General features: G+C 71.4%; 101 protein-coding genes and 2 pseudogenes (2 of these 103 running past the window's edge). 42 read left to right on the top strand and 61 right to left on the bottom strand.

Going from position 1 to position 115,021, the window contains the following annotated elements:
- Together AB0H62_RS28635 and AB0H62_RS28640 are read left to right on the top strand one after the other, a co-directional pair.
- Positions 1-55, top strand: the 3' portion of a protein-coding gene (locus AB0H62_RS28635) for an SPFH domain-containing protein (RefSeq protein ID WP_220240609.1). It extends 947 nt beyond the left edge of the window; 55 of the gene's 1,002 nt are visible here — the last part of the coding sequence; its start codon lies beyond the left edge, outside the window; it ends in the stop codon at positions 53-55.
- Positions 52-921 (top strand): hypothetical protein, encoded by an 870-nt coding sequence (locus AB0H62_RS28640; RefSeq protein ID WP_360589326.1) that lies wholly within the window; start codon positions 52-54, stop codon positions 919-921. Before AB0H62_RS28635 ends, AB0H62_RS28640 begins: the two co-directional genes overlap by 4 nt.
- Here AB0H62_RS28640 and AB0H62_RS28645 read toward each other — a convergent pair.
- Positions 854-1,726: a helix-turn-helix transcriptional regulator gene (locus tag AB0H62_RS28645; protein WP_360589328.1), complete on the bottom strand. Its 873-nt coding sequence runs from the start codon at positions 1,724-1,726 to the stop codon at positions 854-856. The genes AB0H62_RS28640 and AB0H62_RS28645 overlap by 68 nt on opposite strands.
- 91 nt (positions 1,727-1,817) lie before the next feature.
- Here AB0H62_RS28645 and AB0H62_RS28650 point away from each other — a divergent pair, with 91 nt between their 5' ends.
- A complete protein-coding gene (locus AB0H62_RS28650) occupies positions 1,818-2,645 on the top strand; it encodes an SDR family oxidoreductase (RefSeq protein WP_360589330.1) in 828 nt (275 codons plus the stop codon).
- Between the two features lie 212 nt (positions 2,646-2,857).
- Here the strand turns inward: AB0H62_RS28650 and AB0H62_RS28655 are convergent, their stop codons facing one another.
- Positions 2,858-5,068: a glycoside hydrolase family 15 protein gene (locus AB0H62_RS28655; protein ID WP_360589331.1), complete on the bottom strand. Its 2,211-nt coding sequence runs from the start codon at positions 5,066-5,068 to the stop codon at positions 2,858-2,860.
- Between the two features lie 195 nt (positions 5,069-5,263).
- Between AB0H62_RS28655 and AB0H62_RS28660 the strand changes: the two genes are divergently transcribed.
- Positions 5,264-5,743 (top strand): single-stranded DNA-binding protein, encoded by a 480-nt coding sequence (locus AB0H62_RS28660; protein WP_220240604.1) that lies wholly within the window; start codon positions 5,264-5,266, stop codon positions 5,741-5,743.
- Between the two features lie 334 nt (positions 5,744-6,077).
- Here AB0H62_RS28660 and AB0H62_RS28665 read toward each other — a convergent pair whose 3' ends face one another.
- Entirely contained in the window at positions 6,078-6,575 is a 498-nt protein-coding gene (locus AB0H62_RS28665; protein WP_220240603.1) for a MarR family transcriptional regulator, read from the bottom strand.
- Positions 6,576-6,640: 65 nt separating this feature from the next.
- Positions 6,641-7,003 (bottom strand): metalloregulator ArsR/SmtB family transcription factor, encoded by a 363-nt coding sequence (locus AB0H62_RS28670; protein WP_360589334.1) that lies wholly within the window; start codon positions 7,001-7,003, stop codon positions 6,641-6,643.
- 67 nt (positions 7,004-7,070) lie between these two features.
- Between AB0H62_RS28670 and AB0H62_RS28675 the strand changes: the two genes are divergently transcribed.
- A complete protein-coding gene (locus AB0H62_RS28675; RefSeq protein ID WP_360589336.1) occupies positions 7,071-8,075 on the top strand; it encodes a cation diffusion facilitator family transporter in 1,005 nt (334 codons plus the stop codon).
- A 184-nt stretch (positions 8,076-8,259) separates the two neighbouring features.
- On the opposite strand, the pseudogene AB0H62_RS28680 reads toward AB0H62_RS28675, so the two are convergent.
- Positions 8,260-8,949 (bottom strand): annotated as a pseudogene (locus tag AB0H62_RS28680) (cobalt transporter).
- 417 nt (positions 8,950-9,366) lie between these two features.
- Here AB0H62_RS28680 and AB0H62_RS28685 point away from each other — a divergent pair.
- Together AB0H62_RS28685 and AB0H62_RS28690 are read left to right on the top strand one after the other, a co-directional pair.
- Positions 9,367-9,996, top strand: a complete 630-nt coding sequence (locus AB0H62_RS28685; protein WP_360589338.1) for a hypothetical protein — start codon at positions 9,367-9,369, stop codon at positions 9,994-9,996.
- A 10-nt stretch (positions 9,997-10,006) separates the two neighbouring features.
- A complete protein-coding gene (locus tag AB0H62_RS28690; protein ID WP_360589340.1) occupies positions 10,007-10,819 on the top strand; it encodes a helix-turn-helix transcriptional regulator in 813 nt (270 codons plus the stop codon).
- Here AB0H62_RS28690 and AB0H62_RS28695 read toward each other — a convergent pair.
- From AB0H62_RS28695 to AB0H62_RS28730, 8 genes and pseudogenes are all read right to left on the bottom strand, one after another.
- Positions 10,816-11,042 (bottom strand): annotated as a pseudogene (locus tag AB0H62_RS28695) (hypothetical protein); the annotation flags it as partial. The gene AB0H62_RS28690 and the pseudogene AB0H62_RS28695 overlap by 4 nt on opposite strands.
- Before the next feature lie 62 nt (positions 11,043-11,104).
- The gene (locus tag AB0H62_RS28700) at positions 11,105-11,983 is read right to left on the bottom strand and encodes a 2-hydroxy-3-oxopropionate reductase (RefSeq protein ID WP_360589342.1); all 879 of its coding nucleotides are present in this window, start codon (positions 11,981-11,983) and stop codon (positions 11,105-11,107) included.
- Positions 11,980-12,807 (bottom strand): TIM barrel protein, encoded by an 828-nt coding sequence (locus tag AB0H62_RS28705; RefSeq protein ID WP_360589344.1) that lies wholly within the window; start codon positions 12,805-12,807, stop codon positions 11,980-11,982. Before AB0H62_RS28705 ends, AB0H62_RS28700 begins: the two co-directional genes overlap by 4 nt.
- A 141-nt stretch (positions 12,808-12,948) precedes the next feature.
- Positions 12,949-14,034 carry an acyl-CoA dehydrogenase family protein gene (locus AB0H62_RS28710; protein WP_360589346.1) on the bottom strand — a complete coding sequence of 362 codons (1,086 nt, stop codon included), beginning with the start codon at positions 14,032-14,034 and terminating at the stop codon, positions 12,949-12,951.
- Positions 14,035-14,160: 126 nt separating this feature from the next.
- Positions 14,161-15,084, bottom strand: coding sequence for a 2Fe-2S iron-sulfur cluster-binding protein (locus tag AB0H62_RS28715; protein ID WP_360589348.1), 924 nt, complete (start codon positions 15,082-15,084; stop codon positions 14,161-14,163).
- Positions 15,081-16,862 carry an NAD(P)H-dependent oxidoreductase subunit E gene (locus AB0H62_RS28720; protein ID WP_360589350.1) on the bottom strand — a complete coding sequence of 594 codons (1,782 nt, stop codon included), beginning with the start codon at positions 16,860-16,862 and terminating at the stop codon, positions 15,081-15,083. The genes AB0H62_RS28715 and AB0H62_RS28720 overlap by 4 nt, the downstream gene beginning before the upstream one ends.
- A 10-nt stretch (positions 16,863-16,872) precedes the next feature.
- Positions 16,873-18,873 (bottom strand): molybdopterin-dependent oxidoreductase, encoded by a 2,001-nt coding sequence (locus AB0H62_RS28725; protein WP_220240592.1) that lies wholly within the window; start codon positions 18,871-18,873, stop codon positions 16,873-16,875.
- Between the two features lie 31 nt (positions 18,874-18,904).
- The gene (locus tag AB0H62_RS28730; protein WP_220240591.1) at positions 18,905-19,891 is read right to left on the bottom strand and encodes a 2-dehydropantoate 2-reductase; all 987 of its coding nucleotides are present in this window, start codon (positions 19,889-19,891) and stop codon (positions 18,905-18,907) included.
- Between the two features lie 293 nt (positions 19,892-20,184).
- Here AB0H62_RS28730 and AB0H62_RS28735 point away from each other — a divergent pair, with 293 nt between their 5' ends.
- The gene (locus AB0H62_RS28735; RefSeq protein ID WP_220240590.1) at positions 20,185-20,922 is read left to right on the top strand and encodes a GntR family transcriptional regulator; all 738 of its coding nucleotides are present in this window, start codon (positions 20,185-20,187) and stop codon (positions 20,920-20,922) included.
- Between the two features lie 60 nt (positions 20,923-20,982).
- Here the strand turns inward: AB0H62_RS28735 and AB0H62_RS28740 are convergent, their stop codons facing one another.
- The 4 genes from AB0H62_RS28740 to AB0H62_RS28755 all read right to left on the bottom strand — a co-directional run bounded on the left by AB0H62_RS28740 (position 20,983) and on the right by AB0H62_RS28755 (position 27,699).
- Entirely contained in the window at positions 20,983-22,386 is a 1,404-nt protein-coding gene (locus AB0H62_RS28740; RefSeq protein ID WP_220240589.1) for an OFA family MFS transporter, read from the bottom strand.
- A 174-nt stretch (positions 22,387-22,560) separates the two neighbouring features.
- Positions 22,561-24,699, bottom strand: a complete 2,139-nt coding sequence (locus AB0H62_RS28745; RefSeq protein ID WP_220240588.1) for an acetate--CoA ligase family protein — start codon at positions 24,697-24,699, stop codon at positions 22,561-22,563.
- An 11-nt stretch (positions 24,700-24,710) separates the two neighbouring features.
- Positions 24,711-25,940 (bottom strand): formyl-CoA transferase, encoded by a 1,230-nt coding sequence (gene frc, locus AB0H62_RS28750; protein ID WP_220240587.1) that lies wholly within the window; start codon positions 25,938-25,940, stop codon positions 24,711-24,713.
- A gap of 16 nt (positions 25,941-25,956) precedes the next feature.
- A complete protein-coding gene (locus tag AB0H62_RS28755) occupies positions 25,957-27,699 on the bottom strand; it encodes a thiamine pyrophosphate-binding protein (RefSeq protein ID WP_220240586.1) in 1,743 nt (580 codons plus the stop codon).
- A 324-nt stretch (positions 27,700-28,023) separates the two neighbouring features.
- On the opposite strand from AB0H62_RS28755, the gene sucC reads away from it, so the two are divergent.
- The 7 genes from sucC (at position 28,024) to AB0H62_RS28790 (ending at position 34,886) form a co-directional block, all read left to right on the top strand.
- Entirely contained in the window at positions 28,024-29,205 is a 1,182-nt protein-coding gene (gene sucC / locus AB0H62_RS28760; RefSeq protein WP_220240585.1) for an ADP-forming succinate--CoA ligase subunit beta, read from the top strand.
- 3 nt (positions 29,206-29,208) lie between these two features.
- Positions 29,209-30,099 (top strand): succinate--CoA ligase subunit alpha, encoded by an 891-nt coding sequence (sucD, locus tag AB0H62_RS28765; RefSeq protein ID WP_220240584.1) that lies wholly within the window; start codon positions 29,209-29,211, stop codon positions 30,097-30,099.
- 2 nt (positions 30,100-30,101) lie between these two features.
- Entirely contained in the window at positions 30,102-30,611 is a 510-nt protein-coding gene (locus tag AB0H62_RS28770) for a carbonic anhydrase (RefSeq protein ID WP_304504299.1), read from the top strand.
- Between the two features lie 10 nt (positions 30,612-30,621).
- Complete coding sequence (locus AB0H62_RS28775; protein WP_360589355.1) at positions 30,622-31,764, top strand: molybdopterin molybdotransferase MoeA; 1,143 nt, start codon at positions 30,622-30,624, stop codon at positions 31,762-31,764.
- Positions 31,765-31,785: 21 nt separating this feature from the next.
- Positions 31,786-32,643, top strand: a complete 858-nt coding sequence (locus AB0H62_RS28780) for a LysR family transcriptional regulator (RefSeq protein ID WP_360589357.1) — start codon at positions 31,786-31,788, stop codon at positions 32,641-32,643.
- A 46-nt stretch (positions 32,644-32,689) separates the two neighbouring features.
- Positions 32,690-33,622 (top strand): LysR family transcriptional regulator, encoded by a 933-nt coding sequence (locus tag AB0H62_RS28785; protein WP_360589359.1) that lies wholly within the window; start codon positions 32,690-32,692, stop codon positions 33,620-33,622.
- Positions 33,623-33,725: 103 nt separating this feature from the next.
- Positions 33,726-34,886: an NAD-dependent formate dehydrogenase gene (locus AB0H62_RS28790; RefSeq protein ID WP_266117893.1), complete on the top strand. Its 1,161-nt coding sequence runs from the start codon at positions 33,726-33,728 to the stop codon at positions 34,884-34,886.
- Between the two features lie 103 nt (positions 34,887-34,989).
- Here AB0H62_RS28790 and fdhD read toward each other — a convergent pair whose 3' ends face one another.
- The 4 genes from fdhD to AB0H62_RS28810 all read right to left on the bottom strand — a co-directional run bounded on the left by fdhD (position 34,990) and on the right by AB0H62_RS28810 (position 39,199).
- Positions 34,990-35,841, bottom strand: a complete 852-nt coding sequence (fdhD, locus tag AB0H62_RS28795) for a formate dehydrogenase accessory sulfurtransferase FdhD (RefSeq protein WP_360589361.1) — start codon at positions 35,839-35,841, stop codon at positions 34,990-34,992.
- A 16-nt stretch (positions 35,842-35,857) separates the two neighbouring features.
- Positions 35,858-37,213: an OFA family MFS transporter gene (locus AB0H62_RS28800; protein WP_220240578.1), complete on the bottom strand. Its 1,356-nt coding sequence runs from the start codon at positions 37,211-37,213 to the stop codon at positions 35,858-35,860.
- A gap of 104 nt (positions 37,214-37,317) precedes the next feature.
- Positions 37,318-38,226, bottom strand: a complete 909-nt coding sequence (locus AB0H62_RS28805) for an MBL fold metallo-hydrolase (RefSeq protein WP_360589364.1) — start codon at positions 38,224-38,226, stop codon at positions 37,318-37,320.
- 43 nt (positions 38,227-38,269) lie between these two features.
- The gene (locus AB0H62_RS28810; RefSeq protein WP_354880209.1) at positions 38,270-39,199 is read right to left on the bottom strand and encodes a LysR substrate-binding domain-containing protein; all 930 of its coding nucleotides are present in this window, start codon (positions 39,197-39,199) and stop codon (positions 38,270-38,272) included.
- An 82-nt stretch (positions 39,200-39,281) separates the two neighbouring features.
- Between AB0H62_RS28810 and AB0H62_RS28815 the strand changes: the two genes are divergently transcribed.
- Genes AB0H62_RS28815 through AB0H62_RS28825 form a run of 3 tightly spaced genes read left to right on the top strand, consistent with a single transcriptional unit; the run spans position 39,282 to position 42,666 of the window.
- Positions 39,282-39,992 (top strand): succinate dehydrogenase cytochrome b subunit, encoded by a 711-nt coding sequence (locus AB0H62_RS28815; RefSeq protein ID WP_220240575.1) that lies wholly within the window; start codon positions 39,282-39,284, stop codon positions 39,990-39,992.
- A gap of 2 nt (positions 39,993-39,994) precedes the next feature.
- The gene (locus AB0H62_RS28820) at positions 39,995-41,923 is read left to right on the top strand and encodes a fumarate reductase/succinate dehydrogenase flavoprotein subunit (RefSeq protein ID WP_360589508.1); all 1,929 of its coding nucleotides are present in this window, start codon (positions 39,995-39,997) and stop codon (positions 41,921-41,923) included.
- Complete coding sequence (locus AB0H62_RS28825) at positions 41,920-42,666, top strand: succinate dehydrogenase/fumarate reductase iron-sulfur subunit (protein WP_220240574.1); 747 nt, start codon at positions 41,920-41,922, stop codon at positions 42,664-42,666. The genes AB0H62_RS28820 and AB0H62_RS28825 overlap by 4 nt, the downstream gene beginning before the upstream one ends.
- A gap of 14 nt (positions 42,667-42,680) precedes the next feature.
- Here AB0H62_RS28825 and AB0H62_RS28830 read toward each other — a convergent pair whose 3' ends face one another.
- The 3 genes from AB0H62_RS28830 to AB0H62_RS28840 form a co-directional block, all read right to left on the bottom strand.
- Entirely contained in the window at positions 42,681-43,631 is a 951-nt protein-coding gene (locus AB0H62_RS28830) for an alpha/beta hydrolase (protein ID WP_360589367.1), read from the bottom strand.
- 97 nt (positions 43,632-43,728) lie between these two features.
- Positions 43,729-44,751 (bottom strand): helix-turn-helix domain-containing protein, encoded by a 1,023-nt coding sequence (locus AB0H62_RS28835; RefSeq protein ID WP_360589369.1) that lies wholly within the window; start codon positions 44,749-44,751, stop codon positions 43,729-43,731.
- Between the two features lie 34 nt (positions 44,752-44,785).
- A complete protein-coding gene (locus AB0H62_RS28840; protein WP_220240572.1) occupies positions 44,786-46,519 on the bottom strand; it encodes a pyruvate dehydrogenase in 1,734 nt (577 codons plus the stop codon).
- 106 nt (positions 46,520-46,625) lie between these two features.
- On the opposite strand from AB0H62_RS28840, the gene AB0H62_RS28845 reads away from it, so the two are divergent.
- Positions 46,626-47,534 carry a LysR family transcriptional regulator gene (locus AB0H62_RS28845; protein WP_220240571.1) on the top strand — a complete coding sequence of 303 codons (909 nt, stop codon included), beginning with the start codon at positions 46,626-46,628 and terminating at the stop codon, positions 47,532-47,534.
- Positions 47,535-47,598: 64 nt separating this feature from the next.
- On the opposite strand, the gene AB0H62_RS28850 is transcribed toward AB0H62_RS28845, so the two are convergent.
- Together AB0H62_RS28850 and AB0H62_RS28855 are read right to left on the bottom strand one after the other, a co-directional pair.
- Positions 47,599-48,456 (bottom strand): SAM-dependent methyltransferase, encoded by an 858-nt coding sequence (locus AB0H62_RS28850; protein ID WP_220240570.1) that lies wholly within the window; start codon positions 48,454-48,456, stop codon positions 47,599-47,601.
- Positions 48,457-48,594: 138 nt separating this feature from the next.
- Positions 48,595-49,305, bottom strand: coding sequence for a hypothetical protein (locus tag AB0H62_RS28855; protein WP_220240569.1), 711 nt, complete (start codon positions 49,303-49,305; stop codon positions 48,595-48,597).
- Positions 49,306-49,622: 317 nt separating this feature from the next.
- On the opposite strand from AB0H62_RS28855, the gene AB0H62_RS28860 reads away from it, so the two are divergent.
- Positions 49,623-50,945: a hypothetical protein gene (locus AB0H62_RS28860; RefSeq protein WP_360589372.1), complete on the top strand. Its 1,323-nt coding sequence runs from the start codon at positions 49,623-49,625 to the stop codon at positions 50,943-50,945.
- On the opposite strand, the gene AB0H62_RS28865 is transcribed toward AB0H62_RS28860, so the two are convergent.
- Positions 50,946-51,353 carry a GNAT family N-acetyltransferase gene (locus AB0H62_RS28865; RefSeq protein ID WP_360589374.1) on the bottom strand — a complete coding sequence of 136 codons (408 nt, stop codon included), beginning with the start codon at positions 51,351-51,353 and terminating at the stop codon, positions 50,946-50,948.
- Between the two features lie 232 nt (positions 51,354-51,585).
- On the opposite strand from AB0H62_RS28865, the gene pip reads away from it, so the two are divergent.
- Entirely contained in the window at positions 51,586-52,542 is a 957-nt protein-coding gene (gene pip / locus AB0H62_RS28870) for a prolyl aminopeptidase (protein WP_220240565.1), read from the top strand.
- 1 nt (position 52,543) lies between these two features.
- Here the strand turns inward: pip and AB0H62_RS28875 are convergent, their stop codons facing one another.
- The 3 genes from AB0H62_RS28875 to AB0H62_RS28885 form a co-directional block, all read right to left on the bottom strand.
- Entirely contained in the window at positions 52,544-53,719 is a 1,176-nt protein-coding gene (locus AB0H62_RS28875) for a cytochrome P450 (RefSeq protein ID WP_220240564.1), read from the bottom strand.
- 103 nt (positions 53,720-53,822) lie between these two features.
- Positions 53,823-54,851 (bottom strand): agmatinase, encoded by a 1,029-nt coding sequence (speB, locus tag AB0H62_RS28880; protein WP_220240563.1) that lies wholly within the window; start codon positions 54,849-54,851, stop codon positions 53,823-53,825.
- 91 nt (positions 54,852-54,942) lie between these two features.
- A complete protein-coding gene (locus tag AB0H62_RS28885; RefSeq protein ID WP_220240562.1) occupies positions 54,943-55,773 on the bottom strand; it encodes an SDR family NAD(P)-dependent oxidoreductase in 831 nt (276 codons plus the stop codon).
- Positions 55,774-55,875: 102 nt separating this feature from the next.
- Between AB0H62_RS28885 and AB0H62_RS28890 the strand changes: the two genes are divergently transcribed.
- Entirely contained in the window at positions 55,876-56,544 is a 669-nt protein-coding gene (locus tag AB0H62_RS28890) for a TetR family transcriptional regulator (RefSeq protein ID WP_360589377.1), read from the top strand.
- Here AB0H62_RS28890 and AB0H62_RS28895 read toward each other — a convergent pair.
- On the bottom strand, positions 56,527-57,066 hold the full coding sequence (locus AB0H62_RS28895; protein WP_360589379.1) for a dihydrofolate reductase family protein: 540 nt from the start codon (positions 57,064-57,066) through the stop codon (positions 56,527-56,529). The two genes, AB0H62_RS28890 and AB0H62_RS28895, sit on opposite strands and share 18 nt — an antisense overlap.
- Before the next feature lie 112 nt (positions 57,067-57,178).
- Here AB0H62_RS28895 and AB0H62_RS28900 point away from each other — a divergent pair, with 112 nt between their 5' ends.
- Complete coding sequence (locus AB0H62_RS28900; RefSeq protein ID WP_360589381.1) at positions 57,179-58,267, top strand: mandelate racemase/muconate lactonizing enzyme family protein; 1,089 nt, start codon at positions 57,179-57,181, stop codon at positions 58,265-58,267.
- On the opposite strand, the gene AB0H62_RS28905 is transcribed toward AB0H62_RS28900, so the two are convergent.
- From AB0H62_RS28905 to AB0H62_RS28920, 4 genes are all read right to left on the bottom strand, one after another.
- Positions 58,158-59,405 (bottom strand): MFS transporter, encoded by a 1,248-nt coding sequence (locus tag AB0H62_RS28905; RefSeq protein ID WP_360589383.1) that lies wholly within the window; start codon positions 59,403-59,405, stop codon positions 58,158-58,160. The two genes, AB0H62_RS28900 and AB0H62_RS28905, sit on opposite strands and share 110 nt — an antisense overlap.
- A gap of 445 nt (positions 59,406-59,850) precedes the next feature.
- Positions 59,851-60,579, bottom strand: a complete 729-nt coding sequence (locus tag AB0H62_RS28910; protein WP_360589385.1) for a GntR family transcriptional regulator — start codon at positions 60,577-60,579, stop codon at positions 59,851-59,853.
- A gap of 27 nt (positions 60,580-60,606) precedes the next feature.
- Entirely contained in the window at positions 60,607-60,801 is a 195-nt protein-coding gene (locus AB0H62_RS28915; RefSeq protein ID WP_220240556.1) for a hypothetical protein, read from the bottom strand.
- Positions 60,802-60,914: 113 nt separating this feature from the next.
- On the bottom strand, positions 60,915-63,101 hold the full coding sequence (locus AB0H62_RS28920; RefSeq protein ID WP_220240555.1) for an FUSC family protein: 2,187 nt from the start codon (positions 63,099-63,101) through the stop codon (positions 60,915-60,917).
- A gap of 177 nt (positions 63,102-63,278) precedes the next feature.
- Between AB0H62_RS28920 and AB0H62_RS28925 the strand changes: the two genes are divergently transcribed.
- On the top strand, positions 63,279-63,779 hold the full coding sequence (locus AB0H62_RS28925) for a MarR family transcriptional regulator (RefSeq protein ID WP_255638011.1): 501 nt from the start codon (positions 63,279-63,281) through the stop codon (positions 63,777-63,779).
- On the opposite strand, the gene AB0H62_RS28930 is transcribed toward AB0H62_RS28925, so the two are convergent.
- Positions 63,755-65,392: an acyl-CoA synthetase gene (locus AB0H62_RS28930; protein WP_360589388.1), complete on the bottom strand. Its 1,638-nt coding sequence runs from the start codon at positions 65,390-65,392 to the stop codon at positions 63,755-63,757. The genes AB0H62_RS28925 and AB0H62_RS28930 overlap by 25 nt on opposite strands.
- A gap of 124 nt (positions 65,393-65,516) precedes the next feature.
- Between AB0H62_RS28930 and AB0H62_RS28935 the strand changes: the two genes are divergently transcribed.
- Positions 65,517-67,751: a serine/threonine-protein kinase gene (locus AB0H62_RS28935; protein ID WP_360589390.1), complete on the top strand. Its 2,235-nt coding sequence runs from the start codon at positions 65,517-65,519 to the stop codon at positions 67,749-67,751.
- A 10-nt stretch (positions 67,752-67,761) separates the two neighbouring features.
- On the opposite strand, the gene AB0H62_RS28940 is transcribed toward AB0H62_RS28935, so the two are convergent.
- Complete coding sequence (locus AB0H62_RS28940; RefSeq protein ID WP_220240552.1) at positions 67,762-68,247, bottom strand: hypothetical protein; 486 nt, start codon at positions 68,245-68,247, stop codon at positions 67,762-67,764.
- A 55-nt stretch (positions 68,248-68,302) separates the two neighbouring features.
- On the opposite strand from AB0H62_RS28940, the gene AB0H62_RS28945 reads away from it, so the two are divergent.
- Entirely contained in the window at positions 68,303-69,055 is a 753-nt protein-coding gene (locus AB0H62_RS28945; RefSeq protein WP_360589392.1) for an FHA domain-containing protein, read from the top strand.
- 23 nt (positions 69,056-69,078) lie between these two features.
- On the opposite strand, the gene AB0H62_RS28950 is transcribed toward AB0H62_RS28945, so the two are convergent.
- Together AB0H62_RS28950 and AB0H62_RS28955 are read right to left on the bottom strand one after the other, a co-directional pair.
- Positions 69,079-69,444 carry a YrdB family protein gene (locus tag AB0H62_RS28950; protein ID WP_360589394.1) on the bottom strand — a complete coding sequence of 122 codons (366 nt, stop codon included), beginning with the start codon at positions 69,442-69,444 and terminating at the stop codon, positions 69,079-69,081.
- Between the two features lie 52 nt (positions 69,445-69,496).
- Entirely contained in the window at positions 69,497-70,621 is a 1,125-nt protein-coding gene (locus AB0H62_RS28955) for an alpha/beta fold hydrolase (protein ID WP_360589396.1), read from the bottom strand.
- A 181-nt stretch (positions 70,622-70,802) separates the two neighbouring features.
- Between AB0H62_RS28955 and AB0H62_RS28960 the strand changes: the two genes are divergently transcribed.
- The 6 genes from AB0H62_RS28960 (at position 70,803) to AB0H62_RS28985 (ending at position 77,782) form a co-directional block, all read left to right on the top strand.
- Positions 70,803-71,735, top strand: a complete 933-nt coding sequence (locus AB0H62_RS28960) for a MurR/RpiR family transcriptional regulator (protein ID WP_220240549.1) — start codon at positions 70,803-70,805, stop codon at positions 71,733-71,735.
- Between the two features lie 114 nt (positions 71,736-71,849).
- Positions 71,850-72,626, top strand: coding sequence for a hypothetical protein (locus tag AB0H62_RS28965; protein WP_220240548.1), 777 nt, complete (start codon positions 71,850-71,852; stop codon positions 72,624-72,626).
- A gap of 613 nt (positions 72,627-73,239) precedes the next feature.
- Positions 73,240-74,532 (top strand): sugar ABC transporter substrate-binding protein, encoded by a 1,293-nt coding sequence (locus tag AB0H62_RS28970; RefSeq protein ID WP_220240547.1) that lies wholly within the window; start codon positions 73,240-73,242, stop codon positions 74,530-74,532.
- Positions 74,529-75,515: a sugar ABC transporter permease gene (locus AB0H62_RS28975; protein ID WP_220240546.1), complete on the top strand. Its 987-nt coding sequence runs from the start codon at positions 74,529-74,531 to the stop codon at positions 75,513-75,515. The genes AB0H62_RS28970 and AB0H62_RS28975 overlap by 4 nt, the downstream gene beginning before the upstream one ends.
- Entirely contained in the window at positions 75,512-76,342 is an 831-nt protein-coding gene (locus tag AB0H62_RS28980) for a carbohydrate ABC transporter permease (RefSeq protein ID WP_354880121.1), read from the top strand. Before AB0H62_RS28975 ends, AB0H62_RS28980 begins: the two co-directional genes overlap by 4 nt.
- Before the next feature lie 3 nt (positions 76,343-76,345).
- Positions 76,346-77,782: a glycoside hydrolase family 3 N-terminal domain-containing protein gene (locus AB0H62_RS28985; RefSeq protein ID WP_360589400.1), complete on the top strand. Its 1,437-nt coding sequence runs from the start codon at positions 76,346-76,348 to the stop codon at positions 77,780-77,782.
- Positions 77,783-77,830: 48 nt separating this feature from the next.
- Here AB0H62_RS28985 and AB0H62_RS28990 read toward each other — a convergent pair whose 3' ends face one another.
- From AB0H62_RS28990 to glyA, 10 genes are all read right to left on the bottom strand, one after another.
- The gene (locus AB0H62_RS28990; protein WP_220240543.1) at positions 77,831-78,835 is read right to left on the bottom strand and encodes an alcohol dehydrogenase catalytic domain-containing protein; all 1,005 of its coding nucleotides are present in this window, start codon (positions 78,833-78,835) and stop codon (positions 77,831-77,833) included.
- A gap of 81 nt (positions 78,836-78,916) precedes the next feature.
- Entirely contained in the window at positions 78,917-79,753 is an 837-nt protein-coding gene (locus tag AB0H62_RS28995) for an oxidoreductase (protein WP_220240542.1), read from the bottom strand.
- A 58-nt stretch (positions 79,754-79,811) separates the two neighbouring features.
- A complete protein-coding gene (locus tag AB0H62_RS29000; protein ID WP_255638009.1) occupies positions 79,812-80,276 on the bottom strand; it encodes a hypothetical protein in 465 nt (154 codons plus the stop codon).
- A 27-nt stretch (positions 80,277-80,303) separates the two neighbouring features.
- Positions 80,304-82,748, bottom strand: a complete 2,445-nt coding sequence (locus tag AB0H62_RS29005; RefSeq protein WP_220240540.1) for an FAD-dependent oxidoreductase — start codon at positions 82,746-82,748, stop codon at positions 80,304-80,306.
- 13 nt (positions 82,749-82,761) lie between these two features.
- Positions 82,762-83,604 (bottom strand): formyltetrahydrofolate deformylase, encoded by an 843-nt coding sequence (gene purU, locus AB0H62_RS29010; protein ID WP_360589403.1) that lies wholly within the window; start codon positions 83,602-83,604, stop codon positions 82,762-82,764.
- Complete coding sequence (locus AB0H62_RS29015; protein ID WP_255638008.1) at positions 83,589-84,179, bottom strand: sarcosine oxidase subunit gamma family protein; 591 nt, start codon at positions 84,177-84,179, stop codon at positions 83,589-83,591. The genes purU and AB0H62_RS29015 overlap by 16 nt, the downstream gene beginning before the upstream one ends.
- Entirely contained in the window at positions 84,169-86,802 is a 2,634-nt protein-coding gene (locus AB0H62_RS29020; RefSeq protein WP_360589405.1) for a 2Fe-2S iron-sulfur cluster-binding protein, read from the bottom strand. Before AB0H62_RS29020 ends, AB0H62_RS29015 begins: the two co-directional genes overlap by 11 nt.
- Complete coding sequence (locus AB0H62_RS29025) at positions 86,799-87,077, bottom strand: sarcosine oxidase subunit delta (RefSeq protein ID WP_220240537.1); 279 nt, start codon at positions 87,075-87,077, stop codon at positions 86,799-86,801. Before AB0H62_RS29025 ends, AB0H62_RS29020 begins: the two co-directional genes overlap by 4 nt.
- An 8-nt stretch (positions 87,078-87,085) precedes the next feature.
- On the bottom strand, positions 87,086-88,318 hold the full coding sequence (locus tag AB0H62_RS29030) for a sarcosine oxidase subunit beta family protein (protein WP_360589407.1): 1,233 nt from the start codon (positions 88,316-88,318) through the stop codon (positions 87,086-87,088).
- Positions 88,315-89,622: a serine hydroxymethyltransferase gene (gene glyA, locus AB0H62_RS29035; RefSeq protein ID WP_360589409.1), complete on the bottom strand. Its 1,308-nt coding sequence runs from the start codon at positions 89,620-89,622 to the stop codon at positions 88,315-88,317. The genes AB0H62_RS29030 and glyA overlap by 4 nt, the downstream gene beginning before the upstream one ends.
- An 80-nt stretch (positions 89,623-89,702) precedes the next feature.
- Between glyA and AB0H62_RS29040 the strand changes: the two genes are divergently transcribed.
- Positions 89,703-90,365 (top strand): GntR family transcriptional regulator, encoded by a 663-nt coding sequence (locus AB0H62_RS29040; RefSeq protein WP_220240534.1) that lies wholly within the window; start codon positions 89,703-89,705, stop codon positions 90,363-90,365.
- On the opposite strand, the gene AB0H62_RS29045 is transcribed toward AB0H62_RS29040, so the two are convergent.
- Together AB0H62_RS29045 and AB0H62_RS29050 are read right to left on the bottom strand one after the other, a co-directional pair.
- Positions 90,362-91,483 (bottom strand): aromatic ring-hydroxylating dioxygenase subunit alpha, encoded by a 1,122-nt coding sequence (locus AB0H62_RS29045; RefSeq protein WP_360589412.1) that lies wholly within the window; start codon positions 91,481-91,483, stop codon positions 90,362-90,364. The two genes, AB0H62_RS29040 and AB0H62_RS29045, sit on opposite strands and share 4 nt — an antisense overlap.
- A gap of 263 nt (positions 91,484-91,746) precedes the next feature.
- Positions 91,747-92,328, bottom strand: coding sequence for a TetR family transcriptional regulator (locus tag AB0H62_RS29050; protein WP_360589413.1), 582 nt, complete (start codon positions 92,326-92,328; stop codon positions 91,747-91,749).
- Between the two features lie 197 nt (positions 92,329-92,525).
- Here AB0H62_RS29050 and AB0H62_RS29055 point away from each other — a divergent pair, with 197 nt between their 5' ends.
- The 9 genes from AB0H62_RS29055 to AB0H62_RS29095 all read left to right on the top strand — a co-directional run bounded on the left by AB0H62_RS29055 (position 92,526) and on the right by AB0H62_RS29095 (position 103,727).
- Entirely contained in the window at positions 92,526-93,992 is a 1,467-nt protein-coding gene (locus tag AB0H62_RS29055; RefSeq protein ID WP_360589415.1) for an aldehyde dehydrogenase family protein, read from the top strand.
- A 55-nt stretch (positions 93,993-94,047) separates the two neighbouring features.
- Positions 94,048-95,625 (top strand): amino acid permease, encoded by a 1,578-nt coding sequence (locus AB0H62_RS29060; RefSeq protein ID WP_220240530.1) that lies wholly within the window; start codon positions 94,048-94,050, stop codon positions 95,623-95,625.
- Between the two features lie 14 nt (positions 95,626-95,639).
- Positions 95,640-97,298, top strand: coding sequence for a choline dehydrogenase (gene betA, locus AB0H62_RS29065; RefSeq protein WP_360589417.1), 1,659 nt, complete (start codon positions 95,640-95,642; stop codon positions 97,296-97,298).
- Positions 97,299-97,524: 226 nt separating this feature from the next.
- The gene (locus tag AB0H62_RS29070) at positions 97,525-97,842 is read left to right on the top strand and encodes a bifunctional 3-phenylpropionate/cinnamic acid dioxygenase ferredoxin subunit (RefSeq protein WP_360589419.1); all 318 of its coding nucleotides are present in this window, start codon (positions 97,525-97,527) and stop codon (positions 97,840-97,842) included.
- Positions 97,839-99,026, top strand: coding sequence for an FAD-dependent oxidoreductase (locus AB0H62_RS29075; protein ID WP_220240527.1), 1,188 nt, complete (start codon positions 97,839-97,841; stop codon positions 99,024-99,026). The genes AB0H62_RS29070 and AB0H62_RS29075 overlap by 4 nt, the downstream gene beginning before the upstream one ends.
- A gap of 9 nt (positions 99,027-99,035) precedes the next feature.
- Positions 99,036-99,902: a LysR family transcriptional regulator gene (locus AB0H62_RS29080; protein WP_220240526.1), complete on the top strand. Its 867-nt coding sequence runs from the start codon at positions 99,036-99,038 to the stop codon at positions 99,900-99,902.
- A 113-nt stretch (positions 99,903-100,015) separates the two neighbouring features.
- Positions 100,016-102,373, top strand: a complete 2,358-nt coding sequence (locus AB0H62_RS29085) for an arylsulfatase (protein WP_360589422.1) — start codon at positions 100,016-100,018, stop codon at positions 102,371-102,373.
- 86 nt (positions 102,374-102,459) lie between these two features.
- Positions 102,460-102,864 carry a GntR family transcriptional regulator gene (locus tag AB0H62_RS29090; protein WP_360589424.1) on the top strand — a complete coding sequence of 135 codons (405 nt, stop codon included), beginning with the start codon at positions 102,460-102,462 and terminating at the stop codon, positions 102,862-102,864.
- On the top strand, positions 102,861-103,727 hold the full coding sequence (locus tag AB0H62_RS29095; protein WP_360589426.1) for an ABC transporter ATP-binding protein: 867 nt from the start codon (positions 102,861-102,863) through the stop codon (positions 103,725-103,727). Before AB0H62_RS29090 ends, AB0H62_RS29095 begins: the two co-directional genes overlap by 4 nt.
- A gap of 786 nt (positions 103,728-104,513) precedes the next feature.
- Here the strand turns inward: AB0H62_RS29095 and AB0H62_RS29100 are convergent.
- From AB0H62_RS29100 to AB0H62_RS29145, 10 genes are all read right to left on the bottom strand, one after another.
- Complete coding sequence (locus AB0H62_RS29100; RefSeq protein ID WP_360589428.1) at positions 104,514-105,161, bottom strand: AAA family ATPase; 648 nt, start codon at positions 105,159-105,161, stop codon at positions 104,514-104,516.
- Between the two features lie 58 nt (positions 105,162-105,219).
- On the bottom strand, positions 105,220-107,949 hold the full coding sequence (locus AB0H62_RS29105; RefSeq protein ID WP_360589430.1) for an HAD-IC family P-type ATPase: 2,730 nt from the start codon (positions 107,947-107,949) through the stop codon (positions 105,220-105,222).
- A 38-nt stretch (positions 107,950-107,987) separates the two neighbouring features.
- Positions 107,988-108,965, bottom strand: a complete 978-nt coding sequence (locus AB0H62_RS29110) for a polyphosphate kinase 2 family protein (protein WP_220240520.1) — start codon at positions 108,963-108,965, stop codon at positions 107,988-107,990.
- A gap of 293 nt (positions 108,966-109,258) precedes the next feature.
- Complete coding sequence (locus tag AB0H62_RS29115; protein WP_360589432.1) at positions 109,259-110,155, bottom strand: 3,4-dihydroxy-2-butanone-4-phosphate synthase; 897 nt, start codon at positions 110,153-110,155, stop codon at positions 109,259-109,261.
- Complete coding sequence (locus AB0H62_RS29120) at positions 110,152-110,742, bottom strand: NADPH-dependent FMN reductase (RefSeq protein ID WP_220240518.1); 591 nt, start codon at positions 110,740-110,742, stop codon at positions 110,152-110,154. The genes AB0H62_RS29115 and AB0H62_RS29120 overlap by 4 nt, the downstream gene beginning before the upstream one ends.
- Before the next feature lie 11 nt (positions 110,743-110,753).
- Positions 110,754-112,082 carry an NtaA/DmoA family FMN-dependent monooxygenase gene (locus tag AB0H62_RS29125; protein WP_360589434.1) on the bottom strand — a complete coding sequence of 443 codons (1,329 nt, stop codon included), beginning with the start codon at positions 112,080-112,082 and terminating at the stop codon, positions 110,754-110,756.
- Positions 112,083-112,185: 103 nt separating this feature from the next.
- Positions 112,186-112,701 (bottom strand): tRNA (N6-threonylcarbamoyladenosine(37)-N6)-methyltransferase TrmO, encoded by a 516-nt coding sequence (gene tsaA, locus AB0H62_RS29130; protein WP_360589436.1) that lies wholly within the window; start codon positions 112,699-112,701, stop codon positions 112,186-112,188.
- Positions 112,702-113,427, bottom strand: coding sequence for an alpha/beta hydrolase (locus AB0H62_RS29135; protein WP_360589438.1), 726 nt, complete (start codon positions 113,425-113,427; stop codon positions 112,702-112,704).
- A gap of 10 nt (positions 113,428-113,437) precedes the next feature.
- Positions 113,438-114,646 carry an MFS transporter gene (locus tag AB0H62_RS29140; protein ID WP_360589440.1) on the bottom strand — a complete coding sequence of 403 codons (1,209 nt, stop codon included), beginning with the start codon at positions 114,644-114,646 and terminating at the stop codon, positions 113,438-113,440.
- A gap of 76 nt (positions 114,647-114,722) precedes the next feature.
- A protein-coding gene (locus AB0H62_RS29145) for a L,D-transpeptidase (RefSeq protein WP_360589442.1) crosses the window boundary here: on the bottom strand, positions 114,723-115,021 show its 3' portion. The gene runs 136 nt beyond the window's last position; only the last 299 of its 435 coding nucleotides appear in the window; the start codon falls outside the window, past its right edge — the gene reads right to left on this strand; its stop codon occupies positions 114,723-114,725.

The raw sequence follows: 115,021 nt of genomic DNA on the forward strand, positions 1-115,021 counted from the left end.
ACTCACGCCGGACCTGATCGCCCCGCTGCTGGCCCGGCTGGGGATCGGGTCGTGAGCCTCGCCCCGCGGGCCGTGGTGGTGCACCGGCGCACCGAGCTCGACGAGCTGCTCGCCCGCCACGGCACGCTCGGCCAGGCGGAGTTCTTCCTGGCCACGCGCGGCCGTTCGCTCGGTGACCGTTCGCTGCGTGACCTGGTAGAGCAGGACGCCGCGCTGCGGCGGGCGCTGACCGCGGTGTCGGCCGCTATCCCCCTCGACTGGCGCCGCGGCAGCGTCGAGCGAGCGGACCTGTCGCGCTTCCTGTTCACGCCGGAGGACGTGGTGCTCGTCGTCGGGCAGGACGGGCTCGTCGCGAACGTCGCGAAGTACCTGGCGGGCCAGCCCGTCGTCGGCGTCACGCCTGGTGAGCCGGGCGTCCTGGTGCGCCACCCAGCCGAGGCCACGGCGGACCTGCTGCGCTCGCTGGACTCCGTCGAGCCCCGCACGATGGTCGAACTGACCGCCGACGACGGACAGAAGCTCTTGGCGCTCAACGAGATCTACCTCGGCCACCCGAGCCACCAGACCGCGCGTTACCGCCTCGGCCCCGAGCGGCAGGCGTCGTCGGGCCTGCTGGTCGGCACCGGCACCGGTGCCACGGGCTGGTGCCGGTCGGTCTGGCAGGAACGGCACAGCCCGCTGCGCCTGCCGGCCGCCGACGAACGCCGGCTCGTGTGGTTCGTTCGGGAAGCGTGGCCCTCCCCCACGACCGGGACCTCGCTCACCGAGGGCGAGCTCACGACTTCGGCGCTGACGATCGACGTCGAGTCCGACCACCTCAGCGCGTTCGGCGACGGCCTCGAGAACGACGCGGTCACCGTGACGCGCGGGCAGTCGGTGACGTTCGCCCCTGCGGCTCGGGCGTTCCACCTGGTCCGCTGAGGCCCTCCGACAACTTCCGGAGTGCCTCGGCCGACCGCGTGCCCGGCTCGGCGTGGTAGATCACCATCAGCTGGTCTTCGGCGCCGCTGACCGCGAACTTGTCGTACTGCAGCTCCAGCTCGCCGACCCGCGGGTGGCACAGGTGGTGGGTCCCGCCGCCCGGCTGCGGGCGCACGTCGTGGCGGGGCCAGAGGCGGCGGAACAGCTCGCTCTCCTCCGACAGCTCCGCGACCAGCCCGACCAGCCGCGGATCATCCGGCTCGCCGGCGGCGCGCAAGCTCGCGACGAGGCCGCCCACCCGCGCCTCCCACCCGGTGAAGAACTCCTGCGCGGCGGAGTCGAGAAGGACGGCGCGCAGCAGGTTGGTGCCCGGCGTGTACACGGGCGACAACGCGGCGGCGATCGGGTTGGCGGCGAGGACGTCGAGGTAGCGGCCCTGCACGTACGCCGGCGTCTGTTCCCACGACGCGATCAGCCGCGCGACGCTGGACCGGACGTTCTCCTGGCTCTCCGGAGCGCGGCGACGGCGTGGCGCAGGGTCGGCGAGGTCGTGCAGGTACGCGGTCGCCTCGCGGTCGAGGCGGAGCCCGCGCGCCACGGCGTCGAGCACCTGCGCCGACGGGTGGCGATCCCGGCCCTGCTCCAGCCGCGTGTAGTACTCCGTGCTGATGCCCGCGAGCATCGCCAGCTCGTCACGCCGCAGACCCGGCACGCGCCGGTGGCCGTTCACGGTGATCCCGACGTCCTCCGGCCGCACCTGCTCGCGCCGCGCGCGCAGGTACTCGCCGATCACGTTTCCCGCCATGTCCCCCACGATAATTCGCCGAAGGTGGCCCTGCCGGCACCCCTGTCGGCGGGGTCTGGTTGGTCGTATTGTGGCGGCCCAGGCTGGAGGCATGACACGAACCTGGTTCATCACGGGCGTGAGCACCGGCTTCGGCCGGCACCTCGCCGAACAGCTGCTTTCCGCCGGCGACCGCGTCGCGGGCACCGTCCGCCGCCTCGACTCGGTGGCCGACCTCGTCGAGTCGTATGGCGCCGCGTTCCACGTCTCCCTGCTGGAAATGACCGACACCGCTGCCATCCGCCCGGTCGTCGACGCCGCACACGCCCACTTCGGGCGCCTGGACGTCGTGGTCAGCAACGCCGGCTACGGCCTCATGGGCGCAGCCGAGGAGCTCACCGACGAGCAGGTGCGCCACCAGCTCGACACGAACCTGCTGGGCTCCATCCAGCTCATCCGCGCCGCTGTGGGCCACCTCCGCGCCGACGGCGGCGGCCGCATCCTGCAGCTCTCCTCGGTCGGCGGCCAGGTCGCCTGGCCGGGCGGCTCCCTCTACCACGCGACGAAGTGGGGCATCGAAGGCTTCGCCGACGCCCTCGCCGACGAAGTCGCGCCCTTCGGCATCGGCGTCACCCTCGTCGAACCAGGTGGCGCCCGCACCGAGTTCCGCTACGGCAACTCGCAGCTGGCGCCCAAGATCGACGCCTACGCCGTGTCCCCGGCGTCCCGCATCCGCCAGGTCCTGGAGGAACGCACCAGCCTCGCCATCGGCGACCCCGCCCGCATGGCGGCGGCCATGATCGCCACCGTGGACCAGACCCCGGCGCCCCGCCGCCTGGTCCTGGGCAGCGACGCGTGGACGGCGATCACGGACGCGCTGGAGGCACGGCTGGCGGAGGTGCGGGAGCAGAAGAGCGTGGCGTTCTCGACGGACCTGTAGGCATTCCGGTGCCACCGCCTCACCTGCCGTGCCGGCGCTTCACCACCGGAGACGCGTGAGGTGTGGCCGGCCCGCGACGCTCGACGCCGGCCGCGTTTTGCCGGACCTCCGCCATCGGTCGCGTGCGAGCCGCGCATCAGCGGCCGAGGCCATGCTCCGCGTCATCTGCGTCACGCGCGCCTTCCGCGAGCCACCGCCTCTTTCGGCGGGCCTCAACTGCCGTAGCGGTCCTTCACCACCGAAGGCGTGTCGAGGTTGTGGCCCGCGTCCATGCTCTGCGCCAGCCGCAGGTACTGGCCCTCGGCCCACATCAAGGGCGCGGCGCTGCCCGTCGGACGGCCGAAGGCGAAGCAGCCGCTCGAACGGTCCCACACCTGCTCGGGGATGAAGTAACCGTCGTTGGCGGCGTCGGCCATGGACTTGAGGTAGACCGCGGCCGAGCGGCCGTTGGCGAGCTCGTACTCGCCGCGTTCGCCGGACAGCACGGGCCACAGCCGCCCGAAGCGTTGCGGGCCGCCGGCGGGCCAGCCGGTGCAGGCGGAGGTGCTTTCGCCGTAGTTGTCGTGCGGGTAGCGGTGGAAGTAGACGTCCCCGTCGGGCAGGGTCACCTGCATCGGCGCGTTGCCGTCCGATGCGGCGGCCGTCGGGGCGATCGAGGCGGCGATCGTCGGGTCGGACGGCGCGCGCACGCCGAGCCGCACGAGGTCGAGGAAGCCGAAGTCGACCACGTCGTGCTCGTAGAAACAGCCTTCGTCGAAGCAGATCTGGCCGCCGTCGTCGGGGTCGGTGCCCTTGTCGAGCCGTTCGTAGTACGTGTGACCGCCCCAGAAACCGGACGTCGTCACGGTCCACGAGTCGAGCGACGCCCGCCAGGAGTCCGCTGTGGACTCCCACGTGGTGGCGCTCGCGGTGTCGCCGTTCGCGCGGGCGATCGCGCCGGCCGTCACGAGTCCCGCGATCTCCGCCGCGATCGACGACGGCGACCGGCCGTACTGCTCTTCCCAGCGTTCGGTCGTGGCCGGACCGCTCGTGCGCAGGTGCTCGGCGGTGACCTTGACCTTCGCGTACGTGGCGGTGTCGGTGAGACCGGTCAGCCAGGCGAGCACGATCGCGTCGGCGTCCTGGTCGAGCTGCTCGCAGCACCCGAGCTGCTGGGCACTGGCGCCGGCGACGCCGCTCACGGGGCTGTAGCGCGGGAAGGCGCCGGCCGGGTACGTCGTGCCGTCGCCGGCGGTCGGCGAGCCGATCCACTGCGAGCCCCACAGGAACTGCGCCATGCGTTTCGGCTGTGCGGTGTCGCCGGCGGCCAAGAGACCGGTGGCCTGTTGGTAGAGGTCACGGCCCCACACGCGGTGGTAACCGTCGCCGAGGCTGTCGCCGTTGACGACGTCGCCCCACGGCGTCGCGAGCCCGGCCACGCTGGCTCCGCGGAACGTCTTGTCCTCGGCCGCGTGCAACGCCATCGCGGCGACGTAATACGCGCGGCGCCGCTGCTGATCCCCCGAGACGCTGACCGGCGCGGGCTTGAGGCTGCCGACGTAGGAGTTCCAGCCCGTGCGGTAGCCGGATTCCAGCGAGCCGAAACCCGCGGTCAGTGAACCGGTTGCCGCACTCGTCGCGGCTTGTGCGGTCGAGCCGTACCCGAGGGCGACGGTGAAGGTCGTGTCCGCGGCGACCGGGATCTGTCCACACTGGACGACGTTGCCGGCGCCGGAGACGGAGTCGAACCCGTCGTCCAGCGTATGATCGGCGCGCAGGTCGACGAGACAGTCGCTGGCGGCGCCGGAGTATCCGTTGTCGTGCGCGGAAAACCCGGTCGACACCCGCAGCGACGACACGACGGTGGTCGTCGTGCCGAAGAGGTTCTCCGTGCCACTCGCCACGAGCCCACTGCCGTCCCACGACGCCGTGTCCCCGCCCGCGCCACCCGCCATGGACGGGTTGGCGAGCAGGTAAAGCCGATACGTGCCACCGTCGAGCGACTGGAACCGGGTGCGGGTCACGAGCGTCGCACGGGCCGGGTCGGTGACATACGTGGTCGTGATGCGGTAGCGGCCGCTCTTCGCGGTGTTGGTGACGGTGTATTCGAGGGACTTCTCGTCGGGCATCGAGACGACGTGGTTCGTGGCGTCGCGTTCGAGGTCGACGAAGGAGGAGCCGTCGGTGATCACGTACTGCATGTCCTGCGTCTCGGGGACGTCCACGCGTGGGTAGAAGACCTCGGACGTCACGCCGTTCGCGACGGTGAACCAAACGGGGCTCTGCGTCGTCGCCGAGGTGCCGAGTGCGGACTTGTCCCCGGTGGTCCAGGACGAGGGGCCACCGCAGCAGTCGGTCGCGGTGCCACTCGCGGGGGTTGCCGCGATGCTCGCCACCAATGCCAGCGCCAGCACTCCCGCACGCGCCTTCTTCCAGGTCCTCATCCGCTCCCTCTCCGCAGCCTCGGCCGCCCATCGTGCCGTGGCGGCGCCGATCCGGCCACGGCCGAAGGAAGGGTTCCGGCACACCACCTGATGGGGTGACGGCCACGGTCGGAGAAACTGTCGTACCCGGATGGTCTCCTGAATCCCGGAAGCGGCCCTCACCCCGGGGCGCCGCCGGAACCCGAGGAGAACACCATGGCCGGAGACACGGTCGTCACCATCGTCGGCAACCTCACGTCCGACCCGGAGCTGCGCTTCACCCCGTCCGGCGCCGCAGTCGCCAACTTCACCGTCGCGTCCACCCCGCGCACCTTCGACCGCGCCTCCGGCGAATGGAAAGACGGCGAAGCCCTCTTCCTACGCTGCGCGCTCTGGCGCCAGCCCGCGGAAAACGCCGCGGAATCCCTCACCCGCGGCGCGCGCGTCATCGTTCAGGGCCGTCTCACCCAACGTTCCTACGACACCAAGGAAGGCGAACGCCGCACCGTCGTGGAACTCCAGGTCGACGAAATCGGCCCCTCCCTGCGCTACGCCACGGCAAAAGTCAACCGCGCCAACCGTTCCGGGCCGCCTGCTGGTGATTCCCCGGAGAGTTCGGGCGGTTCCGACAGCCCGTGGTCCCAGGCCGCCGCCGGGATGCCGGTCGCGGCGGGTGCGGGGGATCCGCCGTTCTGACTTTGCCTGCCGGCGCACGGTGAAGCACGCCCACTACTGGCCGTCGCGAAAGCGCAGCGGCCAACTGATGGCACTCGGTCCACTGCAGTCGCGGCGGCCTGCAAAATTGTCACTTGTCCGTCGGCACGGGGATGGCGCGGATGGCCATCAGCGCCGCCGGCACGGCGGTCGAGCCTGCCTGGTGGCCGCCGCGCCGGAACGCCGTGCCGGCTGTCGCGGCGGCACGGCGGCCAGTTCGCGGCGGTCGCCTCACCACCGTCGTCGCTGGTGGCCGAGACCCGGCGTCCCTGGATCCGTCCACAAAGGATGATTCAGGCTGTCGTCCGCCGCGGCGTCAGCCGAGTTCGGCGAGCATGGCCTTGAGGATGCGGCTCAACGTCGCCGCGTCGTCGGGGCTGGTGGCCGAAGAAAGGAGTTTCGCGAGACCCGCGGCGTGGTCGGTGAGGGTCGCGTCGATGACGTCGCGGCCGGCGGGGGTAAGGGTGATGCGGAAGCTGCGGCGGTCGGCCGGGTCGAGGCTGCGCTCGACGTACCCCGCTGCCTCCAAGCGGTCGAGGCGGTTGGTCATGCCGGCGCGGGAGGTCATCAGCGCGGCCGAGAGCTCGGAGGGGGTGAGCGTGTAGGGCGGGCCCGTTCGGCGCAGCGCGGCGAGCACGTCGAACTCGCCGGGGCGCAGGCCGTGCTCGGTGAACACGCGCTCCACCGCGGACTCGACCAGCCGGGTCAGCTGGGCGAGCCGGCCGAACACGTCCATGGCGGACAGGTCCAGGTCCGGCCGTTCCTGCCGCCACTGCGCGATGACCTCGTCGACGGCATCGCAAGACTCACTCACACCTGAAGTCTAGGCGAACGAAGGGAGCACCCACCGCCCGAGACACACCCCGAAGCCGGCGCGACCTACCCGGCTTCCCCCGCGCGGTCCGCGACCCCGAGCCGCAGGTGTTCGCTATGGTAGACGGCTTCGTCGAGCAGCTGGGCGACGTGGTTGTCGTGCAGGCTGTAGACGATGCTGCGGCCGTGGCGAGTGCCGACGACCAGCCCGAGGTTGCGCAGCAGCCGCAGCTGGTGCGACACGGCCGACTGCTCCATCCCGACCGCGGCCACCAGGTCGCCGACGGCGAGGGGCTGTTCGCTCAGCGCGCTGAGGATCAGCAAGCGGCTCGGGGTCGCGAGCGCCTGCAGCGTGGTGGCCACCGCGGCCGCGGTGGTCGCGTCGAGCGGTCCCGCGGGGCGGCGGCGCCCTTCCACCCCGTGTCCCATGGAGAGGAGACTAGAACACCGCAGGAGACATGAACATATCTTCATTCGTTCTGCTACCGTTCCGGACATGGAAAGCGCAGGACACGGGCATGGGCACGGCCACGGGAACTGGACCCGGCTCAGGCACGCCCTGAAACCGCACAGCCACGAGTCGGCGGAGCTCGTCGACGACACGCTCGAGGCGAGCCGCTCCGGGATGCGCGCGTTGTGGCTGTCGTTCGCCGGGCTGCTGGCGACGGCGGTCGCCCAGCTCGTGGTGGTCGGGTTCACCGGGTCGGTCGCTTTGCTCGGCGACACGTTGCACAACTTCGCCGACGCGCTGACCGCCGTGCCGCTCGCCGTCGCGTTCTTGCTCGCGCGGAGGCAGGCGACGCGCCGCTTCACGCACGGGCTCGGGCGCGCCGAAGATCTCGCCGGCCTGGTGATCCTGGTGGTGATGGCCGGGTCCGCGGCGCTCGCGGGATACGAGGCGATCGACCGCCTCCTGAACCCGCGCCCGATCACGGGCGCCGGGTGGGTGGCGCTCGCCGGCGTGATCGGTTTCGTGGGCAACGAGCTCGTCGCGCGCTTCCGCATCCGCGTCGGGCGGCAGATCGGGTCGGCGGCGCTCGTCGCGGACGGGCTCCACGCGCGGACCGACGGGTTCGCGAGCCTCGCCGTGGTGCTCGCGGCGGGCGGGGCGCTCGTCGGCTGGACGTGGGCCGATCCGGTGGTGGGCCTGCTCATCACGGTGGCGATCGTGCTGGTGCTGCGCGACGCCGCGCGCGAGGTGTTCGGCCGGCTGCTCGACGCCGTCGACCCGCACCTGGTGGACGACGCCGAGCACGCGCTCGCCGAGACGCCCGGCGTGCTGGGCGTCGATGTGATCCGGCTGCGCTGGATCGGCCACACCCTCGCAGCCGAGGCAGAGGTGTCGGTCGACCCGGGCCGCACGCTGGCCGAGGCGCACGGCATCGCGCACACCGCTGAGCAGCGCATGGCGACGGCCTTGCCGCGGCTCGCGCGGGCGTTGATCCACGCGCACCCGGCGCGTGACGTCAACGTCGTTCCCGCGGGCGTCAAGGAAGCGTGAGCGCCGGAGGCGAGCCGGGCCGTGCCGCCGCACGCTGGGGTTCGTCAGGGTGATGCGTGGGAAGAGGGCGTGCGGTGAGTGATCTCGACGGTTCGGTGCTGCTGGTGGGCGTGTTCATCGCGTTCGCGGTGGTGCTGCGGGGGTTGCAGTGGTGGCTGGGCCGCGACCGCGGGCTGGCGCACACTCAACAGCAGTGCGGCCCGCGCCAGGCCTCGCGGCCCTCCGGCACCGCGACCACCGCGATGACCAGCGCGACGACCGGATCGGCCCAGTACCAGCCGAACAGCGTGTTGAGCAGCAGCCCGGCCGGCAACACCGCCGAGAGGTAAGGGCACAGCAGGGTCCGCCTGGAGTCGGCCACGGCGCTCGCGGAGCCGAGCTCGCGGCCGGCTCTGCGCTGCGCGCCCGACAGCACCGGCGTCACTGCCGGCGACACCGCGACCAGCCCGATCCCGACGGTCGAGTGCCTCGCGCCTCGCACCAGCGCCCCACGGCGTCGGCCACGACGTACGCCGCCAACGCGAAGAACGACACACCGATCGCCTTCAGCGCCGGGGGCTCCCGCCGTTCCGGATCCGCCCCGGCGAACTGCCATGCCACCGCCGCCTCTGACGCCACCTCGACCACTGAATCCCAGCCCGAACGCCATCAGCGCACCCGAGCCCGCCGCCTCCCGCGCGACCAGCGCGACCACGGCCTCGACCACGTTGTGCGCCATCGGCCAAGCCACCGCGCCCGGCGCGCCAACACGCGCCCCCGCCACCGCCAACGCCCGAGGACGAACGCCCGAGGAAGCCGGCTCGGGCGCACAGCAATCGGCACCGCCGCAGCACTCGTCGGCAGCCGCGGGTTCGACCCGCGCCTCGTGACTCATCACGCCACCTCCGTGCCGAGCAGGTCGTCGCCCACAACCGACCCCCAACCACGCGTTGCCGCTTGGGCAAGCCTCCGGCGCAGTGAAAGACCAGCCGAATCGCACCCGGCTCTCCTCGACAGCCGCCGGCGCGAGCCGCGGCTCGTTGAGCCTGCTCAACCCGTGCGTCTCGGCCAAGCGCGCCGGGTAGGCGACGCCGTCAGGACGGCGATGAGAATGCGGCACGGCGTCGGGTCTGCCGGGACGCGGCCGGCTCGGGCGAGGGCTGGTTCGCGGGTTTCACAGCTCCGCATGCGCTGAAAAGTACGATCTCTTTGACAGACCCTGAACCGAAGACCTCCGCAAAGGCCAACGCGGAACGCCGTAAGATCTCCAAGCTGTCCGCGAAAACCGCGGATCCCCAACGCAAGGAGACCGATGTCCTCGACCGTCTCGGCGTCCGGTGGGGTTCGGCGGGGCGCGGCGCGCGCCGCGACGGAGGTGTTGGCGCCGTGGGTGTGGGTGCTGGGGTTGCCGCTCGCAGTGGCGTGGGAGGTGACCGGCCACCGGGTCGGGGCGACGGTTCTGTGGGGGCTCGTCGTGGGCGTCACGGGATCGCTGATTCCCATGGCCGTCATCGTGCGCGGGGCGCGGCGCGGGAAGTGGGACTCGCACCACGTGACCAACCGGGCGGGTCGGGTGGTGCCGCTCGCGGTGTGCCTGACCTCGCTGGCGGCGGGGTTCGTGGCGCTGATCGTCGGTGGGGCTCCTGAAGAACTGATCGCGCTCACGGCGACCGAGCTGGCGTGCCTCGTGGTGGCGGTGGCGATCACGTTCGGGCTGAAGTTCAAGATCTCCATCCACGCCGAGGTCGCCGCGGGCGCGACGGTGATGCTCGTGTGGGTGTACGGGCCGTGGCTGCTCCTGCTGATGCCGTTCGTGCTGTGGGTCGCGTGGTCGCGCGTGGAGCTGGGCGACCACACGACGGCCGAGGTGACCAGCGGCGTCTTCGTGGGCGTGGTGGTGGGCGGCGCCGTCTACTTCGGACTCCTGGCCGCGCTCTCGTAGACTGTCGGGCGTGGACAACCTCCTCGGCGACTACCTCCGGGCGCGGCGCCAGCTCGTGTCGCCCGAAGACGTCGGCCTGCCCGCCGGCGGGCGGCGGCGCGTGCGCGGCCTGCGCCGCGAGGAGCTGGCGCTGCTGGCCGGGATCAGCAGCGACTACTACATGCGCCTCGAGCAGGGCCGCGACCAGAACCCGTCCGCGCAGGTCCTCGACGCGCTGGCTCGCGTGCTGGGCCTCGACGACGACGCCACGAACCACCTCCACAGCCTCACCGCGCCCGCGCCCGCCACGGCCGTCGGGCCGGCTCCGGTGGCGCCGCCGAGCATCGCCGAGCTGATCGGCACCTGGCCGGCCACGCCGGCGTACGTGCAGGACCGCCTGACCAACGTCCTCGCCGCCAACGCCATCGCCACCGCACTCTCGCCCCGCTACGCACCCGGGCACAACCTCCTGCGCGAAGTGTTTCTCGACCCCGCCGAGCAGGACTTCCGCGTGGACTGGGACGAGATGACGGCCGACGGCGTGGGCGGCCTGCGCGCCTCGCTCGGCCGCGACGTCGGCGACCCCGCCGCCACCGAACTCGTCACCGAGCTCTCCGCGAAGAGCGAGCGCTTCCGCGAACTGTGGTCCCGCCACGACATCAAGCCCCGCACCGACCACCTCGCCCGCTTCCGCCACCCGGCCGCCGGCCCCCTCGACCTGCACAGCGACAAGCTCACCCTCCCCGGCCCGGACGCGCTGTCGCTGGTGGTCTTCCACGCCGTCCCGGGCAGCCGCCACGCTGAAACGCTCGCGTCGCTGGCCAACCTCGTCGACAGCAATTAGAAGGCACTGCCGCAGGCTGGTCCCGCACACCCGGACCCGCCCGCGGCAGAAGCACAGCTCGCGCTCTCGAACACCTTCACCGCGCCGAGCGCCGCGCCCATCGCCGCGTTGGCCTCGCGCTCGATCACGATCTCGACGAGCACCAGCCGGATCTCGCCTGGGTCGACCACACGGGTGCCGGAGCAGCTGCGGGGGCCGCCATGATCTTCACGTTGTCCGCGCCGGGGAGCCGAACGCGACGCCGACGTTGCCCGTCGTGCACGACCACCCGGCCGTGTCTCCTCGTCAGTCGCGTCCGGAGAGCTCTTCGACGACCTTCAGCAGCGCCGAGTGGTCCAGCGAGCCGTGGCCCATGGCGCGCCCCGCGGCCACGAGCTGGGCGACCAGCCCGGTCAGCGGCAGGGCGACGTCGGCCTGGCGCGCGGCCGCGAGCGCGATGCCCATGTCCTTGTGGTGCAGGTCGATCCGGAAGCCCGGCTGGAACTGCCGCGCGACCATCGACTTGCGCTTGAGCTCCAGGATCCGGCTGCCGGCGAGCCCGCCCGCCAGCACGTCGAGCCCGGTGCCGGCGTCCACCCCGGACGCTTCCAGCAGCACGATCGCCTCGGCGACCAGCCCGTAGATGCCGCCGACCACGAGCTGGTTGGCGGCCTTCACGACCTGGCCCGCGCCGTGGGGTCCCACGTGGACGATCGTCTTGCCGAGCACCTCGAAGATCGGCTTGGCCGCCTCGAAGTCCTCGGCCTCGCCACCGACCATGATGGACAGTGCGGCCTGCTCCGCGCCCGCCTGGCCGCCGGAGACCGGCGCGTCGAGCACCCGGATCCCCTTGGCGCCACCGGCCTTCGCGACGGCGATCGAGGTCTCCGGCCGGATGGTGCTCATGTCGGCCAGCAGCGTGCCTGGCTTGACGACGTCGAGGACCCCGCCCGCCGCCAGCACCACCTGCTCGACCTGCGGGTGGTCGGGCAGCATCGTGACGACCACGTCCGCCTCGGCCACCGCGTCGGCCACGTCGGACGCCGCGCGCCCGCCCGCGGCGGTCAGCTTCGCCAGCGCGTCGGCGCTCAGGTCGAAACCGCTCACGTCGTGTCCCGCACCGGCCAGGTGCGCGGCCATCGGCGTGCCCATCACGCCCAGGCCGATGAATCCCACCTTGCTCATTTGTCTCCCCTTCGCTCTTCCGGCAGCCAGGCCAGCGACGCGAGCGTGGGACCGTCCGGTTTGTACTCGATCCCCACGTGCCCGCGGTAGCCCGCCGCCTCCAGCTTTTCCAGGTGTCCCTCGAGGTCCAGCTCCCCCGTGCCCGGCTGGTGCCGGCCCGGCGCGTCGGCGATCTGCACGTGCCCGGTGCGCGGGGTGTACCCGGCGATCACGGAGTCGAGGTCGTCGCCGTTCACCGCCAGGTGGTAGAGGTCCGCGAGCAGCAGCACGTTGTCCAGCCCCAGCCGGTCGGCCACCGCGACGGCGTCGGCCGCCGTCTTCAGTGGGTACGCCGGCGTGCCCGACAGCGGCTCGACCACGATCTGAGCCCCGATCTTGCCCGCCGCCTCCGCGGCCGTGGCCAGGTGCTCCAGCGCCAGCGCGTCCTGTTCGGACGGTGCGACGCCGTCGAGCCGGTTGCCGTACAGCGCGTTGAAGCTGCGACAGCCGAGCCGGTCAGCGATCCCGATCGCGATCGTCAGGCTCACCGCGAACTCGGCCTCGCGCCCGACCCACGACACGAGCCCGCGCTCGCCCGCGGCCATGTCGCCCGCGTACAGGTTGAGCCCGGTCAGCCGCACGCCGGCCTGCTCGATGGAGCGCACGAACTTCTCGACCTCGACCGGCCGCGGGTCGGCGCTGTCGAACGGCCACCAGTACTCGACCGCGGTGAAGCCCGCTGCCCGAGCGGCCTGCGCGCGCTCGAGCAGCGGGAGCTCGGTGAACAGGATCGACAGGTTGGCGGTGTAGGGCAGCGAGTGCCGCACCCCGGCGGGACCGGTCATCGGATACCTCGGCTCATCGGATTGCTCTGACCTCGTCATTTCGCATCGCGGAATATTTCTTCCGTATATCGAGACTAGTCGCCCGACTGGCACGCGGTCAACGGCCACGGGTCGGAGCGCACGCCGCTAGAGGGCACGCAGTTAAAGAGCGGAGTGCAGTTCCGGCACCGCGGCACCGTCGGCGCGGGCCGCGAGGTCCACCACGGTGTCGACGGTCGGCTCCAGCGCACAGTGCGCCCGTGCGTCGCGGAAGCACCGTTCGAGCACGGCGTCGCCGGGATAGGCCGAGGACAGTCGCAGCGCCGCCTCGGTGATGGCCGTGACGGCTTCCCCCGCGGACAGCCAGAGGTGGAAGAACTTCGCCAGGGCGTGGGCGGGGTCCCAGCTGTACGTCGCGAACGCGTCAGCGGCCAGCACCCGCACGGTCGAAGCCCGCAGGCGCATCCGCGCCAGCTCCGTGCGCGCCGCGCCGGTACCACCCGCGGCGACCCGCTCGATCGCCGCCTCCGCGAGCCCCAGCGCGACGACCGCGCCGAGACCGAGAAACCACGGCAGCGCCAGATCCAGCACCACCTCGGCGCCGTCACCGTCTCGTCCGAGGATCGTGTTTTCGGGCAGCTGCACGGGATCCGCACACACCGTGGTGGCCGCGGACGCCCGCAACCCCAGGCCGCCGCCCGAAGCGGGCACGAACAAGCCCGGCGCGTGACCGGGCACGAACCACAGCGTCGCGGCGCCCCGGCCACTCGCCGGCCGGGTCGACCACACGTAGCTGTCGGCCTCGCCCGCCGCGATCACACCCGCCTTCCGGCCCGCCAGGTCGACGACCCCGCCGTGGGCACTGGCCACGCCGTCGGGCGCGAGCAGCCGGCTGCCCGGCGCCGCGTCGGACAGCGCCAGCGTGCTGAGGTGGCGGCCCGCGGCGAGGTCCGCGCGCACGGACTGGTCGGCGTGCGCCTCCAGCACCGCGACGGCCGCGAAGTGCGAACGCAGCACGGTGGCCGTGCTCGCGCACGAACGCGCCACCACCTCGACCACCCGCGCGGCTTCCGCCAGCCCGTGGCCACCGCCACCGAGGCGCCGCGACGCCGTCATCGCGAGCACACCCTTGCGGCTCAACGCGGCCACCGCCGCTCGTGGGAACCGCGCGAGCCGGTCGGCCTCGGCCGCGGCCGGCGCGACGGTTGTGGCCACGGTTCGGGAGATTTCTTCGACAGAAGGCACCATTGCCCCCTTCGTTCGGGGTTTGCCGCAAGGAAAAGAGCGCGCGGGACCCGCCGTCCCGCACGTCCGCGGTGAAGGCGGCCGGGACGGGAGACGGCGGGTCCGAGGGAAGGCGGTCCGGGATCGCCCTCAGGTGTTCTGCACGTGCTGCCAGCCGAAGCGGCCCTTGATGCAGAGGTTTCCGTGGGTCACGGAGCTGTCGTGCGGGCTGGTGACCTTCACGATCTCGTTGTCCTGCACGTGCAGGGTGAGGTTGCAGCCGACCCCGCAGAACGTGCACACGGTCGTGGTTTCCGTCTGGGCGGACTCGTCCCAGGTGCCGTCCTCGCGTTTGTCGTGCTCGGCCTTGAAGCTGAGCGCGCCCGTGGGACAGACCTCGACGCAGTTTCCACAGTAGACACACGCGCTGTCGGGCAGCGGCGTCGAGAACTCCGTGGAGATCCGCGCACCGAACCCACGCCCGGCCACGGAGATCGCGAACGAGTTCTGCCACTGCTCACCGCACGCGTCCACGCACTTGTAGCACAGGATGCACTTGCCGTAGTCCCGCACGTAGAGCGCGTTGTCCACCTTGACCGGCTGACGCACGGTGGCCGCGGTGAGACCGTCGACGGGCTCGTGCTCGCCCGGCAGCGCGTCGTCGCGATCGTCGGAAGGCGGCGCCGGCGGGCCGAACCGCTCGGGGTCGGCGCCCGCCTCCGCCATCCATTCGGCGACGCCGGGCGTGGTCGACAGGTCCGTCGCCGACCCGAGCAGTTCCAGCACCACCTTGCGGCTGGTCCGCGTGCGCTCGGAATCCGTGTGCACGACCATGCCCGGCTCCGCCTTGCGCGAGCACGAAGGCACCAGGGTCCGCGAGCCCTCGACCTCCACCATGCACACGCGGCACGCGTTGGCGGGCTTGAGCGTGTCGCCGTAGCACAGCGTGGGGATCTCCTTCCCCACCGCCGAGCAGGCGTCGAGAATCGTGGCACCCTCGGGCACACTGACGGCCTGACCGTCCACAGTGAACTCGACGAGGCGCTTCGGCAGACCCAGTTCGACGATCGTCATGACTCCGCTCCGTCCAACGCACCCAGCCGCTCGACGGCCGACTCGATCGCGTTCCACGCCGTCTGCCCCAGCCCGCAGATCGACGAGTCCCGCATCACCTGCCCGACCTCCCGCAGCAGCGCCAGATCGTCCGCACCGGTACTCAGTTTGCGGCCGCCGACGATGCGGCTCACCGCCTCCTCCTGCCGGACCGTCCCGATCCGGCAGGGCACGCACTGCCCGCACGACTCGTCGCGGAAGAACGACGCGATGCGCAGCAGGAACCCGCCGAGGTCGGCTTTGTCGTCCAGCGCCAGGACGACGCCGGAGCCGAGCGTGGTGCCGGCGGCGCGCGCGTCCTCCATCGTCAGCGGCAGGTCGAGCTCGTCGGGCCGCACGAACCCGCCGGCCGCGCCGCCCAGCAGCACCGCCCGCAGCTCGCGGCCTTCCGGCACTCCCCCGGCCAGCTCCAGCAGCTCGCGCAGCGTGGTGCCGAACGGGACCTCGTACACGCCGGGCTTGCGCACGTTGCCCGACAGGCAGAACAGCTTGGGCCCAGCCGATTTCTCCGTGCCGATCTCCCGGTACGCCGCGTAGCCTGCGGTGAGGATCAGCGGCACGTTGACCAGCGTCTCGACGTTGTTCACCACCGTCGGCTTGCCGAACAGGCCCTGCTCGGTCGGGAACGGCGGCTTCGACCTCGGCTCCCCGCGGAAGCCCTCGATCGAGTTGAAGATCGCCGTTTCCTCGCCGCAGATGTAGGCACCGGCGCCGCGGCGGATCTCGATGTCGAACGAGAACCCCTCGTGGCCCATGATGTCGGTGCCGAGGAACCCGCGCTCGCGGGCGACGTCGATCGCGTTCTGCACGAGCCGGCGCGCCCGCGGGTACTCGCCTCGCAGGTACAGGTAGCCGAGGGTGGCGCCGGTCGCGAACCCGGCGATCGTCATCGCCTCGACCAGCGCGAACGGGTCGCCCTCCAGCAGCACGCGGTCCTTGAACGTGCCGGGCTCGCTCTCGTCCGCGTTGCACACCAGGTAGTGCGGCAGAGCGGGCTGGCGCGCGGCGCCCTCCCACTTGCGCCCGGTCGGGAAAGCGGCGCCGCCGCGGCCCATCAGCCCGGAGTCGGTGACCTCGCGGATCACGCCGTTCGGGCCGAGCTGCAACGCGTTGCGCAGCGCCGCGTAGCCGCCGGTGGCGCGGTAGTCGTCGAGGCTTTCCGGGTCGACAGCCCCGACCCGGTGCAGCAGCTTGAGCGACTCCCGATCCGTCTGGTGCAGCACCGGCGCGGCGCCCTCCTCCGTAGCCGGAGAGCGGCCAGCGGCGAGCACTACCTCCGCTCCGGTGGCGGGCGCGAGCAGCTCGCTGCCCGCCGGGTCGCCGGCCTCGAACGCCAGCGCCGCGGGCGCCTTCTCGCACACACCCAGGCACGGGCTGCGCAGCCACGTCACACCGCCGCGTGCCTTGCCCGCGGGGCCGACGTGCTCGGTGAGCGTGTCGCACACCGTGTCGGCCCCGTTGACCCGGCACGCGAGGTCGGTGCACACGTGCACCACGCGCTCCGGCCGCTCGGTGAGAGAGAACAGCGAGTAGAAGCTCGCCACGCCGTACGCGTCGGCCGGCGGCACGTGCAGCTTCTCGCAGATGTAGTTCAGAGCGCCCTGGCTGATCCAGCCCACGCGGTCGTTCACGGCGTGCAGCGCGGGCAGCAACTGGTCTCGCGCCGCACCCTCGGGCAACGCGTCCACGGCCGCGCGTTCTTCGAAGGTGGCCTTCGCGTCGAGGAACTGAAGATCCATGCCCGCCCCCTCAGCCCGCGACCGCGTCGAACTGTGTCTTCTGGGGCCGAGCCCCAGACCCCAGCCGGGGGGCAAGCCCCCCTGGACCCCCCGAAGACAATTTATCCACCCGGATAGCGGCAGCCTTGTACTCCGCCGTGCCCGCCACCGGATCCGTCGCCTCGATGGTGATCACGTTGACGTCGACCTCGTCCGGGAAGTGGAACGTCATGAACGCCAGGCCGGGGCGCAGCCCCTCGTCGATCCGCACCGGCGCGACGATCGCGCCTCGCCGCGAGGAAATCTGCACCATTTCGTCCTCCACCACACCCAGCTGCGCGGCGTCGGCCGAGCACAGGTCGAGCGTCTCGCCGCGCCGGCGCGGCGACGGGAACCCGCCGGACTGCACACCGGTGTTGTAAGAATCGAGCCGCCGGCCCGTGGTGAGCCGCAACGGGAACTCGTCGTCGAGCACGTCGACCGGCGGGCTGTGGCGCAGCACGGTGAACGGCGCCGGCCGGCCGCGCTCGGCCGGGTCCTCGGCCCACAGGCGGGCGTGCAGGAACGACGGCTCCAGTGTGTCCTCGCTGTAGCACGGCCACTGGATGCCGCCGAGCTCCTCGAGGCGCTCGTAGCTCATGCCGGTGTGGATCGGCGAGAGCGACCGCAGCTCGTCCCACACCTCACGGCCGTCGTCGCCGCTGTAGTGCCAGTCGTGCCCGAGGCGGCGGGCGAGCTCCGAGATCACCTCGATGTCGTCGCGCGCGCCGGCCGGCGGGTTCACCGCTTTGCGCACGCGCTGCACGCGCCGCTCGCTGTTGGTGAAGGTGCCGTCGCTCTCGCACCACGCGGCCGACGCGGGCAGCACCACGTCGGCGAGCTGCGCGGTCTTGGTGAGGAAGATGTCCTGCACCACCAGGTGCTCGATGTTCGACAGGCGCTTGATCGTGTGCTCGCAGTCGGCCTCGGACTGCACCGGGTTCTCCCCGATCACGTACACGCAGGTGATCAGGCCGTCCTCCATCGCCTCGAGCATCTGCGTGAGGTTCTTGCCCTTGTACGGCGGGATGTGCGAGCCCCACGCCTCGTCGAACTTCGCGCGCACGGCCGGGTCGAGGATGTCCTGGAACCCGGGCATCCGGTCCGGGATCGCGCCCATGTCGCCGCCGCCCTGCACGTTGTTCTGCCCGCGCAACGGGTTCAGCCCGGCGCCGTAGCGCCCGACCTGCCCGGCCAGCAGCGACAGGTTGATCAGCGACAGCACGTTGTCGGTGCCGTTGTGGTGTTCGGTGATGCCCAGCGTCCACGACATCTGCCCGCGGTCGGCGCGCGCGTAGGTGTGGGCCAGCTCCTTGATGAGCTCGGCCGGCACCTTCGTGACCTGCTCGGCGACCTCGAGCGTCCACGGCTCCACGGAGGCGGCGAACTCTTCGTAGCCCTCCGTGGCCCGCTCGATGAACGTGGTGTTGGCCAGTCCGGAGTGGATGATCTCCCGCGCGATCGCGTTGGCGAGCGGGATGTCGGTCCCGACCTCCAGCTGCAGCTGCCGGTGCGCCCACTTCGCCGTGCTCGTCTGGCGCGGGTCCACCACGAAGAGCTTCGCTCCCTTGTGGACGGCCTTGAGCACGTGCTGGAAGAAGATCGGGTGCGCCTCGCGCGGGTTGCCGCCCCAGATCACGATCACGTCGGAGTCTTCGATCTCCGCGTACGACGACGTGCCGCCACCGCTGTCGAACACCCGCGCCAGACCCGCCACGCTGGGCGCGTGGCAGGTCCGGTTGCACGAGTCGACGTTGTTCGTGCCCATCACCGCGCGGGTGAACTTCTGGGCCACATAGTTCATTTCGTTCGTGGACCGCGCGCAGGAGAACATGCCGAAGCCCTCGGGGCCCTTCGTATCCAGCGTGCGCCGGAACCCCGCGGCGGCGCGGTCGAGCGCCTCTTCCCACGTCGCCGGCCGCAGCACACCGGAGTCCCGCACCAGCGGCTCCGTCAGCCGGGTGTACGGCGTGGTGTCCTTCCTGCGCTTCATCTTCTGCCTCCAGGAGGTGGTGGGATGGGTGTCAGCCGACCGGCACGGCGGTGGCCGTCCGGTTCAGCAAGCCGATGGCCGCGTGCACGTGGCGCAGCGCGGGTGCGGGCACCCCGGTGAGCTCGGCCAGCTCGACGACGGCGCCGATGATGGCGTCGATCTCCAGCGGCTTGCCGGCCTCGAGGTCCTGCAGCATCGACGTCTTGTGGTGGCCGACGCGCCAGGCGCCGTCGATCCGCTTCTCCACGGAGACCTGGGGATCCGCCCCCGCGGCCCGGGCGATCGCGAGGGTCTCGGTCATCATCGTGGCCACGAGCTCGCGCGTGTCCTCGTGCTCGCACATCTGCGCCATCGTCGCCCGGGTCAGCGCGCTCAACGGGTTGAAGGCGACGTTGCCCATGAGCTTGACCCAGATGTCGTCGCGCAGGTTGGGCTCGACGGGCGCCTTGAGGCCGCCCTCGATCATCGCCTCGGACAGCGCGACGCAGCGGGGTGAGACCCCGCCCGCCGGCTCGCCGAGGGAGAACCGCGTGCCCTCGAGGTGCCGGATCACGCCCGGCTCCTCGATCACGGTGGAGCAGTAGACGACGCACCCGATGGCGCGCTCGACCGCCATCACCCGGCTGGTCTCGCCGTCCGGGTCGACGGTCTCGACCCGGTGGCCCTCCAGCGGATGTCCGGCCAGGCCGTGGAAGTACCACCACGGGATGCCGTTCTGCGCCGCGACGAGCGCGGTGTCCGGGCCCAGCAGTGGTTCGAGCAGCTCACCGCTGCTCGGGTAGGAATGGGCTTTGAGCCCGAGGAAAACGAAGTCGACCGGGCCGATCTCGGCCGGGTCGTCGGTGACGTGGGGACGCGCGGTGAAGTCTCCGCGGGGACTGAGCACCCGCACTCCGTGTTCGCGCATCGCCTCGAGGTGCGCCTTGCGCGCGACCAGATGGACCTCGGTGCCGCCTCGGTGCATAGCCGCACCCACGTAGGCGCCGATCGCGCCCGCGCCCAGAACAGCAACCCGCATGGTGTGCCTCCCGCTCGGTCGAACACAGCGATTGCATACAGTATCCCGAGACGCGCTCAGGCACCAGGATCCGGTGATGGAATTCGCCGATGACACCCGGCCGGAGCAGGCGGACCCGATACTGATTGTCATTTCACGCCCGTCCGATTGATCCACTTCGGGTGAGATCCAGGCCACAGAGTGAAGAGTTGGGATTTTGCATACCAAAACCTGTATTCTCGGATCAGCTCCACGAAATCCCGCGGTTTCCCCGCGTTCCCGCGGACCGCGTCTACTCAGACCAGAGGTGCCCCGTGACCCAGCCCGCCTCTCCCCTGCCCGAGCGCGGGCCCACCGGTCGGCGAACGGCCAAGGGGTCCCTCGCGGCGAAGTCCGCCCAGCGTGTGGAGCGGCCGGCGCCGCTGCGCCAGGTCGTGTACGACGCGTTGGCCGAGCTCATCATCAACCGCACGCTCGAGCCCGGGCAGCACCTCGTCGAGGCCGACTTGGCGGAGTACCTCGGCGTGAGCCGTCAGCCGGTACGCGAAGCGCTGCAGCGCCTGCAGACCGAGGGCTGGGTCGACCTGCGGCCCGCGCAGGGCGCGTTCGTGCACATGCCCACCGACGAGGAGGCCGACCAGCTGCTCGGTGTTCGCGCGGTGCTCGAGACCCACTCCGCCCGGCTGGCCGCCGCGTGCGCGACCGAGGCGGACGTGGCCCGGCTGTGGGAGCTGCAGAACGCCGGCCTCGAAGCCCTCGCCGCCGACGACAGCGAGGGCCTGGTCTCGGCCAACGCCGACCTGCACTCGTTCCTCACCGAGCTGACCGGCAACGCCGTGCTGGCCGAGCTGATCGGGCTCGTCGACCGCCGCGTGCGCTGGTACTACACGCCGATCGCCCGGCCCCGCGGCCACGACGCCTGGCACGAGCACGCCGAGCTGATCGAGGCCGTCGCGGCGCACGAGGTCGATAAGGCGGAGAAGATCATGGCCCACCACACGGAACGCACGCGCCGGGCGTTCCACGAGCGGCCCGAAGCAGCCCGGGAGTGAGGGGGCGGGCGTCAGCCGCCCCCTCACTCCCGGGCCCTGTACCGAAAACCCCGGCAGGCGTCAGCTGCCGGCGGTCCCGGCGGCCGGTGAGGCCTGTGCGACCACGCCGGTCTGCTCCGAGGCGGTCGGGCCGCTGCGGCGGCCCGGCTGGCGCAGGAACAGCACCATGAAGGCCGACAGCAACGCGATGCAACCGGCCAGGACGTAGGCACCGGTGTAGCCCCACGCCGCGATCACGCCCGCGGCGAGACCACCACCGCCGACACCGCCGATGAGCTTGGCGCTGTAGACGAGGCCGTAGTTCGTGGCGTTGTGGTTCTCACCGAAGTAGTCCGGCACGAGCGCGGCGAACAGCGGGTAGAACGCGCCACTGCCGAATCCGGTCAGGACCGCGAACACCATGAACCAGAACAGGCTGTGCGTGTTGCCCGACCACATCACGCCGAACTGCGCGACCGCCGCGATCACCAGGACCCAGAACAGGGTGGCCTTGCGGCCGATCCGGTCCGACGCCCAGCCGACCAGGCCGCGGCCGACGCCGTTGACGATCGCGAGGATGCCCGCCGAGGACGCCGCGACGAACGCACCGAAGTGGCTCTCCTCGGCGAACGGCACCTGGAAGTTGATGCCGAACAACGACACGCCGCCGATCACGATCAGCGTGACCCACATCAGCGGGAGCATGCCGGTCTTGATCGCCTCCATCGGCGTGAACTGCCGGACGGCGGGTGGGTTCTTCTCCAGGCTCTTGGCGCTGCCCGTCGCCTTTCCCTTCAGCCACGCGATGGGGTCGACCTCCGCGGGCCACCAGTTCTTCGGCGGGTCCTTGAACAGGAACCCGCAGATCCCGACGACCAGCAGCATGTAGAGGCCGATGGCGTCGAGCGTGATGGTCAGGTTCTCGTGGCCGAGGAAGGCGCTGAACAGGTAGATGAACGGCACCGAACCGTAGGCGAAGCCGCCGTTCACGAAGCCGGTGCGCGCACCGCGCTTCTCGGGGTACCACTTGCCGACCATGTTGATACAGGTGGCGTAGACCAGTCCTGCGCCGGTGCCGCCGAGCGCGGAGTACCCGATGAAGGCGAGCACCAGGTTCCCACTGTGCGCGATGGTGAAGTAGCCGATCCCGGAGAAGAGCGCGCCGAACAGCATGGCGGTCTTCGCCGAGACGATGTTCTTCTCGCGCAGCCGCCCGGCCGGGAACGCGACCCCGGCCTGGAACACGGCCCAGATGCTGGCCAGCCAGAACGCGTCCGACAGCGACCAGCCGTATTTGTCTTCGAGTGTGCCTTCGACGGCTCCCCAGCCGTACTCGAACACACTCACCGCCATCATGGCGACCCACGGCAGCCAGACCATGAATGCGCGTGAGCGGCCCATGATGTCTCTGGGACTCTCACCGATCCGGTACTTGCGTCCGTTGTCGTCGACGATCTCCTGGTACGTCGGTAAGGCTGCGGTCATGAGAGTTCTCTTTCGTCAACGTTGACTTCGGTTCCCTCTGAGTGGGGTGGCTCCTTGCCCCCCGCCGGGCGCGACCGCGCGCGCCCGGCGCTTCGTGCGTGTGCTCGTGTCCCCCGCTTGGCCGACGGCTAGGTGTCCGGCAAGATACGCCTCCTTCCCTCTCGCCGGAAGTGATCAGCCGAGCAGTCCGGCCGACCGCGCCCAGCGGTACTTGGCACCGAGCACCGCCACGGGCTTCTCGGTCGTGTACGGGTAGGCGACGATCCCGTTGGCGTAGAGGTGGTCGCTCGCCTGCTCCACCTCGACATCGCCCGAGAGCGACGCCACCACCGGCTTGTGGATCCCCTTGCGGCGGAACTCCTCGACCACGTCCACCACGAGCTCGGCGAACACCATCGGCGGCGTGACGATCGTGTGCCAGTAGCCGAGAATCAAGGAGTGGATGCGCTCGTCCGAAAGGCCGAGAGCGATCGTGTTCCGGTAGGTCGACGGCGGCTCGCCACCCGTGATGTCCACCGGGTTGCCGGCCGCGCCGAACGGCGGGATGAACTTCCGGAACGCCTCGTCGAGGTCGCCGGGGATCTCCATCAGCGACAGACCGTTGTCCACACAGGCGTCGGACAGCAGCACGCCCGAGCCGCCGGCACCGGTGATGATCACGACGTTCTCACCCTGCGGCGTGGGCAGCAGCGGGATGCCGCGGGCGTACTCGAGCATGTCGTTGAGCCCCGGGGCCCGGATCACGCCGCTCTGGCGCAGGATGTCGTCGTATACCTTGTCGTTGCCGGCCAGCGCTCCGGTGTGCGAGCTCGCCGCCTTGGCGCCCTGGGAGGTGCGCCCGGCCTTGAGCACGACCACCGGCTTCTTCGCCGACACGCGCTTGGCGGTCTCGGCGAACGAGCGGCCGTCCTTGAGGTCTTCGAGGTGCATCGCGACGAGCTGGGTATTCTCGTCGTGCTCGAAGAAGGTGAGCAGGTCGTCCTCGTCGATGTCCGCCTTGTTGCCCACGCCCACGATGGACGACACACCCATGCCCGCCGAGCGGCTGAAGCCCAGGATCGCCATGCCGATGCCGCCGCTCTGCGAGGAGAGCGCGACACCGCCCTTGACGTCGTACGGCGTGCAGAACGTCGCCGACAGGTTTTCGGGTGTGTAGTAGTAGCCGTAGATGTTGGGGCCGAGGACGCGCACGCCGTGCTTGCGCGCGATCGCGACGACCTCGTTCTGCAGCTCGATGTTGCCGGTCTCGCCGAACCCGGACGGGATCAGGATCGCCCCGGCCACGCCCTTCGCCCCGGCCTCTTCCAGCGCGGCCGCCACGAACTTCGCCGGGATGGCGAACACCGCGACGTCCACGTCTCCGGGTACGTCGGAGATGCTCGCGTACGCCTTGCGGTCGAGGATCTCCGACGCCTTGGGGTTGATCGGGTAGATCTCGCCCGCGTAGCCGCCGTTGACGAGGTTCTTCATGACCGAGTTGCCGATCTTGCCGGCCTCGGCCGAAGCCCCGATCACCGCGATGGCGGCCGGCTTCATGATCCGGTTCATCGACGCGAGGATCTCCTCCTGCGTGAACCGCACCGGCTCCTTCGCCGCGTCCGGGTCGACCAGGATGCGCACGTCGACCGCGGTCGCGCCGTCGGCCGTGGCGAGCACCGGGTTGAGGTCGACCTCCGCGAGCTGCGGGAAGTCGCTGACCAGCTGCGAAAGGTTGTGGATGATGGCCGTCAGGGCCTTCTTGTCAACCGGCTCGCTGCCGCGCACGCCATTGAGCACCTCCGCCGCGGCAATACCGTCCACCATGGACAGTGCCTCGTCCTCGCTGGTCGGGGCCAGCCGGAAGGTCACGTCCTTGAGCACCTCGACGAGCACGCCGCCGAGGCCGAAGGCCACGATCTTGCCGAAGGTCTGGTCGGTGACCGACCCGATGATGACCTCCTGCCCCGTGGTCAGCATCTGCTGCACCTGCACGCCGATGATGCTCGCCTCGGCGTTGTAGGCCTTGGCGTTGGCCAGGATCGTGGCGTACCCGTCGGCCACCTGCTCGGCCGTGCGCAGGCCGACGAGCACGCCGCCGGCCTCGGTCTTGTGCAGGATGTCGGGCGACACGATCTTCAGCACCACCGGCAGGCCGATCTCCCGCGCCTGCGCCACGGCCTCGTCGGCCGAAGTCGCGAGACGCTCCTGCGGGGTGGGGATGTCGTAGGCCTCGCAGACCGCGCGGCCTTCAGGGGCGGTGAGCGACGACCGGCCCTCGGCCGCCGCCTGTGCCAGGATCTTCTCGACCGCTTCGCGGCCGGTTCCCGTGGTCATCCAGAATCTCCTTAGATCACGCCTGCGGTGCGCAGCCGCTCGAGGTCGTCGGTGGCGTAGCCGAGCTCGCTCAGCACCTCGCCGTTGTGCTCGCCCAGCAGCGGCGAACGGCCGATGTCCACCGGGGAGTCGGACAGCTTGAGCGGGCAGCCCACGGTCTTGAACTTCCCGCGCTCGGGGTGGTCGATCTCGACCACGGTGCCCAGCTCGGCCAGCGTCTCGTCCTCGATGAGCTCCTTCGTGGACAGGATCGGGCCGCACGGGATGTTGTGGGCGTTGAGCTTCTCCATGACCTCCCACTTGGTGTGGCGCTCGGTCCACTGCTCCACGAGCGCGAACACCTTGTCCAGTTTGGACAGCCGGGCCTCGGGCGTGGCCCACTCGGGGTCCTCGGCGAGCTCGGGCTGGCCCAGCAGCTCGGTGAGCGGCTGCCAGCCGACCGGCTGGATGATCACGTAGATGTAGTCGTTCGGGCCGCCGGGCGCGCACCGCACCGCCCAGCCGGGCTGGCCACCGCCGGAGGCGTTGCCCGAGCGCGGCACCTCGTCGCCGAACACGTCGTTGGGGTACTCGCCGAGCGGGCCGTGCGCCAGGCGCTGCTGGTCGCGCAGCTTGACGCGGCAGAGGTTGAGCACGGCGTCCTGCATGGCCACCTGCACCCGCTGCCCGCGGCCGGTGTTCGTGCGCTGGTAGAGCGCGGCGAGCATCGCGGCCACGAGGTGGATGCCGGTGCCGGAGTCGCCGATCTGCGCACCGGTCGCGGTGGGCGGGCCCTCCTCGAAGCCGGTGGTGCTCATCGAGCCGCCCATGGCCTGCGCGATGACCTCGTAGGCCTTGAAGTCGGCGTAGCGGCCCGGCCCGAAGCCCTTGATGGAGGCATAGATGAGGCCCTCGTTGATCTCCTGCAGCTTCTCCCAGGAGAAGCCGAAGCGGTCGACCACACCGGGACCGAAGTTCTCCACGAGGATGTCCACACCGGACACCAGCTTGGTGAAGATCTCCTTGCCCTCTTCGCTTTTCATGTTGAGCGTGATGCTGCGCTTGTTCCCGTTCAGCATCGTGAAGTAGAGACTGTCCACTCCGGGCAGGTCCCGCAGCTGGCCGCGCGTGATGTCACCGCGTCCCGGCGTCTCCACCTTGATCACGTCCGCGCCGAGCCAGGCGAGGATCTGGGTCGACGACGGTCCCGACTGGACATGGGTCATGTCGAGGACGCGGACGCCCTCAAGTGCCTTTCCCATTTTTCCTGCCTCCCGACTACTTGTACATCGTCTGGTTCATGGTTCCGGGGGCGTACGCGTCCGGGTCGACCCAGACGTTGATCAGCGACGGCTTGCCCGACTCGCGGGCGCGCTGCAGCGCCGGCGCGATGTCCTTGGGGTCGCGGACCTCTTCGCCGTAGCCGCCGAGCATGCGGGCGAACTGGTCGTAGGGGACGTCGCCCAGGGTGTTGCCGATGCGCTCGCGCGCCAGGCCGTACTTCTGCGCCTGGCCGTAGCGGATCTGGTTCATCGACGAGTTGTTGCCGACGATCCCGACGAACGGCAGGTTGAACCGCACCAGCGTCTCGAAGTCCCAGCCGGTGAGGGAGAACGCGCCGTCGCCGAAGAGCGCGACGACCTCCTTGTCCGGACGGGCGTGCTTGGCGGCCATCACGAACGGGATGCCGACGCCGAGGGTGCCGAGCGGGCCCGGGTCCATCCAGTGGCCCGGCGACTTCGGCTGCACGACCTGGCCGGAGAAGGTGACGATGTCGCCGCCGTCGCCGATGTAGATCGAGTCCTCGGTGAGGAACTCGTTGATCTCGTGCACGAGCCGGTACGGGTGGATCGGGTTCGCGTCGGAGTGCTGCTGCGGCAGGCGCTTCTCCTTCGCTTTCTCCTCCACGGTGCGCAGTTCTTCCAGCCACGGCTTGCGGGCCGGCGCGCCGTTGTCGACGCGGCCCGACGCGGCCTGCGACACCCCGGCGAGGATCTGGCCGGCGTCGCCGACGAGGCCGAGGTCGATGTCGCGGTTCTTGCCGACGGTCTTGTAGTCGAGGTCGATCTGCACCACCGTGGCCTCGGGCGAAAGCCGCTTGCCGTAGCCCATGCGGAAGTCGAACGGCGTCCCGACGATCACGATCACGTCGGCGTTGTCGAACGCGTAGCGGCGCGAGAGCTGGAAGTGGTGCGGGTCGCCCGGCGGCAGGGTGCCGCGGCCCGCGCCGTTCATGTACGCGGGGATGTTCAACGTGCGCACGAGTTCCGCCGCCGGCTCGGCCGCCCGGGTGGTCCAGACCTGGCTGCCGAGGAGGATCACCGGCTTCTTCGCGTGCACGAGCAGGTCGGCGAGGCGTTCGATGTCGGCCGGGTCGCCGGCGCTGCGGGTGGACGCGCGGTAGCGGCCCGCCTCGGGGATCCGTGCGGCCGACAGCGGCACGCGGGCGTCGAGCACGTCGCGCGGGATCTCCAGGAACGCCGGGCCGGGCGCGCCCGCCAAGGCTTCGCGGAACGCCATCGACACGAGGTCGGCCGCGCGGGCGGTCGAGGGCACGGTCGCGGCGAACTTGGTGATCGGGTTCATCATGTCCACGTGCGGGAGGTCCTGCAGTGAGCCCATCTTGTGCTGGCTCAGCGCGCCTTGACCGCCGATCAGCAGCATCGGGCTCTCCGCGCGCAGGGCGTTGGCCACACCCGTCACCGCGTCCGTGGTGCCCGGGCCCGCGGTGACGACCGCGCAGCCGGGCCGGCCGGTGATGCGCGCGTAACCGTCGGCCGCGTGCGCGGCGACCTGCTCGTGGCGTACGTCGATGACGTTGATGCCCTCGTCGACGCAGCCGTCGTAGATGTCGATGATGTGCCCGCCGCACAGCGTGAAGATCGTGTCGACGCCCTCCGCCTTGAGCGCCTTGGCCACCAGGTGCCCGCCGGAGATCGTGTCCGGAGCCGGCTGGCCGCCGTTCGTCGCAGGGGCGGCCCGGTCCTTGTCGACGTTCTGGCCGGTCGTGGTTGGCGCCATTGCTCAACTCCTCTGGTCTCACGCCGGACCTCTCTGATCCGGGCGCTCGTTCCGGTGCGCTCCCCGGTCTGCACTGCCGTCGGTCCACAGCCGCGGCGAGGGCATCCCTCCAGGTCAGCGGCACCTTCACCGAAAACTGTAGATTGCATACCGTATGAGGTAGGCATTAGAATTACTCTCCGAGCGACCCGCTGTCCAGGGCCATCCGCAGGTTTGTCCGGAGGTTTTTTTCGCCGGAGCCGCTGCGGATGACGCCACGCCGGACGGCCCTTTTCCTCCCCAGTCCCGTTCGCGGCCCACCCGGGCCCGCCAGGAAGGACTCAGATGGATCTCTTCGAACACGAGGCGCGCGAGCTGTTCTCCTCGCACGGCGTACCGGTCCCCCGCGGCCGCGTCGCCACGAGCCCGGAAGAAGCGCGCGCGGCCGCCGTGGTGATCGGCGGCACCGTCGTGGTGAAGGCCCAGGTGAAGACCGGCGGCCGCGGTAAGGCCGGTGGCGTCAAGCTCGCGGCCACGCCGGACGACGCGGAACAGGTCGGCGACGACATCCTGGGCATGGACATCAAGGGCCACACCGTGCACAAGGTGCTGGTGACCGAGGCGAGCGAGATCGCCGAGGAGTACTACGTGTCCTACCTGCTCGACCGCGCGGAGCGGACGTTCCTCGCCATGGCGTCGGTGGCCGGCGGCATGGAGATCGAAGAGGTCGCGGCGACCCGGCCCGAGGCGCTGGCCAAGGTGCCGGTCGACGCGCTGACGGGCGTGGACCGCGCCAAGGCGGCCGAGATCGTCGCCGCGGCGCAGTTCCCGGCCGAGGTGGCCGACGACATCGCCGACGCGCTGGTGCGGCTGTGGGAGGTCTTCGTCGCCGAAGACGCCACCCTCGTCGAGGTCAACCCGTTGGCCCGCACCAAGGGCGGCGCGGTGATCGCGCTCGACGGCAAGGTCACGCTCGACGCCAACGCCGAGTTCCGCCACACCGACCACGCGGCGTTCGCCGACCCGGACGCCGGTGACCCGCTGGAGCGCGAAGCCGCCGAGCAGGGGCTCAACTACGTGAAGCTCGACGGCGACATCGGCGTGATCGGCAACGGCGCCGGCCTGGTGATGTCCACATTGGACGTCGTCGCGGCCGCGGCCGCCGAGCTGGGCGCGCGAGGACCGGCGAACTTCCTCGACATCGGCGGCGGCGCGTCGGCCGGGATCATGTCGGCCGGGCTCGGCGTGATCCTCGGCGACCCCGACGTGCGCAGCGTCTTCGTGAACGTCTTCGGCGGCATCACCGCGTGCGACGCCGTGGCCGACGGCATCGTGCAGGCGCTGGGGATCCTCGGCGACCGCGCGACGAAACCGCTCGTCGTGCGCCTCGACGGCAACAACGTGGCCGAGGGACGGCGCATCCTCGCGGAAGCCGGCCACCCGCTCGTGACCGTGGTGGAGACCATGGACGACGCCGCCCGCGAGGCGGCCAAGCTCGCGACCGTTACTGCTAGCGCGGAGGCCTGAGAAGTGGCGATCTTCCTGGACGAGAACAGCCGTGTCGTCGTGTCGGGCATGACCGGCGCCGAGGGCATGAAGCACACCAAGCGGATGCTCGCCGCGGGCACGAACGTGGTCGGCGGCGTGAACCCGCGCAAGGCCGGCCAGAAGGTGGCGGTCGGCGAGCACGAGCTGCCCGTGTTCGGCAGCGTCGCCGACGCGATGGCCGAGACCGGCGCCGACGTGGTGGTGCTGTTCGTGCCGCCGCCGTTCGTGAAGGACGCGGTCATCGAGGCCGTCGATGCCGAGATCGGCCTGGCCGTGGTCATCACCGAGGGAGTGCCGGTGCACGACTCGGCGGTGTTCTGGGCGCACGCCGTGGCCAAGGGCGGCAAGACGCGGATCATCGGCCCCAACTGCCCTGGCATCGTCTCCCCCGGCCTGTCCAACGCCGGCATCATCCCGGCCGACATCACGGGGCCCGGCCGCATCGGGCTGGTGTCGAAGTCGGGCACGCTCACCTACCAGCTCATGCACGAACTGCGCGACATCGGCTTCTCCACCTGCGTCGGCATCGGCGGCGACCCGGTGATCGGGACTACGCACATCGACGCGGTCGAGGCCTTCGAGAAGGACCCGGAGACCGACGTGATCGTGCTGATCGGCGAGATCGGCGGCGACGCCGAAGAACGCGCGGCCGCCTTCGTGAAGGCGAACGTGAGCAAGCCCGTCGTCGGCTACGTCGCCGGGTTCACCGCGCCGGAGGGCAAGACGATGGGCCACGCCGGCGCGATCGTCTCCGGCTCCGCGGGCACGGCCGTCGCGAAGAAGGCGGCGCTGGAGGCGGCGGGCATCCGTGTCGGCCGGACCCCGAGCGAGACCGCGCGGCTGGTGCGCGAGGTCCTCGCGGGAACGCCGTAGCCGTGGGCGAGATCGACGCGCTGGTCGCCAACGCCGGGCGCTACCACCGCGGCCTCGACCACACCCGGCTGGTGAAGCGGCCACGCCGGCGCGTGGCGGTGGTGGCGTGCATGGACGCGCGGATCAGCGTGTACCGGTTGCTGGGCCTGGAAGAGGGCGACGCGCACGTGATCCGCAACGCCGGCGGCGCCGTGACCGACGACGCGATCCGGTCCCTGGCGGTGAGCCAGCGGCTGCTGGGTACCCGGGAGATCATCCTCGTCCACCACGAGGACTGCGGCATGCGAACCTTCACGGACACGGAGTTCGCCCGCCAGGTCGAGCAGGGCACCGGGATCCGGCCGCCCTGGTCGGCCGAGGCGTTCACCGACGCCGAGCAGGACGTGCGCCAGTGCCTGCGCCGCGTGCGCAGCAGTCCGTTCCTGCCGCACACCGCGTCCGTGCGAGGGTTCGTGTACGACGAGCGGACCGGGGCGATGACCGAGGTCGGCGCCGCGGGCCGGCCGGACTAGGAGGTACGCCATGCACCGGGGATGGGCCGAGGCCCGCCGGATCGCCCGCGACGCGGTGAAGCCGCTCGAGGCGGTGGAGCTGCCGTTGGGCGAAGCGCTGGGCCGGGCGCTGGCGAGCCCGGTCCGTGCCCTGGTGCCGATGCCGGCGTACGACAACTCGGCGATGGACGGGTACGCCGTCGCCGGGCCGGGACCGTGGACCGTGGTGGGCGCGGTCCGGGCCGGCGGCGCGCCGTACGCCGGGGTGCTGGCCCACGGCACGGCGCTCGAGATCGCCACGGGCGCGCCGGTCCCGACCGGCACGAGGGCGGTGCTGCCGGTGGAGCACGCCGTCCACAGTGGACGGCGGGTGAGCGGCACCGTGGTGACCGGCAAGCACGTCCGCCGCCGGGGTGAGGACTGTCCCGAGGGCGAGGAGCTGCTCACCACGTCGACCACCGTGACGGCCGCGGTGCTCGGCGCGGCGGCGGCCGTCGGGCACGACACGCTGCTGGTGCACCGCCGGCCGCGCGTGTCGGTGGTCGTGACCGGCGACGAGGTCCAGACCTCGGGCCTGCCGGAGCCGGGTCGCGTGCGTGACGCGATCGGGCCGCTGCTGCCCGGCCTGCTGCGCGCCGCGGGTGCCGACGAGCACGGCCTTGTCCGGCTCGCCGACCAGCCCGACGCCCTCACCGCGGCGCTGACCGACAACGACGCCGACGTGGTGGTCGTCTGCGGCGCCACCTCGAAGGGACCGGCCGACCACCTGCGAGGGGTGCTGCGCGCGCTGCTCGCCGACGTGCGCGTGGACGGCGTCGCGGTCCGGCCCGGGCACCCGCAGCTGCTGGCGGTGCTGCCCGACGGCCGGTGCGTGGTCGGGCTGCCGGGCAACCCGTTCGCGGCACTCGGGGCCGGGTTGACGCTGCTCATGCCGTTGCTGACCGAGCTCGGCGGGCACCGCGAGCCGGCGCCCGTCACGGCGTGGGCCGCCGAACCCCTGCCGGCGCACCCGAGCGACACCCGGCTCGTGCCCGTCGTGCGCTCGGGCGGCGACGTCACCCCGGTGGGCCACGACCGGCCCGGTTCGCTGTGGGGCGCGGCGCTCGCCGACGCCCTCGCCGTGGTGCCGCCGGGCTGGCGGGGCGGTGACGTCGAACTGCTGTCCCTGCCCTGACCGCGACGAAGAGGAGGACGGATGGACCTGCGGCAGCTGGAGATCGTCGTCGCGGTCGCCGAGGAGGGCGGGTTCACCGCCGCGGCGCACCGCCTGCACACCGTGCAGTCGACGGTGTCCACGGTGGTGCGCGCGCTCGAACGCGACCTCGGCACCTCGCTGTTCGAGCGCACCACCCACCGCGTCGCGCTCACGCCGGCGGGACGGGCGTTCCTGCCCGCCGCGCGCGCCGCGCTGAAGGCGGCCGAACACGCCCGGGCGACCGTGGACGGGGCGCGCTGGAAACTCGACGGCCGCGTGCGGATCGGGGTGATGCCCGGCGCGTGGCCCGACCCGCACCGCGCCCTGGCGGCGCTGCGCCGGGAGCACCCCGGGGTGCAGGTGCAGGTCCTCCTGGTCCCGCCGCGGCAGCTGCGCTCGGCCGTGCACGAGTCCAGTGTGGACGCTCTCGTCGCCGTGGAGGACTGCGTGGCCGGTGACGGTCTGGTCAGCCGGCCGCTGCGGCGCGAGGCCATGGTGCTGGTGACTCCCGCGGGCGATCGCGGCGGTGACCGGCCGGTCACCGCCGCCGACGCGGCCGCGGCGGCGGTCGTCGACTTCGCTCCGGGCTGGGCCAACCGCGAGGCGACCGACCGCGCGTTCCACACCGCGCAGGTGCGTCGCACCGTGGCCCATGAGGTCACCGACGTCGCCGCCGCGGCGGAGCTCGTCCGCCACGACCTCGGCGCGTGCATCCTGCCCGCGTCCGTGGCCGCGCAGTTCGCCGATCTCACCTCGCGGCCCTTCTCCCGCGGCGGCCCGACCTGGCACATCACCGTGACCCGTCCGGCGGGTGATCCCCCGCCTGCGGTGGCGGCCGTGCTGCGGCACCTGACCTGACGCCGCAAGGCCTTTCCCCGGTCCCGGGCGTGCGCCATGATGAGATGTGCTGCTACGCCAACTGGAGTACCTCGTCGCGCTCGCGCGAGAACGCCATTTCGCCCGCGCCGCCGACGCCTGTCACGTCTCGCAGCCCTCACTGTCGGCCGCGATCCGCAAACTTGAGCACGAGCTGGGCGCGCCAATCGTGCGCCGCGGCCGGCGGTTCGAGGGCCTGACGCCAGAAGGCGAGCGCGTGCTGCTGTGGGCGCACCGGATCCTCGCCGAGTGCGACGGCCTGCGCCAGGATCTCTCCACGATGCGCAGCAGCCTCTCGGGTGTCCTGCGCGTCGGCGCGATCCCGACATCGCTCACCGCCGCGACGCTGCTCACGACCCCGTTCTGCGAACGCCACCCGCACGCCCGCGTGACGCTGGAATCCCTTCCGTCACGGGAGATCACGCGCCGGCTCGCCGAGTACGAACTGGACATCGCCCTGACCTACGTGGACGATGAGGAGCTCGGCGCCGTCCGCACCTACCCGCTCTACGAGGAGCGCTACCTGCTCCTGACACCGCGCGACGGTGAGCTCGCCGGGCGCGAGCGCGTCCGCTGGGCCGAGGTCGCGACCGTGCCGCTGTGCCTGCTCGGGCAGCAGATGCGCAACCGGCGCATCCTCGACGGGCTCTTCGCCGAGGCCGGCGCGTCGGTCGTCCCGGCGATCGAGACCGACACCGTGTCGGGGCTCTACGCCCACGTCGCCTCGCGGCGCTGGTCGAGCGTGATCTCCCACGCGTGGCTGCACATGTTCGGCGTGCCGCCGGGCATGCGTGTGGTGCCGCTGGAAAACCCCGCCCAGCCGCCGCAGATCGGGCTGGTGATGGCCGACCGGGACCCGGAGCCGATCCTCGCCCGCGCCCTGCTCGAGGTGACGCCGCGGGTCGACGTCCGGGGAGTGCTGGAGCGCGTCCTCGCGGGTTTCCTCGCGCCCGCGCGATAGCCGGGGCCTATGTCGGCATAGGCACTGACGCTTTGACCCCTCCCGGGCAGCGGAGGAAGCTGAAAGTCGTTAGCTGCCAACGAAAAACCTCGGGAGACAGACCATGGCAAAGGTGCTCTGCGTGCTGTACGACGACCCGGTCGACGGGTACCCCAAGACCTACGCGCGCGACGATCTTCCTCACCTCGACGGCTTCCCCGGCGGTCAGACCCTCCCGTCTCCGAAGGCGATCGACTTCGCACCCGGCGCCCTGCTCGGCAGCGTCTCCGGTGAGCTCGGGCTGCGGGAGTTCCTGGAGAGCCAGGGCCACCAGTTGGTCGTGACGTCCGACAAGGACCGAGAGGGCTCGGTCTTCGACCAGGAGCTGCCCGACACGGACATCGTGATCTCTCAGCCGTTCTGGCCGGCCTACCTCACGCCCGAGCGGTTCGAGAAGGCGAAGAACCTCAAGCTCGTGATCACCGCGGGCATCGGTTCGGACCACACCGACCTCGACTCGGCGATCGCCCGCGGCGTGACCGTGGCCGAGGTGACGTACTCGAACAGCATCAGCGTCGCCGAGCACGTCGTGATGATGATCCTCTCGCAGGTGCGCAACTACCTGCCCTCGTACCAGACGGTGCTCGACGGCGGCTGGAACATCGCCGACTGCGTCGCGCGCTCCTACGACCTCGAGGGCATGCACGTCGGCACGGTCGCCGCCGGCCGCATCGGCACCGCGGTGCTGCGCCGCCTCAAGCCGTTCGACGTGCACCTGCACTACACCGACCGGCACCGCCTGCCGGCCGAGGTCGAGCAGGAGCTGGGCCTGACGTTCCACGAGAGCGCCGCGGACATGGTGCCGCACTGCGACGTCGTGACGATCAACGCGCCGCTGCACCCGGAGACCGAGGGCCTGTTCGACGACAAGCTCATCGCCACGATGAAGCGCGGGACGTACCTGATCAACACCGCCCGCGCCCGCATCGCCGACCGCGACGCGATCATGCGGGCCCTGGAGAGCGGTCAGCTCGCCGGGTACGCCGGCGACGTCTGGTTCCCGCAGCCCGCGCCGGCCGACCACCCGTGGCGCACCATGCCGCACCACGGCATGACGCCGCACATCTCGGGCTCCACGCTCTCGGCCCAGACGCGTTACGCGGCGGGCACCCGCGAGATCCTCGAGTCGTGGTTCGCCGGTACGCCGATCCGCGACGAGTACCTCATCGTCGACGGCGGCAACCTCGCCGGCACGGGTGCGCACTCGTACTCGGCCAAGCGCTGAACCCTTCGACGACGGCCCCTTTCGCCGCGATTGCCCCGCGGCGAAAGGAGCCGTCCTCGGGCATGGCGTCAGTGCCCGGCCTACTGGATCCCGGTGCGGGACCTCAGCGCTCGACGAGCTGCAGCGGGTCGTGCAGGCCGAGCCGGTCGGCTCGCGTGTAGACGTTCATCGAGCTGCCACGCAGGAACCCGACGAGTGTGAGCCCGACCTCCTCGGCCAGCTCCACCGCCAGCGACGAGGGCGCGGAAACCGCCGCCAGCAACGGGATTCCCGCCATCGCCGCCTTCTGCACCAGCTCGAACGACGCCCGCCCGCTGACCATCAGCATCGTGCCGGTCAGCGGCAGTCGGCCCTCGCGCGCGGCCCAGCCCACGACCTTGTCGACCGCGTTGTGCCGCCCCACGTCCTCGCGCACGCACAGCAGCTCTCCGGCGGCGTCGAAGAGCCCGGCCGCGTGCAGGCCGCCGGTGCGGTCGAACACCTTCTGCGCCGCGCGCAACGCGTCGGGCAGGCCCGTCAGCACCTCCGGACCGACGGCGAGCGGGTCGGCGGTCACCGGCCACCGCAACGTCGTGCGCACCGCGTCCAGGCTCGCCTTGCCGCAGAGGCCGCACGAGGACGTGGTGTAGAAGTTGCGCTCCATCGACGGGTCGGGCGGCGGCACGCCGGCGCGCAGCACGACGTCGACGATGTTGTAGGTGTTGGAACCGTCCACAGTAGCCCCGGCGCAGTACCGGATCCCGGCGATGTCGGCGCCCTGGTGCACGATCCCCTCGCCCACCAGGAACCCGGCGGCGAGGTCGAAGTCGCTGCCGGGCGTGCGCATGGTGATCGTGAGCGCCTTGCCGGCCACGCGGATCTCCAGCGGTTCCTCGGCACTGAGCGTGTCCGGGCGCATGGTGAGCTCGCCGTCGACGACGCGGAACACTCGGCGTCGGCTCGTCATCCGGCCCATGGGGCCACCTCCGGGATCAGCGCGCGGGAAGCAGGGACTTGGGCCGGCCCGGCTGTGTCAGCCGTCCGGTGAGAACGGCGCCGGCCAGGCTGAAGATCCCGGCTGCGGCGAAGGCGCCGAAGTAGCCGTGCGCCGTGACGACGAGGGCGGCGAGCCCGATGCCGAGGAGCGCGCCGACGGCTTTGGCGCTGTAGAGCACACCGAAGTTCTGCAACGCCGACTCCTCGCCGAAGTACTCGCGCACCAACCCGGTCAGCAGGGTATAGCAGCAGCCGTTGCCCAGCCCGGCGAGCGCGGCGCCGAGCACGAGGCCGAAGGCTTGCCGGTGCTCGCCGGAGTAGAAGAGCACGAACTGGCCGATACCGCCGGCCACCAGGGCCAGCTGCAGGATCCGGCGACGGCCCACGCGGTCGGACAGCCAGCCGAGCAGCACGCGGCCGGTGCCGGTCACGCCGGCCAGCACCGCGAGCGCGACCGCCGCGAGGCCCGTGCCGCCACCCTGCTCGGCGACGAACGTCGCGAGGTAGGCGAGGTCGAACAGCAGCACGGCGGCGGCCAGCACCACCGTGACGTACAGGGCGAGGGTCGTTCCGCAGCGCAGGAGCTCGACCGGCCGGTAGTGGCGGACGGCGGGGCGGTTGACCGAGACGGTGCGGTTGCGGACCTTGTCCCGCGCCCACTCGCGCGGGTCCGGCGCGCCGGACGGCCACCAGTTGCGCGGCGGATAGCGCAGGAGCACGCCCGCGCCGACCACGACGACGAGCACGAGTGCCGCCGTCACGTCGAGCAGCACGCCGCGGTTGCCGACGCTGAGGCCGAAGCCGGCGACAAGCACGAAAGGGACGCTGCCGTAGGCGAAGGCGCCGCTCACCGCGCCGACGCGGGTGGCGGTGTGGTCGGGGAACCAGCTCATCACGGCGCCGACACACGTGCCGTAGACCAGCCCCGTGCCGATGCCGCCGAGCAGCGAGTAGCCCACGAACACCACGGCCAGGCTCGACGCGTGGCCGAGCGTCACGAGCCCGATCGCACACAGGATCCCGCCCAGCGCCACCGCGAACGACGGCGAGAGCCGGCCGCGGTCGCGCAGCCACGCGGCGGGGAACACCACGCTCGCCTGGGCCACCGCCCACACGGCGAGCGACACCACCACTTCGGTGAACGTCCAGCCGTGCGCGCCGGTGAGCACCGGCGCGATGGCGCCGAAGCCGTACTGCTGCAGCCCGGCCGCGAACATCGCGGCGCCGCTGAGCCAGAGCATCCAGCTCCGGGGGCGGCCGAGCAGGTCCAGATCGCTTTCCCCGACTCGGTACCGGCGTCCGTAGACGTCCTTCAGTTCGCGAACCGCGGTGGTGGTCCGGTGCTCGGACATGGCGTCACCCGCTCGACTGGATGTTGTATGCAGTATGGAGTAGTCCGGTTATAGCACCCACACTGCACCCTGTCCACGGGCGTCGCCCGACGGGCGGAGCGGGCTCAGTCCCCCAGCACGCGCGGCGCGGGCAGCACGGCTTCGGCCTCGATCGGTTCCCAGCCGAGCAGGCCTTCGGTGTCTCGCCGGACGCGGCCGAACGCCTGGTCCCCGAAGTGGATGCCGAATCCGATCGCGCCGGGCCGCTCCAGCTCCTGCACGATCCGGCGACGGGCGGCGAGCACGCCCGCGGCGTCGACGTCGGGCAGCGAAGGCCAGTCGGGGTGCGTGATCTGCGCGGGAATGTGGAAGACGTCGCCGAACGCGATCACGCACTGCTCCCCCGCCTCGATCACGTACGAGGTGTGGCCCGGGCTGTGGCCGGGTGTCACGAGCGCGTGGACACCCGGGAAAACCTCGTCGCCGTCGCCGATCACCTCGTGCGTGCCCGCCAGCGGCTCGATCACCTCGGCCCGGCCCGGCGCCCCCGGGATGAGCTCCCCGCGTCCGTGCGGCGCCCACTCCTGCGCGGCGACGAGGTAGGTGGCCGCCGGGAAGAATTTGCGGCCGTCGACGAACGCCCAGCCGGTGTGGTCCACGTGGAGGTGCGTGAACGCCACGGCCTCGATGTCCTCGGGCTTGTGGCCGAGCGCGGCGAGGGTGTCGGGCAGGGCACCGGAATTGCTGAAGGCGATCGGCTCGCCGCTGATTTCGACCGGGTCGGTCGCGACGCCGAGCCCGGCGTCGACGAGCAGCGACCGGCCGTCGCGCTCCACGAGCAGGCCGCCGACGGAGGCCGTGACGCGTCCCTTCACGTCGAGCACCTCGGGGTGTTCGGTCCAGTAGGCCGCCGGGATGGCAGGGAAGAAGCCGCCGGGCACCATGGCCAGCGCGCCGTCGACCACGTAGGTGAACCGCACTCCCCCGAGCTCCAGCACCCGTACCGCCGACTGCTCGTTCAGCGCTCCCGCCATCACGCACTCCCCTCTCGGACTCCTCGAGTTGATCATGCCCCCGTCAGCGCCCGGCGAGCGAGCGGATCCCGGGTGGGAGGTGACCGAGTCCACCTCCCCCGGCCAGGAATCGGACAATCTCCTCCTGCAGAGCGCGGGCCGCGCGCGTGAGCTCGACATCGCGGCGGAAGGCGAGCCGGACGACGCGGCTGAGGCCGGGTTCGGTGAACTGCGTCATCCGGAACCGGTCCCCCACCACGGTGCTCGGGACGACGGCGAGACCAAGGCCCGCCTGCACGAGCTCGAGCACGGCGTCCATCTCGCCGCCCTCGATGGCGAAGGCCGGGTCGAACCCGGCGGCGCGGCAGGCGTTCACGGTGGCCTCGCGCAGGTCGTAGCCGCGGCGGAACATGACGAGCGGCCGGCCCTTCAGGTCCTGGATGGCGAGCCGTCCGCGCACCGGCGCCGGCTCGTGCTTCGGGGAGATCACCACGAGTTCCTCGACGAACAGCGGCGTGCTTTCCAGGCGGTGGTCGTCGCGGACCCGGCTGTCGACGATCATCGCGAGGTCGAGGCCGCCTTCGGAAAGGTCGGTCTGCAGGTCGCGGGAACCGCTCTCGTGCAGCGCCAGTTCGATGCCGGGGTAGGTGCGCCGGAACGCCGCGAGCATCACCGGCAGCAGGCCGGTGCACAGGCTGGGCGTCGCGCCGAGGCGCACGCGGCCGCGGCCCAGCTCGTCGAGCTCGCGGATCGCCCGGTACGCCGTCTCGGTCTCGGCCAGGATGCGCCGCGCGATGGGCAGGAGCGTCTCGCCGGCCTCGGTGAGCGTGACGTTGCCGCGGACACGGTGGAACAGCGTGGCGCCGACGTCGCGTTCGAGCGCGCGGATCTGCTGTGACAGTGAGGGTTGCGCCACACGCGCCTGCTCGGCCGCGCGCGTGAAGTGCCGCGTGTCGGCCACTGCCAGGAAATATGCCAGCTGTTGGAACTGCATAGGGCCATCATAGGCGTTGGCTCTCGTCACGAGAGGAATCATGTGTTTGCCCTCTCGTTGACGCGGACCTAACGTCGGAGCCGTGGCAAGTGAACTCGCCACCGCCCGGCGCAAACGCTCGGCGGTGCGGCTTTTCTGGGAATCGTCGATCGGCAAGAAGGTCGTGATGGCGGCGACCGGACTGCTGTTCGTGGTCTGGCTGCTCGCGCACATGGCCGGCAACCTGAAGATCTTCTTCGGGCCGGAGACCTTCGACCACTACGCGGCCTGGCTGCGCACGATCGGGGAGCCGGCGCTGCCGTACGCGTGGTTCCTGTGGATCCAGCGCGCGGTTCTGGTGGTGGCGCTGGTGCTGCACGTCACGGCGGCGGTACAGCTGTCCAAACGCGACCGCCGCGCGCGGCCGGTCCGGTACGCGCACGGGCAGCGGCCGCGGGCGACCTTCGCCACGCACACCATGCGCTGGGGCGGCGCGACGCTCGCGGTGTACATCGTGTGGCACATCCTCGACCTCACGGTCGGGGTCGCGAACCGGGACTTCGTGGAGGGGCAGCCGTTCCACAACGTCGTCGCCGACTTCCAGGTGTGGTGGGTCAACGTCATCTACCTGGTGGCCCTGCTGATGCTCGGGCTGCACATCAACCACGGGTTCTGGAGCGCCACGCAGACGCTGGGGATCAAGAGCGCGACCAAGGACCGCACGGTCAAGACCGTCGGCACCGTCCTGGCCGTGGTCATCACCGGCGGGTTCATGATCGTGCCGATCTCCGTCATGACTGGATGGGTGAGCTGAGCATGCTCGACTACACGATCGGCGAGCCGATCACCGACACCAAGGCGCCGTCCGGACCGATCGACGAGCGTTGGAGCGCGCGGAAGTTCTCGGCGAAGCTGGTCAACCCGGCGAACCGGCGCAAGCACCGGGTGATCGTGGTCGGCACCGGCCTGGCCGGTGGATCCGCCGGGGCGACGCTGGCCGAGCAGGGTTACCACGTGGTGCAGTTCTGCTTCCAGGACTCACCGCGGCGCGCGCACTCGGTCGCGGCTCAGGGCGGCATCAACGCGGCGAAGAATTACCGCAACGACGGCGACTCCGTGCACCGGCTGTTCTACGACACGGTCAAGGGCGGCGACTTCCGATCACGGGAGTCCAATGTGTACCGGCTGGCCGAGGTGTCGGCGCAGATCATCGACCAGGCCGTGGCGCAGGGCGTGCCGTTCGCGCGGGAGTACGGCGGGCTCCTCGACACGCGCTCGTTCGGCGGCGTGCAGGTGCAGCGGACGTTCTACGCGCGCGGCCAGACCGGGCAGCAGCTGCTGATCGGGGCCTACCAGGCGTTGTCGCGGCAGATCGACGCCGGGAACGTCGAGCTGCACCCGCGTACGGAGATGCTCGACCTGATCGTGGTCGACGGCCGGGCCCGTGGCATCGTCGCGCGCGACCTCGTCACCGGCGAGGTCACCACTCACCTGGCCGACGCCGTCGTGCTGGCCACCGGCGGGTACGGCAACGTCTTCTACCTTTCCACCAACGCCAAGGGTTCCAACGCGTCGGCGATCTGGCGGGCCCACAAGCGGGGCGCGTACTTCGCCAATCCCTGCTTCACGCAGATCCACCCGACGTGCATCCCGCGCTCCGGCGACCACCAGTCGAAGCTGACACTGATGAGCGAGTCGCTGCGCAACGACGGCCGCATCTGGGTCCCCAAGGAAAAGCAGGACCCGCGGCCGCCGTCGGAGATCCCGGAAGACGAACGGGACTACTACCTGGAACGCCTCTACCCCAGCTTCGGCAACCTGGTCCCCCGCGACATCGCGTCGCGGGCGGCGAAGAACATCTGCGACGCCGGCTACGGCGTCGGACCCGGCGGGCTCGGGGTGTACCTGGACTTCGCCGACGCCATCCAGCGTCTCGGGCGCCCGGCCGTCGAAGCCCGGTACGGCAACCTCTTCGACATGTACCAGCGCATCACCGCGGAGAACCCGTACGAGGTCCCGATGCGCATCTACCCCGCCATCCACTACACGATGGGCGGGCTGTGGGTCGACTACGACCTGCAGAGCACGATTCCCGGCATGTTCGTGATCGGCGAGGCCAACTTCTCCGACCACGGCGCCAACCGCCTCGGCGCCTCGGCGCTCATGCAGGGGCTGGCCGACGGCTACTTCGTCCTGCCGGCGACCCTCAACGACTACATCGGACAGGGCGGGTTCACCTACGTCACCCTGGACGACCCCGCCGTCGTCGAGGCGCAGACCGGCGTCCGCGACCGCCTCGAGCGGCTCCTCGCGGTGAACGGCACGCGGTCGGTGGACTCGTTCCACCGCGAGCTGGGCCTGATGATGTGGGACCACTGCGGCATGGCTCGCACCGCGGAAGGCCTGCGCAAGGCCCTCGAACGCGTCCCGGAACTCCGGGCCGAGTTCTGGCGCGACGTCCGCATCCCCGGCACCGGCGAGGAGCTCAACCAGGAGCTGGAGAAGGCCGCGCGCGTCGCCGATTTCCTCGAACTCGCCGAGCTCCTGCTGCTCGACGCCCTCGTGCGCGAGGAGTCCTGCGGCGGGCACTTCCGGGAGGAACACCAGACTCCCGAGGGCGAGGCCGCCCGCGACGACGAGAACTTCTCGCACGTCTCGGCCTGGGAGTACGGCGAGAAACCCGTGCTGCACAAGGAACCCCTGAACTTCGACTACGTCCACCCCACCCAGCGGAGCTACACGTGAAACTCACCGTGCGTGTCTGGCGCCAGTCCGGCCCCGACACTGAAGGACAGCTCGTCGACTACCCCGTCGACGGCATCAGCACCGACATGTCCTTCCTCGAAATGCTCGACACGCTCAACCAGCAGCTCATCGAGTCGGGCGAACAGCCGGTCGCGTTCGACCACGACTGCCGTGAAGGCATCTGCGGCTCCTGCGGCGTCGTCATCAACGGCCAGGCCCACGGGCCGGAGACGACCACGACGTGCCAGCTGCACATGCGCGCGTTCTCCGACGGTGACGTGATCGACGTCGAACCCTGGCGGGCCAAGGGTTTCCCCGTGATCAAGGACCTCGTCGTCGACCGCTCGGCGTTCGACCGCATCATCCAGGCCGGCGGCTACATCACCGCCCCGACGGGCGCGGCCCCCGACGCCCACGCGACGCCGGTGCCCAAGCCCGACGCCGACCTCGCCTTCGACAACGCCACCTGCATCGGTTGCGGCGCCTGCGTCGCGGCGTGTCCCAACGGCTCGGCGATGCTCTTCACCGCCGCAAAGGTCAGCCACCTCAACTCCTTGCCGCAGGGCCAGCCCGAACGCGCGCAGCGAGTGCTCGACATGGTCGACACCATGGACGCCGAAGGCTTCGGCGGCTGCACCAACAGCGGCGAGTGCACGCTGGCCTGCCCCAAGGGCATCCCGCTGACAAGCATCAACACGCTCAACCGGGAGTTCCTCAAGGCGGCGCGCAAAGCGCGCAAGTGACCTACTCGGCTGTCCTACTCGGCGAAGACGCGGCGTAGCCAGTTGGCCCGGCTCGCCCGCGCCTCACGGGACATCGGGGCATGCGGGACGACCTCGTCGAAGCCGTGGCACCCGCCCGGCCACACGTGCAGCTCCGCCTGCCCGCCCGACTGCCACAGGCGTGACGCGTAGGCGACAGCCTCGTCGCGGAAGGTCTCGACCGAGCCGACCTCGATGAACGCGGGCGGCAGGTCCGAGAGATCGGCGGCGCGGGCGGGCGCGGCGTACGGGGAGACATCCGGACCCCCGGCGGCGTCACCGAGGAGCGCGGACCAGCCGGTGGCGTTGGAGACGCTGTCCCACACGCCTTCACCGACCAGTTCGGTGCTCGACGGTGTGCTCGCGCGGTCGTCGATCATCGGGCACACCAGCAGCTGCCCCCGCAGGGGCGGGCCACCGCGGTCGCGAGCCATCAGCGCGGTGGCAGCCGCGAGCCCGCCGCCGGCGCTGCCGCCCGCCACCACGAGCCGGGCGGGGTCGATGCCCAGCTCGGCGAGGTGCTCGCCCACCCACGTCAGACCGGTGTAGCAGTCCTCGACGGGCGCGGGGTGCGGATGCTCCGGCGCGAGGCGATAGTCGACGCTCACCACGACCATCGGGATCTCGGCCAGCCAGCCGAGCAGCCAGTCGGCGCCCGTGCGGTTGTTGCCGGCCATCATGCCGCCGCCGTGCATGAAGTACACGCCCGGCAACGGCGCGGCCGGGTCGCTGCCCTTCGGCCGCAGCACCAGCAGCGGAACGCCGGCGTCGACCTCGCGCACATCGGCGTGCTCGCCGATCTCGGCCACGGTCATCGTGTGCCCGGCCGCCGTCAGCTCGCGCAGCCGGCCCACGAGCTCCGGCGTCACCGACGACGGCAGCGCCTTGTTCACCGCCACCAGCGCCGCCGCGATCTCGGGGTCGAACGGTGGGTGCACCCTCTGCATGCCGCCTGCTCCTCTCGGTACGTCGACCCCCGACGCTAGGGCCCGAGCCCGCCCCGGTGAACCCGTCACGCGGCGGCCGTTGCCCGCCACGCGGCGGTCAGCGGTTCCGGCGGAACCGGCGCAGCACCAACGCCACCGTGAGCCTGGTCCGCCCGGCCGGTGTGGCGACGCCGTAGGCCAGCGCCTGGGCGAGCAGGTCGACGCGGCTCTGCAACGTCGAGTGGTGCACGTGGAGCGCCGTCGCGGCGGCCCGCAGGCTCGGCTCCGCCGCGACCGCGGTCAGGGTCGCGAGCGCCCACGGGTGCGCGGCGAGGACGCGTTCGAGGTGCGTCACTTCCACCGTGGCCGCCGGCGAGTCGCACCCGTCGGCGAGCGCCAGCAGCCCACCCACCTCGGCGGCGTCCACATGCGACGGCCCCGGTTCGTCGACGGCGGTGAGCCGCAGCGCGAGAACGGCCCGCCCGTAGGACAACGACAGATCCCGCACGGCGACCGCCGGTCCCGACGCCGACCGCACCGCCGGGCCGGCCCTTGCGGGTAATCCGGCCGGGTCGATCGTCACCGTCAAGTCGCCGAGCCGCGCCGCACCGGGCGGGTGCGGGCCGCCGGCGCAGACCGTGACGACGAAGGACCCCTCCGGCGACAACCCGAGCCGCCGGGCCGCGGCGAGCCGTGCGGCTTCGTCGGCGGTGGCGTCCACCAGGAGCTCCACCGCCGCCGGGTCACCAGTGGAGAACCCGGCACCCGTGCGGTCGAGCACGATCCCGACCGTCGCGGCGAGCCGGTCCACGAGCACGCGGTCGAACTCCGCCCGGCCCGGGTCGTCGGCCTCGCGTTCCACCCACACGAGCGCGCCCGCGTACCCCGGCAGCGGCACCGCAAGTCCGGCGACCTCGCCGTCCACGCGCCGGCCGTCCGGCTCCACGCGGACCCGCAGCCGGCGTCCGGGAACCACGAGACCCGCGGCGCAACCGGCGAGCACAGCCGCGGCCCGCACCGTCGCCTCGAGACCGGCGCGGGCCTCCACCAGGGCGTCGAAGTGGGCGACCACCTGCAGGGCGGCCCCGGCTCCGGGGTCGATCGCCCGCATGCGCCCGGCCAGCTCACGCACGTCGGTCACCTCCTCGGCGCCCAGCGTACGGGCCGGCGCGGGCTCAGAAGCCCGGCGCGTTGCGCAGGTTGGTGCGCGCGAGCTCGATCATCTTGCCGACGCCGCCGTTGAGCACCGTCTTGCTCGCCCCGAGCGCGAAGCCGCGGACCTGCGCGCCGGTGATGTGCGGCGGGATCGACAGCGCGTTGGGGTCGGTCACCAGCTCGACCACGGCCGGTCCGGGGTGGACGAACGCCTTCGCCAGCGCCTCCCGCACGTCGCGCGGGTCTTCGACGCGCGTCGCGTGGATGCCGCACGCCTGGGCGATCGCGGCGAAGTTCACGGGCGCGTGGTCGGTGCCGAAGTCGGGCAGGCCGTCCACGAGCATCTCGAGCTTCACCATGCCGAGCGTGGCGTTGTTGAACACCACCACCTTCACCGGAATGTCGTAGGTGGGCAGCGTGAGCAGGTCACCCATGAGCATCGCGAGCCCGCCGTCGCCCGAGAGCGACACGACCTGGCGGCCCGGCTGCGCGAACTGGGCGCCGATCGCGTGCGGCAGCGCGTTGGCCATGCTGCCGTGGCGGAATGAGCCGAGCACGCGGCGGCGGCCGTTGGGCGTGAGGTACCGAGCGGCCCACACGTTGCCCATGCCGGTGTCCACGGTGAACACCGCGTCGTCGTCGGCCACCTCGTCGAGGATCGCCGCGGCGAACTCCGGGTGGATGGGCCGGCGGTGCTCGATCTTCGTGGTGTAGGCCGACACCACCTTCTCCAGCTTCCGCACGTGCTCGCGCAGCATCCGGTCGAGGTAGGTGCGATCGGTCCGTTGGCGCAGCAGCGGCAGCACGGCCTCGATCGTCGCCTTCACATCACCGTGGACCGCCAGCTCCAGCGGAGTGCGGCGGCCCAGGCGCGCGACGTCGGTGTCGACCTGGATCGTGCGGGCCTGCGGGAGGAAGTTGTCGTACGGGAAGTCCGTACCCAGCAACACGATCCGGTCTGCAGCGTGCATCGCGTCGTAGCAGGCGCCGTAGCCGAGCAGGCCGCTCATGCCGACGTCGAACGGGTTGTCGTACTGGATCCACTCCTTGCCGCCGAGCGAGTGGCCGACCGGAGCGTTGAGCCGCTCGGCCAGGGCCAGCACCTCGTCGTGCGCGCCGCGGGTCCCGGCGCCGGCGAAGAGCATCACCTTCTCACCGGAGTTGAGCAGTCGCGCCAGCTCCTCGATCGTCCCGGCCGGCGGCACGACGGGCGACGGCCTGACGAGCTGGACCTTTTCCACACCCGGCTGCGCGGCCTTGCGGTCGGCGATGTCGCCCGGGATGGTCAGTACCGACACGCCGCCCTTGCCGACAGCCGTCTGCATCGCGATCCGCAGCATCCGCGGCATCTGCTCAGGCTGGGACACGAGTTCGCTGTAGAAGCTGCACTCGGTGAACAACTGCTCCGGGTGCGTCTCCTGGAAGAACCCCGTGCCGATCTGCGCCGACGGGATGTGCGACGCGATCGCCAGCACCGGCGCGCCGCTGCGGTGGGCGTCGAACAGCCCGTTGATCAGGTGCAGGTTGCCCGGGCCGCAGCTGCCCGCGCACACGGCGAGCTTCCCCGTCACCTGGGCTTCGGCCGCGGCCGCGAACGCCGCCGCCTCTTCGTGGCGCACGTGGACCCACTCGATGCCGTCGGTGCGGCGCACCGCATCGACGATCGGGTTCAGGCTGTCGCCGACGATGCCGTAGATCCGTTCCACGCCGGCGTCGCGCAGAGTCCGCACGAGCTGTTCGGCCACTGTGGCCATGAGCCACGCTCCTCTCTCGGAAAACCTGCTTCCAGCATGTGCTGCCTGCCCGTATGCGTCCAATGCCTCTTTCTCCTCGGTTCCATGCCGTGGCAGTATGGATGGCATGGACCTGCACGTGCTGCGGCTCTTCCGGGAAGTGGCCCGCGGGGCGACGGTGACCGACACGGCGGCCCGCGCGCGGCTCACCCAGCCCGCGCTTTCCCGTGCGCTGCACCGGATCGAGCGCGAAGCGGGCGCCGCCCTGTTCCAGCGTTCGGGCCGCGCGTTGCGGCTCACGCCCGCGGGCCACGCCTTCGCGATCCACGTCGACGCGATCTTGGAGCGCTACGACGAAGGCCTGCGCGCCGTCGCCGAAGCCGTCGATCCCGAGTCCGGGGTGATCCCGCTGGCGTTCCTGCACACGTTCGGCACCTGGCTCGTGCCGCCGGTCGTGAGCAGCTACCGCGCCGCTCACCCGAGGGCACGGTTCGAGCTGCGCCAGCACGGCGAGGAAGGCCTGGCGCGCGAACTGCTCGACGGCACGGCGGACCTCGTGCTCACCAGCGGCGACCCGGGTGACCCGCTGATCCACTGGGTCCGGCTGCTGGAGGAACCACTGCTGCTGGCCGTGCCGCCGAAACACCGCCTCGCGCGCCGCAAGCAGGCCCGCCTGGCCGACGTCGCCGAGGAGTCGTTCATCCTGCTGCGCCGGGGATACGCACTGCGCGAGACCACCGAGCAGCTGTGCGCGCAGGCCGGGTTCACACCGCGCGTCGGGTTCGAAGGCGAGGAGGTGGAGACCCTGCGCGGGCTCGTCACGGCGGGGCTCGGCGTGTCCCTGCTACCGCTCCCCCATACCGCGACCTTCCCGCCCGCGGCCACCGCGCCGACGACGCCGCACCTGCGCGTGACGGACGTGCCCGCGGCTCGCGACATCGGTCTGGCCCAGCTCGCCGGACGGGTGCTCCCGCCGGCGAGCGAGACGTTCCGCAAGCACGTGCTCGCCACGGCGCCACGCGCGTTGCCGACCTGACCCGTTGCCGGGCAAGAAAAATCCCCGGCACCACGCGGATGCCGGGGATCTCCGTAGGGTCAGCTCAGGGCTTGCGCCCGACGACACCCGCGACGCACTTCGCGGAGTCGCTGAGCGGGGTGAGCCGCGGGCCGTCCGGCCACCACTCGTCGCAGACGGACATGCCGGGGCCGCTGGTCGCGTTGGGCGGCAGCAGTTCCAGGCCCGGCAGCATGCTTTCGATCTCCGTGCGCGTGCGGAAGCGGCCGGCGCCCAGCGGACCGGACACGAGGATCTCCTCGATCCGCTTCGCGACGGCGGTCAGCTCCGGCACCTCGGGGTCGTAGAAGTGCGCGAGCGCCACGAAGGAGCCCGGGGCGAGGGCGTCGATGTACTGGCGCATCACGTCGACGGCGCCGTCGCCCTCGAAGTGGTGAATGGTGCCGATGTGCAGCAGGCCCAGCGGCTGCGAGAAGTCGATGTACTCGCGCACAGTCTCGTTCTCCAGCACCAGTTCCGGCTGGAAGATGTCGGCGTCGACCATGTGCGTGTAGTCGTTCTCGGCCAGCAGTGCGCGGCCGTGGGCGAGCACCACCGGGTCGTTGTCGACGTAGACCACGTGCGCGTCACGGTGGGCGCGCTGCACGATCTGATGGGTGTTCTCGGCGGTCGGCAGGCCGGAACCGCAGTCGAGGAACTGGCGGATGCCCGTCTGGTTGGCCAGCATCCGCAGCGCGCGGTTGTGGAAACCGCGGTTACCGCGCGCGATGTGCACGGCCTCGGGGACGGCCGTGCTGATCTTCTCCATGACCGCGCGGTCGACCTCGTAGTAGTGGTTGCCGCCGAGGAAGCCGTCGTAGATCCGCGCGATGCTCGGCCGGTTCGGGTCGACCCCCACGGGAACCTGGCTGGGCGACAGCGTGGACGGCGGAGCGCTGGGCATGGGCACCTCGCAAGGCGGCTCGGGGGGCGGCTTTGACCCACTCAGAGTAGTACCTTGACCCCCTCCGGTTACGTGAGGTCGCCCGTTTCAGCTGCACGTCGTCGCGGAAATCGGTGCTACCTGCGTCTTCCGCGCCCGTCAGCCGCGGTGGCGGCTCGGCGGCTGCTGGTGGCGGCTGCTCCAGTCCTGGAGGTACGAGCTCACGGCCGAGCTCCAGATGTCCTCCGACGTCGTGCCTGCCGTCCCGTGCGGCGCGCTCGGGTGCTCGCTCGCCGGCTGCCGCGGCGGCTTCTGCCCCTCGGTGGTGCGCACGGTGGTGTGGTCCACCTGGTCGGTGGCCGTCGGCGGCGTCGGGCTCGCCGTCATGGTGGTGACCGCCGGCGGCGCCGACGAGGGCTTCGACGGCGCGGCCGGCACTTCCGCGGGCCGGCCGGCCGAGCCGCTTTCCGGCGCGGGCCACAGCGCCCACGTGCCGAGCCCGGCCAGCGCGACGACCACCGCGCCGGCGATCACCACGTACCGCGTATTGCGCCGGTTCCCCACGGGCGGCGAGGTCTGCGTCCGTTCGGTTTCGTGGTCGGGCCCCGCTGCGGCGAACATCGCGTCGAGCCCCAGCGGCAGCTCGCCGACGATCGACTGCGGTTTCGTGGCCGGGCCCTCGCCCGAGGTGCGCGGCGCGGTGGCGGGCTCGGGGTACAGCCCGCTCGGATCGGGCTGGGGCTTCGGCCGCTTGACGAGCGGTGGCCGCTCGCCGTCGATACGCGGCATCGGCGCCGTCTCCGACAGGCTCACCAGCTTCGCGACCGAGTCGAGCTCATCGCGACCTTCGCCGGGCCCCGTGCCTGCCATCCAGACCTCCACACCGCCGGGACCGCGAGCCCGCGGCACGACCGGCGGCAAGATCCTATGAACCTCCGCCCGATCGGGTAAACCCGCCCCCACTTGCTCACCCAGGGTGACGGAATTTCACGGAGAATACGTCCTGCCCGGGCAGATCAGCCAGCTGCGACGCAAGCTGGGCGGCCCGCCGCTGATCCACGCCGTGCCCGGGGTCGGCTACATGCCCCCTGATCCGGAACCGTCCACAGTGGAGTCTCCCGCGATCGTCGGGGACCCCTCCCGGAGGGCCGACCTAGTCTGCGCGCACCGGGGAAAGGGAGTCGGAAATGCGGGTTCGGTCGGCTGTCGTGCTGGGAGCGTTCGCGCTGGTCGCGGCCGGGTGCACCACGAGCGGGCACGCGTTACCCGCGCCGTTGCCCCCGGTGCCCGCCGCCGCCCGGGCGCTCGTGGCGTGGTCGCAGACGGTGTGCACGAGCGTGCAGGCGCTGCAGGGCCTGCAGGCCGGGATCGACGAGGTGAACCACACCGCGGCCGACCCGTCGCAGGCCGACTTCCTCGCCTCGGAGATCAGCTCCTACGTCAGCGGCATCACGGGGCGGATCGGCCAGGCCGGGTCGGGACTGAAGTCCGTGCCGCCGTCGGGCGTCAAGGCCGCGGACACCTACGTGGCACAGCTGGGAAAATCACTCGACGAGGTGACCAAGAAGGCGCCCCCGGACACCACCGCGCAGCCGACGCTCGCGCAGGCCCGCGAGCTCGCCACCGTCGTCACCGCGCTGAAGCCGGCGGCCGCCGATCTGACGAAGGCGGTGCGCGGCGACGCGAAGCTCAACGCGTCGTACAACGTCGCGCCCGCCTGCGCGCCCCTGCGGCAGTTCGGTCCCGTGGACGCCGCCGTGCCGACGCGCCCGCTCGTGGCGTGGGCCGACACGATGTGCGGCGTGGTCACCTCCACTGCGGCTCTGAAGGCGCACAAAATCGAAGACCTCGTCATCACCGATCCGCGTTACGCCCGCCTCAGCGGCTTCGACCTGAGCAGCTTCATCTCTTCGGCCGGCGCCGGCGTTGCCCAGTTGGTCGAGACGCTGGGCACCGTCACGCCTTCGGGCATCCCCGCGGCGGACAAGTACCACGACAGCCTCCTCGCCTCGCTGCGCGCCGTGGCGCCGAAACTGCCGTCGAGCGACTCACGCATGCCCGATCTGGACTTCCAGCCCGTCGAGCAGCTGAAACCACAGGCGCAGCAGATCATCGGGGTGCTGGCGACGATCGCCCTGCCCGCGCCCGACCTGCCCACCATCGCGGCCGCGAACCCGGTGCTGGCCCACTCCCACGACGTCGCCCCGCAGTGCCGACCGCTCGGCTCACCGCCCCCGACGCTGCCGTCCGCCGCCAACGGCACCGACCTGGGCGCGTGCGCCGGCGGCAAGTGCCAGGTCCTCGTGACCGGCCAGGCCGACATCACCGCGAGCGGCATGACGTTCACCGCGTCCGTCACCTCGAGCGGCGTCCGCATTCTGCAGGACTCCGGCGAGATGAGCTTCGGCGTCGGCGGCAGCGGCTCGTTCGGCATGGCGGGCCACATGGTGACCGTCCGCCTCTCCGGTGTCCTCGACGGCAAGGCCGTGCTGGACATCTCGACGGGGTGATCAGCGCCGGAGGGTGACCTCGAACTCGCGGAACCCGTGCCGGCGATAGAACGCGAGGGCGTCGGTGTTGGCGGCATAGGCGGTGACCTCGAATCCGTTCGCGCCGTTGCTTTTCGCCCATTCGTCGAATCGCTCGACGAGCGCAGTGCCCATCCCGGTGCGGCGTTCCTCGACGGCGACTCGCATGCTTTCGAGCACGGCGGTGACGGCGCCGGGGTGCAGCGAGTCCTGCCGCCGGAGCCGGCCGACGAGGTGCCCGCCGACGCCATGTTCTCCCTGTGCGACAAGGCAAAGCGCGTCCTCATCGGTCAGCAGCGTGGTGTAGTGGGCGGAGCCTTCGCGCTGCGGCCAGGCGAGATCCATCCGGTCGTCGTGGCGGCCGCCGTCCTCGTGGAACAACGCTTCCACCGAGGACACCAGCGCAGGAATCAATTCCGCGGACACCGCGGTGACTGTGTGTTCCATCCAGGAAACGGTAACGACGTCGATTAATCATGTAAATATCGAATGTGTGCTGGGCCTCAGCCGGCCATCCCACCCGATTTGCGGCGCCAGCCAGCGGCCACGCGGAAAACGAGGTGTCACCGCGAGATCCGGTCAGTAGTCTTCCCGGGCCGCCGACAGCCTGGAGGATCCCGCCATGGCCCCGTTCCCGCCGCTCGAACCGTATGCGCACGGCTTGCTCGACGTCGGCGACGGCAACCGGATCTACTGGGAGACCAGCGGCAACCCCGACGGCAAACCGGTGCTGTGCGTGCACGGCGGCCCCGGCGCGGGCGGGACACGCAACAGCCGCAAGGGGTTCGACCCGGAGAAGTTCCGCATCATCCTGTTCGACCAGCGCGGGTGCGGCGAGAGCGTGCCGAACATCGCGGACCCGGCGGTGAGCCTGGAGCACAACACCACCCACCACCTGATCGCCGACATGGAACGCCTGCGCGAGCACCTCGGCGTCGAGAAGTGGATGCTTTACGGCGGTTCCTGGGCCCCGACGGTCATGCTCGCCTACGCCGAGCGCCACCCCGAACGCGTGTCGGAGATGGTGATGATCGCCGGCTTCACCAGTACTCCCGACGAGGTCGACTGGCTCTACCGCGGCGTCGGGCGGCTCCTGCCCCGCGAGTGGGAGGCCTTCCGCGCCGGCGTACCCGAGGCAGAGCGCGACGGTGATCTGCTCGCCGCGTACTCCCGCTTGCTCGCTTCACCCGACCGCGCGGTGCAGCTGAACGCCGCACGCGACTGGTGTACCTGGGAAGACGCCGTGATCGCGCACGAGATCAAGGGCAAGGCCGGCCAGTACAGCGATCGCCCCGCGAAAGAGCTCATCACGCTCGCCCGCATGTGCGCGCACTACTTCGGCCACCACGCGTGGCTGGAAGCCGGCGAGATCCTGGGGAACGTCCACCGCCTCCACGGGATCCCCGCCGTGTTCATCCAGGGCCGGCTTGACCTGAGCGTGCCGTTGCGGGCGGCGTGGAACCTTGTGCAGGCCTGGCCGTCCGCCGAGCTCGTGGTGATCGACGACTCCGGCCACACCGGCAGCCCCGCCATGGGGGAGGCGGTCACGAAGGCGATCGCCGGCTTCGAACCCGCGTGAGTCAGGCGCGGTCGAACGTCACGTCCAGCCGGTACGGGCTGCCCAGGCTCAGCCCGACCTGCCGCCGGATCTCCGCACCCGGCGCGAGGCGGAACCGTGTGGTCCGGGCCAGCAGCTCCTCGAACGCCACCGCCAGCTGAATACGCGCGAAGTGCAGACCCAGGCAGCGGTGGATACCGAAGCCGAACGACACGTGCGGCACGTTCGGACGGTCGAACACCAGCTCGTCGGGCCGCTCGAACCGCGCCGGATCCCGGTTGGCCGCGGCGAAGAACACGGCGACGCGCTCCCCCGCCTTCACCGGCGTGTCCCCGATCTCGGTGTCCTGCGTGGCGGTGCGCGCCATGAACGCGACGGTGGTCTCGAGCCGCAGGAACTCCTCCAGCTCCCGCTGCCAGCCGCCGGGATCGCGCAGGATCGGCTCGACGTCGTCGCGGGTGGCGAGGTGGTAGGCGACGTTCGCGATCACCCCGCGCGTGGTGTCGAGGCCGCCGAGGAACAGCGTGGTCACCATGCCGAGCCGTTCCTCGAGGGTGAGCGCCCGGCCGTCGATCGTCGCGGTGACCAGCGCGCGCAGCACGCTGTCCTCGCCGTCGTCCGGCTTCGCTTCGGCTTCGGCCAGTGCCTCCATCGCCAAGCCCGCGAGCGTCTGGAACGCTTCGGGACTGCTGGTGACCGCGGCGTCCTTGGCCGCCACCACCCCGCGGTCCACGAGGTCGCGGTTGTCCGTCGCGAAGACGATCCGCGCGAGCGAGCCGGCGCTGAACGGGATCGCGAAGTCGCTCACGATGTCGCACGCGCCGCGGTCCACAAAGGACTCGACCGCCGTGCGCGCGAGTTCACGCAGCTGCGGCTCGTACCGCGCGAGGGCGGCCCGCGTGAAGAACGGGTTGAGGATCCTCCGGTATTCGCGATGGTCGGGCGGATCCGTGTCGATCGGGATCACCCGCACCGGCACGCCGCGGATCGCGGGCTGCGCCGAGCTGAACAGCTCCGGCGCGGCGCAGACCGCCCGCACGTCCTCGTAGCGGGTGAGCAGGTGGTAGCCGCCGTCCGCGTCGGTGTGCGGGACGGGACAACCACTTCTGGCGGCCGCGGCCGCGGCCAGCAGGTTCTCCCGCTGGTCTTCGGCGTACAGGTCGACGTTCGCCAGGATCTCCTCGACCGACTTGGCCACGTGTCCTCCCCACTCCGAGGACTCACCACCGTAGGGGCGCGCGGGGGCACGCGGCATCGGCCGCACGGGCGGAAACCGTCGCGCGTTCGGGTCACCGCGCCCGTCACGGACGCCGGTCGGGCCAATCGGCCAGCAGCGGCCGCGTGGCGTCCCACACCGTGCCGTCGGCGTGGTCGCGGCGCCGGCGCGCGATGCCCGACAATGCTTCCAGCACCACCCGGTTCGCGAGGAACGACGTGATGTCCGCGTGGTCGTAGGGCGGCGACACCTCGACCACGTCGACCCCCACCACCGGCAGCTCGTACGCGATGCGCCGCACGGAATCCAGCAGCTGCCGGGCGGTGAGCCCACCCGGCTCGGGCGTGCCCGTGCCCGGCGCGTGGCCGGGGTCGCACACGTCGATGTCCACCGAGAGGAACACGCCGTCGCACTCGTCGGTGGCGATCCCGAACGCCTCGGTGAGGCACTCTTCGAGCCCTCGCGCGACGATCTCGGTCATCTCGTAGGACCGCATGCCCTGCTCGGCCATCCAGTCGAGCGTCTCCGGGCCGGGCCAGTAGCCGCGCAGGCCGAGCTGCAGGAACCGGTCGCCGCGCACGGCACCCGACTCGATCAGCCGGCGCATCGGCTGGCCGTGGCCCACGAGCGAGCCGAACGCGATGTCGCCGGTGTCGGCATGTGCGTCGAAGTGCACCATCGACACCCGCCCCTGGCCGAGGTGCTGCGCCACCCCGGCCGCGTCCGGCCACGCGATCGTGTGGTCCCCGCCGAGCACCAGCGGGATCGCGCCCGTGGCGGTGACCGCGTACACCGCTTCCTGCAGCGAGCGCACCGAGCGTTCGGCGTCGCCCGAGTACATCTCGACATCGCCGGCGTCGAAGACCTTCAGGTCCCGCAACGCGTCCACCCGCAGGGCGAGCGACGGGCGCGAACCGTCGGCGGGGAGGTAGCAGCTCTGCCGGATGTACTGCGGGCCGAACCGGGTGCCCGCGCGGTGCGAGGTGCCGCCGTCGAACGGCGCGCCGAGGATCACGACGTCGGCGGCCGGGTAGGTGGCGGGATCGGCCCAGTCGCAGCGCGCCACGCCGAGGAAGGTGAGGTCCGGGCCGAACTGGGTGCCGTAACGAGCCATGACGTCCTCCTTGCGGGCCAACCTACCGCCGTGGTGCCCCGGTTTTGCCCCGATTCGCCTCCCGCTCAAACCCCGCGCGGCTCAGCCCGGCTCAGCTCGCGAAGTCGACGGACAGGCCGAGCTCGGCCCAGCGCTCGTCCTCCGCCATCAGCTTCGTCATCCCGGCCCGCATCATCGTCACGGCGTCGCTGCCGAGCACCAGGTGCAGCGGTGGCTCGGCCATCTCCACGACCTGGAGGAACACACGCGCGACCGCGGCCGGGTCGATCGGCTCGATGCCCCGCTTGCTCCGCAGGTGCTCGATCAGCGGGCCCATCGTGGGCTCGTACTCCGGCTTGTAGGGCCGGACCTCCATCGACGGTCCGGACCAGTCCGTGCGCATCAGGCCCGGCTCGGCCATGGTGACCTTGATCCCCAGGCCCGATACCTCGTCGTTGAGCACGCCGGAGAAGCCCTCCGTCGCGAACTTCGCGCTCTGGTAAGCCGAAATGCCGGGCGCGGTGCCCCGGCCGCCGATCGACGTGACCTGGATGAAGTGCCCCGAGTGCTGCGCCAGGAACACCGGCAGCGCCGCCTTGGTCACGTGCACAGTCCCGAAGAACACCGCCTCGACCTGCGCGCGGAAGTCCGCCAGGTCGACCTCCTCGACCGAGGCCAGATTGGCGTAGCCCGCGTTGTTCACCACCACGTCGAGCCGCCCGAACCGCTCCACGGCCGCCGCGACGGCCGCCTCGGCCTGCGCTGGGTCGGTCACGTCCAGCGGGTGGCGCAGCAGATGATCGCCGTATCGCTCGTCCAGGTCCTTCAGGGAGTCGACGTTGCGCGCGGTCGCCACAACGTCGTTGCCCGCCGCCAGCACCTCGTCCACCACGGCCCGTCCCAGACCGCGCGAACCACCCGTGACCAGCCACACCTTGCTCATCGTTCGATCCCTCTCGCCTCGAGCGGGGAGGCTCCCCGCACCACCAAGTTAGCGCAACGCTGTTCTCTTAACAACACAACGGCGTTGCGGTAACCTGTGCAGGTGGTCACCTCCGAGTTCCAGCGGGCGCGGCGCCCCGAGCACAAGGAGCAGCGGCGCGAGGCGATCCTCGCCGCGGCACGGCTGCTCGCAACCCGCGACGGCGTGCGGGCCGTGACGCTCGGGGACATCGCCGGTGAAGTCGGCGTGCACAAGTCCGCACTGCTGCGCTACTTCGAGACCCGCGAAGAGATCTACCTGCACCTCACCGCCGAGGGCTGGCGCGACTGGGCGGCCGGGCTGCACGCGGCACTGGACGAGACCACCGGCGCGTCGCCGGCCGAGGTCGCCGACGTCATCGCGCGCACGCTCGACGAACGACCGCTCTTCTGCGACCTCCTCGCCCACGCGGCGCTCACCCTCGAACGGCACGTGTCGCTCGAGTCGGTGCGCGCGTTCAAGCTCGCCGCGCTGGAAGCCGTCAAAGACATCGCCGCCCTCCTCACCCGGACACTGCCAGGGCTGGGTGCGGCGGGCGGGCGCCACGTCGTCGGCGCCGTGACGTCACTGGCCGCCTCGTTCTGGCAGATCTCGCACCCGCCCGAGACGCTCGCGCAGCTCTACCGGGAGGACCCGCGGCTGGGCCACGGCGTCGTCGAGTTCACGCCGCGGCTGCGCCACCTCACCGAAGCCGTCCTCACCGGCCTGATCTCGTCAGCGCACGACGCGTAGCCACAGGTTTGTCGCGAGCGGCGCTTCGGTCTGCGACTTCCGTTCGAGACGCACCGGATCGCCGCCGGGCCGGTCGAACAGCCGCACCCCGTCGCCCAGCAACACGGGCAAAACCGACACGAGGACCTCGTCGAGCAGCCCGGCGTCGAGGCACCCGCGAGCCACGGTCGCACCGAGGACGTTCACGTACTTGTCCCCCGCAGCCGCCTTCGCCAGCTCGACACCGCGGCGCAGGTCGTCGACGAACGTCACGTCGGGCGCCGGCTCAGCGGGCCGACGCGTGAGCACGAATTGCGGACCTGCCCAGGCGCCGCCGAAGGCCTTGCCCTCGGCTTCCGTGTCGCGGTACGGGTCATCGCCGCCGTACGTGCGGCGTCCGACGAGCAGCGCGCCGATGTCCGCCACCAGCCGGTCGATCTCGGGGTTGGGGCCGAAGAACTCCTTCACCCACTGCATGTCGCCGCCCGGTCCCGCGATGAACCCGTCGAGCGACATCGCCGCCGAGTAGAGCAGCTTGCCCATTCCGCACCTCCGTGGTCGTTTCCCGTACCGACCGGCGCGGGCACGGAAACTCATCGGTGCACTTTCCTATAGGATCGTGCATTGTCCCTGCCGAGTCAGCGAGGAGGACCGCGTGGCTGTGGTCGTGAAGGCCGAGGCGTTTCTCCTCGATCTCGAGGTGGAGCAGGAGCGCACCGACGCCGTGCAGGCGTTCCTCAAGCAGGAGACGGTGTTCGTCGAGCTGGCCACCGCCGACGACGGCACCGGGCTCGGCTACTCCTACACGATCGGCACCGGCGGCACGGCCGTGCTCGCGCTGCTGCGCGACCACCTGCTGCCCCGGCTGATCGGCCAGGACTCGCGCCGGATCGAGGCGGTCTGGCACGACCTGTTCGCCTCGACGCGGGCCACCACCGTCGGCGCGATCACGTCGCTGGCCCTGGCGGCGGTGGACACGGCGTTGTGGGACCTGAAGTGCCGGCGCGCGGACGAGCCGCTGTGGCGGGTCGCCGGCGGGTTCGCCCCGCGCGTGCCGCTCTACGACACCGAAGGCGGCTGGCTGCACCTGAGCACCGACGAACTCGTCGCGGGCGCCCGGAAATCCGCGACCGCGGGGTGGGGCGGGGTGAAGGTGAAGGTCGGCAAGCCCACCGCCCACGAAGACCTGGAGCGGCTCACCGCCGTGCGCGAAGCCGTCGGGCCGCGGTTCGACCTGATGGTGGACGCCAACCAGTCCCTCACCGCGGCGGAGGCGATCCGGCGGGCGAGGGCGTTCGAGGCGGTGGACCTGTTCTGGTTCGAGGAGCCCCTGCCCGCCGACGACGTCGCCGGCCACGCCCGGTTGTCCGCGGCCACGCCGATCCCCGTCGCCGTCGGGGAGTCCCTGTACTCCGTGGCGCAGTTCCGCGACTACCTCCACCGTGGTGCCGCCTCGATCGTTCAGGTCGACGTCGCGCGCGTCGGCGGGATTACGCCGTGGCTCAAGGTCGCACACCTGGCGGAGGCGTTCAACGTCCAGGTGTGCCCGCACTTCCTGATGGAGCTGCACGTCAGCCTGACCGCCGCGATACCGAACGGCCGCTACGTCGAGCACATCCCGCAGCTGCGCGCCATCACGACGGCCGAGATGACGATCTCCGACGGGCACGCCGTCGCCCCGGAGACGCCGGGCCTGGGCATCCCGTGGAACCGCGACGCGATGGACGACCGCCGGGTGGCCTAACCAACGCGAGGAGACCGGCCGCGGGGACCAGCGCCAGCGCCAGTGCGGCGGAGGCGCCCCCACCGTCCGCCACTCGTCCGGCGAGGGAGGCCGCGAGGGCAGAACCGGCTGCGCTGGCGGAGTTGTTCCAGGTGAACGCCTGTGTGAGCGCTGCGGGGTGGACGGACCGTTCGGTTTCGACGTTCAGCAGGACGAGTGTGGGCGGGATCGCCGCCTCGGTGAGGGCGAGGGCGACGGCGAGCCAGAGGGCGTTGGGAGCGAGGGGAAGCAGCGCCGACGCACCGGTGAGGCAGGCGCCGGCTCTGAGGAGCTGGCGCCGGGCGGGGGTGCGGTGGCGGCGCAGTCCGTAGACCCAGCCGGACAGCAGCCCACTGACGCTGGCCACGGCGACGATCGGTGCGGCCGGGGCGCCGTGATCGAGGGCGAAGGCGCTCACCGAGACCTGGGTGGTGCCGAAGTACAGGCCGAGGGCCAGGTTCATCAGGGCGATCCGGGCGAAGGCCGGGCGGAGCAGGGTCTGTCCTGTGTGGACTTTTCGCCGGGGCTCGGGTGCCGTGCGGCGCTGGGCCGCCAGCACCGCTCCCCCGGCGAGAATCAGGCTCGCCGCGACGGCGGTGGCCAGCGCCTCGTCTCCGGCCGCTCCGAGCGAGGTGACCAAGACCGGCCCGAGGAGGAACGCGGTGGCGTTGGCCAGCGACTCCAGTGAGAAGGCGGTGGGCAGCTCTTCGGTCCGCTCTCGCAACAGGTACGCCCACCGTGCCCCGGAGAGCGCACCGAGCTGCGGCACGACCGCACCGGCACAACTCGCGGCGACGACCTCCGCCGCCACGCTGGAGGACCCCAGCACCACGGCGATCGCGCCGCCGTGCACGACGAGACAGCACGGCAGCACGCGCGTCTGCCCGAGCCGGTCGATGAGCCGGGCGACCTGCGGCCCGCACAACGCCTCGGCAAGAGCGAACCCGCCGCCGGCGAGCCCGGCCCTGCCGTACGACCCGGTGCGCGCATGCACCAGCCACACGAGGCCGAGCCCCGTCATGGCGATCCCTACGCGCCCCACCGCGGCTGCCACGAAAAACGCAGCCGCACCACGCGTACACAACAGCGACCGATAACCACCGGCGCGAGACATCGACATTCCTTCACGCCACCCGGCGGGGGCAAGCCACGATCGCCGCGCGACCCGTGGCCCTCGTCGCCGGGGGAAGGTAAGGCCCGAACCAATGCGGGCCCGGACGACTCCCGCGAACCTAGCAGCACAGGACCGGTCGCCGGCGACCGAAATCCGCTGCGGTCAGTCGGCTCCTCCTGCCGGGCCCGACGCGAAGCGCGCCGTGAGCAACCTCGCGCTCGTCGCCGGACGACCGGTCGCGCCGCCAGGCGCGAACGGTCGAGACAGCCGAACACCACGGCTGAGTCGCGGCGACATCGCTTCAGGCGAACGCCGGCCGACCCAATCAGACCCGGCCGCGCCGCTTGCGCAACCGCCGCGCCGCCGAGCGCCAACGGCCGGTGCTCGTGGACCGCGGCCTGGGCCGCGCGGCCGTCGTGCGAAGCCGATCAGTGCCCGTGCACAGCCCCGGTCAGTCCTCTTCGGACTGGTCTCCCCCGGTTGCGTAGGCGCTGTGCAGCCGGACCCGTGAACGGTCCAGGTGCGTCCGCATCGCGGTCGCCGCGGCCGGGCCGTCGTGCGAGGCGATCGCCTCGACGATGGCCGCGTGTTCGCGCGTCGTCTCGGCGGCGATGCCCACTCGGAAGTACAGGCGGTAGCCGTGGGTGTGGGCGTGGAGGCGGGCGAGGGCGTCGGCGATGAGGGGGTTGCCCGAGGCCTCAGCGATGACGCGGTGCAGGCGCGCGTCGAGCACCGCGAAGTCGCGGTAGGCGTGGTAGTCCTCGCCCGCGGGGTGGGCGGACATGGCCGCGCAGGCGGACCGCAGGGACGACACCTCGGCCTTCGAGGCGGCGCCGGCGGCGAGGCGGGCGGCCTCGGGCTCCAAGAGGACGCGAACGTCGAAGAGGTGGTCCAGCTCGGTCTCGTCGAGGACGGGCGCGACGACGTAGCCGGCGTTGGGCCGGGTCGCGACGAGGCCGTCGGACTCGAGTTTGGTGAGGGCCTCGCGCACGGGGGTCGGCGAGACGTCGAGGCGGCGGGCGATGCCGTCGATCGACAGCCGGCTGCCGGGAGCGACGTCGAGGTCCATGAGCATCGCCTTGAGCGCCTCGTACACGCTGTCGCGCAGGATGGTGCGCGGCGGCAGGGTCAGCCTCGGGTGCTCGGGCAGGTCCACCGCAGGGTTCTTCCGTCGCGCCACCCGGAAAGCGTAGTCCCCCGCGAAGCCTCAGCGGCGCGCCAGCTGCCGGTTCACGGCGGTGTGGCAGCCGAGGCACGCGGGCACGGCCCGCACGTCGGTGCCGGACACCAGCGCGACCGTGGCACCCGGCACGGCGAGCTCGTCACACACCGAGTGGTGGTGTCCCAGTACCGAGCACACGCACCGGCACAGCTGGACGGTCTGCCTCGTTTCCGCGGCCATCGGACCCCTCCTCCCGGAAATCCCCAGTAGGAGAGTGATAGCGCCTCCGCTGTCCGAAAGGCGCCGGCCGGTCTCAGAGGAAGGTCGCGAAGGGCACGGTTCGTGCGCGGATGTCAGTTTTCCCGGGTCGGCACGGGGGCCGACACGGGGGCCGGCACCGGCGGCAACCCAGCCCGGATCTGCCGGTAGAGCCGCGGACCCGGCGACGCGAGTGCCGGCGACGGACGCAGCTCCATCGGGCCGGTGGCCGTCAGATCGCGCAACACCAGGTAAAGGTGGCTCAACGCCAGCAGCACCGGATCCTTCGCCCGGTCCCCTGGCGCCGCCGGTGTGTACGCGAACAACGCCACGTCGGCGCTCGCCAGCGGACCACGCACCGCCGTGGTGGGCGCGCCCACCGGCGTCGCGGCGAGCTCCTCCACCGCCGCCGCCAGCGCGGTGCACGCCGCGACCGGGCCTTCCGGGTGCGCGCTGCACGCGCCTTCCGGCCAGCGGACCGCGACGCTTAGCGCGCGGCCGTGCGTGGCCAGCGCCGCGTAGAGCGAAAGCCGGTGCCGCAGCTTCGGCGAGTCCGTGCCGCCGAGGATGGGCCGGGTCAGCGGCCGCGCGACGAGCGCGAGCTGGTACCGCCGGTGGTCCAGGGCGCGCGCGAGGGCGTCGAAATCGGGCTGGGGGTCCACGGCCTTGCCGTGCTCCAGCCGCTCGGCCGCGGCCTTGAGGATGTCGCCGAGGGCCGCCAGCAGGTTGTTCCGCGCGTTGCGCACGGTGTCCCGGGTGGACAGTGGGATCACCACCACCGCGACGACCAGCCCCGCCACGGCGCCGGCCGCTGTCTCCTCGAGTCTGAGCAGGAGCAGTCCCGCCGAGAACTCGTTGAGCACGCTGTAGAGCTGCCCGACCATGATCGTGACGAAGAAGATCATGTACGCGTACGAGATCTGGATCAGGTAGAAACCGAAGAACATCGCGCCGCAGATCGTCATCAGCACGGCGGCGGTGTTGCCCGCGGTCAGCTCGGCGAACCCGACCGACGCGAGCAGCCCCACGAGTGTGCCGAGCACGCGGTTGAAGCCCTTGATGAACGTCTCGGTGCGAGTGGCCGTGCCGGTGAACATGAAGAACGCCGCCAGCACTGCCCAGTAGTACCGCGCGTCGGACAGTTCCTTGCCGATGAGGATCGCGAGCCCGCCCGCGACCGCGCTCTGCACCGCCTGCCGCGTGATGAAGTCCAGCCGCGCCAAGGGGTTCCACTTCGACTGCCGAGCCGGCACGTCGCCCGCCGCGGCGGGCGAGCCGGGCAGGTTGCCGAACGCGAGCCCGACGGCCGGCTCGAAGTCGTCCACCGGTTCGGCCGCGATCTCCTCGGGCTTCGGCGCGGCGTCGAACACCGCCACGACCTCGAGGGCCGCCGCCGCGAAGTGCCGCGCGGGCCACCAGCCGCCCGCGGCACCGCCGGCACTCTCGGCGTGCCCTGCGAGCCGGTAGGCGACCTCGCTCGCGCCGCGGTCGTCGCGGCGGGCCAGGCGATCGGCCACCTCGGCCGCGAGCACGGTGAGGCCCGAACCGCTGCGCACCAACGAGTCCGCGGCCGTGGCGAGCTCGTCGAGCAGGTGATGCGCGTCGACCATCTGCCGCCGCAGCGAAGCCGCCGAACGCCCGCGCGGCACCGCGCCCGGCTGGGCCGACCAGCCCTCGACCATCAGCGCCGTGTCGGCCAGGCGCGCCTGCCGCCGTTGCAGCCGGCGGCGCAACCGCGCCTCCTGCTTGGGCTCGCGGTTGGCCAGCAGGTCGGCACACGCACGCGCCACGGCCCGGCCGCGCGCGTCGAACGCGCGCAGCACGCGGCGCAGCGTCTTCGTGGTGTTGGTCCGCAGCACGGTGACGAAGAGCAGCAGCAGCCACGCGCTCGCGACGACCACGGCGAGCAGCAGGCTCGGCAGCGTCGCGAACGTCGCGTGCAGGAACGCGGCGAAGAAGTAGCCCATCCAGCCCATGAAGCCGTAGAAGAAGAACGGCCCGCCGAACTTGCGGACGTACACCGACATGAACATCACCAGCACGAACACGACGAGCATCAGGGTGCCGTTGTCGCCGACGAGCACGCCGAGCGTCATACCGGTGCCGAGCGCGACCGGGAAGAACGCGGCCGTGCGCGTCTTCACCCACCGACTGCCGTCGCCGAGCGCCATCGCGCCCATCATCCCGACGACCGCGCCGAGCAGCATCGAGGTGAGCGTGCCCATGGCGTCGGCGCCGGTGAGCTTGGCCACGAGGTACTCCACCGCCAGGGCGCTGGCCATGCCGATGGTCGCCGAACCGGCCGATCTCAACCGGTTGAGACCCGGATCCGAAGCGACGACCCTGTCGCGGAACTCCCTGGCCGTGGGCAGCACAAAACCCGCCTTCCCGTGCGTTCGGAGTGATCACCGGTATGATACCGATAAATACCGGTGTCATACAGGGGTTTGGAGTTCCGAGTGATCGAACCGACTTTCGCAGCCTCGAAGCTCGCGGATCGGCTCGCCGAGACCGGCGACACACTCGACGTGCTCGAACTGGCCACGGCGGTGCTCGTGCGCAACTTCGAACTGCTGCGCCGGCGCACCGACGCGTACGCCGAACTGGACCAAGCGGAGTACCTGCTGCTGCGCACTTTGGACGAGCTGGGTTCGGCGGACGTGGGAACGCTCGCCGGGGCACTCGGTCTAGACCCGTCCACCGTCGGCAGGCAGGGTTCGGTGCTGCTCGGCAAAGGGCTCGTCGAGCGCAGTCCCTCGGCCGCCGACCGCCGGCGCAGCATCCTCACGCCTACGGAGGAGGGCCGCCACCGCATGCGGGTGACGCAGTCGCGCCGCCGCAACGCGGCCGCGGAGCTGCTCGGCGACTGGAGCGAAGAGGATCTGCGCTCGTTCGGCTCGCTGCTGAGCCGCTACAACAAGGCCGTCGCCCAGCGCTACCTGACGGCACCAGGCGACTGAGCGCCCAAAGACCGAGCGCCCTGCTCCTCCGCGGCGAGGTCCGCGTGGGTGTCACGCAAAGTGCGCTTCACGATCTTCCCGCTCGGGTTCTTCGGCAACGCGTCGGTGAAGACCACGTATTTCGGGCACTTGTAGCCGGCCAGGTGCTCGCGCGCGTGGGCGAGCACGGCCTCGGCGGTCAGCTCCACGCCCTCGCGCGGGACGACGGCCGCCGTCACCGCCTCGATCCAGCGCGGGTGCGCGACGCCGAACACGGCGACCTCGGCGACGCCGTCCAGGCGGTAGAGGGCTTCTTCCACCTCGCGGCTCGCGACGTTCTCGCCGCCGGTCTTGATCATGTCCTTCTTGCGGTCCACCACGGACAGGTAACCCTCGTCGTCGAGCACACCGAGGTCGCCGGAGTGGAACCAGCCGCCGGCGAACGCGGCGGCCGTCTTCTCCTCGTCTTCGTAGTAGCCGAGCGTCGCGTGCGGGCTGCGGTGCACGATCTCGCCGATCTCCCCCGGCGGCAGCGCGCGGCCGTCCTCGTCGACGATGCGCGTCTCGACGTTGAGCGAAGCCCGGCCCGCCGAACCGGCCTTCGGCAGCTGCTCGTGCGGACGCAGGATCGTGGCCAGCGGCGCCATCTCGGTCTGGCCGTAGAAGTTCCAGAGCTCGACGTCGGGCAGCCGCCGGGCCAGCTCGCGCAGGACCTCGACCGGCATCGCCGAAGCGCCGTAGTAGCCCTTGCGCAGGCTGGAGAGATCGGTGGTGTCGAACGCCGGGTGGCGCAGCAGCGAGATCCACACCGTCGGCGGCGCGAACAGCTTCGTGGCGCGCTCGCGCTCGACGGCCGCCAGCAGCGCGGCCGGGTCCGGGCCGGGCAGGATCACGCTGGTGGCGCCGAGGTAGACGTCCACGGAGAAGAAGCAGTCGAGCTGCGCGCAGTGGTAGAGCGGCAGGGAGTGGACCTCGACGTCGTCCGCGCTCATGCCGCCGTCGATCACGCACGACACGTACTGCGCGATCAGCGAACGGCTCGAGAGCAGCACGCCCTTCGGCCGCGACTCGGTCCCGGAGGTGTACATCAGCCGCAGCGGGTCGTCGTCGGCGACAGCCACGCCGGGGTCGGTCTCGTCGCCCGGGCCGTCGATCCAGGCGTCGACATCTTCCCAGTCCTCGGCGGTGCCGCCGATGCGGCCGCGCACCCCGTCGCCGAGCCCGGCGCGCTCCAGCGCCGCGGCCCCGGTGGCCAGCAGCGAGTCTTCCGCGACCAGCCCGGACGCCCCGGCGTGGCCGAGGATGTAGGCGATCTCGTCGGCGCCGAGCATGAAGTTGACGGGCACGAGCACCACGCCGAGCCGGGCCGTCGCGAACGCCAGCACCACGTACTGCAGGCAGTTGTGGCTCAGCAGCGCGAGCCGGTCGCCTTTGACGAGACCACGCTCGGCGAGGCGGTGGGCGCAGCGGTTCACGGCCGCGTCGAACTCCGCGAAGCTCAGCCGCCGCTCGCCGTCGACCACGGCGAGCTTGTCCGGGTACCGCGCGGCCGTGCGCCGGAGGAGGTCACCGACGGAGTGCTGACGCGCGTGCTGGATCGCTTCGCCGGTTTCGGCGCTGAACGGGCTCGGCATAGCCCGGAGTTTCATCCACCGCCGCGCGGGGCGCAACCCTGGCGCGCGGCCGCGACCTGCCAGGCCGAGCGGCACCCGCGCGCCACCGGTTAAGCTCCCCCGGCGCACCTCGGGGGACGAAGAAGTGGACGAGACGGAAGCACCGACGCTCGACCGGCCGGACATCACCGGCCGGCTGCCCCGCTACCGGCTGCTGCGCCAGCTCGCCAAAACGAACATGAGCGAGGTCTTCGAGGCCTACGACCTCGTGGCGCAGCGGCCCGTCGCGCTCAAGGTCGTCGGGCCGGAGTTCATGGCCGAGCCGGGGTTCCGCCGGCGCTTCGAGCGTGAGACGAGCATCGCGCTGGCCCTGGACCACCCGCACATCGTCGCGTCCTACGACGCCGGGTTCTCCGCCGACGGGCACCTCGGGTACCTCGCGATGCAGTTCGTGCTCGGCACGAACCTCGCGCGGCTGATCCACCGCCGCGGCGCGCTGTCGTTCGAGCAGACGGTGGCGATCGGGCGCGGCGTCGGCGCGGCGCTGGACGCCGCCCATGCCCGCAACCTGGTGCACCGCGACGTGAAGCCGGGCAACATCCTGCTCGAAGACGCGACCGGTGGCGTGTACCTGTGCGACTTCGGCATCGCACGCAACCTCGACTTGACGCGGCTCACCGCGACCGGCGGGTTCCTCGGCACGATGAACTACGCGGCCCCGGAGCAACGCGAGGGCCGGCCGGTCGGGGCGGCTGCCGACGTGTACGCGCTGGCGTGTGTGCTCTACGAATGCCTCTCCGGCAGCCCGCCGCACCACCACGCCGACTTCGCGCACCCCGGCGTCGCCGCGCTGCGGCGGGCCCTCGACCGCGATCCGGCCAAGCGGCACCGCACGTGCGCGGAGCTCGTCGACGACCTCGTGGCCACCACCGAGGCGGCCGAACGGGCCAGGCGCCGCAAGCGCCGGTGGCGGGTGGTGGGCGTCCCGGCCGCCGCGCTCGTGGTGGTGGCGTCGCTCGTACTGTGGTTCACCACCGGTGGTTCGCCGGGCACCGCGGACTCGACGCTGGCCCGCGTACCCACCGCCCTGCGCGACGGCTGCGCCGCGGCGAACCAGCCCGCGGCGGGCGCGACCGCCACCGTGACGTGCCACGACGCGTCCGGGCAGGCGGCAACCACGGCGCTCTACGCCACCCCGCAGCAGGTCACGGCCGCGTACGCCGACGCCGTCACACGTGCGGGCGTCGACGCGAACCAAGGCGACTGCGCCGCCGCGACGGGCGGCGAACACCGTTACCCCGCGACCGGACCCGCGCGCGGCCGCGTGCTGTGCCAGGACCGCGACGGCACGGCCACCGTGGTCTGGACCGACGAAAAGGCCCGCACCGTCAACCGGGCCGAAGCACCCGACGACGCCGCGCTGCGCAAGGCGTGGGCCGGCTGGACGGGCTGGGCGCCGGCCGCGTTCCCCACCCCGGACGAAAAGGCCGTGCTCGACGTCACCGCCGGCACCGCGTGCCGGCGCGCGGCACCCGCGGACCTCGACGCGTATCCCGGTGCCGTCGCGGGGATCACCTGCACACCGCAGGGCACGGGCGCGCGTCAGGTTTCGTACTTCCGGTTCGCCGACGTAGCGGCGCTGCGCTCGTCGTTCACCGGTCTCGTCGGCGCGGCCAAGGCGCCCAGCGGGAGCGGGTGCCCGGGCGGCGCTTTCCTCGGCACGACGCGGTTCGACTGGCTCAGCGTGGACCTCGGGCAGGTGCTGTGCCACCCGGGTCCCGAGGGCACGGTCGCGATGGACTGGAGCCTCGAGGCGTTCTCGATGATCGGCCATGTCACGGGTTCCTCGCCCGACGCCGTCGGCGGGTGGTGGTCGCAGTGGCACCTCGCGCCGCTGAGCCGGATCGTGAGCGAGGTGAATTCCCACACCACGCCGGCGTTCCCGACCGACGCCGAGCGCTCCCTGCTGCAGCACGTACCGCAGCAGTCGCGGCTCAACTGCGTGCGCCCGTCCGCGGACCAGAAGTGGCAGGACCTCGGTGCGGTGACCACGGTCGCCGCGGTCGCGTGTGGACGGACGAGCGGCGCCGGGCTGGTGGTCTACTACCAGCTGCCCGACGCCGCGACGATGCGGCAGGTCTTCAACAGCACCGGCGACAGCGACGCCGCTTGCACGAGCCTGCCGAAGGACTTCTCGGGCGACCGGCCGTACTCCCGCGGCGGGCGCACGGGCCGGCTCTCCTGCGCGACCGAGGATCCCGGCGGCGAGCGCGTGCTCAAGTGGACGGACGACGCGACAACCATCGAGACGATCGCCCACCGCGGCAACGATCCGTTCGCGCTGATCGACTGGTGGACCCACGACGCCGGACCGGTGTGAGCGCGGTTCCTCAGCCCTGCACGGTCCCGCCGACGGACGCGCTGCCACTGATGTGCGAGCCGGGCGAACCCGCGCTGCCCGCACCCGTGTGGATGCTCTCCTTGCCGTCGACGATCGAGAACATGTCCACGGTGCCCTTGGTGCCGCCCGCGTAGGAGATCTCGAGCGTCCACTGGTGCGGTTTGCCGTCGGCCGGAACGGTGAGCGACTGACGCCACGGCAGGGACACCGCGCCGGCCTGCTTCGTCTCGCCGTCGAGCGTGTACTCGATCTGCGTCAGCTTGCCCTCGCCCGTCGCGTTGAGCACGAGGGTGTGCGGCTCGCGGTCGGGCACCGACGTCGAGGGCGGAGCGACCGAAGAGGACGAGGCGGGCGCGGACGCCGACGGCGCCGGTGCCGCGGGGGCGGCGTCGCTCCCGCACGCGCAGAGAGCGGCGAGCAGAGCCGCAGCGGCCACGGGGGCGGCGGCCGCCCGGGCAGTGGTGCGAAGATCCATGCGCGCACCGTACCGGCCTGCGACGGGACCGGTCCCCGATTCGAGAGGACCCGAGGTGACCTCCTTTCCCGCTGACAACCCCGCGTCCGAGACACCAGGCGCCGTCGTGGTCCGCGGCCTGGCGGGCACGGCCGTCGTGCTGCCCGCCGAGTACGCGCGGCTGCCGTTCGGGCGCCAACCCGGGCCGGACGGTGTCAAGGTCGGCGAGGACGACCCGCGCGTGAGCCGGGAGCACGGCGCGCTGACGTACCGGCGGGGCTGGTGGCTGCTGAGCAACTCCGGCCACACGCCGATCGAGTTCTCCCCCACGCGGCTGCTGCACTCCGACGACGAGCCCGAGCCGCTGCCGGCGGGCTTCACCACGCTGCTCGTGGTCGGCTCCGGCGGGCGCAAGCACCCGCTCGAGGTCCGCGTCAACGCGCCCGACCACAACCGGCCGATGCCCGTCACCGGCCCGACGCTGCCCGGCCGGCAGTGGGACCTCACCGCCGCCCAGCGGCTCGTGCTCACGGTGCTCGGCCAGCAGTACCTGCGCCGGGAGGTCCAGCCGCAGCCCATGAGCCGTGGCCACGTCGCCGAGATCATGGGCGCGCTCGAGCCGGGCGGCGAGTGGGACGTGCGGAAGGTCGACCGCGTGATCGCGGCCGTGCGCGAGCGACTCTCGGGTCAGGGCGTGCGCGGGCTCAAGCGCACGGAGGTGCCGGAGCCGATCGGGAACTCGCTCAACCACAACCTGCTGACGGAGCTGGCGATCACCACGAACTCGCTGACCCGCGCCGACCTGGACGTCCTGGACCGGCTCGACTGAGGCAGCACAACCAGGGCTTCCGGCTAGGAGTCCTTGGCAAAGACCCGCACCGCGACCGCCGTCGCCACGCCGACCACCGCGAGCACGATCCCGGCGATCAGCAGCCCGGACGCCGCCAGCGCCACGGCCGCCGCCGCGAACAACGCGAACTCCAGGATGAACCGCGTCGGCTCCGGCGCCCGCCGCGGCGCCTTGGGGGCCACGACGAGCGCCCAGATCGCCCCGGCCAGCACCGGCCACAGCACCCCGCCGACGACGTCCAGCAGCACACCCCCACCCAGCCGCGCCCCGGCGACCGCCAGGCCCGCCAGCAGGGCCAGCTCCGTGCAGAACCGCACGACGAGTACGAACCCGGGCAACCCCCGCAAAGCCGGACGAGTGGTGGTCATGCCCGGCAGCGTAGCGACCGGCCCCGGTCACCCGGCCGAGCTCCCCCGCCGATCACCCGGCCGGCTTGGTCTCCAGCCACGCCACTACGCGCGCCCACGACGGGTCCGCCGGGTCGATCACCTCGAAGTGGCCCGCGCCCGCGACGTCGATCGTCTCCTCCGCGTACGGGCTGCGCGCCGGGGCCGCCGGGATGATCTCGTCCGCGTCGCCGTGCACGACCAGCAGGGGGACGCCGGTGTCGGCCGGGGTGGCGAGGGCGTAGCGGTCCGGGACGGTGGCCGGGGTGCCGCCGAGGAGGGCGGGGACCAGGCCGTTGCCGGCGAGGGCGGCGATGGCCGGAACGTACGCGGGGTCCGCTTCGACGGGGGCACCGGCCGGGGCCGGCAGATCAGGATCGGCCAGTTCGCGGCCGAGGCGGGCGTCGGCCGCCCCGCGCAGGTCCAGGACACCGGCGAGTGACACGACGGCGACGGGCGTGACCCTGGGGTCCGCGCCCGGTGCGCCGGCGGGCAGAGCCGAACGGCCGGCGGCCCAGGCCGAGAGCTGGCCGCCGGCGGAGTGGCCGACGAGGACGACACGCGAGACGTCGAGCGCGGGGTCGAGGGTGGCGACGGCGTCCACCGCCGCGGCGAAGTCGGTGAACGTGCCCGGCCAGCCGCCGCCGGATTCGCCCAGGCGGCGGTACTCGACGTTCCACACCGCGTACCCGCGCGCTACGAGGTCGTCGGCGAGACGGGTCATCTGGCGGCGGTCGTACAGTGCCGTCCAGAACCCGCCGTGGGCGAGCACCACCACCGGGAACGGCCCGGCTCCCTCAGGCAGGTACAGCTCCCCCACCTGCGACGGCGAAGGCCCATAGGCAATGGTCCGGACCCTCGCGCCCGCCGGGTCGTCGTAGCGCACGCCCCGCTCGGAGCTCACCAAAGTGTCGAGCGTCGCGAAGAACTCGGCGATCTCCGGCTGGTTCGCACCCTTCGCGCGCGAGGCGTCCCAGGCCGTGTCGTCGGTCCACTCGACGAAGTCCAGCCAGGTGTCCTCGGACACCCGCACCAGGCGCGCCGACACGAATCCGCGCCGGTCCCGGTGGAAGGCCTTCACCATGCCGGGGCGGGCGTCCAGCATCGCCCGCGTCCGGTCGGGACGGACCGTGAAGGTCGTCAGCTCGATCACCGACATCGTCAGCTCCTCGGTTCGAATTAGTCACTAACAATGACTAACTCGAACCCTAGTCAGCGCATTCCTGGAGGGCAACCCACGCCTCGGATCACAGGGGCGCGCCACACCGTCCACTGTGGTCCCGCACACGACGGCACCGCGGACCACTACGATGCAGGCGAGCCGACAGGAGAGTGATCCGATGCCCGACGACGCCACCCCCGCCGACGGCGGCGATTCGCTCACAGAGCGGATCACCGGCCGCCTCGCCGGGATGTCGCGGGCCGAGCGCGCCGTCGCCGAGTACCTGCGCCACCACGCACGCGAGGCGATCTTCGCCACTGCCGAGCAGATCGGCTCGGCCACGGGCACGAGCGACGCCACCGTGGTCCGCACCGCCAAGACGCTCGGCTACAGCGGCCTGGCCGACATGCGCCAGCACCTCGCCCGGCAGGTGGTCACCGAGACCAGCCCGTCGATCGAGCTGCGCCACCGCCAGATCGGCGAGCCCACCGGCGAGCCCACGACCGTGCTCGCGCGCGTGTTCACCGAGGCGACCGAGCGGCTGGCCGAGACCTGGCGCCTCATTTCGGAGGAGGACTTCGAGAAGGCCGTGGACCTGCTGGCCGGCGCGCGCGAGGTGCTGGCCTTCGGCATCGGCCCGTCGAGTTTCCTTGCCGGGTACGTCGCGTTGCGCCTGGGCCGGATGGGCCGGCGCGCCCGCGCCAGCGGCGCGACCGGCTTCCGCCTCGCCGACGACCTGCTCGGCCTCGGCGAGGGCGACGTCGTGGTGCTGTTCCTGCCGAGCCGGCTGCTCGGCGACATCGAGGTGCTCCTCGATCGCACGCGCGAGGTCGGCGCCCACACGCTGCTGATCACCGACTCGCTCGCGCCCGTCTTCGGCGACCGCGTGGCCGTGGCCCTGCAGGCCACGCACTCCCCCAGCAACTTCACCGGCGAGATGCTCAGCGCCGAGGTGCTGGCGGACGCGCTGCTGCTCGGGCTGGCCTCGCGCGACGAGGACCACGCCAACCAGACCTCGGAGCTGCTCACCACGTTGCGCTCGCGGCTGATCCAGGGCGACAGCCGCGACTACGTGCCGCGGCGCAAGTCGGGCCACCCCCGCAAGGGCTGACCGCGCGCCCGGATTGTCCGGGGTTCACGGCCGCCGCGAACGCATTTGTACGGCGCGTGTATCGGCTCGGGCGAACCTGGTTCCCACACCCACTGGGGATCAGGAGGACCGAGGATGAGAATCGCGAAACGCACGCTGGGTTTGGTCGCGTTCGCCGCGGCGCTGACGCTGTCGGGCATCGCGCCGGCGCTGGCCGCCGACGCCAACGGCACCGTGCACACGGACTCCGGCGCGCCGCTCACCGTGCGTTCGGCGCCCGGCACCGGCGCGAGCTCCGTCGGCACCATCGCCGACGGCACCGCCGTGGTCATCGACTGCCAGACCACCGGCGACACGGTGACCGGCAAGTACGGCACCAGCAACATCTGGGACCACGTCGCCGCAAAGGGCGGCTACATCACCGACACCTACGTCTACACCGGTTCCGACGGCCGCATCGCCCCGGACTGCACCGGCGTCCCGACGCCGCCGCAGAGCACCTGCTCCACCACCGGGCTCGGTGACGCGAAGACCTGCGCGCAGGCCGTGGCCTACGCCAAGACCCGCGTGCACACCAACAACGTCGCCTCCTACGACGGCTGGTGCGACCGCATCAACGCCCAGAACTACGGGTTCTCCGCCAGCGGTTCCGAGACCGCGTACGTGCACTGGACCCAGATCCCCGCGCAGTACAAGCACGCCGGCGACCAGAACGTGCCGGCCGGCGGGCTCGCCTTCTTCTCCAACGGCGGCGCGGGCCACACCATGATCTCGATCGGCGGCGGCCAGTTCCTGTCGAACGACATCCACGGCGCGGGCAGCTACACCCAGACCACGATCTCGGAGATCAAGAGCTCGTGGGGCCAGACCTACCTCGGCTGGTCGCAGCCGTGGTTCAAGGTCAACCACTGACCGGTCCGGTACTCGACGATCCAGGGCTGACCAAGCCGGCACCGCTCGGTCAACCGCCGAACGATCGACCCTGACCCGCTCGGGGAGCGCACCACGGCCCCGCCCGGCACCCGCCGGGCGGGGCCTTTTCGTGTGTCAACGCCTTGAGCAGCACTCGTTTTCGCGGTGTCCCGGCCAGCGGGAGTCGCCCACCCGGACCTCGATCGCGGGCTTCCGTACGCTCGCGGGGCCGATGTCCGCTCTCGGCTCTGTCCGAGCCTCGCCGATTTCGCGCCGTCCGCCCTTCAGGCGGACCAGCCCGTACCACTGGACCGGGTCGCGCCCCGTCTCGCGGACAGCTTCTGTCCGCATCCCGCGGTCCGGCGAGGTCTTCACGAACAACCGCCACGGCGAGACAAACCCTGCCCGGTAAAGGTTTTCCGGTGCGCCACCTGCGCTTTTGCGCCGCATGCTGGTAACCGGCCGGACACGCAGCGTCAAACTCCCCGTCGCGTTTACAACGTCTTGGCAACCGGCTTGACACCAGCTGTGGTCCGGACCACTCTGCTCAACATTGGTCTACACCATTTGTCACTCGACCGGCCTGGGGGCCGGACACCGAAAGGACAGACAAGTGAAGCGCTGGCTCAAACTGGCGGCGGGTGCCGCCGCCCTCACCCTCGCGACAGCCGGGTGTGCCGGTTCGGGCGGCGGTGACACCGCGTCCGGCTCGGGTGGTTCGGACGGTGGCACGCTCACGGTCTGGCTCATGGACGGCTCCGCGCCGGACAGCCTCACGGGTGCCCTCAACAAGGAGTTCGAGGCTGCCCACGCCGGGGTCAAGGTCAACTACCAGATCCAGCCGTGGAACGGCATCCAGCAGAAGCTGACCACCGCGCTCGCGAGTGACACCCCGCCCGACGTGATCGAGGTCGGCAACACCCAGACCCCGGCGTTCGCCTCCGACGAGGTGCTCACCGACCTCTCCGCCGACGTCAACAGCTTCAACGGCGCGCAGTGGCTGACCGGGCTCAAGGCCTCGGGCGAGTTCGAGGGCAAGACCTACGGCGTGCCGTTCTACGCCGCCAACCGCGAGGTCCTCTACCGCAAGGACATGTTCGAGCAGGCCGGTATCACCGCACCGCCGACCTCGAACGCGGAGTGGCTCGACGACATCGCCAAGCTGAAGGCGAAGTTCGGCAGCGACAAGGACTTCCAGCCCCTCTACCTGCCAGGTCAGTACTGGTACACCCTGCTGTCGTTCATCTGGGACAACGGCGGCGACGTCGCCCAGGCCGACGGCAAGGGCTTCAAGTCGACGCTCGACTCGGCCGGCGCGAAGGCGGGTCTCGAGTTCTACAAGCAGCTCGTGGACGCCTCCGGCACCACCGCGCCGAAGGACAACGACGAGGCCACGCCGCAGCAGGCCGGCATCTACGGCGGCGGCAAGGTCGCGATGTTCATCGGCACGCCGGGCGAGGTCGCCACGGCCGCGAAGACCGACCCGAGCATCACCGACAAGACCGGCGCGTTCCCGATCCCGAGCAAGACCGCCGGCCAGACGGCCCCGGTGTTCCTCGGCGGCTCGAACCTGGTGATCCCGCTCAACAGCAAGCACGCGGACCTCGCCAAGGAGTACCTGAAGCTGCTCACCAGCACCAAGTACATGAGCCAGATGGCCGCCGCCGGCTACGTGCCGGGCACCTCGACCGACACCAGCGCCCTGGACAAGGACCCGCTCGGCGGCGTGATGGCGAAGGCCTCGAAGAACGGCCGCGCGGTGCCCACCAGCCCGAAGTGGGGCGAGGTCGAGTCGGGCCAGAACCCGCTGAAGGACATGCTGACGGCGTACCTGACCGGGAAGAAGTCGATCGACCAGGCCACGGCTGACGCCAACGCCGCCCTCGACAAGATCATCGGCGGATGACCGCCACCAAAGACGTGCCGATGCCGGCGGGGGCCACCCCGCCGGCATCGGCGCGCGTCACTCCCGCGAAACCGCGGCGCCGGGGTGGGTTCGGCGAGCGGGCCACGCCCTACCTGCTGCTCCTGCCCGCCCTCGTCGCCGTCCTGGTGCTACTCGGCTGGCCCACGATCCAGATGCTCGGCATCAGCCTGCGCAAGCTCGACCTGCACGAGCTGGTGACCGGCAAGGCCGTGTGGGTCGGGTTCGACAACTACACCGAGGAGCTGACGGACCCGGATTTCTGGGCGGTCGCCGTCCGGACCATCGTGTTCACCGCCCTGCTTGTGGCCGCCACGCTGCTGGTCGCGCTGGTCATCGCGGTGCTCATGCGCCACCTCAACCCGGTGGTCCGGATCCTCCTGCAGATCTCGCTCGTGCTCGCCTGGGCCGTGCCGGTGATCGCGACGACCACGGTGTTCCAGTGGATCTTCGACCAGCAGTACGGGATCCTGAACAAGACGCTGGACCGGCTGGGGTTCCACTCGTTCATCGGCTACTCGTGGTTCTCCACCGGCGCGAGCACGATGACGGTCGTCGGGCTGCTGGTGCTGTGGCAAGCCGCGCCGTTCGTGGCGTTCACGCTCTACGCGGGCCTGATCGGCGTGCCACGCGAGCAGTACGAGGCCGCCGGCATCGACGGTGCCGGGCCGTGGCAGACGTTCCGCGCGGTCAGCTGGCCCGCGATCCGCCCGATCCTGACGATGGTCACGTTCCTGTCGGTGCTGTGGGACTTCAACATGTTCGGCCAGATCTGGGCCATCCGCCAGGGCGGGCCCGACGGCGCGAGCACGACGCTCGCGATCCTGCAGTACCTCAAAGGCATCGCGGGCAGCCACTTCGGCTCGGCCGCGGCCATCGCCACGATCATGCTGGTGATCCTGCTGCTGGTCACCGCGCGCTACGTGCAGTTGCTGGTGCGCTCGAAGGACGGTGAACTCGCGTGAAGAAGTCCCTGACCCAGCGGATCACGCTCTCGGTGGTCGGCGTGCTCATCGCGCTGGTGTTCTTCTTCCCGACGTACTGGATGTTCACCACGTCGCTGAAGACGCCCGGCGAGGTGCTCTCGCCGAAGTACGACCTGCTCCCCTCCTCGGCAACGCTCGAGAACTTCGTCTCCGCGCTCACCAAGCCGGGGTTCGTGACGTACCTGACCAACAGCCTCATCGTCACCCTCGGCGCCGTGATCGCGGCCCTCGTGGTCGGGGTGCTGGCGGCGATCCCGCTCGCGCGGTTCCGCTTCCGCGGGCGCAAGGGGTTCCTGCTGCTGATCCTGGTCGCGCAGCTGGCACCGCTCTCGGCGCTGTTCATTCCCATGTACCTGCTGATGCGTGACATCGGGCTGCTCGACACGCTGCCTTCGCTGCTGCTGGTGTACTTCGCGACGTCGCTGCCCTTCACCGTCTGGATGCTCTACGGCTTCATCAACGGCATCCCGTACGACCTCGAAGAGTCGGCCATGATCGACGGCTGCAGCCGCGCGGGCGCGTTCCGCCGCGTGACGCTGCCCCTGCTCGGGCCGGGGCTGGTGACCACCTCGGTGTTCAGCTTCATCACCGCGTGGAACGAGTTCCTGTTCGCGCTGGTGTTCATCCACGACCCGAACAAGCAGACGCTGCCGGTGTGGCTCTCGTCGTTCAGGACCGCGTTCTCGGTCGACTGGGGCGCGATCATGGCGGCTTCGGCGGTGTACGCGGTGCCGGCGCTGATCTTCTTCCTGATCGTGCAGCGCAAGCTGGTGTCCGGCCTGACCGCCGGCGCGGTGAAGGGGTGAGCGATGACTGATCCTCGGGCTTGGGCGGAAGCGGTGCTGCTGCCCGGTTTCGCGGGCACGACGGCGCCGGACTGGTTGCGGCGGCGCCTGGGCGAGGGCCTCGGCGGCGTGATCCTGTTCGGGCGCAACGTGGTCGACGACGAGCAGGTGGCGGCGTTGACCTCGGCGCTGCGGGCCGAACGCGACGACGTGGTGGTCGGCATCGACGAGGAGGGCGGCGACGTCACCCGCCTCGACGTGAACACCGGCTCGTTCGTGCCCGGCCCGCTCGCGCTGGGCGCGGCCGACGACCCGGAGCTCACCACGGCGGTCGCGGCGGCGCTCGGCGAGCGGCTGGCCGCGTGCGGCGTGACGGTGAACCTGGCGCCGTGCGCGGACCTCACGCTCGCGGCGGAGGACCCGATCATCGGGGTCCGCGCGTTCGGGTCGGACCCGGCGAAAGCGTCGCCGCACGTCGCGGCATTCGTGACGGGGCTGCAGAAGTACGGCGTGGCCGCGTGTGCGAAGCACTTCCCCGGCCATGGTGCGGCGACGGAGGATTCGCACGTTTCGCTGCCTGTGCTGCCGCGGACGGTCGACGAACTGCGGGAGATCGAGCTCGTGCCGTTCGCCGCGGCGATCTCGGCGGGCGTGCGGTCGATCATGTCGGGCCACCTGGTGGTCCGCGCGTGGGGCGACGAACCGGCGACTTTGAACCGTGTCGCGCTCACCGAGGTGCTGCGTGGCGAGCTGGGCTTCGACGGCGCGGTGATCACAGACGCGCTGGAGATGGGCGCGGTCTCCGGCTCCTACGGCCGGCACGACGGGCTCGGCGGCGCGGCTGTCCGCGCGCTGGCCGCGGGCGCGGACGCGTTGTGCATCGGCGGGGCGGCGTTCGAGGCGGACACGTTGGACGCCATCACCTCTGCGATCGTGGCCGCGGTTTCGGACGGGACGCTGTCCGCGGAACGGCTCGCGGACGCGGCCGCCCGGACGGCGGCGCTGGGCACCTCGCCGACGCCCGCCGAGCCGCAGCCGGTCGACTACGCGCTGGGCCTCTCGGCGGCTCGCGCGGCCCTGCGGATCCAGGGCTCGCCGCGGCTGGTGGGTGCGCCGCTGGTCGTCGACGTGAGCACCGACCCGACGATCGCGGCCGGGCCGATGCCGTGGGGCCTGGGCCCGCACCTGACGGAACTGGTGCCGGGCACCCGCGCGTTGACGGTGTCCCCGGCGGACGCCGTGTCCGTGCGTTCGGAGGCTCGTGACTTCGCGAGCGTGGTCGTGGTGACGCGCGAGGCACACCGGCACCCGGCGGTGCTCGCGTTCCTCGCGGAACTGTCCGATGTGGACTACATCCGCGTCGAGACCGGCGTGCCCGGACCGTCGAGCACGGGGCCGCGGATCGACACGTTCAGCGGCTCGTACGTGAGCCTGCGCGCGGCCGCGGAGTACCTCGCCTGACCCCGGTCCGTGGGCGCGGTCCCCCGACCCATGCCCACGGACCGGCCTTCACGTCCGGTTCGGGTCGACCAGGATCTTCGGCCCCGCGCCCGGCGGGCGGCGTCCGGCGAAGACGTCGGCGACCTCGTGGAGCCCGACCGTCGCCGCGACGATCGGCCGCGGGTCGACATCCCCGTCGGCGTAGCGGTCGATCGCCGCCTCGAGGCCGGGCGACGCGCTGAGGATCCCGACGGCGGTCACGTCCTTGAGGGCCAGCAGCCGCGTGTCGATCCCGCTGGGCTCACCGGCGAGTCCGATGTAGACGATCCGGCCCGACGGCTCCACCAGCTCCAGCGCGGCCGCCGGGACGGCCGGGTCGCTGGTGGCGTCCACGACCGCGTCCACCGGCGACGCAGGTGGCTCGGCGGCCGCGGAGAACCCCAGCTCACGCGCGAAGGCGATCGAGTCGGCCGTGGCGCCGACCAGGTGGACCTCGGCGCCGGCCGCGCGCAGGAACATCGCGGTGAGCAGCCCGATCGTGCCCGGCCCGTAGACCGCGACCCGCATGCCGTCCTTCTCGCCCAACGCGGCTTGCGCCGCCCGCAGCGCGTTCCCGCCCGGCTCGACCAGCGCGCCCGCCGTCGGGTCGAGGTGCGGGGGCAGCTCGTGCAGCGACGTCACCGGCACCGCGATCTTCTCCGCCAGCGCCCCGGCCCGCCCACCGCGGATCCCGACTTCCTGCCGGTCCGCGCACACGTGCTGGTGGCCGTTGCGGCACCGCCGGCAGTGGCCGCACCCGAGCATCGTGTCGCCGACGACCCGCCGCCCCACCCACGCGGGATGCACGCCCTCACCCGTCTCGACCACGGTGCCGCACCACTCGTGCCCGATCCGCATCGGGTAGCGCGCCTGGCCGTCGCCGAGGTAATGCATCTCGCCGGTGAAGAACTCGAAGTCCGTACCGCACACCCCCGCGCGCTCCACGGCCACCACGACCTCGCCCATCACCGCGACCGGCTCCGGCACCTCGGCCACCCCGGCCTCGCCGGGCCCGGTGACGACGAAGGCCTTCACCGGTTCGGCCCAGCACGTCGACTCATGCGACCGATGCTAGTGCTCCGCGCCGGCGCCGCGGGTCCTTCGAAGGGCCGGAAATCACTCGCCCGGAGGGAAGTCCGCCGAGCGGCTCACGTCGGCCCACTTCTCGGCCTCAGCCGCGCGTTCCGCCGAAGACCGTGCGGCCAGTTCCACCGCGCCGGCGCCCAGCAGGAGGCGGCGGGGCGGGGCGGCGTGGTCGACGACGTCGACGATGATCTTGGCGGCGCGGGCGGGGTCGCCGGGCCAGGTGGCGGAGTCGGTGCGGCGGCGGTTCATCGCGCCGACGGTTTCGTCGTAGTCGGGGGTCACCGGGTCGACGCGCATGGACGAGCCGGCCCAGTCGGTGCGGAACGCGCCGGGCTCGATGATGAGGACCTTGACGCCGAAGGGGGCGACCTCGTTGGCCAGCACCTCCGAGAAGCCCTCGACCGCGAACTTCGCGGCCTGGTACGCGCCCATGCCGGGCGATCCGCCGACGCGGCCGCCGACCGACGAGAACTGCACGACGTGCCCCGAGCGCTGGGCACGCAGGATCGGCAGGGCGGCCTTGGTGACGTTGACGACGCCGTAGAAGTTAGCGTCCACCTGGGCGCGGAAGTCGTCGTCGGACATTTCTTCGATGGGTGCGGAGTTGGCGTAGCCGGCGTTGTTCACCACGACGTCGAGCGAGCCGAACGCGTCCACCGCCGCCTGCACGGCCGCGCGGGCGGCCGCCGGGTCGGTGACGTCGAGGGCGATGGCGCGCACGCGGTCGCCGTACTGGGCGACGAGGTCGTCGAGCTGTTCGGGCTTGCGAGCGGTCGCGACGAGCCGGTCGCCGTGGTCGAGGACTGCTTTCGCCAGCTCCCGCCCGAAGCCGCGGGAGCTGCCGGTGATGAGCCAGGTCTTGGACATGAGTGCCTTCCGGGAGTTCGTGCCTACCTCTCCATCAGACACCGATCCCGGACGTTCGTCAACCAACCAGTTGGTTAGTTAGGCCACTCCGCACCGCCTCCGTGATCCGCTCCGCCCGCGACACGAGTTCGTCCACCTCCAGCGCCGGCACCGAACCCGTGCGGCTCTCGATCGCCACCCGCGCGATCACCACGGCCGAGCGCACCGCCTCCGCCGCGGCCGCCACGTCGAGCAGCGCCGCGCCGCTCACCTCGGGCAGCCGCCGTTCGGCCGTCGCCAGCACAGAGGCCGCCGCGGTGATCACGTCCGCCGGAGGCCGCCAGGCGTCGAGATCCGACGTCCGCACCGCGAACGCGTCCTGCTCGGCCAGCCGCAGCCCGTGCAGCCAACTGCCGCCATCGCCGCCGCCGGTGCGCGTCAGCAGGGCCGCTGCCTGAGCCAACGCGAGGGCCGCGACGGTCCCGCCGGCCGGCACCGCGGACCCCACCGGCGGCGTCGCCAGGGACTTCAGGAACTCGCTCATGATCTGATCCCGCACGGAAATCCCCTCTCAGCGCCGAATTCGTTCCATACCCGGGTCGACCAACGGCTCCGCGGCCACCGTCGCCGCGACCCGCCGCCCGAAGTACTCGATCTCCACCGCGTCGCCGATGCCGACGGTCCCCGGCAGCCACGCGTACGCGATCGGCCGCCCGACCGTGTAGCCGTACGCCGCACTGGTCACGTAACCCGAAGCAGCACCGTCGACGAACACCGGTTCCTTGCCCAGCACCACCGTCCGCCCGTCGTCCACGGTCAGGCACCGCAACCGCCGCGCGGCCGTCTCCTCCGAACGGCCCTCGATCGCCTCCCGTCCCGAGAACGGACCTTTCGCCGGGCGAACGGCGAACCCGACTCCGGCCTCGTACGGATCGTGCTCGGTGGTCATGTCGGTGCCCCACAGCCGGTAGCCCTTTTCCAGGCGCAAGCTGTTGAACGCCGCCCGGCCGGCCGCGATCACGCCGAGCTCCTGTCCCGCCGCCCACAACGCGTCCCACAGCCGCAGGCCGTTGTCCGCCGAGGTGTAGATCTCCCAGCCGAGCTCGCCCACATAGGACAGTCGCATCGCCGTCACCGGCACCCCGGCGATCCGCGCCGAGCGCGCTCGGAAGTACTTGAGTCCCGCGTGCGAGAAGTCCTCCGCCGACAACGGCTGCACCAGGTCGCGCGCGAGCGGTCCCCACACGCCGACGCAGCACGTGCCCCCGGTGATGTCCCGGACCCGGACCCCGTCAGGCACCAGCGAGTTCAGGTACGCGACATCGATGTTCCCGTTGATCCCGACCTGGAACACCGAAGGCTCCAGCCGCGCCACCGTGACATCACTGCGCACGCCACCGGCATCGTCGAGCATCAGCGTGTAGGTCACCGAACCCACGGACTTGTCGAGCTGGTTCGTCGTCAGCCCCTGCAAGAACGCCAGCGCGCCCGGCCCGCTCACCTCCACGCGCTTGAGCGGCGTCATGTCGTACAGCGCCACCCCGTTGCGCGTGTGCCACGCCTCCGCCGCCACGATCGACGAGTGGAACTGCCCCGCCCACGCGTCGCGCGCCGGCGGCAGGTACTCGTGCGGCAGGCGTTTCACCAGCGGCGCGTTGGCCTCGAACCAGTGCGGCCGCTCCCAGCCGCCCGCCTCCAGGAACACCGCGCCCAGCTCGCGCTGCCGGACGTTGAACGGGCTCACCCGCAGGTCGCGCGGCGAAAGCTTGGGCTGCAACGGGTGCAGCACGTCGTAGATCTCCACGAAGTTCTGCTGCGAGGTCTCGCTCACGTACTCCGGCGCGAGCTGCACCTCCTCGAACCGGTGCACGTCCACCTCGTGCAGATCGGTCTCCGAACGACCGTGCACGAGCAATTCCGCCACGGCCTTCGCGATGCCGGCCGAATGCGTCACCCACACCGCCTCGGCGATCCAGAACCCGCGCACGTGCTCCGACTCCCCCACCAGCGACCCACCGTCGGGAGTGAAGGAGAAGATGCCGTTGAACCCCTCCTCGACCTTCGTGCGGCCGAGCGCGGGCAGCAGCCGCTTGCTCTCCTCCCACGACGGCGCGAAGTCCTCGTCGGTGAACGGCAGCATCGAGGGCATCGACGACTCCGTCACCTCGCCGTCCACGCCGCTGGGCTCGACGGGCATCGGCCGGTGGGCGTACGAGCCGATACCGAGCCGGTCCACGTGCTCCCGGAAGTACAGGTCCTGGTCCTGGTGGCGCAGGATCGGCAGGCTCGCCTCGCTCGTCTCCGTGTTGCAGCCCACCAGCTCCGCGACCTGACCCGTCTTCACGTACTGGTGCGCGAGCGGCAGCAGCGGCACGGACATCCCCGCCAGCGCACCGAGTTCGCGCCCCCAGAACCCGGCGCACGAGACCACGACGTCCGCGGAGAACTCACCGTGGTCCGTCTCGACGCCGGTCACCCGGCCGCCGGCCTGCTTCAGCCCGGTCACCTTCGTCGAGCCCACGAACCGCGCGCCCCGCGATTCGGCACGGCGGGCCAGCGCGACGACCGCGCGCGACGCCTTCGCCAGCCCGTCGGTCGGCACGTACAGCGCGCCGTGGATCCGCGAGCCGTCGAGCAACGGCCAGCGCCGCACGCACTCGTCGACATCGATGAGGTGCGCCTCGACGGCCCACGACGTGGCCCAGCCGTGTTTGCGGTGCAGGTCGTGCCACCGCGCCGGTGTGCTCGCCACCTCCATGCCGCCGACCTGGTTGAAGCACGGCAGCCCGTCGACCTCCAGGCCGCTGAACTTCTCGACGGTGTAGCGCGCGAACTCGGTCATCGTCTTCGACGGGTTGGTCTGGAACACGAGACCGGGCGCGTGCGAGGTGGAGCCGCCCGTCAGCGGCAGCGGCCCCTGATCCAGCACGGTGACGTCGGTCCAGCCGCGCGCGGTGAGCTCGTCGGCGAGGTTGGCGCCCACGATGCCGGCGCCGATGATCACGACTCGGGTCATGAGAAGACACTCCTTACCGGAAGACGACGGTGCTGTTGCCGTTGAGCAGGACGCGGCGTTGGCTGTGCCAGCGGACCGCTCGCGACAGGGCGAGCGCCTCGGCGTCCCGCCCGACGGTGACGAGTTCCCGCGGCGAGTACGTGTGGTCCACGCGCTGCACCTCCTGCTCGATGATCGGGCCCTCGTCGAGGTCGGGCGTCACGTAGTGCGCGGTCGCGCCCACGTACTTCACGCCCCGGTCGTAGGCCTGGTGGTACGGCTTCGCGCCCTTGAACCCCGGCAGGAACGAATGGTGGATGTTGATCGCGCGGCCCGCGAGCTTGCCGCACAGCTCGTCGGAGAGCACCTGCATGTACCGGGCGAGCACGACGAGGTCGATCTCGTGTTCCCACAGCAGGTCCAGCAGCCGCTGCTCGGCTCCGGCCTTCGTCGCGGGAGTCACCGGCACGTGCTCGAACGGCACCCCGGCGGCCTCGACCATCGGGCGCAGGTCCTCGTGGTTCGACACCACGAGCGCGATCCGGGCGCCCAGGCTGCCGGCGCGCCAGCGGAACAGCAGGTCGTTGAGGCAGTGCCCGAACTTCGACACCATCACCAGCACCCGCGGCGCCGTACCGTCGGCGAACTCGAACTCCATGCCGAAGTCACCGGCCACCGGCACGAACGCTCGCCGGAGATCGTCCACAGTGGCCGGCACGGAACAGGTGAAGGAGGTGCGCAGGAACAGCGAGCCGCGCACGTCGTCGTCGAACTGCTGGTGCTCGACGATGTCGCACCCGCGTTCCATCAGGAACGTGGTGACGGCGTGGACGATGCCCGCGCGCTCGGGACACTTCAGTGTCAGCGTGAAGGCCACGGTGCCTCCTCGGTGTACTCGGTGGCGGCGTCGGCCAGCCACGCGGCGAAGTAGCGCGCGAAGGACTGGCGCACGAGCACGGTGAACTCACCGGCCTCGCGGACCAGCAGCACGATTCCGGTGCGGGCCAGCAACGTCTGCACGCAGGTCCCGGGCGGCGACACTGCCGGGTCCAGGTCGATCGCGCAGCCGTGCGCGAGCACGTCGCGCACCGCCGGCCCGGCCAGCCGGACGGTGGTGCGCTGCGCCGACGTATCGGTCACCGCCCCGACCACGATCGCCGGCCGCAGATCCGTCTCGGTCACCGCGCCGGGTCCGGCGAGGACCAGGTACTCGTCCGGCCCCAGCCACAGCACGTCCACGGCGCCGAACGGCCCGCGGCCGGACGTGAAGGTGCACGGCTGGGCCGGCAACGGCACCCCGAGCAGCTCCCCCACGGCGTCATGGCCTTCGCGCACCCGCACGGTGAGCTGCGTCAGGAACGGCCGTTCCTCCGCGATCACGGCGGGCGCGAGGGCGGCCAGCGCGGCCGCGTGGTCCGCGAACGGGGCACGGCGCATCAGGTCAGCCGTCACGACGGGTCCCCTCCTTGTCGAACAGCACGGATTCCGTCACGGTCACCGGCACCACGGCTTCGCCGACCGGCACGTACAGCGTCTGGCCGACGCGTTCCCGCCCGGACCGCACGAGCGCGAGGGCGAACGTGCGGCCCAGCGCGGTGCTGCGGTAGCTCGACGTCACGTGGCCGAGCATGCGCACCGGCGGCTCGGGCACGTGGTCGGACTCGATGAGCTGCGAACCCTCCGGCAGCAGCACGGCCGGGTCCTGCGGCAGCAGGCCGACGAGCTGTTTGCGGTCGGGCCGCAGGTTCTCCGCACGCGTGAAGGACCTCTTCCCGAGGAAGTCGGGCTTCTTCTTCGACACGGCCCAGCTCATGCCGAGGTCCTGCGGGGTCACCGTCGCGTCGGTCTCCTGGCCGATGATCGGGTAGCCCTTCTCGGCGCGCAGCACGTGCATGGTTTCCGTGCCGTACGGCGTGATCCCGTCCTCGGCGCCGGCCGTCAGCAGCGCTTCCCACAGCGTGATCCCGTACCACGAGGGCACATTGATCTCGTACGCCAGCTCACCGGAGAAGCTGATCCGGCAGACGCGGGCGTCGATTCCGGCGACCACCGCGTCCTGCCAGGTCATGAACCCGAAGGCGTCGTTCGCCACGTCAAGCCCGGGCGCCACCTTCGCGAGCACGGCGCGGGAGCGCGGGCCGACGAGCGGGATCGTGGCCCAGTGCTCGGTCACCGACGTGGCGAACACGCGCAGGTGCGGCCACTCCGTCTGCAGCCACTCCTCCATCCACTCCAGCACCATCGCCGCGTTGCCGGTGGTCGTGGTGACGAGGAACCGGTCCTCGGCCACGCGGATCACGGTGCCGTCGTCGATGACCATGCCGTCGACCCCGCACATCACTCCGTAGCGGATGCGGCCGACCTTGAGCGAGCTCATCAGGTTCGTGTAAAGCAGGTCGAGGAACGCCGCGGCGTCCGGGCCCTGCACGTCGATCTTGCCCAGCGTGGAGCCGTCCATCAGCGCGACGCCGGTACGGGCGGCGCGGCATTCACGCAGCACGGCCGTTTCCAGGTCCTCCCCGGGCCGCGGGTAGTACCACGGCCGCTTCCACTGGCCGACGTTCTCGAACTCCGCGCCGTGCTCGACGTGCCACGGGTGCAGCGCCGTCACCCGCACCGGGTCGTGCAGGTCGCCGCGGTTGCGCCCGGCCAGCGCGGCGAACGACACGGAGGTGTAGGGCGGGCGGAACGTCGTCGGCCGCTGCCCGGCCAGGTCCCACCCGAGCGCCTCGGCGGTGATGCCCGCGGCGAGCAGCCCGGACGTCTTGCCCTGGTCGTGCGCGGTGCCGATGGTCGTGTAGCGCTTCACGTGCTCCAGCGACCGCAGGCCGGCGCCGGTCGCGCGCAGGACGTCGGACACGGTGGCGTCGCGCTGCAGGTCGACGAATCGGGTGTCCACTTCGGACTCCGCCGCCGGCACCTGCCACAGCACCTTCGCCTCCGGCAGGCCTTCCCCCGCCGCGCTGCCGACCACGCGTACGGCCGGCAGGTCACCGTCCGGGATGTACGCGCCGAGCTCGGGTGCGTAGCGCAGAGTGCCGCGAGCCTGGCTGAACAGGTGCACGGCCGGGTTCCAGCCGCCGGACACGAGCAGCAGGTCGCAGGCGAAGCGATCCCCTTGCGTGGCCCCGAGTTCCGCGACGACCGCCGATGTGATGCGGTCACCCCCGGCGGTGCCGACGACCCCGTGCCCGGTCCGGATTTCGATCCCCCGCGCCGCGGCGTCTTCGCCCAGGCGAGCGGACACGGTGTCCCGCGCGTCGGCGATCACCGTGATCTCCGCACCGGCGTCGGCGAGGTCGAAAGCCGCCGCGTAGGCGCTGTCGTTGGTGGTGAACACGACCGCGCGTCGCCCGGCGAGCACGCCGTAGCGGTTCAGGTACGTCCGCGCCGCGCCGGCGAGCATGATGCCGGGCCGGTCGTTGTCCGGGAACACCACGGGCCGCTCGTGCGCGCCGGTCGCGAGCACGATCCGTTTCGCGCGGATCCGCCACACGCGCTGGCGCGAGATCCGCTCGGGGGCCGCGTTCTCGCCGCGTCGTTCCAGCGCCAGCACGAACCCGTCGTCGTACACGCCGAACGCCGTCGTGCGGGAGAGGAACCGGACGCCGTCGGGGATCGCACCGCTCGGCTCGGGCTGGTCGTCGACCAGGAGCACTCGTCCGGAGGCGCCGGCCGCGGCGGCCAGCCCGGCCGGCCCGGCGCCGACGACCAGGACGTCGCAGTGGATGTGCTTGGCGTCGTAGCGGGCCGGGTCGGGCTCGGCGGCGAGCTTGCCCTGACCGGGCAGGCCGCGGGCGACCAGGCCGTCGTACAACTCGACGGTGGTCGCGCTGAGCATCGGCTCCGGGAACGGCGCTTCGATCTGCACGAGCGCGGTCGCGTCCTCGACGCCGGCCGCGAGGATGCCGCGCGGGCGCCCGTACTTGATGCTCGTGGCCACCTGGTGCACGCCGTTCGCGAGCAGGGCCGAAGCGAGGGTGTCGCCGCGGAAGCCGGTCAGCTCCCGGCCGTCGAACGTGAACTTCAGCGGTGCGGCGCGGTCGACGACGCCGCGGTCGGGCAATCGGGTCACGGGATCACCGGCCTGGGCTCGTCGAGGCGGTAGACCGCCAGGAGGTCGTGGGTGCGGGTGTCGCGCACGGCGTTGAACCACCGGCGGCAGCCCGCGCTGTGGGTCCACCGCTCGGGCAGCGGGCCGCTGGGGTTGGCGCGGAAGAACACGAACTTCGCCCAGTCCTCGTCGGACAGTGCGGCCGGGTCCTGCGGGTAGGCGACGTGCGCTTGGCCGCCGTAGTGGAACTCGGTCTCCTCGCGGGGACCGCACCACGGGCACGGGATGAGTTGCACGGGAGCTCCTAGTGGGCGACGGCGGCGGCGCCGTGCTCGTCGACGAGGGCGCCGGTGGTGAACCGGTCGAGGGTGAACGGCTCGGCGTACGGGTGCGGCTTGCCCTTCGCCACGGTGTGGGCGAAGCAGTCGCCGACGCCGGGCGTGGCTTTGAACCCGCCGGTGCCCCAGCCGCAGTTGACGAAGAGGTTCTCCACGGGGGTGAGGCCGACGATCGGCGACGCGTCGGGCGTGACGTCCACGATCCCGGCCCACGTGCGCAGCAGGTGCGCCCGCGCGAACACCGGGAAGAGCTCCAGCGCGGCGGCCATCTGGTCCTCGATGATGTGGAACGCGCCGCGCTGGCCGTAGCCCGCGTAGGAGTCGATGCCGGCGCCCATCACGAGCTCGCCCTTGTGCGCCTGGGACACGTACACGTGCACGGCGTTCGACATGACCACGGTCGGATGCACCGGTTCGAGCAGCTCCGACACGAGTGCCTGCAACGGGTGCGACACCAGCGGCAGGTCGAACCCCGCCATCTGCGCGACCACCGACGAGTGCCCGGCGGCGCACAACGCGACCTTGCCGGCGGCGATCCGGCCCCGCGTCGTGTTGACCGCGGTCACGCGGCCGGCCGTGGTCTCGATGCCCGTGACCTCGCAGTCCTGGATGAGGTCGACACCCAGCGCGGCGGCCGCGCGGGCGAAACCCCACGCCACGTAGTCGTGCTTCGCGATCCCCGCGCGCGGCTGGTAGGTGGCGCCCAGCACCGGGTACCGCACGTCGGGCGAGGTGTTGACGATCGGGCAGATCTCCCTGACCCCGGCCGCGTCGACCCACTCGGCGTCGATGCCGTTGAGCTTGTTGGCCTCGACGCGGCGAACGCTGTCCCGCACGTCCTGCAGGCTGTGCGCGAGATTGAGCACGCCGCGCTGGCTGAACAGGATCGGGTAGCCGAGGTCCTCCTCCAGGCCTTCCCACAGCTTCAGCGAGTGCTCGTAGATGCCGGAGCTCTCGTCCCAGAGGTAGTTGGACCGGATGATGGTGGTGTTGCGGGCCATGTTGCCGCCCGCGAGCCAGCCTTTCTCCAGCACGGCGACGTTGGTGATGCCGTGGACCTTCGCGAGGTAGTAGGCGGTGGCGAGGCCGTGGCCCCCGCCGCCGACCACGACGACGTCGTAGGACCGCTTCGGCTCCGGGTTGTCCCAGAGGAAGTCCGGGTGTTCGGGCAGGTCGGCGCCGGGGGCCGTCGGGTTCACTGCGGGGCCTCCAAGTCCGGGTACAGCGGGAACCTCGCGGTGAGCGCAGCCACGCGGGCGCGCAGCTTCTCCGCGACGGTTTCGTCGAAACCAGGCAGCAACGCTGTGGCCACGATGTCCGCGACCTCCCGGAACTCGTCGTCATCGAAGCCGCGCGTCGCCAGCGCCGGGGTGCCGATGCGAATGCCCGAGGTGACCATCGGCGGCCGCGGGTCGAACGGGACGGCGTTGCGGTTCACCGTGATCCCCACCGAATGCAGGCGGTCCTCGGCCTGCTTTCCGTCCAACACGGAGTCGCGCAGGTCGGCCAGCACCAGGTGCACGTCGGTGCCGCCGGTCAGCACGGAGATGCCGGCCGCCGTGGTGTCCTCGGCCAGCAGCCGGTCGGCGAGCAGCTTCGCGCCGCGCAACGTCCGCTGCTGGCGTTCGGCGAACTCCGGTTCGGCGGCCATCTTGAACGCCACCGCCTTCGCCGCGACCACGTGCTCCAACGGGCCGCCCTGCTGGCCGGGGAATACCGCGGAGTTCACCTTCTTCGCCAGCTCCGGGTCGTTCGTCAGCACGACGCCGCCGCGCGGGCCGCCGAGGGTCTTGTGCGTGGTCGTGGTCGTGACGTGCGCGTGGGGCACCGGCGACGGGTGCAGCCCGGCGGCCACGAGGCCGGCGAAGTGCGCCATGTCGACCATCAGGTACGCGCCCACCTCGTCGGCGATCTCGCGGAACCGCGCGAAGCCCAGCTGCCGCGGGTAGGCCGACCAGCCGGCGATGATCAGCTTCGGCCGGTGCTCCCGCGCGAGCCGCGCGACCTCGGCCAGGTCCACGCGGAAGTCCTTTTCGGACACCTCGTAGGCCGAGACTTCGTAGAGCAGGCCGGAGAAGTTGATCCGCATGCCGTGCGTGAGGTGCCCGCCGTGCGCGAGCGCGAGGCCGAGGATGCGGTCGCCGGGTTTGAGCAGCGCGGCCATGGCGGCGGCGTTGGCCTGCGCGCCCGAGTGCGGCTGCACGTTCGCGAAGCGGGCGCCGAAGAGCTCCTTGACGCGCTCGCGCGCCAGGTTCTCAAGCACGTCCACGTGCTCGCACCCGCCGTAGTAGCGCCGGCCGGGGTAGCCCTCGGCGTACTTGTTGGTGAGCACCGAGCCCTGGGCCTGCAGCACCGCCGTGGGCGCGAAGTTCTCGCTGGCGATCATCTCCAGCATCGACTGCTGGCGGCGCAGCTCCGCGCCGATCGCGGCGGCCACGTCCGGGTCGAAGTCCTGCAGGGAGCGGCCGAGCACGGCGCCCGCTTCCCCGATCGTCGAGGTCATTCCTGCCTGCTTCCGTTCGCTGGACTCAGAACTGGCTGGTCGACTTCTGATATATCAATCTTCGATGTAGGGTAGGCGGGGTGAGCACCCAGGTCAACAGCCCGATCCCGGTCAGCGGCCCGTCACTCGCGGAACAGGCCTACCTGTTCATCCGCGACCGCCTCGTCATGCTCGACATCAAACCGGGCGACCCGATCAACGAAGACTGGCTCGGCAGCACGCTCGGCATGGGTCGCACGCCCGTGCGCGAGGCGCTCAAACGCCTCGAGACCGAGCACCTCGTGGTCGCCTACCCGCGCCGCGGCACGTTCGCCACCGACGTGAACATCTCCGACCTCGCGCACATCTCCGAGGTGCGCCGCACCCTGGAGCCGATGGCGACGGCAGCCGCGGCCGAGCGCGCGTCGGACGCCGACCGCGCCGGCCTCACGGTGCTGCGCGAGCAGCTCGACACGGCGAACCCGGCCGACAACACCGAACTGCTGCGCACCGACCTCGAACTGCACCGCGCGATCTACGGCTGCGTGCACAACCCGTTCCTCGAGGACACCCTGATCCACTACGACAACCTCGCCACCCGCATCTGGTGTGTGTTCCTGCCGCGCCTGCGCGGCATGGCCGGCCACGTGAACGAGCACCTGCCGCTGCTCACGGCGATCATCGAGGGCGACGCGAAGAAGGCCGCCGACCTCACACTCGACCACGTGACCGGGTTCGAACAGGCGATCCGCGCGCTGATCTAACCTTCGGTCCGCGCGCGGACCCAGTCGTGGAACGCGCCGATGTGGTGCTCGCTCGGCACCAGCACCCCGCCGCGGGCGTAGGAACGCGAGTCCATCGCGAGCTGGCACCGTTCGCACGCCTCGAAGTCCTGCAGGTTCACGCGGTGGAACAGCTCCACCGAGCGGTCGAGGTCCGCTCCGGACTCCACCACCTCGGGCAGGTAGAGCCAGTCGCACACCACGAGCGTGCGATCCGGGGCGAGCGGGAACATCCGGTGCAGGATCACGTGGTCCGGCACGAGGTTCACGAACACCTGCGGCCGGATGGTGATCGCGTAGTAGCGGCGGTCCTGGTGCTCCCCCACGCCCGGCAGCCGCGTGACGCCGGCGCTGCCGTCCACGGTGAACCCGGCGATCTGTTCGCCGAACTTCGCGCCGTGGCCCACGTAGTACTGCGCGGCGTAGCCGTCGGCGAACTCCGGCAGCACCTCGGTGAGCTCCGGGTGGATCGTCGCGCAGTGATAGCACTCCATGAAGTTCTCGATGATCTGCTTCCAGTTGGCCTTCACGTCGTACTCGATGCGCCGGCCGAGCGCGAGCCCGTCGAGCCCGTACGCCTCGATCTCCCCCGGCCCGCCGAGCCGGTCCGAGACGTCGGCCATCACCGTGGCCTCGAACGACGGCGGTTCCTCGGCCAGGCACACCCACGCGTAGCCGAGCCACTCGCGCACGGCCAGCTTCGTGAGCCCGTACTCGGTGCGGTCGACGTCGGGCATGCCGGTGAGGTTCGGCGCGGCGATGAGCTTGCCGTCGAGGCCGTAGGTCCACGCGTGGTACATGCACTGGAACGCCCGCTTCACCTGCCCTCGCGCATCGGTGCACAGGCGCGCGCCGCGGTGGCGGCACACGTTGAGGAACGCGTTCACCTTCCCGTCGGGGCCGCGGGCGACGAGCACGCTCTCGCGGCCGATCTGCACGGTCTCGAACGTCCCCGCGGTCGGCAGGTCCGCGGTGCGCACGGCGCAGAACCAGTCCGTCTCGAAGATCCGCTCCTGCTCACGGGCGAAGATCTCCGGGTCGGTGTAGTGGCGGCCGGACAGCGTCGGCAGGAGGCTCTGCGGGAGGTCGGTGGTGGTCACCGGCGGTGCTCCTCTCGGGGCGGGACGGTCGGTGCGGGCCGGCTCGATGCGGGAGGTGCCGGGCGCGAAAACGGCAGAAGTCACGGGAGAGACACCACCGGCGTTGATGTTGCGCAGGACGCAGCGGGTTGCTCTCTCCGGAACACAATGCGGGCGCTCGACCGGCGCTGTCAAGGACGGGATTTTCGCGTCACCCGATTACCGGACGCCGCCGCGAACCTGGTGCACGGAAGCGGTTTCGGCTTTACCCCAACGAAAGCCCGTCAGGCCGCGGGGCCCTCGATGGCGCGACGGAAGAGCGCTTCGATCTCCGGCCGGGTCGGCGGTGGGTCGGCCAGTGCCGCCTGCATGAGCAGGCCGCAGAACAGCCCGGCGAGCAACCGGCCGGTGAGCGGGTCGGTGCGAGTGGAGAACAACTTGATCAGGGCGTCGTCCCACGCGGCGCTCGCCGGCCGCAGCCGCGGCCGGTGCAGGGCGGCGACGTAGAGGTCGTACTCGACGACCGTGTGCGGGTAGAGCTCGTGGATGTAGCCCATCACCAGATCGGCCAGCGCCGCGGCGAAATCGGCCTCCGGGTCGAGCGCCTGCTCCCACTCCTGAAGCTCGCGCACGTTGCTCGCGGCGGCCTCGTGCAGCGCCACCTCGAGCAGGTCGTCGAGCGTCGCGAAGTGGTAGGTCGTGGAACCGAGCGGCACCCCGGCCGCCGCCGCGACCGCGCGATGGGTCAGCCCGTCGATGCCGCGTTCGGCCACGACTTCGATCGCCGCCTTCGCGATCCGGGCGCGCCGCTCGGGGTCGTTGGGGCCGCGCAGCTTCCTGCGCCCGGCGGTGTCACGCGTCGTCATCGCCGCCAAGCTCCTTCACTCACCGGTCTCGTCGGGCACCGCTGATCGTCGCACGGCCTGGTGCGAACGCCCGGTGTCGGCGCCGAGAACTCGTTGTGGACATGTGTACACGCTTAGCGTACAAATGTACGCACTCGAAGTGCCGCGCGTCACACCCCGCGTGGCAAAAGGCTCCGCGAGCTGCTTGGGAAGGCCTGATGAAGGACCTCCACATCGACGGAATCTGGACCGAAACCGCCGACGAGGCGCGCTCGGAAGTGCTCAACCCCGCCAACGGCGAAGTGCTGGCCACCGTGGCCGTGGCAGGTCCCGCCGAGGTCGGCGCCGCCGTGACCGCGGCCCGCCGGGCGTTCGACGCCGGGCCCTGGCGAAGAACGACCGCGGCCGACCGCGCGGACCTGCTCACCCGCATCGCCGCGCTGCTGCAGCGCGACCGCGAGGACCTGGCCCGCACCGAAACGCTCGACACCGGCAAGACGCTGGCCGAGGGCCGCATCGACATCGACGACGTCACCGCGGTCTTCCGCTACTACGCCGCCCTGGCCGCGCACGACGCCGGGCGCGTGGTGGACACCGGCGACCCGCGCGCGATCAGCCGGATCACGCACGAACCGGTGGGTGTCTGCGCGCTTATCGCACCGTGGAACTACCCGCTGCTGCAGATGTCGTGGAAGCTCGCCCCGGCGCTGGCTGCGGGGAACACCACCGTGCTCAAACCGAGCGAGGTCACGCCGCTGTCCACGATCCGGCTCGTCGCGCTCACCGAAGAAGCGGGCGTGCCGCCCGGGGTGGTGAACCTGCTGCTCGGCCCGGGTGCGGTCGGCGCGGCCCTGGTGGAGCACGCCGGCGTCGACCTCGTGTCCTTCACCGGCGGGCTCGCCACGGGCGAGAAGATCATGGCCGCGGCCGCGCGCGGCGTCCGGCGCGTGGCCCTCGAACTGGGCGGCAAGAACCCCAACGTGGTGTTCGACGACGCCGATTTCGAGACCGCGCTGGACTACGCGCTGGCCGCCGCGTTCGTCCACTCCGGACAGGTCTGCTCGGCGGGCGCGCGGCTGATCGTGCAGGACGGCGTGCACGACCGCTTCGTCGCCGAGCTCGCCGCGCGGGCCGACCGGATCCGCATCGGCGACGGGCTCGACCCCGCCAGCGAAGCGGGCCCGCTCGTGTCCGAACAGCACCGCGCGAAGATCGAGGGCTACATCGCCGGCGCCGTCAAGGCGGGTGCGAAGCTGCGCGCGGGCGGCGCCCGGCCTGACGATCCCGCGTTGCAGCGGGGATTCTTCCTGCGCCCCACCGTGTTCTCCGGCTGCACCCGCGACATGGCGGTGGTGCGGGAGGAGGTCTTCGGGCCAGTGGTGACCGTCGAGCGGTTCACCGACGAGGCCGAGGCGATCACGGTGGCCAACGACACCGACTACGGGCTCGCGGGTGCCGTGTGGACGTCGGACGCGGGGCGGGCGCAGCGCGTGGCCGGGGCGCTGCGCCACGGCACCGTGTGGATCAACGACTACCACCCCTACCTGCCGCAGGCGGAGTGGGGCGGGTTCGGCCGGTCGGGCATCGGCCGTGAGCTCGGCCCCTCGGGGCTGGCGGAGTACCGCGAGACCAAGCACGTCTACCACAACATCGACCCCGTACCGCAGCGCTGGTTCAAAGGCTGATCCGCTCGCGCACCCCCTTGATCCCCCGCCCCACCACCTTTGAGGACGACGAACCATGACCACACGATCCAAGCCGGCGGGCGGGGGGTCCGCCGGGGACCACTCCGACAGCTCCGAGCTCGCCAAGTTCGGGTACCGCCAGGAACTCGAGCGCTCACTCGGCTCCTTCTCCAGCTTCGCCGCCGGGTTCAGCTACATCTCGATCATGACCGGCGTGTTCCAGCTGTTCTTCTTCGGCTTCGGCTCGGGCGGCCCAGCCTTCATCTGGACCTGGCCGCTCGTGTTCATCGGCCAGCTGGCCGTGGCGCTGTGCTTCGCCGAGCTGGCCGGGCAGTTCCCGCTCGCCGGTTCGGTGTACCAGTGGGCCAAGCAGATCGCGAAACCGGCGACATCGTGGCTCGCGGGCTGGATCATGATCATCGGCGCGATCGTGACGGCCGCGGCCGTCGCGGTGGCCTACCAGATCATCCTGCCGCAGGTCTCCACGGCGTTCCAGATCGTCGGCAGCGACTCCGACGCCGGCCTCACCTCCACCCCCGGTGGCGCGCAGAACGCGATCATCCTCGCGCTCGTGCTCGTGGTGTTCGCGACGATCGTGAACATCATCGGCGTGAAGCTCATGGCGAAGATCAACAACTTCGGCGTGGCCGTGGAGCTCGGCGCTAGCGTCCTGCTGATCATCGCGCTGGCTGTGCACATCAAACGCGGCCCAGGGCTGGTGTTCGACACCCACGGCACCGGCGACGGCCAGTCGCTCGGGTACCTCGGGGCGTTCCTGGTCGCGTCGCTGATGAGCGCGTATGTGTTCTACGGCTTCGACACCGCGGGCTCGCTCGCGGAGGAGACCACGCAGCCGCGCAAGCACGCGCCACGAGCGATCATCCGCGCGATCACGGCCGCGTTCATCGTGGGCGGGCTGATGATGCTCGTCGGAATGATGGCCGTCGGCGACCTGAACGCCGAGGAGCTCTCCACGTCCGGCATGCCGTACCTGCTCAAGAGCACGCTCGGCACCGGTCTCGGCGACGCGTTCCTGATCTGCTCGGCCATCGCGATCACGGTGTGCTGCCTGGCCGTGCAGACCGCCGCGATCCGCATGACCTTCGCGATGGCCCGCGACGGGCGGCTGCCGTTCAGCAAGGCGCTGGCGAAGGTGTCGCCGCGCTCGAAGACGCCGGTGCTGCCGGCGTTGATCACCGGCGGGCTCACGGTCGTGGTGCTGCTGATCAACCTCGGCAACCAGCGCGCGTTCTTCGTGCTCACCTCGACGGCGATCATCCTGTTCTACATCCCCTACCTGATGGTCACCGGCCCGATGCTGGTGCGCCGCCTGCGCGGGCAGTGGCCGCGCCCCGAGCACGGCCCGTACTTCAAGCTCGGCCGCTGGGGCACGCTCGTGAACTTCGTCGCGGTGCTCTACGGCGCCGGCATGACGATCAACCTGATCTGGCCGCGGGCCGAGGTCTACGGCGACGACCACTGGTACTTCCAGTGGGGTGCCGTGCTCATCACCGCGTTGATCGTGCTCGTCGGCGGGGTCCTGCTGTGGGTCCGCCGGCGGCACTGGGCGGCCGCGCACACGAGCCCCGAACACCAGCCGGACACCCCGGCGCCCGGTTCCGTGACCGGCTGAGAGAAGGAGGAGACATGAGTACCGAGACCTACGACTTCGTCATCGTCGGCGGCGGGTCCGCGGGCTGCGCGCTCGCCAACCGCCTCTCCGCCGACCCCGCGACGAAGGTGCTGGTCCTCGAAGCCGGCCGCGAAGACGCGAAGTGGGACGTGTTCATCCACATGCCCGCCGCGCTGACATTCCCCATCGGCAGCAAGTACTACGACTGGGGCTACCGCAGCGAACCCGAGCCCCACATGAACCGGCGGCGGATCTACCACGCGCGCGGCAAGGTGCTCGGCGGTTCCAGCAGCATCAACGGGATGATCTTCCAGCGCGGCAACCCGCTCGACTACGAGCGCTGGGCGGGCGACCCCGGCATGTCCGAGTGGGACTACGCCCACTGCCTGCCGTACTTCCGCCGCATGGAGAACTGCCTCGCCGACGCGCCCGACGGGCCGTGGCGCGGCCACGACGGCCCGCTCGAGCTGGAACGCGGCCCGGCGACCAACCCGTTGTTCGAGGCGTTCTTCGACGCCGCGGTGCAGGCCGGTTACCCGCGTACCGACGACGTGAACGGCTACCGGCAAGAGGGTTTCGCCGCCTTCGACCGCAACGTCCGCAAGGGACGGCGGCTCTCGGCCGCCCGCGCGTACCTGCACCCGGTGCTGAACCGGAAGAACCTCACCGTGAAGACCCATGCGTTCGTGTCGCAGATCCTCTTCGACGGCACCCGCGCGATCGGCGTCGAGTACGCGCAGGGCCGCGGCGCGCCCGGGGAGGTGTACGGCAAGGAGATCATCCTGTGCGGCGGCGCGATCAACACGCCGCAATTGCTGCAGCTCTCCGGCGTCGGCGACGCGGCCGAGCTGGAGAACCTGGGCATCGACGTGGTGCGCGATCTGCCGGGCGTCGGGGAGAACCTGCAGGACCACCTCGAGGTCTACATCCAATACGCGTGCAAGCAGCCGGTGTCGATGCAGCCCTCGCTCGCGAAGTGGAAGCGGCCGTGGATCGGTGCGCAGTGGCTGTTCCTGCGCTCGGGACCCGCGGCCACCAACCACTTCGAGGGTGGCGGGTTCGTCCGCAGCAACGACGCGGTGGCCTACCCCAACCTGATGTTCCACTTCCTGCCCATCGCCATCCGCTACGACGGCTCCGTGCCGGCGGGCGGGCACGGCTACCAGGTGCACGTCGGGCCGATGTACGCCGACACCCGCGGAACGGTGAAGATCACCTCCACCGATCCGCGCGAGCACCCGGCGCTGCGGTTCAACTATCTGTCCACGGAGAACGACCGCCGCGAGTGGGTGGAGGCCGTGCGGGTGGCGCGCAAGATCCTCAACCAGAGCGCGCTCGACCCGTTCAACGGCGGTGAGATCTCGCCCGGGCCGGCTGTGGAGACCGACGAGGAAATTCTCGACTGGGTCGCCAAGGACGCCGAGACCGCGCTGCACCCCTCGTGCACCGCGAAGATGGGCGTGGACGAGCTGTCCGTGGTGGACCCGGGCAGCATGCGCGTGCACGGCATCGAGGGCCTTCGGGTGGTCGACGCGTCGGTGCTGCCCTACATCCCCAACGGCAACATCTACGCGCCGGTGATGATGGCCGCCGAGAAGTCCGCGGACCTGATCCTCGGCAACACCCCGCTCGCCCCGATCAAGCAGCCCTTCTACCGCCACAGTCCCGCGTAGCCGCCGGTCTGCCGGACCCGTGCGCCCACCCGGCGCACGGGTCTGCGGCGTGCCCGGGAACAGGCCACAAAATCCGCCCCGATCGGACCCCGGACACCTCTTGACGGCGCCCCAGCCGCGCACTCAGACTTGTTGCGTATCGCGTTCTGCGTTCCCCCATACGCAACACGATGCCCATCAAAAGCACCCCATCAAAAGCACACCCCAGCTCCTCCCGGAGGCCCAGATGCTGCGCGCGTGCACAGTGGACGAACTGTCCCCCGGCGAATCCGTCCGGATCGCGGGGCCCGAGCCGATCGCGGTGTTCAACGCCGACGGCGAGCTCTACGCGATCGGCGACACGTGCAGCCACCAGGCCGCGTCCCTGGCCGACGGCTGGCTTGAAGGCTGCTTCGTCGAATGCCCGCTGCACGCGGCACTGTTCGACCTGAGGACGGGGATGCCGTCATGCCTGCCCGCGAAGGAGCCGGTGCGCACGTACGAGGTGCTCGTCGACGGTGGCGTGATCTACGTGCAGGCGGAGCGCGCCGAGGATGCCGCGTGAAAAGCGTCGCGATCGTCGGCGCTTCGCTCGCCGGGGCGCGAGCCGCGCAGGAGCTGCGCGCGCAGGGGTTCGACGGCCGGGTAGTGCTCGTCGGGGCCGAACCGCACCTGCCCTACGACCGGCCACCGCTGTCGAAGGCCTTCCTCGCCGGCACCGCCGAGAGGGAGTCGCTGGACCTGCTCGACGCCGACGACACGGCGTCGCTGGAGCTGCGGCTGGGCACCCGGGCGGAACGGCTCGACGCCGCCGCCGGCCGGCTCGTGCTCTCCGACGGCGGTGACCTGGCGGTGGACGGCGTCGTGCTCGCCACTGGCGGGCGCGCGCGGACGCTGCCCGGCACGGAGGGCGTCGCCGGGGTCCACGTGCTGCGGACGCTGGACGACGCGCTGGCCCTGCGCGCCGAACTGGTGGCGGGCGCGCGGGTGGTGATCGTGGGCGCCGGGTTCATCGGGGCGGAGGTCGCGTCCACCTGCCGCGCGCTCGGTCTCGACGTCACCGTGCTCGAAGCGCTGGCCACGCCGCTCGAACGCGTGCTGGGGCCACAGCTGGCCGAGGTGTGCTCGCGGCTGCACGATCGCCATGGCACGGTCCTGCGCTGCGGCGCCGCCGTCGACGAGCTCGTGACCGCGGGCGGGCGGGTGACCGGCGTCCGGCTCGTGGGCGGTGAGGAACTGTCGGCCGACGTGGTCGTCGTCGGCATCGGCATGGTGCCCGCGACCGAGTGGCTGGCCGGTTCGGGCCTCGAGGTGGACAACGGCGTGCACGTCTCGAGCGGGCTCGTCACCGCGCTGCCCAACGTGGTCGCGGCCGGCGACGTCGCGGCCTACCGGTCGGCGGCCCACCCGTCGGAGAAAATCGGGCGGCGGCACCGGCACGAGCACTGGACCAACGCGAGCGAGCAAGCCGGTGTCGCCGTCGCGAATCTGCTCGCCGGCACCACCACCCGGCACTACACGCCGAGCGGCTACGTCTGGTCGGACCAGTACGAGGGCACCCTGCAGCTCGCCGGCCACCCCGAGCCCGGTGACGAGGTCGTGTTCACCGAGGGCGGCCCCGACGACCCCGCGTTCGTGGCGACTTACCAGCGCAATGGAGTGACGGTCGGGGTCTTCGCCCTCAACAGTGCCAAGCAGTTCACCCGGTTGCGGCGCCAGGCCTTGCGGCGGCCCGCCCCCGTGGCCTGAACTGCGGGGATGGAACGCCGCCAGCTTCAGTACTTCCTCGCCGTCGTCGACCACGGCGGTTTCACCAACGCGGCCCGGCGGCTGCACGTCGCGCAGCCGTCGCTCTCGCACGCCGTGCGCACGCTGGAAAAGGAGCTCGGCGGACTGCTGTTCCACCGCCTGCCCCACGGCGCCACGCTGACGCCGGCCGGCACGGCGCTCGTCGCCCCGGCCCGGCAGATCCTGCGCGACCTTCGCACGGCCGACGCGTCCGTGCGCGAGGTCCTCGGTCTCGACGGCGGGACGCTGGACCTCGCGTCGCAGACCACGCTCGCCGTCGACCCGCTCGCGAAGCTGCTCGGCCGGTTCCGCGCGGCGCACCCCCGGGTCCTCGTGCGCGTGCGGGCGCCGGAGACGGGCTCGGACGTCGTGAACCGCGTCCGAAATGGACAGAGCGAGGTCGGTCTCGTCGAGTCCGGTGCCGAAACGCCGGGGCTCGCCGGGCTCGACCTCGCCGAGCAGGAGGTGTTCGCCGTGCTGCCCGCGGACTCGCCGGTGCGCGACGTGCTGCCGGTGACCGAGCTCGCCGCGCTGGACCTGGTCACCACCCCGCCGGGCACGGCGACGCGGTGGATCGTCGAGGAAGCCCTGCGCGGCACGGCCGAGCCCCGCGTCGTCGTGGAGACCGAGCACCGCGCGATGATCGTGCCCCTCGTGCTGGCCGGGGCCGGTGCGGCGCTGCTGCCCCGCGCGATGGCCGAAGACGCGTGTCGCCAGGGCGCGATCACCGTGCCACTGGACCCGCCGTTGCTGCGGCGCGGCCGGATGGTCTGGCGCGCCGGGCCGCTCTCCCCTGCCGCGGAACGGTTCCTGGCCCTGGCCGGCGAGGGCCCATAAAGATCACCTCTCGGCCTGATCGGATTCCGGTCTGGGCCACCCCCGTCCGGAGCCTGGCCGCCGGGGCCGGCCGCTGTGAAGCTCGTTGGCGTCCACTTCGGAAGGAGCCCTTCATGTCCGCGTTCCCCGCCGGGCGCCACGTACTGCCGCGCCCGGACGTCCCCGTGCCCGCGCCGGCTGCACTCGACGTGCGCGAGCAGCGCGGCCAGGGAACGCCGATCGGGCCGGTACCACCACCGGACGGCGCGCCGAACGTCGTGGTGGTGCTGGCCGACGACCTGGGCTTCGGAACTTCGAGCGCGTTCGGCGGCCCGTGCGCCATGCCGACGGCCGACCGGCTCGCGGCCGGCGGGCTGCGCTACACCCGCTTCCACGTGACCGCGCTGTGCTCACCAACCCGCCAGGCGCTGCTGACCGGACGCAACCACCACTCCGTCGGCATGGGCGGCACCACGGAGATGGCGACCTCGGCGCCGGGTTACCACGGCTTTCGCCCGCGCAGTGCCGCCACGGTCGCGCAGATCCTGCAGGGCAACGGGTACAGCACCGCCGCGTTCGGCAAGTGGCACCAGACGCCGCCGCGCGAGATCAGCGCGGTCGGCCCCTTCGACCGGTGGCCGACCGGCGAGGGGTTCGACACCTTCTACGGCTTCCTGGGCGCGGAGATGAACCACTGGTACCCGTTGCTGTACCAGGGAACCACGCCGGTCGAACCCGGCCGGCGGCCGGAGGACGGCTACCACCTGACCGAGGACCTCGTCGACCACGCCGTCGACTGGGTGCGCACGCAGCGCACGCTCACACCCGACCGCCCGTTCTTCACCTACCTCGCCCTCGGCGCCGCCCACGCGCCGCTGCACGTCGGCCGCGAATGGCGCGAGCGGCACCGCGGCCGGTTCGACCACGGCTGGGACCGGCAGCGGGAGCTGACGCTGGCGCGGCAGAAGGAGCTCGGCGTGGTGCCCGGGGACACCGAACTCGCGCCGTGGGCCGAAGGCGTGCCGCGCTGGGACGAACTCGACGACACCCGCCGACGGCTGGCCGCGCGGTTCATGGAGACGTTCGCGGGGTTCGTCGAACACGCCGACACGCAGGTGGGCCGGTTCGTCTCCGCGCTCGACGAGCTGGGCGAGCTCGACAACACACTGTTCCTCTACCTGCTCGGCGACAACGGCGCGTCGGGCGAAGGCGGCATCGAGGGCACTCTCGTGGAACACCGGCTGGGCCACGGGCTCGTCGACGACCCGGAGGAGATGATCCGCCACCTCGACGAGATCGGGGACCCCAGCACCTACCCGATCGCGCCCGCCGGGTGGGCGCTCGCGCTGAACACGCCGTACCAGTGGACGAAACAGGTCGCCTCGCACCTCGGTGGCACCCGCGACGGGCTGATCGTGCACTGGCCCGCGGGCGGCGCCGAGGCCGGCGGGCTGCGCCACCAGTACGGCCACGTGATCGACGTGCTGCCCACGATCCTCGACTGCGCGGGCATTCCCGCGCCCCACAGCGTCGACGGCGTGCACCAGCAGCCGATCGAGGGCGTGAGCCTGCGCGAGACGATCACCGACACCGCCGCGCCCGAGCGCCACCACACGCAGTACTACGAGATGTGCGGCAACCGCGGGATCTACCACGAGGGCTGGACCGCGGTGACGCGCCACGGCGTGCCGTGGGAGATGGTGGCGACGAAGCGTCGGCCGTTCTCCGACGACGTCTGGGAGCTCTACGACCTCACCCGCGACTGGAGCCAGGCCCGCGACCTCGCCGCCGACCACCCCGCGAAACTGCGGGAGCTGCAGGACCTTTTCCTCGTGGAGGCGGCGAAACACCAGGTGTTTCCGCTCGACGACCGCGTCACCGAACGCGAGAACCCTGTGCTGGCGGGGCGGCTCGACCTGCTGGGCGCGCGAACGTCGGTGACCTACCGCGACGGGATGCGGCGCTTCACCGAGGAGACCACGCCGAACGTCAAGAACCGCTCCCACGTCATCACCGCCGACGTCGACCTGCCCGCCACGCCCGCGTCCGGCGTCGTCATCGCGCAGGGCGGCCGCTTCGGTGGCTGGACGCTGTACTTCGCCGACGGCCGCCCGGTCTACGTCTACAACTACTTCGGCCTCGAGCACTTCACCGCGGCGGCGACCGACCCGCTCGCCCCGGGCCGCCACGAGCTGCGCCTCGAGTTCACCTACGACGGCGGCGGGCCCGGCCTCGGCGGCGAAGCCGTGCTCACCGCCGACGGCGAGAAGCTCGCGGCGGCCCGCGTGGAGCGGACGATCGCGTACTACTTCTCCTTCGACGAGACGCTCGACGTGGGTGTCGACCTCGGCACGCCGGTGTCCGACGCTTACGCCGCCGGGACCAACGCGTTCACGGGGCTCGTGCACACGGTCCGGATCGACCTCGGTCCGGCCGCCGAAGTGGCTGAAGCCGACGGTGGCCTGCAGCGACGGATCATGGGCGCCCAGTGACCACCCCCGGATGATCAGCACTCTGACCGGCCGTTAACCTAGTTCCCTAGTCAATTGGGGTAGCGGATACAGGAGTAACGGACACGGTGTTCGAGTTCCGGTTCGAGAGTGGTTCGGGTGTGCCGCCGTACCTGCAGCTGGTGCGGCAGGTCGAGCACGCCGTGCGGCTCGGCGAGCTCAAGCGGGGCGACCGGCTGCCGACGGTCAAAGAGGTCGCGCGGCAGCTCGTGATCAACCCGAACACCGTGCAGAAGGCGTATCGCGAGCTGGACCACCGCGGCATCGTGCGCGGCCGGCCCGGGATGGGCACGTTCGTCGCGCGCGACGACCCGGCAGGCGTGTCGCCCGAACGGCAGGCGCAGCTGCGCGCCGGGTTCGAGCGGTGGATCAACGAGGCCCGCGGGTCGGGCCTGACCGTCGCCGACGTCGAGGCCCTCGTCTCGTCCGTGCTCCTGCGCATCGGAAGACGTTCTGGGAAGGACAATGAGTGAGCACAGCGGCGATCGCGACCCATGCCCTGGGCCGGCGCTACGGTCGCGCCTGGGGGCTTCGGGATTGCACACTCGAAATCGGCGAGGGTCGCGTGGTCGGCCTCGTCGGACCCAATGGTGCGGGGAAGTCGACCCTGCTGAACCTCCTGGCCGGGCTCCTGCGGCCCTCGGCCGGGAACCTCGAGCTGTTCGGCCGCCCGGTGAAGCCGGGACAGCCGACCGACGGCGTCGCGTACCTCGACCAGCGGCATTCGCTCTATGAATCGTTCCGAGTGCGCGAGATGCTCGAAGCCGCGCGCCGGCTCAACCGGCGCTGGGACCACCGCGCGGCGCTCGACCGCGTGCGTGAGCTGGGCATTCCACTGCAACGCCGCGTCGGCGAGCTCTCCGGGGGCCAGCGGGCACAGGTGGCGCTGAGCGTCGCGCTCGCGCGGCGACCGGAGCTGCTGGTGCTCGACGAGCCCGTCGCGAGTCTCGACCCGCTCGCCCGCCGCGACCTCATGGGCGGCCTGATGGCGGCGAAGGCCGACCACGACTGCACGGTCGTGCTGTCCTCGCACGTCGTGTCCGAGCTGGAGCGGCTGTGCGACCACCTCGTGGTGCTCGATCACGGCCGGGTCGTGCTGTCCGGCGACGTCGACGACCTCATGGCGGAGCACGTGCGGCTCACCGGTCCGGCGTCCACTGTGGACGAGATCCGGAGCGTCCCGCTGTCCTGCGAACGCCGGGGCGACGCGGCCACGATGCTCCTGCGCGGTCCGCGGCCGGCGCTTCCGCCGGGCTGGCGCGCCGAGCCGGTGTCGCTGGAAGACCTCGTGCTGCACCACCTCGCGGCCGGGCGGCCGAAGGAGGTCGCGGCGTGATCTGGGTTTCCTGGCGGCAGGACCGGGCGCGGCTGCTGGGCCTCGCCGTCCTGTTCGTCGTACTGGCCGCGGGCTACGTGGCGATGGGCGCCGGCATGCGGTCATCGCTGTCCACAGTGGACCTGCCCGATTGCTTCGCCGGTGCACCGGACCCGCGGTGCGGTGACTGGCCGGCGCTGATCGCCTTCGTGCACAACTACGCGCAGCTGCTGCTGACGCTCCTGCCCGCCGCGCTCGGCATGTTCCTCGGCGCGCCCGTCGTGGCCACGGAGCTGGAGCACCACACGTTCCGGTTCACCTGGACGCAGTCGGTGACCCGCGGCCGTTGGCTGGGCTCGAAGCTGCTGCTCGGCGGTGCGTTCTCCGTGGCCTACGGGCTCGTCTTCGCCGCCGCGTACGCGTGGTGGTTCGCGCCGGCCACGCAGGTCGACGGCTGGTTCCCGACCTTCGACTTCGGGCTTGTTTCCTTTCCGGCGACCTGCCTGTTCGGCTTCGCGCTCGGAGTCGCCGGCGGCGCGGTGTTCCGGCGGACGCTCGCCGGCGCGGCCGTGGCGCTCGTGGGCTTCCTGCCGGTGATCGTGGTCGTGAAGAACCTCGTGCGCCCGCGGCTGCTCTCCCCCGTGCTCACCGAGCAGACCCACTTCGGCGACCTCACCGTCGGCACGCAGGTGTTCCGCGACGGAGCCGGCGTGATCCACGGCTACGACGAAACCCTGGCCCTGGCCGGGGTCCCGCGGCCCCCGATCCCGGGGATGGAGCCGGTCGACAAGCTGGCCGCGGCCGGGTTCACCCGGCTGTACCCCGTGCAGCCGGCCGGGCGGTTCTGGACGTTGCAGCTGTGCGAGGCGGGTCTGTTCGTGCTGCTGGCCGCGCTGTGCGTGGCAGGGGCGTTCTGGTGGGTCCGTCGGCGCCTGGCCTGAGCACCGCGTACGGAGCGGCGGAGCGGGTGAGCACCTGGGCGCAGGCGAAGCCCAGGGGCACCCGCCCCGCGCGCAGCTCCTCCCGCACGACGCGGGCCCTCGCGACGTGCCGCGCGAACGAGCGGCTCCGCACGATCCGCGCGCGGCGGTGCTGCCCCGCCAGCGCCTCCTCGGCGGTCGCGTCGAGCCACAGCAACCGGGCCGGACGCCGGGTGCCCCGGGCCACCAGACCTAGCCACCGGCGTGTCGACGCGCGGGTGGCGGGCTCGTGCACGACCAGCGGCCCGCGTCGCAGAGCCGCGAACAGCACGATCCGCGCGCGGTGGCACACGTGCACCACCGGCCGGTAGAGCCGGTACGGCACGGCGGCGGGCAGCACGGCTCCGAGGCGGCCGCGGACCTGGTCCGAATCGAGCACGCGCAGGGAGCCGGCGGCGTGGCGCAGCAGGGTCGTCTTGCCGGCTCCGGGCAGTCCCGCCACCACGAGCAGATCGCGGCTCCCGAGCTCGATCACCGTGCGCTCCATGCCCTGACAACGGGCAACGAAAGGTAATGGTTCCTTTACTCTTTCCTCACGTGCGATTGACCCGGTGCGCGCCGCTCCCCTTCAGCCACCGCGCCACGGCCTTGCCGGCCTCCCACAGGATCAGCAGCGCGACCGCCGGGACCAGGGCCCAGAAGAACTCCGTCAGCGTCAGGTCCGTGGTGCCCAGCAGCTTGTTGAAGACGTCCATCTTGATGACCAGCACCGCGAGCACGAACTCGCCCAGCATCGCCCAGTTCATCTGCTTGCTGTCGAACGTGGCGATCGTGAGTGCGGTCCCCGTCTCGCTGCGGCATTCGACCGCCGCCACGATCAAGCACATTGCGAAGGCCGTGAACGCGATCGTGGTGGCGACCTCGGCGCTGCCGAAGTACGCCTGGCCCAGCGAAAGCAGCAGGAGCAGTCCGACGGTCACGACCAGCCCGGAGAGCCCGACGGTGACGAACACCGGGCGGGTGAGCACCGACTCGCCGCGCGGCCGCGGTTTCAGCCCCATGAGCCCCGGTGTTTCGCGGTCGAAGCCGAGCGCGAACCCGAAGGGCGCGTTCACCACGAAGTGGATCCACAGGACCTGCGCCGGCGTGAACGGCTCGCCGGCGGCGATGTTGAACAGGCTGGCGCCCAGGAACGTCAGCACGAACACGACCAGCAGCACCAGGACGAAGCGGATGTACTTCGTGAGGTTGTCGTAGATCTTGCGGCCCTGCTCGACGGCGAACACGATCGTCGCGAAGTTGTCGTCCGACAGGATCATCCGGCTCGCGTTCTTCGCGACGTCGGTGCCGCTGCCCATCGCGATCCCGAGGTCCGCCGCCTTGATGGCCGGCGCGTCGTTCACGCCGTCGCCGGTCATCGCGACGACGTCGCCTTTCTTCTTGAGCGTGTCGGCCAGGATCACCTTGTGTTCCGGGGAAACGCGTCCCACGATGCCGATGTCATCGATGCGGGACAACCGTTCGGCCTCGGGCAGGTCCACGAACTCCGAGCCCAGGACCGCGTCACCCGGGATGCCGAGCTGCTTCGCGATCGCCGCACCGGTGGTGACGTCGTCGCCGGTCACCATGCGCACCCGGATGTGGGCCGCCTGTGCGCTGGCCACCGCGGATTGGGACTGCTCACGCGGCGGGTCGACCATCGCGACCAGGCTCATCACCTGCAGGCCGGTCACGTAGGACAGCAAGTCGCCTTCGGGGTCGAACGCGGCCGGGTCGAGGTCGCACTGGGCGGCGGCCATCACACGCCGGCCCTGCGCTTCCATACTCTTCATGCGTTCGCGGGCCTGCCGGTCCACGGCGTCGTCCCAGGGCACGGACTCGCCGCCCGACAAGGCTGTCGCGGCGCGGTCCAGCACCGCCGGCGCGGCGCCTTTCACGAAGCAGCGCACCACCTCCCGGCCCGAGTCGTCGGTCGTCGGGTGGAAGGTGGCCATCAGCTTGTACGACGGGTCGAAGGGCAAGGTCGCCGTGCGCGGCAGCTTCTCCCGCGTGGCGTCGACGTCGAGGCCGGCTTTGGCGCCGAGCACGAGCAGGGCACCCTCCGTGGGATCGCCGACGACCTTGCCGTCGACGATCTTCGCGTCGCTGGCGAGCAGGTAGGGCAGGATCGCGCTCTCGATGCCGCCCGCCGAACCGGCGGCGTGGTGCACCTTGCCGTCGAGGCTGTACCCGATGCCGCTCACGGTGTAGCGGTCGGTGTGGTTCACCACCTCGACGGCGGTCATCTGGTTCATCGTCAGCGTGCCGGTCTTGTCCGAGTTGATCGCGGAGGTGAACCCGAGGGTCTCGACCGAAGGGAGGTCCTTGACGATCGCGTTGCGCTTGGCCAGGTCCACGCTGCCGAGCGACAGGATCACCTGGCTCACCGTGGGCAGCGCCTCGGGGATGGCCGCGATCGCCAGCGAGATCGCGCTCACGAACAGGACGTCCCACGACAGACCACGGCCGCGGCCCAGCACGAACATCACGACCATGGTGATCCCGGCCGCCGCGGCGATCCACAGCGTGAGCGTGTTCAGCTGCTTCGTCAGCGGCGACTTCTCGCGCGTCGTGGCCGACAGCATCCCCGAGATCTTGCCGAGCTCCGTTTCCTGGCCGGTGCCGGTCACGATGACGGTCGCGCTGCCGTGCGTGACCGGGCAGTTCATGAACGCCATGTTCGACTGGTCACCGGGGCCGAGCTTGCCGGCGGGCAACGCGACCGCGTCCTTCACCGCCGGTGTGCTCTCGCCCGTCAGCGACGACTCGTCGATCTGCAACGCGTTGGCCACGACGATGCGGCAGTCGGCGGGGACCTGGTCGCCCGCAGTGATCAGCACGACGTCGCCGACCACGATCTCTTCGGCCGGCACCGCTTCTTCGACCCCGTCGCGGCGCACCCGCGCGGTCGCCTTCATCATCGATTTCAGCGCGTTCATCGCGCTCTCGGCTTTGCCCTCCTGGCGCAGGCCCGCGATCGCGTTGCCGACGGTGAGCACCAGCAGCAGCGTGGCCGTGCCCCACTGCTTGATCACCAGCGACACCGCGGCGGCCGCGACCAGGATGAGCTGCATGTAGCTGGTGTACTGCTCGAGGAACCGCAGCCAGGCCGCTTTCGGTTTCTCCTCGGGCAGCGCGTTGGGACCGTTCACGCTCAGCCGCTCCGCCGCCGTCGCCGAGGAGAGCCCGAACTCCAGGTCGACGCCGAACGCCGAGGCCACGTCGCCGGGGGTGCGTGAGTACCAGTTGTGCTCTTTCGCCGGCGCGTGCTCCTGTGCGACCATTTCCGCCCTCCGATCGCCGTGAGCCGAAACCGCGGTCGTCAGTGCTTCGTTTTCTTCTTCTTGTCCCGTTTCTTCTTCTCGGCGGCGGCGTACGGGTCGGCCGGCGCGCCTTCGGGTGCTTCGCTTTCCAGCTCCGCCCGCGCGACGAGGAGGTCGTCGCGCCGCTCGTCACTCACCGTCGGGTACTGGGGGTCGATGTCGATCAGCGTGTGCGCCAGCACGGCGGCCGCGCACGTGCGGGCGAACCACTTGCGGTCGGCCGGGATCACGTACCACGGAGCCCATTCCGTGCTCGTCGCCGAGAGCACCTTGGAGAACGCTCGCTGGTAGTCGTCCCAGAACCGGCGTTCGCGGGCATCGGCCGCGGAGAACTTCCAGTTGCGGTCGGGCCGGTCGATCCGCCTGAGGAACCGCGTGCGCTGCTCTTCCTTCGACAAGTTGAGGAACATCTTCACGATCTTGAACCCGTTGTCGGTCAGGTAGCGTTCCCAGTCGTTGATCTCCCGGAACCGGCGCGCCCACACGTGCCCGCGCCGCGCCGACGCGGGCAGCTGCTGGTGGTCCAGGTGCTCCGGGTGCACCCGCACCACGAGCACCTCTTCGTAGTGCGACCGGTTGAAGATCCCGATGTCCCCGCGCGCGGGGAGCCGGCGCGCGTAGCGCCACAGGTAGTCGTGGTCCAGCTCCTCGGACGAGGGCACCTTGAACCCGCTCACCCGCACGCCCTGCGGGTTCACGCCGCTCATCACGTGCCGGATCGTGCCGTCCTTGCCGCCGGCATCCAATGCCTGCAGGCAGACCAGCACGCCGTAGGTGTTCTGGGCGGCCAGGCGGCGCTGGTAGTCCGCCAGCAGGGTGACTCCCGCCGCGAGCAGCTCGCGGCCGTCCTTCTTGCGCAGCACGTCACCTCGGTAGGCCGGGTCGAAGTCCCGGGAGAGACGGACCTTCGACCCCGGCTCGACGCGCAGCGGCCTGATGAACTCCGCGATCCGCTCGGCCCGCTTATCGCCCGCCATGGTTCAGTCCTCTTCGCACCGACCAGGGTCCCTTCCCCCGGCGACGCCTGAACCTTTCAACCACGGCGGGTTTCCCCATCACCTGCTGAGGGCGAGATATCCCGCCGGCCCGCGCACCGCCCGCCTCACCGGCAGCGCGGGCGCGGGCAGCGGCGGACCGGTGCGCCCGGCCACCCGGCGGTGGAGCCGTCCGACGCGCGCGGCCTCACCCGTTTCGGGTGAGGCGCGCGGCGCGAACCCGGTTTCGCGGCACGGTTCCCGGCCGGAAGTCCACAGTGGAGCACCGGATGCGGTCAGTCGTCCACACCGAGGTCGCGCAGGATCTGGCCCGCCACGTGGTCCGTCCGGCCGTCCGGCACCCGGTGCCCGGTGAGCGTGGACCACAGTGATCGGCGGCCGCGGACGTAGACCAGCACGCCCGATCCGGCGCGGGTGATCTCGTCGAGCGAATCGCGCACGGCCTGCGCGCACCCGCAGTGCCGGGCGCCGAAGGCGTCGCCGGCAGGGCACTCCATGTGGACGCGCACCACCGAGCCGCGCCCCAGTTCGCCGTGCACGAGGGCGACGTGCTCCCCGCCGTCGACGAGGTCGCGGTACCCGAGCGCCCGGAAACCACCGTGCGCCAGGGGAAGCCGGGCGTCCGCAGCGCGTTCGACGAGCCGTTCGCGCGCCCGCCGATACGCCGCCACTTCGGTGACGGACACCCACGGCAGACCGTCGGCCGCGGCGTCGAGCTCCACGAAGGCCGCGACGGGTTCGCAGCCCGCGATCCGGGCCAGATCCACGGCCGCCTCGGCGAGGCCGGGGCGTTCGAGCACGCCGAGCTCGCGCGTGCGGGTGGGGAACACGGGCCCGGGCACCCGGAAGTCTTCGCGGCGCGTCGCGGGATCGGCCAGCGCGCGCAGGGTGCGGGCCGGTGACCCGTGCCCCACCCCGACGTGGACGTCGGAGGCGGGCACCATCGCCGGGATCCGCAGCCGGTCGACCCACTCGCCGGGCAGCGCGCAGCCGACCGGCCCGCCGTGGGCGGCCAGGAACCGCGCCGTCTCGCCGGTCACGAGCTCGGCGGCGGCGACCAGCGCCGCCCCCTCCTCACCCGCGACCAGCACGACCTCACCCCGGGCCAGCGCCGCGGCGGCGTCCGTGACACCGCCGGCCGCGACCACCTCCCGGGCCGGTGACAGGGTCACGCGGCACTCCACAACCGCGCGAACCCGCACACCTGCCGGCCCACCGTGGCCAGCTGGTCGCCGACCTTCGCGTCGGCGATCCCGCCCGCCGCGTCGAACGGCTTGGTCGCCGAGTTCACCACGACTCCCAGCGGCGTCGGCCACCCGCGCAGGGCGTGGACCGTCGAGCGCAGTGACGTCAGCGTGGTGACCCCGGCCTGCCAGCCGCCCGTCGCGACGACGCAGCCCACGGCCTTGCCGTCGAGGTAGGGCACCGGGTCGTCGGCGAGTTCCTGCAGGTGGTCGAGCGCGTTCTTCAGCAGCCCGGAGATCCCGCCGTGGTAGCCGGGCACGGACAGCACGAGGGCATCGGCCCGCCGGACGGCTTCGAGCAGCCGCACGGCCTCGTCGGTCAGCGGCGCCACGCCCGGGTCGTACATCGGCAGGGCCAGCTCCGTGGCCGTGATCAGCTCGGTCTCGGCGCCCTCGGCCGCGGCCGCCGCGAGCGCGTGCCGCAGCGCGCGCTCCGACGTCGAACCCGGCCGCAGCGTGCCGCCGATCCCCAGCACGCGCACGGGGTCTCCCCCGATACTCGGCAATGCGGTCATGCTCGACTCCTTCAGCCAGCCGGGACGAGCGACGGGGTGGGCAGGCCCAGGCTCTCGCGCAGGGTGTCGTGCTCGTAGTCGGTGTGGAACAGGCCGCGCCGCTGAAGCTCGGGCACCAGCATCTCGACGGCGTCGTGCACACCCGAGGGCAGCATGTCGACCATGAGCGTGAAGCCGTCGGCCGCGCCCGCGAGCAGGCGTTCCTGCATCTGGTCGGCGACCTGCTCCGCGGTGCCGACGACCTGGTGGTGACCGCCGCCGTAGCTGCCGATGAGCTCGCGGACGGTCAGGTCCTCCTTGACCGCGAGGCTCACGATGCTGCGGCGGAAGCCGATCGAACCGGTGAACTCCTCGTCCGGGCCGAGCAGGTGCGCGGGGAACTTCTGGTCGAGCTCAAGCACCTCGACCGGCAGGCCGACGCGCTTGGAGAGCTTCTTGATGTTCGCGGTGACGCCGAAGACCTCGTCCATCAGCTGCTTGCGCTCCTGCGCGTCCTTCTCGGTGGCGCCGAGGACCACGGACATGCCGGGCAGGATCTTGATGCTGTCGGGGTGGCGGCCGTACTCGGCCGCGCGCCGGCGCATGTCGTCGCGGAAGGCGACGGCGTCTTCGAGCACGTGCTGGGCGGTGAACACCACGTCGGCGTACTCGGCGGCTTGGTCACGGCCGCGGTCGGACGAGCCGGCTTGGAAGATCACCGGACGGCCCTGCGGCGAGCGCGCGAACGGCATCGGGCCCTTCACCGCGAAGTACTCGCCCACGTGGTTGATCTCGTGCACCAGGTCGGGGTCGGCGAACACGCCGGCTTCCTTGTCACCGAGGAGCGCGCCCTCCTCCCAGCTGTCCCACAGCTTGAGCACCACGTCGATGAACTCGTCGGCGCGCGCGTAGCGTTGCGCGTGGTCGGGGTGGCTGCCGCCGCCGAACATCTCGATCACGGTGGGGTTCTGCGTGGCGATGGAGTTCCAGCCGACGCGGCCCTGGCTGAGGTGGTCCAGCGTCGCGAAGCGCCGCGCCAGGTCGTAGGGCTGGTTGTAGGTGGTCGACCCGGTGCCGACCAGGCCGATCTTGTCCGTGATCCCGGCCATCAGCGACAGCACGGTGACGGTGTCGAGCGCGCCGCACGGGCGCTCGGTGCCGACCTCTTGGTTGGTCATCTGCTCGGCGAGGAAGATCGCATGCAGCTTCCCGGCCTCGGCGGTGCGGGCGATGTCCTTGTACAGCGCGGGGGTCAGGTGGTCACCGGCGTCGCCTTCGCGCGCCATCCACGCGCCGGTGTGCATGCCGAGGCCGTGCATCAGCGCGGCCGTCAGGATCATGGAGGGGGTGCCGGCGTCCACTGGGGGTCTCCTTGGCGTCGTCGGGGATCAGGGCCACGATCGACGCTAGGTTCGCGCCGCGGCCACGACCAGCGGCGTTCTGTGACGCGATCCCTTAGCGCGGCTAACACCTCCCCGTCTCCCCGGGCGGCGCGAGGTCCTCCGGGGTGGTGCCTTCGGCCACCTTGACGCCGTCGAACCAGCCGCTGCCGGGCTCGCCGGGCGGGCGGTCGAATGCGGTGACGTAGGGCTTGAGGTCGAGGATCGGCGTGCCGTCGAGCAGGTCGACGCCCGCGAAGCGCACCGTGTGCCCGGTGACCTCGACGATCCGCACGAGGCTCAGCCCGATCGGGTTCGGCCGCCGTGGCCCACGCATCGCAAAGATGCCCTTGCGCCGTTGCTCGCGACGCAGCAGGTAGGGCACCTGGGAGAGGCTGGTCAGGGGCCGGTCCGGGCGGTCGAGCCAGCTGAGCAGCCAGGCGTAGTCGAAGCCGGCCAGCCCGTCGAGGCCCTCGACGTACTCCTCGGCGAGCTCGAGCACGCCTTCCTCACCACGGTTGGCGCCTTCCTGCACCGGGGTGCGCTCGAGTTCCGTGCGGGCGGTGCGGACGTACCCGACGACGGGCAGCGGGCACTCCATTCAGGACCGTTCCACTGTGGACAGTTTGGCGAGCGTTTCGACCAGCGCGGGCCACGCCGGTCCGTCCGCCACGACGACGTCCAGGTGCCCGGCGCCGGGCACCAGCACCAGCTCCGCGCCGATCGCGTCGGCGTAGTCGCGGGACAGCTGTGTGGGCAGGGCGGTGTCGAGCTCTCCGTGGAACAGAACGACGGGCCCGGGCGGCGTGCCGAGCGCGGCGGGATCGGTCTCGGCGTAGCGCTCCGGCACATCCTCCGGTCCGCCGCCCAGCAGCCGGTCGACGGGACCTTCGGGGTCACGGCGGTGGGCGTCGGCCAGCGCGGCCACCGGAGCGAGCGCGACGACCCCGGGCGCGCCGGGCCGGTGGGCGGCCCACAGCGCGAGCGTGCCGCCGGCCGAGTGCCCCAGCACCACCACCCGCGCCGGGTCGATCCGACCCGGTGCCTCACCCTCGATCAGGCCCGGCAGCGCGTCCACGGCGAGACCGGTGTCGGCGAAGGTCGCGGGCCAGCCGCCACCGCCGCCGGGCCGGCGGTACTCCACGTTGGCCACGGCGAACCCGTGGCGCGTCAACGCCCGAGCCGCCGGTTCGAGGTATCCGCGGTCGACGTCGAGCCGCCAGGATCCGCCGTGCAGCACGAGAACGAGGGGTGCGGGAGCGGTGGCGGGGAAAAACACGTCGGCGAGCTGGTCGGGCTCCGGCCCGTACCGCACGGAAAGGTCCATGCCGGTGAGCCTAGCGAGATCCCGGCTCCAGCTTCGCCAGTTTCGGGACCAGCACGAGCGAAGCGAGCATCAGGCACCCACCCACCAGGATCGGCACGCGGACGCCCGCCGCGGTGCCGAGGACGCCGCCCAGGGCCGCGCCGAGGGGGATGCCGCCCCAGCCGATGAGGCGGTAGGCGCTGCTCACGCGGCCGCGCAGCTCGCGCGGGATCAGACGCTGGCGCACCGACACAGCCTGCACGTTCCAGACGACGATGCCGAAACTGCCCAGCGCATACATTCCGCCCACGAGCACCACGGACGTTGCGAACGAAGTCACCACCAGTGCGGCGCCGATGGTCGTGATGGCGAGGCCGATGCGCGGGCCGAGCGGTAACCGACGCTTCAGCGGCCCCGCGACGAACGACCCCAGCACGCCACCTGTGGCACCGGACGCGAGAACCAGGCCGTAAGCGAACTCCGGTGCATGCAGCGTCTGGACGACGAGCAACACCAGCACCGAGGTCGCGAGCTGCACCGCCAGCGCGGCCAGCGCCAGCTCGACCGCGAGCAGTCGCAGCCCGTGGTGGCCCCAGAGCCAGCGCACGCCTTCGGCGATGTCCGCGCGCATCGAGCGACCGGACCGGGCGGGCACCGCGGGCCGCGCCCGGACGAACCACATCAACAGAGCGGCCACCGCGAAGGACGCCGCGTCCACCACCAGCGGTGCCCCGGCCGAAGCCGCGAACAACGCCGCCCCCAGCGGCGGCCCGACGAACTGCAGCCCGACTACCTGGCTGCTCTGCAGACGCCCGTTCGCCGCATCGAGCCGCGCGGGCACCACAACGTCGGGCAGCATCGCCGTGGAAGCGTTGTCAAACACGGTTTCGGCGCACCCCAGCGCGAACGCCAGCGCCACCAGCACCGCGAGCGGCGGCGTTGCGAGGAAAACCCACACCGCGGCCGCCGCCACGACGACGGCGCGGACCGCGTCCGTGCACCACATCAGCGTCCGGCGGTCGTGCCGGTCGGCCAGCGCGCCGCCGAACAGCGAGAACCCCAGCCACGGCAGCGCTCCGGCCGCCGCGACCGCGCTCACCGCACCCGCCGTCGGCGACACCCCCACCGCGAGCAGCGGCAGCACCGCCATTCGCACTCCGTCGCCCACCACGGACACCGACGCGGCCGCCCAGACACGCGCGAAGTCCGGGCCCAGCCGTTCCCCCTGCCCCACCGTCACCCGGCCATCCTGCCAGCACGGGGGTCCAGACCACCACGACCGCGCGGGGCGGGAACCTCCCCACCCCGCGACTGTCCTACTTCACCACTTCGACCACGTCACCCGGGTGGAGTGCGTTGTAGAACGCCACCGCGTCGGCGTGGGAGAGATGGACGCAGCCGTGCGACTGCACCTTCAGGCTGCCCTGGTGGAACGCCACACCGGTGGTCGTGAAGAAGACCGAGTACGGCATGGGCCCGTTGAACTGCTTGCTGTAGTGGTCGATGTCCTTGTACTGCACATGGAACGTGCCGGCCGGTGTCGGGTACGCGGGTTTGCCCACCGTGATGGGCACACCGCCGCGGACGACGTTTCCGTTGTCCATCAGCCAGGCCC

It is taken from the genome of Amycolatopsis sp. NPDC050768 (assembly GCF_040654155.1).
In the GTDB taxonomy this organism is placed as follows: Bacteria; Actinomycetota; Actinomycetes; order Mycobacteriales; family Pseudonocardiaceae; genus Amycolatopsis.

Coding starts and splice junctions, on each gene's coding strand:
- AB0H62_RS28775 (WP_360589355.1), top strand. CDS start 30,622: ATGCACCGGGGATGGGCCGAGGCCCGCCGGATCGCCCGCGACGCGGTG.
- AB0H62_RS29110 (WP_220240520.1), bottom strand. CDS start 108,965: ATGGCGGGCGATAAGCGGGCCGAGCGGATCGCGGAGTTCATCAGGCCG.
- AB0H62_RS28840 (WP_220240572.1), bottom strand. CDS start 46,519: ATGGCCACAGTGGCCGAACAGCTCGTGCGGACTCTGCGCGACGCCGGC.
- betA (WP_360589417.1), top strand. CDS start 95,640: ATGAGTACCGAGACCTACGACTTCGTCATCGTCGGCGGCGGGTCCGCG.
- AB0H62_RS28915 (WP_220240556.1), bottom strand. CDS start 60,801: ATGGCCGCGGAAACGAGGCAGACCGTCCAGCTGTGCCGGTGCGTGTGC.
- AB0H62_RS29055 (WP_360589415.1), top strand. CDS start 92,526: ATGAAGGACCTCCACATCGACGGAATCTGGACCGAAACCGCCGACGAG.
- AB0H62_RS28645 (WP_360589328.1), bottom strand. CDS start 1,726: ATGGCGGGAAACGTGATCGGCGAGTACCTGCGCGCGCGGCGCGAGCAG.
- AB0H62_RS28780 (WP_360589357.1), top strand. CDS start 31,786: ATGGACCTGCGGCAGCTGGAGATCGTCGTCGCGGTCGCCGAGGAGGGC.
- AB0H62_RS28860 (WP_360589372.1), top strand. CDS start 49,623: ATGCGGGTTCGGTCGGCTGTCGTGCTGGGAGCGTTCGCGCTGGTCGCG.
- pip (WP_220240565.1), top strand. CDS start 51,586: ATGGCCCCGTTCCCGCCGCTCGAACCGTATGCGCACGGCTTGCTCGAC.
- tsaA (WP_360589436.1), bottom strand. CDS start 112,701: ATGGAGTGCCCGCTGCCCGTCGTCGGGTACGTCCGCACCGCCCGCACG.
- AB0H62_RS28650 (WP_360589330.1), top strand. CDS start 1,818: ATGACACGAACCTGGTTCATCACGGGCGTGAGCACCGGCTTCGGCCGG.
- AB0H62_RS28845 (WP_220240571.1), top strand. CDS start 46,626: ATGGACCTGCACGTGCTGCGGCTCTTCCGGGAAGTGGCCCGCGGGGCG.
- AB0H62_RS29105 (WP_360589430.1), bottom strand. CDS start 107,949: ATGGTCGCACAGGAGCACGCGCCGGCGAAAGAGCACAACTGGTACTCA.
- fdhD (WP_360589361.1), bottom strand. CDS start 35,841: ATGGGCCGGATGACGAGCCGACGCCGAGTGTTCCGCGTCGTCGACGGC.
- AB0H62_RS28670 (WP_360589334.1), bottom strand. CDS start 7,003: ATGGGACACGGGGTGGAAGGGCGCCGCCGCCCCGCGGGACCGCTCGAC.
- AB0H62_RS29005 (WP_220240540.1), bottom strand. CDS start 82,748: ATGACCCGAGTCGTGATCATCGGCGCCGGCATCGTGGGCGCCAACCTC.
- AB0H62_RS28975 (WP_220240546.1), top strand. CDS start 74,529: ATGACCGCCACCAAAGACGTGCCGATGCCGGCGGGGGCCACCCCGCCG.
- AB0H62_RS28725 (WP_220240592.1), bottom strand. CDS start 18,873: ATGAAGCGCAGGAAGGACACCACGCCGTACACCCGGCTGACGGAGCCG.
- sucC (WP_220240585.1), top strand. CDS start 28,024: ATGGATCTCTTCGAACACGAGGCGCGCGAGCTGTTCTCCTCGCACGGC.
- AB0H62_RS28965 (WP_220240548.1), top strand. CDS start 71,850: ATGAGAATCGCGAAACGCACGCTGGGTTTGGTCGCGTTCGCCGCGGCG.
- AB0H62_RS28920 (WP_220240555.1), bottom strand. CDS start 63,101: ATGGCCAGCGCCCTGGCGGTGGAGTACCTCGTGGCCAAGCTCACCGGC.
- AB0H62_RS28955 (WP_360589396.1), bottom strand. CDS start 70,621: ATGTCGGTGATCGAGCTGACGACCTTCACGGTCCGTCCCGACCGGACG.
- frc (WP_220240587.1), bottom strand. CDS start 25,940: ATGGGAAAGGCACTTGAGGGCGTCCGCGTCCTCGACATGACCCATGTC.
- AB0H62_RS29000 (WP_255638009.1), bottom strand. CDS start 80,276: ATGAGCGAGTTCCTGAAGTCCCTGGCGACGCCGCCGGTGGGGTCCGCG.
- AB0H62_RS29085 (WP_360589422.1), top strand. CDS start 100,016: ATGTCCGCGTTCCCCGCCGGGCGCCACGTACTGCCGCGCCCGGACGTC.
- AB0H62_RS29060 (WP_220240530.1), top strand. CDS start 94,048: ATGACCACACGATCCAAGCCGGCGGGCGGGGGGTCCGCCGGGGACCAC.
- AB0H62_RS28985 (WP_360589400.1), top strand. CDS start 76,346: ATGACTGATCCTCGGGCTTGGGCGGAAGCGGTGCTGCTGCCCGGTTTC.
- AB0H62_RS28710 (WP_360589346.1), bottom strand. CDS start 14,034: ATGGTGCCTTCTGTCGAAGAAATCTCCCGAACCGTGGCCACAACCGTC.
- AB0H62_RS29070 (WP_360589419.1), top strand. CDS start 97,525: ATGCTGCGCGCGTGCACAGTGGACGAACTGTCCCCCGGCGAATCCGTC.
- AB0H62_RS28705 (WP_360589344.1), bottom strand. CDS start 12,807: ATGACCGGTCCCGCCGGGGTGCGGCACTCGCTGCCCTACACCGCCAAC.
- AB0H62_RS28905 (WP_360589383.1), bottom strand. CDS start 59,405: ATGTCGATGTCTCGCGCCGGTGGTTATCGGTCGCTGTTGTGTACGCGT.
- AB0H62_RS28790 (WP_266117893.1), top strand. CDS start 33,726: ATGGCAAAGGTGCTCTGCGTGCTGTACGACGACCCGGTCGACGGGTAC.
- AB0H62_RS28895 (WP_360589379.1), bottom strand. CDS start 57,066: ATGGGCAAGCTGCTCTACTCGGCGGCGATGTCGCTCGACGGGTTCATC.
- AB0H62_RS28720 (WP_360589350.1), bottom strand. CDS start 16,862: ATGGATCTTCAGTTCCTCGACGCGAAGGCCACCTTCGAAGAACGCGCG.
- AB0H62_RS28810 (WP_354880209.1), bottom strand. CDS start 39,199: ATGCAGTTCCAACAGCTGGCATATTTCCTGGCAGTGGCCGACACGCGG.
- AB0H62_RS28850 (WP_220240570.1), bottom strand. CDS start 48,456: ATGCCCAGCGCTCCGCCGTCCACGCTGTCGCCCAGCCAGGTTCCCGTG.
- AB0H62_RS29050 (WP_360589413.1), bottom strand. CDS start 92,328: ATGACGACGCGTGACACCGCCGGGCGCAGGAAGCTGCGCGGCCCCAAC.
- AB0H62_RS29120 (WP_220240518.1), bottom strand. CDS start 110,742: ATGACCGCATTGCCGAGTATCGGGGGAGACCCCGTGCGCGTGCTGGGG.
- AB0H62_RS28755 (WP_220240586.1), bottom strand. CDS start 27,699: ATGGCGCCAACCACGACCGGCCAGAACGTCGACAAGGACCGGGCCGCC.
- AB0H62_RS28830 (WP_360589367.1), bottom strand. CDS start 43,631: ATGCAGAGGGTGCACCCACCGTTCGACCCCGAGATCGCGGCGGCGCTG.
- AB0H62_RS28655 (WP_360589331.1), bottom strand. CDS start 5,068: ATGAGGACCTGGAAGAAGGCGCGTGCGGGAGTGCTGGCGCTGGCATTG.
- speB (WP_220240563.1), bottom strand. CDS start 54,851: ATGGCTCGTTACGGCACCCAGTTCGGCCCGGACCTCACCTTCCTCGGC.
- AB0H62_RS28855 (WP_220240569.1), bottom strand. CDS start 49,305: ATGGCAGGCACGGGGCCCGGCGAAGGTCGCGATGAGCTCGACTCGGTC.
- AB0H62_RS29135 (WP_360589438.1), bottom strand. CDS start 113,427: ATGGACCTTTCCGTGCGGTACGGGCCGGAGCCCGACCAGCTCGCCGAC.
- AB0H62_RS29080 (WP_220240526.1), top strand. CDS start 99,036: ATGGAACGCCGCCAGCTTCAGTACTTCCTCGCCGTCGTCGACCACGGC.
- AB0H62_RS28940 (WP_220240552.1), bottom strand. CDS start 68,247: ATGGATCTTCGCACCACTGCCCGGGCGGCCGCCGCCCCCGTGGCCGCT.
- AB0H62_RS28800 (WP_220240578.1), bottom strand. CDS start 37,213: ATGTCCGAGCACCGGACCACCACCGCGGTTCGCGAACTGAAGGACGTC.
- AB0H62_RS28950 (WP_360589394.1), bottom strand. CDS start 69,444: ATGACCACCACTCGTCCGGCTTTGCGGGGGTTGCCCGGGTTCGTACTC.
- AB0H62_RS28700 (WP_360589342.1), bottom strand. CDS start 11,983: ATGAGCAAGGTGGGATTCATCGGCCTGGGCGTGATGGGCACGCCGATG.
- AB0H62_RS28885 (WP_220240562.1), bottom strand. CDS start 55,773: ATGAGCAAGGTGTGGCTGGTCACGGGTGGTTCGCGCGGTCTGGGACGG.
- AB0H62_RS28660 (WP_220240604.1), top strand. CDS start 5,264: ATGGCCGGAGACACGGTCGTCACCATCGTCGGCAACCTCACGTCCGAC.
- AB0H62_RS28820 (WP_360589508.1), top strand. CDS start 39,995: ATGCTCGACTACACGATCGGCGAGCCGATCACCGACACCAAGGCGCCG.
- AB0H62_RS28685 (WP_360589338.1), top strand. CDS start 9,367: ATGTCCTCGACCGTCTCGGCGTCCGGTGGGGTTCGGCGGGGCGCGGCG.
- AB0H62_RS28745 (WP_220240588.1), bottom strand. CDS start 24,699: ATGACCACGGGAACCGGCCGCGAAGCGGTCGAGAAGATCCTGGCACAG.
- AB0H62_RS28960 (WP_220240549.1), top strand. CDS start 70,803: ATGCCCGACGACGCCACCCCCGCCGACGGCGGCGATTCGCTCACAGAG.
- AB0H62_RS28930 (WP_360589388.1), bottom strand. CDS start 65,392: ATGCCGAGCCCGTTCAGCGCCGAAACCGGCGAAGCGATCCAGCACGCG.
- glyA (WP_360589409.1), bottom strand. CDS start 89,622: ATGACCTCGACGATCGGGGAAGCGGGCGCCGTGCTCGGCCGCTCCCTG.
- AB0H62_RS28805 (WP_360589364.1), bottom strand. CDS start 38,226: ATGGCGGGAGCGCTGAACGAGCAGTCGGCGGTACGGGTGCTGGAGCTC.
- AB0H62_RS28675 (WP_360589336.1), top strand. CDS start 7,071: ATGGAAAGCGCAGGACACGGGCATGGGCACGGCCACGGGAACTGGACC.
- AB0H62_RS28730 (WP_220240591.1), bottom strand. CDS start 19,891: ATGCGGGTTGCTGTTCTGGGCGCGGGCGCGATCGGCGCCTACGTGGGT.
- AB0H62_RS28740 (WP_220240589.1), bottom strand. CDS start 22,386: ATGACCGCAGCCTTACCGACGTACCAGGAGATCGTCGACGACAACGGA.
- AB0H62_RS28995 (WP_220240542.1), bottom strand. CDS start 79,753: ATGTCCAAGACCTGGCTCATCACCGGCAGCTCCCGCGGCTTCGGGCGG.
- AB0H62_RS28715 (WP_360589348.1), bottom strand. CDS start 15,084: ATGACGATCGTCGAACTGGGTCTGCCGAAGCGCCTCGTCGAGTTCACT.